Below are 113,760 nucleotides of genomic sequence, written 5' to 3'. Positions count from 1 at the left end.
TGCTGTCCGTCGCCGTCCGGGTGTTCAACGAGCGCGGCTACGACGGCACCTCCATGGAGCACCTCTCCAAGGCGGCCGGCATCTCCAAGTCGTCGATCTACCACCACGTCACCGGCAAGGAGGAGCTGCTGCGCCGGGCCGTGAGCCGGGCCCTGGACGGTCTCTTCGGGATCCTCGACGAGGAGCACGCGCGCGTGGGGCGCGCCGCCGAGCGCCTGGAGTACGTCGTGCGGCGCATGGTCGAGGTGCTCATAGCCGAGCTGCCCTACGTGACTCTGCTGCTGCGCGTGCGCGGCAACACGGACACCGAGCGGTGGGCGCTGGAGCGGCGCCGCGACTTCGACCACCGGGTCGCCGACCTGCTCAAGGCCGCCGCGGCGGACGGGGACGTGCGCGGCGACATAGAGGTGCGGCTGGTGACCCGGCTGGTCTTCGGCATGATCAACTCGATCGTCGAGTGGTACCGGCCGGGCGGGCGGGGCATGAGCGAGCGCGAGGTGGCCGACGCGGTGGTGCAGGTGGCCTTCTCAGGCCTGCGCAAAGCCGCCTGACCGCGGCCCCCGGCGTGAGTACCCGCGCGCGGACGGGATGAGTACGCGTGACGATGTCCCGGCCACCGCGCGGTGATGGGGTGGGTGCATGCCCGGACATGACACGCCGCCCTCCCCCGCCACCCACCGGACGTGGTGGCGGGCCCCGCTCGTGGCCACCCTGCTCGGCCTGCCGCTTCTCGTGCTGGAGTACCGCTGGTTCGCCGCCCAGGACGGCCCCGGAGCCTTCTCGGGCGTGCTGTTCTGGGCGACCGGCCTTCTCGTGCTCGCCTGGGTGCTGCCGCACCGCCGGTCCCTGCGCGGACTGCGGATAGCAGCGGCGGGCACGGGGCTCGGATGCGCGCTGCTCCCGGTGACGTTCGCGGTGCTGCTCGGTGTCGCGGTGGCCTCGGGCTGACGGGCCCGGCCCGGCCGCTCAGCCCTGCGGCTCCAGGTCCTCCTCCTCGAACACCAGCAGCGTGCGCGTGCTGAGCACCTGCGGGATCGCCTGGAGCCGGGTCAGCACCAGCTCGCGCAGCGCCCGGTTGTCGGACACGTGCACCAGCAGCAGCACGTCGAAATCCCCGCCCACCAGGGCGATGTGCGAGGCTCCGGGCAGCTGTCTGAGCTCCTCGCGCACGGTGCGCCAGGAGTTCTGCACGATCTTCAGGGTGATGTAGGCGGACGTCCCCTGACCTGCCCGTTCGTGGTTGACCCGGGCGCCGAAGCCGCGGATGACGCCGTCCTCGACGAGCCGGTTGATGCGGGCGTAGGCGTTGGCGCGCGAGACGTGGACCCGCTCGGCGACCGACCGTATCGAGGAGCGGCCGTCCGCCTGGAGCATGCGCAGGATGTCCTGGTCGATGGCGTCCAGCGGACGCGGCGGCGGCAGGGCGCTGTCGTCCTGGCTTTCGGCCATTCGTTCAGATGCCACCTGCGTCCGCCTCCCTGCCATGGACGTACTGCGTACATCTCAGGCTGTGGAGAACCGTTTGTCCACAGCCTGAGGCCACCCGTAGCCAAAATGTGCCGGCGACCGAACAATCGGTAGGTGAGGCGCATCACAGCCGACGCGCCTGCACGAAGCCGCTCCCACGAGGAGGTGCCGTCATGACGGTCATGGAGCAGCGGGGCGCGTACCGGCCGACCCCGCCGCCCGCCTGGCAGCCCCGCACGGACCCCGCGCCGCTGCTGCCCGACGCCGAGCCGTACCGCGTCCTCGGCACCGAGGCGGCCGCGCAGGCCGACCCGGAGCTGCTGCGCACGCTGTACGCCCAGCTGGTCCGCGGTCGCCGCTACAACGCGCAGGCCACCGCGCTCACCAAGCAGGGCCGCCTCGCCGTCTACCCCTCCACCACCGGCCAGGAGGCCTGCGAGATCGCCGCCGCGCTCGTGCTGAAGGAGCGGGACTGGCTCTTCCCCAGCTATCGCGACACGCTCGCCGTCGTGGCCCGTGGTGTGGACCCCGTGGAGGCGCTCACGCTGCTGCGCGGCGACTGGCACACCGGCTATGACCCCTACGAACACCGGGTCGCCCCCCTGTCCACCCCGCTCGCCACCCAGCTGCCGCACGCCGTGGGCCTCGCGCACGCCGCCCGCCTCAAGGGCGACGACGTGGTCGCGCTGGCCATGGTCGGCGACGGCGGCACCAGCGAGGGCGACTTCCACGAGGCGCTGAACTTCGCCGCCGTCTGGCAGGCGCCGGTCGTCTTCCTGGTGCAGAACAACGGCTTCGCGATCTCCGTACCGCTCGCCAAGCAGACCGCGGCCCCGTCGCTGGCCCACAAGGCCGTCGGCTACGGCATGCCCGGCCGCCTGGTCGACGGCAACGACGCCGCCGCCGTGCACGAGGTGCTGAGCGACGCCGTGCGCCACGCCCGCGAGGGTGGCGGACCCACCCTCGTCGAGGCGATCACCTACCGCGTCGACGCCCACACCAACGCCGACGACGCGACCCGCTACCGCGGCGACGCCGAGGTCGAGACCTGGCGCGAGCACGACCCGATCCAGCTGCTGGAGCGGGAGCTGACCGCGCGCGGCCTGCTCGACGAGGCCGGAAAGCAGGCCGCACGGGACGCCGCCGAGGCGATGGCCGCCGACCTGCGCGAGCACATGAACCAGGACCCGGCGCTCGACCCCATGGACCTGTTCGCCCACGTCTACGCCGAGCCCACCTCCCAACTGCGCGACCAGCGGGAACAGCTGCGGGCCGAGCTGGAGGCCGAGGCCGAGACCGCACCGGAAGGGGGCACGCACCGATGACCACCGTCGCCGTCAAGCCGGCCACCATGGCGCAGGCCCTCACGCGCGCGCTGCGCGACGCCATGGCCGCCGACCCCGCCGTGCACGTCATGGGTGAGGACGTCGGCACCCTCGGCGGCGTCTTCCGCGTCACCGACGGACTCGCCAAGGAGTTCGGCGAGGACCGCTGCACGGACACCCCGCTCGCGGAGGCGGGGATCCTTGGCACGGCGGTGGGCATGGCCATGTACGGCCTGCGCCCGGTCGTGGAGATGCAGTTCGACGCGTTCGCCTACCCGGCGTTCGAGCAGCTCATCTCGCACGTGTCCCGCATGCGCAACCGCACCCGCGGGAAGATGCCCCTCCCGATCACCATCCGCGTCCCCTACGGCGGAGGCATCGGCGGCGTCGAGCACCACAGCGACTCCTCCGAGGCGTACTACATGGCGACTCCGGGGCTCCATGTCGTCACCCCGGCCACCGTCGCCGACGCCTACGGCCTGCTGCGCGCCGCGATCGCCTCCGACGACCCGGTCGTCTTCCTGGAGCCGAAGCGGCTGTACTGGTCGAAGGACTCCTGGAACCCGGAGGAGCCGGCGCCCGTCGAGCCGATCGGCCGCGCGGTGGTGCGGCGCTCGGGCCGGAGCGCCACGCTCATCACGTACGGGCCGTCCGTACCCGTTTGCATGGAGGCGGCCGAGGCGGCCAGGGCCGAGGGCTGGGACCTCGAAGTCGTCGACCTGCGCTCCCTGGTGCCGTTCGACGACGAGACGGTGTGCGCCTCGGTGCGGCGGACGGGACGCGCGGTCGTCGTCCACGAGTCGGGCTCCTTCGGCGGCCCGGGCGGGGAGATCGCGGCCCGGGTCACGGAGCGCTGCTTCCACCACCTGGAGGCGCCGGTGCTGCGCGTGGCCGGGTTCGACGTCCCGTATCCGCCGCCGATGCTGGAGCGCCACCACCTGCCCGGGGTGGACCGGATCCTGGACGCCGTGGGGCGTCTGCAGTGGGAGGCCGAGAGCTGATGGCACAGGTGCTCGAGTTCAAGCTGCCCGACCTCGGTGAAGGGCTCACCGAGGCGGAGATCGTGCGCTGGCTGGTCGAGGTCGGCGACGTGGTCGCCATCGACCAGCCGGTCGTCGAGGTCGAGACGGCCAAGGCGATGGTCGAGGTGCCCTGCCCCTACGGCGGTGTGGTCACGGCCCGCTTCGGCGAGGAGGGCACGGAACTGCCCGTCGGTGCGCCGCTGATCACGGTGGCGGTGGGGGAGCGGCCGGCGTCCGTTACCGGGGACGCCGGGGCCGCGAGCGCCGAGGCATCCGGGAACGTCCTGGTCGGATACGGCACGTCCGAGGCACCCGCGCGGCGACGCAGGGTGCGCCAGGAGAGGCCGGTGTCCGGTGCGTCCGCGGCAGGCTCCCGGGAAGTGAACGGACAGGGCGCTGTCCCGGCGGCGGTGAACGGGCAGGCCGGTGCCCCCGAGACCGAGGACGGCCCCGTTCCCGTGATCTCGCCCCTGGTTCGCCGACTGGCCCGGCAGAACGGCGTTGACCTGCGGGAGCTGACCGGCTCCGGCCCCGACGGGCTGATCCTGCGGGCGGATGTCGAGTACGCCCTGAGTGCCGCTGCCCCATCGGGTGCGACGGCTCCGACGGCGGAGCCCCGCACACCCGTGTCGCAGACCACGAGCACGGCCACCGCACCGCAGCCCACCGCGACAGCGGCCCACGGCGAGGTCCGCACCCCGCTCAAGGGCATCCGGGGCGCCGTCGCCGACAAGCTCACGCGCAGCCGTCGCGAGATCCCGGACGCGACCTGCTGGGTGGACGCCGACGCCACCGAGCTGATGCGGGCGCGCACGGCCATGAACGCGGCCGGCGGCCCGAAGATCTCCCTCCTGGCCCTGCTGGCCCGGATCTGCACGGCGGCCCTCGCCCGCTTCCCCGAGCTCAACTCCACCGTGGACGCGGAGGCCAGGGAGGTCGTCCGGTTCGACCACGTACACCTGGGCTTCGCCGCGCAGACCGACCGGGGGCTCGTCGTCCCGGTCGTCCGGGACGCGCACGCGCGCGACGCCGAGTCGCTGACCGCCGAGTTCGCCCGGCTGACCGAGGCGGGCCGGACCGGGACGCTGACGCCCGCGGAACTCACCGGCGGGACCTTCACGTTGAACAACTACGGAGTCTTCGGCGTCGACGGCTCCACACCGATCATCAACCACCCCGAGGCGGCCATGCTCGGCGTCGGCCGCATCGTCCCCAAGCCCTGGGTGCACGAGGGCGAGCTGGCGGTGCGGCAGGTCGTCCAGCTCTCGCTCACCTTCGACCACCGGGTGTGCGACGGCGGCACGGCGGGCGGCTTCCTGCGCTACGTGGCGGACTGCGTGGAACAGCCGGCGGTGCTGCTGCGGACGCTGTGATTCCTGTTCGGCCCGCGAGCCGGTGCCCCTGATCGTGTCGGTTCCCCCGCGTTCCTTGTGATCGCGGGGGCACGCATACTCGGGGGGTGACCGCCTACGAGTTCCCGGGTGAATCCGGCACCGGTTCCGGCTCCGCGCAGCGGCCGGACCCCGCCGCGTACGACGCGGTCGTGCTCGCCGGGGGTGCCGCCAGGCGCCTCGGCGGCGCTGACAAACCCGGTGTGCGCGTGGGCGGCCGGGCCCTGCTCGACCGCGTGCTCGCCGCATGTGCGGGCGCCCGCGGCACCGTCGTCGTCGCCGCGCCCCGGCCGACGGCACGACCCGTGACCTGGGCCCACGAGGACCCGCCCGGCGGCGGCCCGCTCGCCGCGCTCGACGCCGGGCTGCGGCACACCACGGCGGAGCACGTCGTGGTGCTCTCCGCCGATCTGCCCTTCCTGGAGGAGCGCACGGTCGACCGGCTGCTGAGCACGCTCCGGGCGAGCGCCGCCGACGGCGTGCTGCTGACCGACCCCGAGGGCCGCGACCAGCCGCTCGTGGCCGCGTACGACGTGTCTCGGCTGCGCGAGGTGCTCGCGCTCCTCACCGACCGGCACGACGGTCTCGCCGGTCTGCCGCTGCGGCGCCTCATCGCCGAGCTGAACCTCACCCGTATCTCCGACCCCGTCGCGTCCTTCGACTGCGACACCTGGGACGACATCGCCACCGCCAGGGCACGTATCAGGGAGCATGGGCACGTGTTGGATGAATGGATTTCCGCCGTCAAGGACGAACTGGGGATCGACCTCGATGTCGACACCGGCGTTCTGCTCGACCTCGCCCGCGACGCCGCCCACGGTGTGGCCCGGCCAGCGGCGCCGCTGACCACCTTCCTCGTCGGCTATGCCGCCGCGCGGGCCGACGGAGGCCCCGAGGCGGTCGCCGAGGCCGCCCGCAAGGCCGCGGCTCTCGCCGCCCGCTGGGCTGAGGAGAGCACCTCCGAGGCCCAGCCCCCCGGCGCCCGGCCGGGGAGCACCCCCGTGCACGGTGACGTCGCCCCCGACGCGACGCCCGACACCCGCCCGGACGCCGGATGACCCCGCACGGCACACGCGCCGGTGAGGACGCCGAGGACCTCGACGTCGAGGAGGTGCTCGCCCTCGTGAACAACAGCAACGACCTGCCCGGCCCCGCCGAACGAGGTGAGACGGACAGCCGCCGCGCTCCCGACCAGCCGGACACCTCCTCCCGGCCCGACACGCGCCACCACGCCACCCCCTGGCCGGAGGCCCGGGCCATCGCCGCACGCGCCGCCCGGAGCACCACCCGGGCCGCCCGCCGCCGGCCCGTCTCCGTGCCTCTCGAAGCCGCTCTCGGGCTCGCCCTGGCCGCCCCCCTCGACGCCCTCACCGACCTCCCCTCCTTCGACACCTCCGCGATGGACGGCTGGGCGGTCGCCGGGCCCGCCCCCTGGGACGTACGGGACGACGGCGTCCTGGCCGGGCACGCCGCACACGAGCCCTTGACCGACGGCGAGGCCGTCCGGATCGCCACCGGCGCCCGCATCCCCCCGGACACCACCGCCGTTCTGCGCAGCGAGCACGGCCGCACCGACGACAAGGGCCGCCTGTACGCGACCAGGGACGTCGTCCCCGGCCAGGACATCCGCCCGCGCGGCCAGGAGTGCCGCAGCGGCGACCAGTTGCTCCCCGTAGGCGCCCTCATCACCCCGGCCGTACTCGGTCTCGCGGCCGCCGCCGGATACGACACCGTCACCGCCGTCCCACGCCCTCGTGCCGAAGTCCTGGTCCTCGGCGACGAGTTGCTCACCGAGGGACGGCCGCACGACGGGTTGATCCGGGACGCGCTCGGCCCGATGCTGCCGCCCTGGCTGCGTGCGCTCGGCGCAGAGGTCACCGCCGTACGACGCATCCGCGACGACGCCGACGCCCTGCACCGGGCGATCACCACGTCCGACGCCGATGTCGTCGTCACCACCGGCGGCACCGCCGCCGGCCCCGTCGACCACGTCCACCCCACCCTGCGCCGCATCGGTGCCGAACTCCTCGTGGACGGCGTCAAGGTGCGCCCCGGCCATCCCATGCTGCTGGCCCGCATCACGGAGACCCAGCACCTCGTCGGCCTGCCGGGCAACCCGCTCGCCGCCGTCTCCGGGCTGCTGACGCTCGCCGAGCCGTTGCTGCGGACCCTCGCGGCCCGCCCGGCCCCGGAGCCGTACACGCTGCCGCTCAGGGACGCCGTGCACGGGCACCCGTACGACACCCGGCTCGTCCCGGTCGTCCTGCGGGGCGACCAGGTCGTGCCGCTGCACTACAACGGGCCTGCCATGCTGCGCGGCATCGCGGCGGCCGACGCCCTGGCGGTCGTGACCCCGGGCGGTGCCCGCGCGGGGCAGGAGGCGGAACTGCTCGACCTGCCCTGGGCGTCCGGAGGCATCGGAGTGTGTTTCACGTGAAACTTCCAGGCCAAGACGCGATTGCCCGCCAGGCGGACGAGCATCTGGTGACCCATCGGGTGAAACTCCCGAGGAAAGTGGTGGAGCACCCGATCCGCCAGGTCGCCAGGCGGCTCTCCATGGCACTGGCGGTCCTCGTCGTGACCGCGCTGATCGTCTATGCCGACCGCGACGGCTACAACGACAACGCGGGCGGCGGTCTCACCCTCCTCGACGCCTTCTACTACGCGACCGTCACCCTTTCCACCACCGGGTACGGCGACATCACCCCTGCCAGTGACGCCGCCCGGCTCACGAACATCCTCGTCGTCACGCCCCTGCGCGTGCTGTTCCTGATCATCCTGGTCGGCACCACCCTCGAAGCCCTCACCGAACGCACCCGGGAGGAGTGGCGACTGACCCGCTGGAGGTCCACCTTGCGCGATCACACCGTCGTCATCGGCTTTGGCACGAAGGGCAGGTCGGCGATCCGGACCGTCTGCGCGACGGGCCTGAAGAAGGAACAGGTCGTCGTCGTCGACCCGAGCTCCAAGGTGATCGACGCCGCGACCGCAGAGGGCTACGCGGGCATCGTCGGGGACGCGACGCGCAGTGAGGTGCTGAAGCGGGCCGAGGTGCACAAGGCGCGCCAGATCATCATCGCCACCCAGCGCGACGACACGGCGGTCCTGGTGGCGCTGACGGCCCGCCAGCTCAACCGCGGGGCGAACATCGTGGCCGCCGTGCGGGAGGAAGAGAACGCGCCGCTGCTCAAGCAGTCCGGCGCCGACGCGGTCATCACCAGCGCCAGCGCCGCCGGCCGTCTGCTCGGCCTCTCGGTGCTCAGCCCCTCCGCCGGCATGGTGATGGAGGACCTCATCCAGCAGGGCAGCGGGCTCGACATCGTCGAACGGCCGGTGGTCAAGGCCGAGGTGGGCAAGACCCCGCGGGAGATCACCGACCTGGTGGTGAGCGTCATACGCGGTCACCGGGTGCTCGGCTACGACGATCCAGCCGTCGGGACGCTGGAGCTGACCGACCGGCTCATCACGATCATGCGGGCGACGCCCAGCACACAGGTCGCGCCCGACATCCGACCGATGCCCCCGATGCCGCGCAGCTGACCGGCTGGACAAGAGGCAGGCCGCCGCGCACTCACCCCGTGCGCGACGGCCGGCCGAGGCCCAGGGCTACTTCCGGTTGTACAGCCGCATCGTGATCGGCCCGAAGACCAGCACGAACAGCCCGGCCCAGCCCAGCGACCAGGCGACCTCGGCGGCCGGCCAGTCGCCGCCCATCAGGCCGCGCACCGCGGACGCCAGATGGGTGATGGGGCTGTTGTTGACGAAGGCCTGGAGCCAGCCGGGCATCGTCTTCGGGTCGACGAAGACGTTGGACAGGAAGGTGAGCGGGAAGATCACCATCATGCTGACGCCCATCACCGACTTCTCGGTGCGCAGCATCAGCCCGAACATCGTCCAGATCCACGAGAAGGCGAACGAGAAGAGCACCAGCAGGGCGATCCCGGCGAGCACACCGGCGATCCCCCCGTCCGGCCGGTAGCCGAGGATGATGCCGACGGTGAGCATCACGACGGACGCGATCGTGTACCGCAGGGCGTCGCCCAGCAGATAGCCGACCATCGTCGACGGCCGCCAGATCGGCAGGCTGCGGAACCGGTCGAAGACGCCCTTCTCGATGTCGGTGTTGACCGAGACGCCGGTGTACATCGTGATCATCACGACCGACATCACGAGGATGCCCGGCAGCAGGAACTGGATGTACTCCCTCGGCGAGCCGGCCAGCGCCCCGCCGAACAGGTACGTGTACATCAGCACCATCATGATCGGGAACGCCGTGACGTCGAAGAGCTGCTCCGGCACGTGCTTGATCTTGAGGATCGCCCGCCAGCCGAAGGTCATCGAGGCCGACCAGGCGCTGGGCCGGGGCGGACGCTCCTTGGAGACGAGCAGCGCGGCGAGGGATGCGGCGCTGACCGGGGCGAGTTCCTTGCTCTCGGTGGTCGTCGCGGTGCTCATGCCGCCACCTCGTCCTTCGGGTCGTGGGAGTCGTCGGCGTGGTCGGAGTCGTGCGTGTCGTGTCCGGTGAGGGCGAGGAACACCTCGTCCAGGCTGGGCTGGCCCAGCGAGAAGTTGTCGACGGTGACTCCGGCGTGGGCCAGCTCGCTCAGTGCGCGGGACGCCTGCTGGGCCGCGCTGTCGTCGCTCACCGCCGCACCGAGGCGGGCGGTCAGGGCCACCGGGTCGTGTTCCAGCTGCACCTGCGCGTCGAGGGCCCGGCGCAGCAGGTCCGCCGCCAGCGTCCGCTGGTCCGGATCTCGCAGCCGTAGATGGACGGATCCGGCGCCGACGGACGACTTCAGCTCGCCCTTGGTGCCCTCGGCGATCACCCGGCCGCGGTCGATGACGGCGATCCGGGACGCCAGCTGGTCGGCCTCGTCCAGATACTGCGTGGTCAGCAGCACGGTGGTGCCCTGGGCGACGACGGCCCGCACGATGTCCCATACCTGGTTGCGGCTGCGCGGGTCGAGGCCGGTGGTCGGCTCGTCGAGGAACAGCAGGTCGGGGGTGTTGAGGATGGACGCGGCGATGTCGATGCGGCGCCGCATGCCGCCCGAGTAGTGCTTGACCTGCTTCGCGCCCGCCTCCGTGAGCCCGAAGGCCTCCAGGAGCTGGGCGGCACGAACCCGGGCTGCCTTCTTGTGGTGGCCGAGCAGCCGTCCCAGCAGGACCAGGTTCTCGGTGCCGGTGAGGTCCTCGTCCACCGACGCGTACTGGCCGGTGAGGCTCACCCGGCCGCGCACCTCGTCGGCCTCACGGACGATGTCGTGGCCGAAGACATGGGCCTCGCCGCCGTCCGGCCGCAGCAGTGTGGCGAGCATCTTCACGGTGGTGGTCTTGCCGGCGCCGTTCGGGCCGAGGACGCCGTAGACCGTGCCCGCGGGTACGGACAGATCCACTCCGTCGACTGCCCTCGTCTCACCGAAGGTCTTCACCAGGCCCGCGGTCTCGATCGCCAGGCCGGACGTCTGCGTGCTCATGTGTCGGGTCCTTCCGAGTACGCGGGCTACGCATGGGGAGACCCTCACCGTCGCGCAAACTCATCGGTCCCGCATAGGGAATCTCGCCAGGACCGGACCAACGACGGAGGCGGAGTCGGCCCGGGGGCGGTGCGGAGTCCGTCCGGCGACCGAGGGGTACCGTCCCCTTCATGCATGCGATCACGATTCCCGAACCTGGTGGGCCCGAGGCGCTGGTCTGGGACGAGGTCCCGGATCCCGCGCCCGGCGAGGGCGAGGTCCTGGTCGAGGTGGCGGCCGGCGCCGTCAACCGGGCCGACATCCTGCAACGGCAGGGCTTCTACGACCCGCCGCCCGGCGCGTCCCCCTACCCCGGCCTGGAGTGCTCCGGCCGGATCGCCGAGATAGGCCCCGGCGTCTCCGGCTGGGAAATCGGCGACGAGGTGTGCGCGCTGCTCTCCGGCGGCGGTTACGCCGAGAAGGTGGTCGTCCCGGCCGGACAGCTGCTGCCCGTGCCCGAGGGGGTCGGCCTGAAGCAGGCCGCGGCCCTGCCCGAGGTGACCTGCACCGTCTGGTCGAACGTCTTCATGATCGCCCACCTGCGCCCGGGCGAGACGCTCCTCGTGCACGGCGGCTCCAGCGGCATCGGCACCATGGCCATCCAGCTCGCCAAGGCCGTCGGCGCCAGGGTGGCCGTCACGGCCGGCACCAGGGAGAAGCTGGACCGGTGCGCCGAGCTGGGCGCCGACATCCTGGTCAACTACCGCGAGCAGGACTTCGTCGAAGAGGTCAAGAAGGCCACGGACGGCGCCGGTGCCGACGTCATCCTCGACAACATGGGCGCCAAGTACCTGGAGCGCAACGTCAAGACCCTCGCCGTCAACGGCCGGCTCGCGATCATCGGTATGCAGGGCGGCGTCAAGGGCGAGCTGAACATCGGCGCCCTGCTCGCCAAGCGCGCCGCCATCAGTGCGACGTCCCTGCGCGCCCGGCCGCCGGAGGAGAAGGCGGCCATCGTCGCGGCCGTGCGGGAACACGTGTGGCCCCTGCTCGCCGGTCGCCACCTGCGCCCGGTCGTCGACCGCGAGCTCCCGATGCCGGACGCGGCCGCCGCCCACCGGGTCGTGGAGGAGAGCGGCCACATCGGCAAGGTACTGCTGATCACCCCGCAGAGCGCCTGAGGCCCCGGCAGCCGGACACCCTAGACCCGCCGCAGCCGCAGGGCGAAGAAGGCGAGTCCGAGTCCGAGGCCGATCAGCACCAGGCCGCTGCCCAGCGGCAGGATGCGCAGGGCCGGCCCGACGGGGCGCTCGGCGCGCGCGGCGGCGGCCTCCCGTGCGGGCTGCTCCGTCGGCGCGGAGGGCTCGGGGACGGCTTCCCGGGGTTCCTCGGGTACGGCGGTGGCCTCACCGGCGCCCCGCTCCCGCTCGGCGTCCTCCGGCCGCCCCGGCCGCTCCCTCCCCTCTCCGGCCCGGCTCCCCGCCCGCGAGGGCTCGCCCGGGGCGGAGGGGGCGGCGGGGGCACCGCCTCCGGGGTCGTCGTACGCGAGGACAGAGCCGTACGACTGGACAGAGCCGTACGACTGGACGGACTGGACAGCTCCGTACGAGACACCGGCCCCGTACGGCGAGACGACCGCACCCGCCCCCAGGGCGACCACCAGTCCCGTCGCCCGCAGTACGCGTTGCCATGGAGTCACGTTGGTGACCCCCTCCCGCCGTGCCCGGTAGGGCAAGTTCGGCAAGTTCGGTCAGATCGAGGCAATCAGCCTCACACCGCCTCACTCGTCCGGCACTCCGGGTTCGTCCGAGAGGCGGAATCGACGCACCACTGCGAGGCACGTCCGCCGCGCCTGTCCCGCGAGCCGGATTCACCCTTTGGTGAGCAACCCGAGGCCCGACCCGCACGTCTCCTCCCACACGGTGGATCAGCCTCCCGCGGGGGGCACCACGGAGGTGAGGTGGAGGCGTGCGAGAGAATGACGGCATGGAGATGCCGAGGAACGAAAGGTCGCCGGAGAACCCGCAGATCCTGGTCGTGGGCCAGGACGGCATGGCGCTCAGCGGCGGCGGAGACGAGGACTCCCGGGAGACTCCGGTCACGGAGCAGGTGGAGCAGCCCGCGAAGGTCATGCGGATCGGCAGCATGATCAAGCAGCTTCTGGAAGAAGTGCGCGTGGCTCCCCTGGACGAGGCCAGCCGGGTCCGGCTCAAGGAGATCCACGCCAGCTCGGTGAAGGAGCTGGAGGACGGTCTGGCGCCCGAGCTGGTCGAGGAGCTGGAGCGGCTCTCCCTGCCCTTCACGGACGAGGCGACCCCGAGCGACGCGGAGCTGCGCATCGCGCAGGCCCAGCTGGTCGGCTGGCTGGAGGGGCTCTTCCACGGGATCCAGACCACGCTGTTCGCCCAGCAGATGGCGGCCCGCGCCCAGCTGGAGCAGATGCGCCGGGCCCTCCCGCCGGGCGTCGGCCATGAGGGCCTCGACGAGCAGCACCCGGGCGGCCGTTCGGGCGGGCCGTACCTGTAAGCGTCCGCGTACTCCCGTAACGCGTCCGCGCACCGGCCATGCGAAGGGCCCGGCAGCCGAAGCTGCCGGGCCCTTCCGCGCGCGGCGGTCAGCCCGACGGGTTGCCCGTGGAGACGTCGAGCTGGATCTCGGGCATGTCCGTCGGGTCCACGTCGGTGCCGGCGGACGGGAACTGGTCCATGACCGTGCCCTCGCCGTAGGTGTTCTCGTCCGTGACATCGATCGACTTCTTCCAGCCGGCCGACTGGAGGCAGGCCTTGACCGAGTCGATGTTCTTGAACTTGAAGTTGGGCATCCGGATCTTCTCGGGGTCGTTGTACGACTCCTGCGGCTCCGTGCACTCCTCGGTGTCGATCGTCTTCGACGTGTCCGGCCCGCGGTAGCCCGGCCTCTTGGACGCCGAGGCCGACGCACTCGCGCTGCTGCCCCCGCCGCCCTGCTCGTCCTTGCTGCCGCCGTTCATCAGCAGGGCCGCGATCAGACCGCCGACCGCGAGGACGGACACCACGATCGAGCCGATGATCAACGGCTTGTTGCTCTTGCCGCCGCCCGCGGAGACCGGCGCGGTCTGGGGCGTCAGGTTGTACGGCGGCGGTGTCGACGGGCCCTGCTGCGGGGAGTACGCCGCCGGGGACGGCGCTTGGTAGCGGCCCTGCTGCGGGTAGCCGTACGCCAGGGTCGGCCCCGTCGGGGCGTGCGCGCCGTACGGGTTCGGGGGCGGGGTCGGCTGGTACGGCGTCTGGACCTGCCCCGAGGGCGCCGGGGTGGCCTGGTCGACCGGCGGGAACACAGCCGAGCCGACGCCCGCGCCGCTCGGGGCCGGCGTGCCCGGGACGATGCTCGGCGGCGCGGTCTGGACGGACGCCGCCACGCGCAGGCACTCGTCGCGCATGGCCTCGGCGCTCGGGAAGCGCTCGTTCGGGTTCTTCTTCAGCGCGCGGGCGATCAGCGCGTCCACGGCCGGGGGCAGCGCGCGGTTGATCGAGGACGCGACCGGCGGCTCCTCCTGCACGTGCGCATAGGCGATGGCCAGCGGCGAGTCAGCGTCGAACGGCAGCCGCCCGGTCACCAGCTGGAAGAGCATGATGCCGACCGAGTACAGGTCGGAGCGGGCGTCCACACCGCGGCCGAGGGCCTGTTCCGGCGAGAGGTACTGCGGCGTGCCGACGACCATGCCGGTCTGCGTCATCGACGTCACGCCGGACTGCATGGCGCGGGCGATGCCGAAGTCCATGACCTTGACCACGCCGCGCTTGGTCATCATCACGTTGCCCGGCTTGATGTCGCGGTGGACCAGGCCCATCTCGTGGCTGATCTCCAGCGCGGCCAGCACGTCCCCGGTGATCTTCAGCGCCTTGTCGGCGGGCATCGCGCCCTGCTGCCGCACGTCCTCGTCGAGCACCGAGCCGAGCGGGAAGCCCTCGACGTACTCCATGACGATGTACGGCGTCGTCATGCCGTCGTGGGTGTCCTCGCCGGTGTCGAAGACCGAGACGATGTTGGTGTGCGTGAGCTTGGCCACGGACTGGGCCTCGCGGCGGAACCGCTCGCGGAAGGCCTGTTCCCGACCGAGATCGGTGTGAAGTGTCTTGATCGCGACCTGCCGGTCGAGCACGCTGTCGTACGCGAGGTGCACCGAGGCCATGCCGCCCTGGCCGAGGAGATCACGCAGCTGATAGCGGCCATTCGCGAGCGCCTGCCCCGTGTACTGGCTCTGTGCGCCGTCCTGGCTCATGTTTCCGTTTCCCCCGTAGCCCTTGAGGCGCCGCCGACTGCCGCTGATCCGTCGTTGATCCGTAGTTGGATCAACCGTCATTCCCGGCCAAGTTTGCCCCAGGCCATCGACACGTCAAGCGCGGTGCCCGTTCCGTGACCGTACGCGGAAGAAGCGTCGCGGAAGCGTTACAGGGGACGTACGGCCGGTCCACAGAATTTGCACGACAGTACGGAGTGAAGGTTTCATGGCGCGTCCGTCCCCGTGCCGGTCCTGGTACCCGTCTCGGACCGGCGGCTTGCGCCGAGGCTGTAGCGTGGCCGACGGAGACCGTAACAACACCGCGCGCACCGCGGGCAGAAACGACGGCGAGGACTGATGGCACAGCAGCAGCGCGCTCAGGGCCCGTCCGAACCCGAGGCGACTGGCGGCGGCATGTCGGACGCGCCGGAGTCCTGGGGTAACGGCGGGCTGGTCGGGGACGGCCGGTACCGGCTGACCCGCAGACTCGGCCGGGGCGGCATGGCCGAGGTGTTCGCAGCCGAGGACGTCCGCCTCGGGCGCACCGTAGCCGTCAAGCTGCTCCGTTCCGACCTCGCCGAGGACCCGGTGTCCAAGGCGCGCTTCACGCGCGAGGCCCAGTCGGTCGCCGGCCTCAACCACCACGCGATCGTCGCCGTGTACGACTCCGGCGAGGACGTCGTCGGCGGCCAGTCCGTGCCGTACATCGTCATGGAACTGGTCGAGGGCCGCACCATTCGCGACCTGCTGCTGAACGCCGAGGCGCCGGGCCCCGAGCAGGCCCTGATCATCGTCTCCGGCGTCCTGGAGGCGCTCGCCTATTCGCACCAGCACGGCATCGTGCACCGCGACATCAAGCCGGCCAACGTCATCATCACGCACAACGGCGCCGTGAAGGTGATGGACTTCGGCATCGCCCGCGCCCTGCACGGCGCGCAGTCCACGATGACGCAGACCGGCATGGTCATGGGCACCCCCCAGTACCTGTCCCCCGAGCAGGCGCTCGGCAAGGCCGTCGACCACCGCTCCGACCTGTACGCCACGGGCTGCCTGCTCTACGAACTCCTCTCGCTGCGCCCGCCGTTCACCGGCGAGACCCCGCTGTCGGTGGTCTACCAGCACGTCCAGGACATCCCGACGCCTCCCTCCGAGGCCTCCGACGCCTGCCCGCCCGAGCTCGACGGCCTGGTCATGCGCTCCCTCGCCAAGGAGCCGGACGACCGTTTCCAGACGGCCGAGGAGATGCGCGGTCTGGTCCAGTACGCGCTCCAGATGCTCTACGACCAGGGCGGCCACACCGGCACCTGGAACACCGGCCCGGTCGGCATGCACGAGGGCCGGCACACCCCGTCGGGCGGCTTCGCCCACACGGCCGTGATGGGCCACCCCGGGGACGCCTCCGGCACCACGCAGATCCCGTCGCCGATCCTGCCCGCCGGCTACGGCGGCGGGGACGACGGCGGCTTCGAGGGCCACGGCAACAAGGGTGGCGGCCGGGGCAAGCTGTGGGTCCTCGCCGTGCTCGCGGTGATCGCCGTCGCCGTGGGCGTCGCGCTGGCACTGAAGACGACGGGCGACGGAAACGATGGTCGCGACGTCAAGGAGTCGCCGACCACCTCGCAGACGACCGACAAGAAGACGCCCAGCGAGACGCCGAGCGACGAGCCGACCGACGAGCCGACCGACACGTCCACGGACGACGGCACCGGCACGAGCTCCGGCGGCGGCGAGTGGACGCCGTCGTACACCCCCTCCTACACGCCGTCGCAGAGCGCTCCCGAGACGCCCACCGGACAGCCGACAGGCCAGCCGACCAGCCAGGAGCCGACCGACGAGCCCACGGACCCGGAGCCCTCGGACCCGGCGACGCCGCCGGACGACACGGGCGGCACCGACACGGGCGGCGCGACCGGTGTCGTCGGAGGCGCGGGCGGCGAGGGCGGCTGACCCGAGGCCGGATACCTGGCCGGACGTCGGAACAAATCGGATGATCCACGCGCGCGTGGGACCCGGAAACGGGCTCCACGCGCGCGTGCCGTTTCGCCGCGCCGGAAAGTGAACTCTTCCCGTGACCTGGGTCACCGGGTTAACGTGCGGTTGCCCCGGCCTCCTGCGAGGCTGTGACCAGGGCCCCTTCCACGCCGTCCCGATTTACTTGGATATCCAAGCAAAATCGCAGGTCAGAGGGGGTTTCACAGAAATGTGATGCACTGGGTAACGTGCCTTTTGCAGGGCGCTCGCCGGGGCACCTGTCACGCCTGTACCCGGTCGAGTGGCACCCACCCCGTGCCCGGTGGTCGGAACAGGTGAGCCGCACTGGCCTACCGGCAACCCTGGGGGCCGGACCGACGGAGGAGCACACGTGACCGTGGAGAGCACTGCCGCGCGCACACCGCGACGCAGCGCGGGAAGCAAGGCCGGCACCACCGGCGCCAAGCGCACCACTCGCACGACCGCCAAGAAGGACGCCGGCGCGAAGGGCACCGAGCCCCAGCTCGTGCAACTGCTGACGCCCGAGGGCAAGCGCGTCAAGAACGCCGAGTACGACAAGTACGTCGCCGGTGTCACCCCGGAAGAGCTCCGCGGCCTGTACCGCGACATGGTGCTCACCCGCCGCTTCGACGCCGAGGCGACCTCCCTCCAGCGCCAGGGCGAGCTGGGCCTGTGGGCCTCGCTGCTCGGCCAGGAGGCCGCCCAGATCGGCTCCGGCCGGGCCCTGCGCGACGACGACTACGTCTTCCCCACCTACCGCGAGCACGGCGTCGCCTGGTGCCGCGGCGTGGACCCGACCAACCTGCTCGGCATGTTCCGGGGCGTGAACAACGGCGGCTGGGACCCGAACGGCAACAACTTCCAGCTCTACACGATCGTCATCGGCTCCCAGACGCTGCACGCCACCGGCTACGCCATGGGCGTCGCCAAGGACGGCGCGGACTCGGCGGTCATCGCCTACTTCGGCGACGGCGCCTCCAGCCAGGGCGACGTGGCCGAATCGTTCACCTTCTCCGCGGTCTACAACGCCCCGGTCGTGTTCTTCTGCCAGAACAACCAGTGGGCCATCTCCGAGCCGACCGAGAAGCAGTCCCGCGTCCCGATCTACCAGCGCGCGCAGGGCTTCGGCTTCCCGGGCGTCCGTGTGGACGGCAACGACGTGCTCGGCTGCCTCGCGGTCACCCGGTGGGCGCTGGAGCGGGCCCGCTCCGGCGAGGGCCCGACCCTCGTCGAGGCGTTCACCTACCGCATGGGCGCCCACACCACCTCCGACGACCCGACCCGGTACCGGGGCGACGAGGAGCGCCAGGCCTGGGAGGCCAAGGACCCGATCCTGCGTCTGCGCCGCTACCTGGAGGCCTCGAACCACGCGGACGAGGGATTCTTCGCGGAACTGGAGGCCGAGTCCGAGGCGTTGGGCAGGCGAGTGCGCGAGGCGGTCCGTGCCATGCCGGACCCGGATCACTTCGCCATCTTCGAGAACGTCTACGCGGACGGACACGCGCTCGTCGACGAGGAGCGCGCCCAGTTCGCCGCGTACCAGGCGTCGTTCGCCGACGAGGGGGGCAACTGACATGGCCGACAAGATGGCTCTGGCCAAGGCGATCAACGAGTCGCTGCGCCGCGCCCTGGACTCCGACCCCAAGGTCCTGATCATGGGCGAGGACGTGGGCAAGCTCGGCGGTGTCTTCCGCGTGACGGACGGCCTCCAGAAGGACTTCGGCGAGAGCCGCGTCATCGACACCCCGCTGGCCGAGTCGGGCATCGTGGGCACGGCGATCGGCCTGGCCCTGCGCGGCTACCGCCCGGTCGTGGAGATCCAGTTCGACGGCTTCGTCTTCCCGGCCTACGACCAGATCGTCACGCAGCTCGCCAAGATGCACGCCCGCTCGCTGGGCAAGGTCAAGCTCCCGGTCGTCGTCCGCATCCCCTACGGCGGCGGCATCGGCGCGGTGGAGCACCACTCGGAGTCCCCCGAGGCGCTGTTCGCGCACGTGGCGGGCCTGAAGATCGTCAGCCCCTCGAACGCGTCGGACGCCTACTGGATGATGCAGCAGGCCATCCAGAGCGACGACCCGGTGATCTTCTTCGAGCCCAAGCGCCGCTACTGGGACAAGGGCGAGGTCAACACGGAGGCGATCCCGGGCCCGCTGCACAAGGCCCAGGTCGTCCGCGAGGGCACCGACCTCACCCTCGCCGCCTACGGCCCGATGGTGAAGCTCTGCCAGGAGGTCGCCGACGCGGCCGCCGAGGAGGGCAGGAACCTGGAGGTCCTCGACCTGCGCTCGGTCTCCCCGATCGACTTCGACTCGATCCAGGCGTCGGTGGAGAAGACGCGCCGCCTGGTCGTCGTCCACGAGGCGCCGGTGTTCTTCGGCTCGGGCGCGGAGATCGCCGCCCGGATCACGGAGCGCTGCTTCTACCACCTGGAGGCCCCGGTGCTCCGGGTCGGCGGTTACCACGCGCCGTACCCGCCGGCCCGCCTGGAGGAGGAGTACCTGCCGAACCTGGACCGGGTGCTGGATGCCGTCGACCGCTCGCTGGCGTACTGAGGAGAGGGTCGTGACGACGATGACGGAAGCGTCCGTACGCGAGTTCAAGATGCCCGACGTGGGCGAGGGACTCACCGAGGCGGAGATCCTCAAGTGGTTCGTCCAGCCCGGCGACACGGTCACGGACGGCCAGGTGGTGTGCGAGGTCGAGACGGCGAAGGCGGCCGTCGAGCTGCCCATCCCGTACGACGGCGTGGTCCGTGAGCTGCACTTTCCCGAGGGCACCACGGTCGACGTGGGCACGGCGATCATCGCGGTGGACGTGAGCGGAGGAGCCGCACCCGCCGCCGAGCCGCCCGCGCCCGCCGCCGAGCAGCCCGCAGCGATCCAGCCGGCGGAGGAGCCGAAGCCGGAGGGCTCCGGCCGCCAGCCGGTCCTGGTCGGGTACGGGGTGGCGACATCCTCCACCCGCCGTCGCCCCCGCAAGGGCCCGGAGGTCCCGGTCGGGCAGGCCTCGACGGCGATCCAGACGGAGCTGAACGGCCACGGGGCGGCGCCCTCGGCCGCCCCCGCCGACAGGGAACGCCCCCTCGCCAAGCCCCCGGTCCGCAAGCTGGCCAAGGACCTGGGCGTCGATCTGACGACGGTCGTCCCGACCGGCCCGGACGGCATCATCACCCGCGAGGACGTGCACGCGGCGGTGGCCCGGCCGCAGGCACCGCAGCCGGAGGCCCACGCGGCCGTCGCCCCGGCATCCGCGCAGACAGCGGTGTCGTACGACACCACGCGGGAGACCCGCGTCCCGATCAAGGGCGTCCGCAAGGCGACGGCGGCGGCGATGGTCGGCTCGGCGTTCACCGCGCCGCACGTCACGGAGTTCGTCACCATCGACGTGACGCGCACGATGAAGCTGGTCGAGGAGCTGAAGGAGGACAAGGAGTTCGCGGGCCTGCGCGTGAACCCCCTCCTGCTGATCGCCAAGGCGCTGCTCGTCGCGATCAAGCGGAACCCGGACATCAACGCGTCCTGGGACGAGGCCGCCCAGGAGATCGTGGTCAAGCACTATGTGAACCTGGGCATCGCGGCCGCGACCCCGCGTGGCCTGATCGTGCCGAACATCAAGGACGCCCACGCCAAGACGCTGCCGCAGCTGGCCGAGTCGCTGGGCGAGCTGGTGTCGACCGCCAGGGAGGGCAAGACGTCCCCGGCGGCCATGCAGGGCGGCACGGTGACGATCACCAACGTCGGCGTCTTCGGCGTCGACACGGGCACGCCGATCCTCAACCCCGGCGAGTCCGCGATCCTCGCGGTCGGTGCGATCAAGCCCCAGCCGTGGGTGCACAAGGGCAAGGTGAAGCCCCGCCAGGTCACCACGCTTGCCCTGTCGTTCGACCACCGCCTGGTCGACGGCGAGCTGGGCTCGAAGGTCCTGGCTGACGTGGCGGCGATCCTGGAGCAGCCGAAGCGCCTGATCACCTGGGCGTGAGCCGGTCGCGGCGGCCCCCTGCCCACGGGCGGGGGGCCGCCGGCGTCTGCCCGCGGGGTTAACCAGCAGTACTCCGAGGGACACAAGAATCTCCTCGAACTCTCCCAAGTACCGCACAGTAAGCGGTTTAAACGGACATACGATCATCCTCACCACGAGATCGATCATTTGTCCGGCGCCAGGGGGGAAGTCCGGTTCCAGGGCTGCGACGGGCTCGATCACTCCTTGAAAGTGAGTCAACCCCCCATGCGCGACCCCATGGTGCTCAAAGCCCAGAGATTCGTGAACTCCGTCTACGGCAGCCGTATCGGCACGACCGTGGAGGAGACCGGCGAGGCCGACTGGGCGACCCTCTACGCCCTGACCCGTGCCCTCCAGTACGAACTGGGCATCACGGCCCTGTCCGACAGCTTCGGCCCCACCACGCTCTCCACCCTGACCGACAAGTATCCCAAGCTCAACGCGGACACCGTCCCCTCGCCCGACTTCTGCCGCATCATCCAGGCAGGCCTGTACTGCAAGGGCTACGACGGCGGAGACCTGGACGGCACGTACAGCGCGCGGGTCCAGGCGGCCGTCACGAAGCTGAAGACGGACATGGGCGTCGAACAGGCCTTCCCCGGTGCCGATCTGACGCCCAAGGTGTTCAAGGCGCTGCTGACGATGGACTCGTACGTCCTCGGTGCCTCGGGCACCCCGCAGGTCCGTGAGGTCCAGCGGTGGCTCAACGGGCGGTATCTCAACCGGCAGGACTTCTTCGTCATCGCCTGCGACGGGCGCGTGACCCGGGCCACGACCCAGGCCGTGGTGTTCGGCGTGCAGTACGAGGTCGGCATGGCGGACGGCACCGCCAACGGCAACTTCGGGCCCGGCACCCAGTCGGCCCTGAAATCGCACCCGGTGAAGCAGGGCGACAAGGGCGTCTACGTCCAGCTGTTCTCCGCCGGGATGGTCCTCAACCAGCGGCCCGCCGCCCTCACCGACACCTTCGACTCCGGCCTCGCCGCAGCCGTCCGGGCCTACCAGACCTTCGTGGCGCTCCCGGCCACGGGCGACGGCGACTTCTCCACCTTCGCCTCGCTTCTGGCCTCCTACGGCGACCAGTCGCGCCAGGGCCAGGCCTGCGACACCATCGCGAAGGTCACCCCGGCACGTGCCGCGACGCTCAAGGCGGCCGGCATCAAGTACATCGGCCGCTACCTGACCAACCCGAGCGCCAAGTCCCTGCCGGAGAAGGCCATCCAGCCGGGCGAGCTGGCGACCATCGCCCAGAACGGCCTGCGCTGCTTCCCGATCTACCAGACCGTCAACAGCGACGCAGGCGACTTCGACTACGTCGCCGGCCGGACCGCCGGGTACGCGGCGGTCAACGCCGCCCTCGACCACGGCTTCAAGAAGGGCACCCGGATCTTCTTCGCCGTCGACTTCGACGCGATCGACGCCGAGATCACCGCGAGCATCCTGCCTCACTTCAAGGGCATCAACGAGGCGATGGCGGACTCCGGACACCCGTACGAGATCGGTGTCTACGGCTCCCGCAACGTGTGCGCGCAGGTAGGCGCGGCCGGCTACTCGACGGCGAGCTTCGTGGCGGACATGTCTTCGGGCTTCGAGGGCAACGCCGGGCACCCGCTGCCGAAGGACTGGGCCTACGACCAGTTCGTCATCCGCACCCTCGGCTCGGGCGACGGGCAACTGGAGGTCGACGTCGACACCGCCTCCGGGCGGGACACCGGACAGGGCTCGTTCAACCGGCCGCGACCCGCTGTCCCGGACGTCGCCTTCGACGCACGCCAGGTGCCGCAGTTGCGGGCCGACCTCGCGCGCTACATGCAGTCGATCGGGCGCCCGGACACCGGCGGCATCGGCGGCGACGCGCGGCTCTACAGCAACTCCCAGGCTGTCGAGACGATCCAGGACCAGGACGGGCTGATCACCGAGCTGTCGCGCACGTACAAGATGCGCAAGGCGCTGATCCAGACCGCTGTCTACTGGGCCATGCGCGACTACAGCCTCGCCGGCCAGGCCGCCGACCAGCAGGTCGCCGACAACCACCAGACGGGCTCCGGCTCCGTGAAGGACTCGCACACCGGCATCGGTGAGATCAGCGCGAACGACGCCATCCAGGCCTGGAACCACTGTATCGGCTGGGGTTTCACCGCCGGTGACCGGCGCGATCCGGCCAAGGACGCCGACGTCTGGGCCGTGTGGCAGCAGCTGAACAAGGACAACGCGTTCAGCGTGCGCACCGCGGCCCTGCTCCACCTGTGGGGTACCCGGGGCAGGCCCGGCGGCCAACTGCCCCCCGGCGACCGCGTCACCACCCCGCGGACCATGCGCCTCGACCTCGCCGAGTTCGAGATCACCGAACTCCTGCGCCGCTACCGGGCCTGGGACCCCGACGTGGAGTCCCAGACGCACCAGAGCATGGCCGTCTACCAGATCTTCGAGAAGTACAACAGCATCCTCCGCAACGCCTGAGCGCGTGTGCGCAGAGACCTTCAGGAAGAGACTCCGTTGAACCTCAACCTCCCCCACATACCCCGTCTCACCCGCAGACGGTCCGGACCGGCCGCCGCGCACCGCCGCGGTCTGTCCCGCCGCGCCCTGCTCGGCCGTGTCGCCGCCGTCGGCGGTGCCGTGGGTGTCGCCGCCCTGCCCGTCTCGCACTTCCTGTCCCAGGCGTACGCCGACGCGCACAACCCCATCCCGGGCCGCGTACGGGACGCCCTGCGCAGCGCGCAGGACCGGACCCGGCGCGTGCTGGCCGGTTCGCGCTCCCACAACGGCTGGGAGATGGAGAACGTCGCGGACGACGGCGGCACCGTCTACACCCGACCCGTGCCCGGCACCCCGCTCACGGGCATCGCCGTCCGCATGGGCGACGTCGAGACCGTCCTCGTCCACCTGGTACGCCGGTTCCACTACGAGGTCGACCGGCTGCGCCGGGGCGACGTCGTCGGCTGGCACGACCCGTCCGGCGTCGGCAAGGGCCGCCCGGAGTCCAACCTGGCGTCCGGCACGGCGGTGCGGATCCGGCCGGGCTTCTACCCGCGCGGTGCCCGGGGCGGCTTCTTCCCGCAGCAGGAGGTCGTGATCCGCGACATCCTCGCCGAGCTCGACGGCGTCGTCCGCTGGGGCGGCGACGACCCCACGCCCGACGAGTCGCTGTTCTCCATCGACGTACGGCCCGGTGACAAGCGGCTGGCCCAGGTCGCGGCGCGGATCCGCGGCTGGCAGCTGGAGCCGGGAGCCGGTGCGGGTTCCCCGGTGAACGTGCTGGCCGGCGGACGGCGCAAGGCGGCCCGGGCGCTGGAGCGCCATCAGCGCACGGCCGCGTGACGAGCGAGAGGGGGGCTCACCGCCATCGGCGATGAGCCCCCTTCGTGGTGCCCGTCCTGCTTCCGCTACTTCGCGAAGCCGTAGTTCATCAGCTTCGTGGCGTCCGTCTTCCGCGCGGTCTTGTCGGTGGAGGCGAGGACCGTGCCGATGACCGTCCTGCCGTTGCGGGTGGCGGCGAAGACCAGGCAGAACCCGGCCTCCGGGCCGGAGCCGGTCTTCACACCGATCGCGCCGCTGTAGCTGCTCAGCAGCGGGTTGGTGTTCTCCCACGGGGCCATCGTCCGCGTGCCGCCGGACTTCGTGGTCGTCTTCGCCGTGTACTTCTTCGTCTTGACGACCGTGCGGAACATGGAGTTCTTCATCGCGCTGCTGGCGAGCTTCGTCAGGTCGCGCGGTGTCGAATAGTTGGCGCCCCTGCCGATGCCGTCGAACGAGTCGAAGTGGGTGTTCTTCAGACCCAGGTTCTTGGCGGTGGTGTTCATCTTGCCGATGAACGACTTCACGCGCGCCGCCCGCGTCGAGCCCGAGCCGAACTTGTCGGCGAGCGCGTACGCCGCGTCGCACCCGGACGGCAGCATCAGCCCGTACAGCAGCTGGCGGACGGTGACCTTGTCGCCGACGATCAGGCTGGCGTTCGACGCCCAGTTGTTGTCGACGATGTAGTCGCTGTACGCCTTCTGGATCGTGACCTTGCTGTCCAGGTTGAGCTTCGGCTGCTTCAGCACCACCAGGGCGGTCATGATCTTGGTGGTCGAGCCGGTGGAACGGCGGGTGTCGGCCGCCTTGGTGTAGAGCGACTTGCCGGTCGCGTTGTTCATCACGTAGCCGCCCTTGGCGGCGATCGATGGCGCCGTGGCGGCCTGCGCCGGCGCAGCGGTGAGGGCTCCGGTCGCGAGCATGGCGCCGGTGGTGACGGCGACGGCCGCGGCTCTGCGGAGACGGGTGCCCTGAATGCCGGTTATCAAGTGAAGTACCCCGATTGCGTCGAATGCCCCAACGGTGCGGCCAAGTTGAGGACGAGGGGAAAGGGGCCGCACGTGTCTGACTTGTAACTAGCACACGTGGTTGTGTCGCTGCCGAGGGGGACCCCCTCTTTGCCACAGATGTGTGACATTCGCGTCCGCATACTGGACGAATACATCCATGCGTACCTGTTGTATCTATGTTGTCGGCATGACCTTGGCCGTGAAGCAACCTCCCGCCGCCGACCGCGTCTACACCCACGTCAAGCAGGGCGTCCTGGAGCGACGTTACGAGGGCGGGACCCTCCTCACCGAGGGCGAGCTGGCCGAGGCCGTCGGGGTCTCGCGCACGCCGGTGCGCGAGGCGCTGCTCCGGCTGGAGGCCGAGGGGCTGATCCGGCTCTACCCCAAGAAGGGCGCCCTCGTCCTGCCGGTCTCCGCGCAGGAGATCGCCGACGTCGTCGAGACGCGGCTGCTCGTCGAGGAGCACGCGGCGCGCAAGGCGGTGCCCGCGCCCGCCGGGCTCATCGAGCGCCTGGAGGAGCTGCTGGCCCGGCAGAAGAAGCAGGCCGCCGCCGGAGACCTCGCGGGAGCCGCCGTCACCGACCGCTGCTTCCACGCCGAGATCGTCCGCAGCGGCGGCAACGAGATCCTCTCCCGGCTCTACGACCAGCTGCGCGACCGCCAGCTCCGGATGGGCGTCGCCGTCATGCACTCCCACCCCGACCGGATCGCCAAGACCCTCGCCGAGCACGAGGAGATCCTCAAGGCGCTGCGCGCCGGGGATGCCGAGGCGGCCGTCGCGCTGGTCCGCCGGCACGTCGGCTGGTTCTCGCACCTGGCCCGGGGGGAGGTCCGATGAGCGGCACGCTGCCGGGCGATCCGCCGGGCGGCCGGCGCGCGCTGGCCGTCTGGGGCATCGGCGTCTCGGTCTACTTCGTCGCGGTCATCTTCCGCACGTCCCTGGGCGTCGCCGGCCTCGACGCCGCCGACCGCTTCCACGTCAACGCCTCCGCGCTCTCCACCTTCTCCATCCTCCAGCTGCTGGTCTACGCGGGCATGCAGATACCCGTCGGCCTGCTCGTCGACCGGCTCGGCACCAAGAAGGTGCTGGCCCTCGGGGCGGTGCTGTTCACGGCCGGGCAACTGGGCTTCGCGTTCTCCCCGTCGTACGGCATGGCGCTCGCCTCCCGGGCGCTGCTCGGCTGCGGTGACGCGCTGACGTTCATCAGCGTGCTGCGCCTCGGCACCCGGTGGTTCCCGGCCCGGCGCGGGCCGCTCGTCGCCCAGTTCGCGGGGCTCGTGGGCATGGCGGGCAACCTCGTCTCCACCCTCGTCCTGGCCCGGCTGCTGCACGGCATCGGCTGGACGCCGGCCTTCGCGGGCAGCGCGGTCGCCGGGGCCGTGGTGTTCGTCCTGGTCCTGCTGTTCCTGAAGGACCACCCGGAGGGCCACGAGCCGGAGCCGCTCCCGCACCAGGGCGCGGCCTACGTACGGCGGCAGATCGCCGCCGCCTGGCGCGAGCCGGGCACGCGGCTCGGGCTGTGGGTGCACTTCACGACCCAGTTCCCGGCGATGGTGTTCCTGCTGCTGTGGGGCCTGCCCTTCCTCGTCGAGGCGCAGGGACTGTCCCGGGCCACGGCCGGCGAGCTCCTCACCCTGGTCGTGCTGTCGAACATGGCCGTCGGCCTGGTCTACGGGCAGATCGTCGCCCGGCACCACGGGGCGCGGCTGCCCCTCGCGCTCGGCACGGTCGGCACGACGGCGGCCCTGTGGGCGGCGACGCTGGCCTACCCCGGCCCGCACGCCCCGATGTGGCTGCTCATCGTGCTGTGCACGGTGCTCGGGGCATGCGGGCCAGCGTCGATGATCGGCTTCGACTTCGCCCGCCCGGCGAACCCGCCCGAGCGGCAGGGCACGGCTTCCGGCATCACCAACATGGGCGGCTTCGTGGCCTCCATGACCACGCTGTTCGCGGTCGGCGTGCTGCTAGACGCCACCGGCGACGACTACACCGTGGCCTTCTCGGCCGTGTTCGTGTTCCAGGCGCTCGGGGTCGCGCAGATCCTGCGGCTGCGCAAGCAGGCGGCCCGGCGCGAGCGGGAGCGGCTGGTGGCGAGCCGGGTGGAGACGGTGCACGTGCCGGCATAGGTCAACGGGCCGCCACCGGAACCAGGGTGAGGTACGCGAGCCCGAGAACGCCGCGGTAGGTGAGCCAGGCGGCTCGGTGCCGGTCGGCGCGCTCCCGGGTCTCGGCCGCGAGCGGGTGCCCCGGGTTCTCGGCGAGCCACACCTCGACGTCCGCGAGGTACGCCGACTCGAACTCCTCCCACTCGTCGAGGCTCGCGGTCTCCGTCCACTCCGGCCGGAACCCCGCGTCGACGGCCAGGCCGACGAGGGTGGCGAGGTCGGGATGGTCGGTGGCTTTGGCGTCCGGCCACATGCGGGCCAGCTCGGCGTCGGTCGGGGTGCGGTGCCAGAAGCCTTCGCCGAGGAGGATGCGCCCGTGGTCGGTGACCAGGCGGCGCAGTTCCGCGAGGGCCTCGGGGAGTTGGTCGGCGAGGGCTTGGCCGGAGCCGACGCACAGGACGAGGTCGGCGGGGCCGTGGGGGGTTTCGGTGGCGGATTCCTCGAGGAAACGGACCTGGTCGGTGAGTCCCCGTTCTTCGGCGGCTTGGCGGGCGCGGGCCAGGTCATCGGCGTCGATGTCGATGCCGGTGCCGGTTGCCTCCGGGGTGGCGGCCAGGACGCGGAGCATCAGCTCGCCCCACCCGCAGCCGATGTCGAGGACGGTCGTGGGGGCGTTGCTGGACAGGCGCGTCACGAGCCGGCCGGCCCGTGCTTCGGACAGGGGGCCGTGGAAAGTGAGGCGCGTGTGGCGGGGTGGGGTTGTCATGCGCAGGGACGGTACGGGGGGCGGGGCGCGGCCGGCATGGGGTTTTCGCCGCACTGTCCGTTGGTACTGGGGGCGGGTGGGCGCGCAGCTCGGCGTGGCGAGGTGCCGCTGCGCCCACCCGTGCCGCCCCTAGCGGCACGACTGCCCGCAGCTCAGCGGGATCGGCGGCCGCAGCTCGGCTACTGCGTCACCGTGAAGTTGCGCAGGATCGCCGCCGTCAGTTCCGGGTCGCCTTCCGTCTTCACCCTGTCGGTCACCGACTCCGGTGTCACGCGGCCGCAGGCCAGGCGTACGTACGTCTCCCAGTCGAGGGTGAGGGTGGCGGCGGGGCCGAGGGCGGGGGCCGTTTCGAGGGTGCCGCGGCCCTGGATGTCGACGCGGATCGTGCGCAGGAACTCGATGGGACCGTGGACGTCGAAGACGACGGCCGAGCTGCGCGGTGCCTGCGCGTCCTCGGCGACCACGCGCGGGAGTTCGCCGAGCAGCACGTCACGGGCGACATGCGCGCCGGGGGAGTCGAGGTTGCCGGGCCGGCCGAGGGCCGTGCGCAGGTCCTGCTCGTGCACCCACACGTCGAAGGCGTGCCGGCGCATGGACTCCTCGAGGGTCAGCTCCGTGCCGAGCGGGCCGCGCACCTTCGTGCCCGGGTCACGCGACTCGTTGCGCAGCTGGCGGTTGCGGCGGATGATCACGTACTCCAGCTCGGAGGTCATCTCCGGCGCCGTGTGGTGACGGCGGACGTCGACCTGCATCTCCATGTAGCGCTGGTGGTCGTTCGTCACGTGGAAGAGGTCGCGCGGCAGCGTGTGGATGGGGCGCGGGTCGCCCAGCATCTCGCAGTCCAGGCCGATGACATGGGAGACCACGTCCCGCACCGACCACCCGGGGCACGGCGTACGCCGGTTCCACTCGGCCTCCGCGAGCGACTGGAGCAGCTCGGATATCGCTTCGACGGAGTGGGTCCAGGCGTCGGCGTAGGGCTGGAGGGTGGGATGCAGACTCACGGAACGGGACCCCTCGGCGGTCGGTGCACGGGCAGGTGGTGGCGGCGTTGCCAGTGGGAGGTGGCGGCTGTCGGCGGGTGTCTTGGCAGCTAAGTTACGCTGCTGTGAGGCACCCCGGCAGTGCTTTCGTGTGACGATCGTAGGCCCGGGGGGAAGCCCTTGTGGACGGGTCGAATGCCAGGACGGTGGTAGTGTGCGCGCCTCTGTGATCCAGATCGCCGTAGACGAGGGCGAATCGGTCGAATCCCGCCGCCGACGAGTGGCCTCGATGGTCCGGGACCAGGCCGGGGCCGATCTCGTCGTCCTGCCGGAGCTGTGGACCACGGGTGCCTTCGCCTACGAGGGTTTCGGGCAGGAGGCCGAGCCGCTCGAAGGGCCGACGTACGAGGCGATGGCGAAGGCCGCGAGCGACGCGGGCGTGTGGCTGCACGCGGGCTCCATCCCCGAGCGTGACCCGGACGGTCCCCTGTACAACACCTCCCTCGTCTTCTCCCCCTCCGGCGACCTCGCCGCCGTCTACCGCAAGATCCACCGCTTCGGCTTCGACAAGGGCGAGGCCGTGCTGATGAGCGCGGGTGCCGAGCTGGTGACGGTCCGTCTGCCGTCGACCACACTGGGCCTCGGCACCTGTTACGACCTCCGGTTCCCCGAACTGTTCCGCGGTCTGGTCGACGCCGGTGCCGAGACGCTCGTGGTCCCGGCGGGCTGGCCGGAGCGCCGCCGGTCCCACTGGACGCTGCTGGCGCAGGCGCGGGCGGTCGAGAACCAGTCGTTCGTCGTCGCGTGTGGAACGGCCGGGACGCATGCCGGAGTTCCCCAGGCCGGTCACTCGATCGTGGTCGACCCGTGGGGCGAGGTGCTGGCCGCGGCGGGCGCCGACGAGGAGGTGCTGACGGTGGAGTTCGACCCGGGAAAGGTCGCGACGACGCGGGAGCAGTTTCCGGCGCTGAAGGACCGGGTGCTGGGGCTCCAGACTCCTCGCAGGCCCTGAGGGCGCGTCCTCAGCGCACCCAGCGCACTCGCGTCCTCACTCCTCCCGCTCCTTCTCCGCCAGGTGGATCACACACACCGCTACCGCGATCAGCAGGGCCGGATCCGCGTCCTCGCGGACGACCTCCACGCCGTAGGTGTCCCGTACGGTCAGCCACCGCCGGGAGATCACCGCCAGCAGCTCCCCGTCGTACTCGACGGCGAACTCCCGGTCCAGGACCTTGCCGCTGACGTCCAGCACGCTGCCGTCGGCCAGGGACACCCGGTAGTGGTTGCGCAGCAGGGACAGCCGTTTCCGGCGGATCGTCGCCAGCGGCTCGCCACCCCGCTGGAGCACCATCGTGTCGCGCAGGGCGAGCATCTTCTGGTGGATGTCGACGAGGACGTGCCCCTGGGTGTCCTTCAATTCCCAGGTGTCCCGCAGGCGCAGGGCCTTGCCGTCGACGAGGAACACCTTGGAGCCGCGGTCGTCCTCGATCCAGTAGTCGTCGCCGAAGCCGAGGAGCCGGTCGTACACGAGGAATCTCATGACACCAGGGCTTCCCCGGCGCCCGCTCCGAAACGCCGTCGATAGGCCGACGGGCTGAGCCCGGTCACCCGCCGCAGCCGTGTCCGGAGGTTGGCGGCCGTGCCGAGGCCGCTGCGGGCCGCCACCACGTCCAGCCGTTCCTCGCCCCGCTCGATCAGCCGGCAGGCCAGCGCCACGCGCTCCCCGGTCAGCCACGCCAGCGGTGTCGTGCCGAGCTGGGCGCGGAAACGGCGGTGCAGCGTGGCGGCACTGACACGCGCGCGTGCGGCCAGGTCCGCCACCGTCAGCGGCTCGCCCAGCCGCTCCTGCGCCCACTCCAGCAGGGGTGCCAGGGACTCGTCCCGCACCTGAGGCACCGGGCGCTCCACGAACTGCCGCTGCCCGCCGTCCCGGTGCGCGGCGAACACCAGCCGCCGGGAGACGTGGTTGGCGATCTCGGCGCCGTGGTCCCGGCGCCAGACGTACAGCCCGAGATCGAGCGCGGCCGCGCTGCCGGCGGCGGTGAGGAGGTCGCCCTCGTCCACGAACAGCACGTCCGGCTCCAGCAGCACCTTCGGGTGCAGCAGGCGGAAGGAGTCCGCCCAGCGCCAGTGGGTCGCCGCCCGCCGCCCGTCCAGCAGTCCGGCCTCGGCCAGCGCGAAGGTGCCGGTGCAGAAGCTCATGATCCGGGCGCCACGCGCGTGTGCGCGCCGGATGGCGTCGAGCACGGCGGGGGCACGCGGTACGACGTTGTCCGGCCGGCCGGGCACGACCAGCGTGTCCGCCCGGTCCACGGCGTCCAGGCCCAAGGCGCCCGTGAGCGTGAAGAAGCCGTGGTTCATCCGGATCTCCGGCGCGGGCGTGCACAGCGTCACCTCGTACAACGGCCCCGGCAGCCCCAGCTCGGGCCGGGGCAGTCCGAACAGTTCGGTGGCCACACCGACCTCGAAGGGGTTGGTGCCCTCGTCGACGATCACGGCGACCTGGTGGGGGCGGTGCGAGGATCCTTGCGGCATGTGCGATTTCTAGCACTCGTGCCAGACGCGCGAAACCCCTGAAGATCGCCTCATGACCCAGGAACCCGTCTCCCTCGCCCACGCCCTGGCCTCCTTCTCGGAGCAGTGGAGCCCGCGCATCGTCACCGCCGTCAACGACTACGACGTCCGCGTCGCGAAGGTCGAGGGCGAGCACGTCTGGCACGTCCACGAGCACACCGACGAGTTCTTCCTCGTCCTCGACGGCGAGCTGCACATCGGCCTGCGCGAGCCGTCCGGTGAGCGCACGGTCGTGCTCCCCCGGGGCAGCGTCTTCACCGTCCCGCGTGGCACCGAGCACAAGCCGTGCGCCCCCGTCCCGACCGCGATCCTCGTGTTCGAGCCCACCGGCACCCTCACGGTCGGCGACCGCCACGACGACGTGCCCGAGCACGTGGACGCCACGACCGGTCACGCGCTGGACCGGCTGTCAGTGCCGGATGACACCCTGGACGCATGACCGACACCGCATCCCGACGTGTCCGCGTCCGCGCCCCCGAGCTGACCGGCAAGGGCGGCTGGCTGAACACGGGCGGGCAGCAGTACACCCTCGCCGACCTGCGAGGACGCATCGTCATCCTCGACTTCTGGACGTTCTGCTGCATCAACTGCCTGCATGTCCTGGACGAGCTGCGCGAGCTGGAGGCCAAGCACCGGGACACGGTCGTGGTCATCGGAGTGCACTCGCCGAAGTTCGTGCACGAGGCCGAGCACCAGGCGGTGGTGGACGCCGTCGAGCGCTACGGCGTGGAGCACCCGGTGCTCGACGACCCGGAGCTGGCCACGTGGAAGCAGTACGCCGTGCGGGCCTGGCCGACGCTCGTCGTGATCGACCCCGAGGGGTACGTCGTCGCGCAACACGCCGGTGAGGGGCATGCCCACGCCATCGAGCGGCTGGTCGCGGAGCTGGAGGCCGAGCACGAGGCGAAGGGCACGCTGCGGCGCGGGGACGGGCCGTATGTGGCGCCGGAGCCGGAGCCGACGGTGCTGCGGTTCCCGGGGAAGGCGCTGCTGCTGCCGTCCGGGACCTTCCTGGTGAGTGACACCACCCGGCACCAGCTGGTGGAACTCGCCGAGGACGGCGAGAGCGTGGTGCGGAGGATCGGGTCCGGTGCGCGCGGGTTCGCCGACGGACCGACGGACACGGCCACCTTCAGCGAGCCGCAGGGGCTCGCCCTGCTCGACGACGGTTCGGTGGTCGTCGCCGACACCGTGAACCACGCGCTGCGGCGGCTGGACGTCACCACCGGCGAGGTCACCACCCTCGCCGGCACGGGCCGGCAGTGGTGGCAGGGCTCACCCACCTCGGGCCCGGCCCGCGAGGTCGACCTCTCCTCCCCCTGGGACGTCGCCCTCTGGCAGGGCAAGGTCTGGATCGCCATGGCCGGCGTCCACCAGCTGTGGGCGTACGACCCGGCCGAGGGCACGGTCGCGGTCGCGGCCGGGACGACGAACGAGGGGCTCGTGGACGGCCCGGGGGCCGAGGCCTGGTTCGCGCAGCCCTCGGGCCTCGCCGCCGCCCCCGACCGCCTCTGGCTCGCCGACTCCGAGACGTCCGCCCTGCGCTGGGTGGATCCCGACGGCTCCGTCCACACCGCCGTCGGCACCGGCCTGTTCGACTTCGGCCACCGGGACGGCACCGCCGAACAGGCCCTGCTCCAGCACCCGCTGGGCGTCACCGCGCTGCCGGACGGGTCCGTCGCCGTCGCCGACACCTACAACCACACCCTGCGTCGCTACGACCCCGCGACCGGTGAAGTCACCACCCTGGCCACGGATCTGCGCGAGCCCAGTGACGCGGTGCTCGTCGGCGACGACATCGTGGTCGTGGAGTCCGCCCGCCACCGGCTGACCCGGCTGCGGCTGCCGGAGGAGGCGGTGAAGGTGCCCGAGGTCGCCCACCGTACGCAGCGGGAGGCCACCGAAGTCACCCCCGGGCGGCTCCGGTTGGACGTGATCTTCCAGGCTCCGGCGGGCCAGAAGCTGGACACCAGGTACGGCCCGTCCACGCGTCTGCTGGTCTCCTCCACCCCTCCGGAGCTGCTGACCGACGGCGAGGGCGCGGGAACCGAGCTGTCCCGCGCCCTCGAACTCGACCCCTCCGTGCCGGAGGGTGTGCTGCACGTCTCCGCGATGGCCGCCTCCTGCGACGACGACCCCGACAACGAGTACCCGGCCTGTCACGTCCACCAGCAGGACTGGGGCGTGCCGGTCCGTCTCACCGAGTCGGGGACGGACCGGCTGCCCCTGGTCCTTGCCGGGATGGACACCTGATCCGGGCGGGGATCACACCCCGTACCCGTCGCTGTAGCCGTCCCGCGTGGGGCGCCGTCCGTCGTCCACGACCGGCGTCGTGGGTGGCATTACCACGCGCCGGCGCCTGGCGATGCTGCTGAACGTCGTGACGCCGATCAGTCCGACGATCATCAGGATCACGCCGACCAGGTCGACGTTGACCCCTTGCATGTCCCAGTCGGTCGCGAACGTGAGGATGGCTCCCACGGCGATGAGGATGATGCATCCGCCGAGGCCCATGAGTGTCGCCTCCCTGTACGGTCCGGTCGTTCCGGTCCGCACACCGGGTACCCCCGAGGGGAACACCCATGCGGTGACAGCTCGTTCTATCCCTCGAGGAACGCCGTCAACGCGTTCGCGAGCAGGAACGGGTCGTCGGCTCCGCACAGTTCGCGTGCGCTGTGCATCGACAGGATGGCCACGCCGATGTCGACGGTCTTGATGCCGTGCCGGGCGGCGGTGATCGGGCCGATCGTGGTGCCGCAGGGCATGGAGTTGTTGGAGACGAAGGACTGGAAGGGCACGCCGGCCGCCTCGCAGGCCGCCGTGAACTCGGCGCGTCCCGAACCGTCCGTGGCGTAGCGGTTGTTGACGTTGACCTTGAGGATCGGACCGCCGTTGACGCGCGGGTGGTGCGTCGGGTCGTGCCGCTCCGCGTAGTTGGGGTGCACGGCGTGGCCGGTGTCGGAGGACAGGCAGACCGTGCCGGCGAAGGCGCGGGCCCGGTCCTCGTAGGAGCCGCCGCGGGCGAACACCGAGCGCTCCAGCACGTTGCCGAGCAGCGGTCCGTCCGCGCCGGTGTCCGACTGGGAGCCGTTCTCCTCGTGGTCGAAGGCGGCCAGGACCGGGATGGAGGCCGGCTTGGACGCACCGGAGGCCACGGCGGCGAGGGCCGCCGTGCCGGCGTGCACGGACAGCAGGTTGTCCATGCGGGGGCCGGCCAGCAGTTCGCGGTCGCGGCCCAGGTAGGCGGGCGGTTCCACGGAGTGCGTCATCAGGTCCCAGCCGGTGACCTCGCCCGCGGGGATGCCGGCCGTCTCCTCCAGGAAGGCGATCAGGTCGCCGTCGCGCACGTCGTTGCCCAGGCCCCAGACCGGCTGCATGTGCCGCTGCTTGTCGAGCTTGAGGCCGTCCGCCGTCACTGAGCGGTCCAGGTGGATGGCGAGCTGCGGGACGCGCAGCAGCGGCCGGTCGACGTTGACCAGGCGCGTGGAGCCGTCGCGCAGGGTCAGCCGGCCCGCGAGGCCCAGGTCGCGGTCCAGCCAGGAGTTGAGCAGCGGTCCGCCGTAGATCTCCACGGCCACCTGGCGCCAGCCGTGCGCCCCGCTGTCGGGGAGCGGCTTGACGCGCAGGTTGGGGGAGTCGGTGTGGGCGCCGACGATCCGGAACGGCGTGTGCGGTGCGGCGCCCTCCGGCACGTACCAGGCGATGATCGCGCCGCCGCGCAGCACGTACTTGCCGCCGCTCGTCCCTTCCCAGGCGTCCGTCTCGGCGACCTGCCTGAAGCCTGCCTTCTCCAGCCGTTCGGCAGCTGTGGCCACGGCGTGGTACGGCGACGGGCTCGCCGCCAGGAAGGTCATGAGGTCGTCGGTGTGGCCGCGGTCGAAGCGGGCTGGTTCGCTCATGGGTTCACCTTAACGACGGACGAGGGCCCGTTCCCCTGGAAGGGAACAGGCCCTCGAACAGAGGACGTGAGGGTCAGAACGCGGCCTCGTCCAGCTCCATCAGGTCCAGCTCGACACCCTCGGCGACCTTGCGGGCCAGGGTGACGCCCGGCAGGACATTGGCGGCGAAGAACTTGGCCGCGGCGATCTTGCCGGTGTAGAAGGCCTTGTCCTTGGCGGAGGCGGTCTCCAGCTTCTCGGCCGCGACGGACGCGCCCTTGAGCAGCAGGTAGCCGACGACGACGTCACCGGAGGCCATCAGCAGGCGGGTGGTGTTGAGCCCGACCTTGTAGATGTTCTTGACGTCCTGCTCGGTGGCCGCGAGGTCGGTCAGCATCAGGCCGACGATGGCCTCCAGCTCGACGGCGGCCTTGGCGAGGTGCTCGCGGGCACCGGCCAGCTCCTCGCCGCCCGTGCCGAGCGCCAGGAACTTCTTGATGTCCTCGGCGAGGGAGTTCAGTGCGGCGCCCTGGTTGCGGACGATCTTCCGGAAGAAGAAGTCCTGGCCCTGGATGGCCGTGGTGCCCTCGTAGAGGGTGTCGATCTTGGAGTCCCGGATGTACTGCTCGATCGGGTACTCCTGCAGGAAGCCGGAGCCGCCGAAGGTCTGCAGCGACTGGGCGAGCTGCTCGTAGCCCTTCTCGGAGCCGTAGCCCTTGACGATCGGCAGGAGCAGGTCGTTGAGCGCGTGCTCGGTGGAGGCGTCCTCGCCGGCGGCCTCCTTGATCTGGATCGAGTCCTGGACCGAGGCGGTGTACATCACCAGGGCGCGCATGCCCTCCGCGTACGCCTTCTGCGTCATCAGCGAGCGGCGCACGTCGGGGTGGTGGGTGACGGTGACCTTGGGCGCGGTCTTGTCCATGAAGTTCGCCAGGTCGGGGCCCTGGACGCGCTCCTTGGCGTACTCCAGCGCGTTCAGGTAGCCCGTGGACAGCGTGGAGATCGCCTTCGTGCCGACCATCATGCGGGCGAACTCGATGATGCGGAACATCTGGCGGATGCCGTCGTGCTTGTCGCCGATCAGCCAGCCCTTGGCGGGGTGCTGGTCGCCGAAGGTCATCTCGCAGGTGTTGGAGGCCTTCAGGCCCATCTTGTGCTCGACGTTCGTCGCGTAGACGCCGTTGCGCTCGCCCAGCTCGCCGGTCTCGAAGTCGAAGAGGTACTTCGGGACGAGGAACAGGGACAGGCCCTTGGTGCCGGGGCCGGCGCCCTCGGGGCGGGCCAGCACGTAGTGGAGGATGTTCTCCGACATGTCGTGCTCACCGGACGTGATGAAGCGCTTCACGCCCTCGATGTGCCAGGAGCCGTCCTCCTGCTGCACGGCCTTGGTGCGGCCGGCGCCCACGTCGGAGCCCGCGTCGGGCTCGGTGAGCACCATCGTGGAGCCCCACTGCTTCTCCGTGGCGAACTTGGCTATGTGCTTCTGGACCTCGTTGCCCTCCTCGAAGAGGATGCCGGCGAAGGCCGGGCCCGAGGAGTACATCCACACGGCCGGGTTGGCGCCCAGGATCAGCTCGGCGTACGCCCAGATCAGGGAGCGGGGCGAGGTGGTGCCGCCGATCTCCTCGGGCAGGCCGAGGCGCCAGTACTCGGAGTCCATGAAGGCCTGGTAGCTCTTCTTGAAGGACGCGGGGACCGGCGCGGTGTTGGTCTCCGGGTCGAAGACCGGCGGGTTGCGGTCGGCGTCGATGAAGGACTCGGCCAGCTCGTTCTCCGAGAGGCGGGTCATCTCCTCCAGGATGCTCTTCGCGGTCTCGACGTCCGTCTCCTCGAACGGGCCGGTGCCGTACACCTTGTCGCGCCCGAGTACTTCGAAGAGGTTGAACTCGATGTCGCGGAGATTCGACTTGTAGTGCCCCATGGCGACGGCTCCCGGCTCCCTAGAGAGATCGGCGAGGCACTGGCTCCTCGCGCTAGTTCACGTACCAACAAGTAGCTACGATGATGCTACCCGCCAGTAATAAGATGCAACCCCATCCGGTCATCTGTGACAGGTCACACCGGAACGGTCAAGGCCGCGGTGTAGCCGTCCCCCGTACTGCCCGTCATCGTCGCCAGCTGCCGCTCGTGTCCGTCGCTGAAGATGCTGTCGTCCTCCAGGGAGAGACTGCTCAGGTTCCGCACGCTGTCGCCGTAGCCCTCCGTGGCGTACACGGCATCGCAGACGTCCCTCGGGAAGGCGAGCTGCGAGGTGTTCGTGATGGACGTGGCGGCGGTGGCGTCGGCCAGGCTGCCGTAGACCTCGAAGTGGATGTGCGGCCAGCGGCCCTGGTAGCAGCCGGGGAAGATGCTCGTGAACGTGACCTGGCCCTTCTCGTCCGTCTCCTGGACGCCCCGCAGGTAGTTCTCCTCGGTGACGCCCTCGGAGTACAGGGAGTAGGCGCCGTCCCGGTCGCAGTGCCAGAGGTAGACGGCGGCGCCCTGCTTCGGGGTCCCGCAGCCGGAGGCGGCGTCCACCACCGTGAGGGTGATCGTCAGGGGTACGCCTTCGGCGGTGCCGCCCGCGGAGTCGCCGAAGCTCCTGGTGATGTCGCCGCGGACGACCCCGCTCTCCTTCAGGACGTTCACGCCGTTCGAGCCGTCGCCGGGGAAGGGTCCGGCCGTCTCCTCGGGGATCTCCGCGCACCCGGCGGGCGAGGAGGCAGGGGAGGAGGAGGGGGACGCCGTGGTCTTCTCCTCCGTGGTGCAGCCCACCAGCGGGACCAGGCTCACGCCCGCCATCAGCCGGATCATCCGGCGGCGGGCGAGGACGGGCAGATCGTAGGAGAGGCCCCTGTCGTGCTCGTGCGGGCCCTCGTCATGGCGTCCGTTCATGGTTCGACGCTACGAGCGTCGCGCACGGCGATCCACGAGCCGGCGCTGTCAAGTCGCTGTCGGTTTGCCGGGCCTGCCGTACCGGCCCGCCCGCCCGGCCGCTCTCGGTACTCTTGCGCTCATGTACGGCTACGACCAGACAGCGGGCCCGCAAGGGCAGTACGCCCCTCCGCAGCAGCCGATGTCCGGCGGGTACGGACAGCAGCCGCCGCTGTACCCCGAGCCGTCCCCGCCCTCCCTGACGGACGCGGTGCGCGCGTTCACGACCGGGCAGATGGCCGCCGAGGACTTCCAGCAGGTCTTCGCGACGTCGAAGGTCTACTGCCCGCGCGGCGACAACCCCGGCTTCCTCGCCCTGCACAACACTCAGCAGCCGGTGATCCCGATGTTCAGCACGCTCAAGGAGCTGCGCCGGTACGCGGGCAAGGAGTCCAAGTACTTCGTGATCACCGGCGCCGAGGTGCTGGACCTGCTGCCGACCGGCTACGGCTTCGTCCTCGACATGGAGGGCGAGCACCGCATGGTGTTCGACGCGAAGGCCGTCGAGCAGATGGTCGAGTTCGCGATGCGCCGGATGTATGGCTAGACGCCATTGCTTCGCAGACGGCTAGCCTCCCCGGCTCACTCCGGCAGGCGCAGCGCCAGGCCGTCCAGGACGACTTCCAGGCCGTAGGCGAACTTGTCGTCGCGGAGCCGGGCGGGGTCGACGGCTTGGGCGGCGGTCGTGGCTTCGGCAGCCGCCAGGTGGTCGTAGCCGGCGGAGACCTGCCGTGCCGTGGGCAGCAGACGGGCGACGAACTCGGACTCGGTCTCGCCGGCGCGGGCGACCGTGGTGAGCCAGGCGGCCTCCGTGGTGGACATGCCGATGACGTACGAGAAGACGGCGTCGATCGCACGGCTCGGCTCGGGGAACCCCGCCGCGGTGAACAGGGCCGCGAGGCGCTCGGAGAAGCTCATGTAGTTGGGCCCGAGGTAGGCGAGCCCGGCCTGGCCCAGGACGAGGGTCAGCCAGGGGTGCCGTAGCGCCGTCGTACGGAAGGACCCCGCGGCCTCGGTCACCGCCGCGCGCCAGTCGGGGCTGTCGGCCGGCGGGACGTGGATCTCTGCGGCGACCTCGTCCACCGCCAGCTCCATCAGCTCGTCCTTCGTGGCGACGTGCCGGTACAGCGACGTCGCACCGGCGTTCAGACGGGCGCCGAGCTTGCGCATGCTGAGCGCCTCGATGCCGTCCGCGTCGAGCATCGCGATCGCCTCCCGCACGATCGCGTCCCGGCTGAGCGCTGGCTGATCGGCGCGGCGCTGCTCGCGGGCCCATACGGACGGGATCGGGTTCTTGTCCGTCGTCTTGCTGCGGCTCATCGACACTCCTTCTGCGACCTTCGGCACCTTCGTGCGAACAGCGTGCGCAATCAGCGTACAGAACTCCAGGCTTGCGCACAGTGTTCCGCTGCGCGTACAGTGTTCGCATCGAAGGAACGGTGTTCGCAGGAGGGGAATCGGAATGGACACTCGCAATCCACGCCGCTGGTGGATCCTGATCGTGCTGTGCCTGAGCACGCTCGTGCTGGTCGTAGACAACATGGCGCTCACGGTCGCGGTGCCCTCGCTGACCGAGGACCTCGGGGCGAGCGCCCAGGACATGCAGTGGATCCTCGACTCCTACACGCTGGTCTTCGCCGGGCTGCTGCTGACCTCGGGAAGCCTGGGGGACCGGTTCGGACGCCGGAAGGTGATGCTGATCGGCCTGCTGCTGTTCGGGGCGGCCTCGCTGGGGGCGGTGTTCTGCAGCACCCCGGGTGAGCTGATCGCGGTGCGGATCGCGATGGGGGTCGGCGGAGCGCTGATCATGCCGTCGACGCTGTCGATCCTGATCACCGTCTTCGACGAGGACGAGCGGCCCAAGGCGATGGCGGCGTGGGGTTCGGTGTCGATGCTGGGGCTGGTCGGCAGTCCGGTCCTCGGTGGTGTGCTGATCGACCACTTCGCCTGGCAGGCGATCTTCCTGATCAACGTGCCGATCGTCGCGCTGGCGGTGCTGGCCGGTGTGCTGCTGATGCCGGAGTCGAAGGCGCCCTGGCAGAAGCCGGATCCGCTGGGCGCGGTGCTGTCGGCGGTGGGCATGACGGCCCTGGTGTGGTGGATCATCGAGATTCCGCAGCACGGCGCGTTCGGCGGCCGTTCCCTCCTCGTCCTGGCCGTCGCGGTGGTCGCCCTGGCCGGCTTCGTGATCTGGGAGAACGTCACCCGCTCGCCGATGGTCCCGCTGGTCCTCTTCAAGCACCGCAACTTCAGCGGGGGTTCGCTCTCCCTGGCGCTCGTCCAGATCGGCAACGCCGGCCTGCTGCTGGTCCTGACCCAGTACCTCCAGTTCGTCCTCGGCTGGTCCGCCGTCAAGGCGGGCCTGGCCTTCCTGCCGCTGGCCGTGGCCGCCCTGGCGGGCAACACGGCCGGAGCGCAGCTCGCGGTGAAGGTGGGCAACCGGTTCGTCATCCTCGCCGGGATGCTGCTGATGGCCGCCTCCTTCGGGCTGCTGACCACGCTCAGCGCGGACAGCGGCTTCACGGTCCCGGCCGTGGCGCTGGGGATCCTGGGCCTGGGTGCCGGTCTGGCGATGCCGGCCGCGGTGGCCGCCCTGATGGGCACCATCCCGGAGGAGAAGGCGGGCGTCGGCTCCGCCCTCAACGACACCATCCAGCAGTCCGGCACCGCCCTCGGCATCGCGATCCTCGGCTCGCTGCTCTCCGGTGGGTACGCGGACGAGATGCCGGCCGGCGCTCCCGAGCAGGCCAGGGAGTCCATCGGCGGGGCCCTGGCGGTCGCGGGCGGCGACTCGGGCCTGGTGCGGGCTGCCCGGGAGGCCTTCTCCGCCTCGATGTCGACGACCTTCACGATCAGCGCGGTCGGTGTCCTGGTCGCGGCCGTCGTCGCCACGCTGGTGATGCGGGACCGCAAGCCCGAGCCCGCCGGGGCCGGGAGCGAGGAGACCGAGCTGGTCGCCTGACGCGGACGCACGAAGGCCGGCACCCCGATGCGGGGGTGCCGGCCTTTCGCCGTGCCGGTGTCCCGTGGTTCGCTGCGCCGACGCCCGGGAATGCCCTCCCGGTTTTCTCTGTTTGGAGTGGCAGAAAGTTCAACGCTCAACTAAAGTGGGCGTACACGAGGAGGAACCGACATGCCTGCTGTGACCGCCGAGAACCCGTTGACGCTGCCCCGCGTGACCGCGCCGACCGATGCCGTGACACGTCCCGTGCTCGCTGTCACGACCGCCCCGAGCGGTTTCGAGGGTGAGGGCTTCCCGGTGCGCCGGGCGTTCGCGGGGATCAACTACCGCCACCTCGACCCGTTCATCATGATGGACCAGATGGGTGAGGTGGAGTACGCGCCGGGCGAGCCCAAGGGCACTCCCTGGCACCCGCACCGCGGTTTCGAGACCGTCACGTACATCATCGACGGGATCTTCGACCACCAGGACTCCAACGGCGGTGGCGGCACCATCACCAACGGGGACACTCAGTGGATGACCGCGGGCTCGGGACTGCTGCACATCGAGGCGCCACCGGAGCATCTCGTCATGTCCGGCGGGCTCTTCCACGGCCTCCAGCTGTGGGTGAACCTCCCGGCCAAGGACAAGATGATGGCCCCGCGCTACCAGGACATCCGCGGCGGCTCGGTCCAGTTGCTCAGCACCCCCGACGGCGGCGCGCTGCTGCGCGTCATCGCCGGTGAGCTGGACGGGCACCAGGGCCCCGGCATCACGCACACGCCGATCACGATGATCCACGCGACGCTGGCGCCGGGTGCCGAACTCACCCTGCCATGGCGCGAGGACTTCAACGGCCTGGCGTACGTCCTGGCCGGGCGCGGCAGCGTCGGCTCTGAGCGCCGCCCCGTCCACATGGGCCAGACCGCCGTCTTCGGCGCCGGATCCTCGCTGACCGTCCGCGCGGACGAGAAGCAGGACTCCCACACGCCGGACATGGAGGTCGTCCTGCTCGGCGGGCAGCCGATCCGTGAGCCCATGGCCCACTACGGCCCGTTCGTGATGAACACCAAGGAAGAACTCATGCAGGCCTTCGAGGACTTCCAGAAGGGCCGGCTGGGGACGGTCCCGGCCGTGCACGGGATGACCGCGAGCGGACCGCAGGACTGACGCCGGCGCCGTCCGGGGGCGCCGAACGTGTGACGCCCCCCCCAGCGGCCCTGATGCCGGGCGGTCCCGCGGTGCGGAGTTCGCTGCCGACTCCGACGGCGGGCCCCCTCCTCCCGGTCGTCCGGGTGAGGCCGCAGGTTCCCTGCCGACGACGACGTGACCTGAACCGGCGATCCGGCCGACGGCGCTGACGTCCCGTCACCCGGGCGGGCCTTTCCGACGGGACGGCCCGCCCCGGCCATGGTCGGGTGGAGGCGTGCAGGACTCCGCCCCGACCGCTCCCGGCCCCAGGCCCCTCCTCCCGGACCCCCTCCGGCACCTCGCCGCCTGGTGCGCGCTCCTCCTGCTCGTGTCCGGAGTCGTCTACGTCGGGATCCGGCTGTGCGACGAGTTCCGGACCGCCGTCGTGCCCGTGCTGCTCGCGCTGCTCGGGACGGCCCTGCTCGGCCCCCTGCACCGGCGGCTGGTGAAGGCCGGGGTGCAGCGGTCGGTCGCGGCCGGGCTCACCTGTGTCGCCGTCGTGGCCGTGGTCGGCGGGGCCGTGTACATCGTGGTCGCCGCGCTCATCGACACGGGCGACGAGATCGTCGCCTCGCTCAAGCAGGCCGCGCGGGGCATCTCCGACCACTTCGGGGCGGCCGGGACCTCGCTGGACGACCTGGCCTCCAACGCCCGGGAACTCCTGGGCAAGTTCGGCGGCTCGGCCGCGTCCGGTGTGATCAGCGGGGTCAGCGTGGTCGGCGAGGCCATCGCCATGGCCGTGCTCGCGCTGCTGCTCGTCTTCTTCTTCCTGCGCGACTCGGACAAGGCCGCCGGGACGCTGCGGGCCCTGTCCCCGCGTGGCTCGGCCGACATCCTGGAGGCCATGGCACGGCGGGCCTTCCACGCCGTCGAGGGCTTCATGCGCGGCACCACCTTCATCGCGCTCATCGACGCGCTCTGCATCACCGTCGGACTGCTCGTCCTCGACGTGCCAGGGGCGGCCGGGCTGGGGGCGCTGGTCTTCGTCGGGGCGTACATCCCCTACCTCGGCGCCTTCATCTCGGGAGCCGTGGCCGTCCTGGTCGCGCTCGCCGACCGGGGCTTCGTCATCGCACTGTGGGCGCTCGGAGTGGTGCTCGCCGTGCAGGTGCTGGAAGGGCACGTGCTCCAACCGGTGATCCAGAGCCGGACCGTGCAGATGCACCCGGCCGTGGTCATGGTGGCGATCACGGCCGGGGCATCGGTGGCCGGAGTGCTCGGGATGCTGCTCGCCGTGCCGCTCACCGCGGCCGCCTTCGGCGTCCTCCAGGAGCTCCGCACCCGCTACGGGGACCAGGAGCCGTCGCCCGAGCCGTCCACGGACTCGTAGAGCTCGAACCAGATGCTCTTGCCCTCGCCGCGCGGGTCCACCCCCCAGGCGTGCGCGAGCAGTTCGATCAGCACCAGGCCACGGCCGGAGGACGCCAGCTCCCCGGGGCTGCGCTTGTGCGGCAGGTCGTCGCCGGCGTCGGTGACCTCGATCCGCAGTCGCCGCTCACCCACCCCGCCGGTGATCTCGGCGACGAGCAGCGCGTCGGAGTCGGTGTGCACGAGGACGTTCGTCAGCATCTCGGACAGCAGCAGCACCGCCGAGTCGACCTGGTCGGGGGAGGACCAGTCGTGCAGCAGATCGCGCAGTTGCCGGCGGGCCACCGCGATCCGCTCGGGCTCGGCCTGCGCGACCGTCAGCACCGTGCGCCGCGCCGGGAGCCGTACGGTCATGGCGTCGCCGCAACCGCAGCCCTCGCCCGGCCTGCTCAGCAGCAGCAGCGCGATGTCGTCCTCGCGGCGGTCGGCCAGCGGACCGGTGGTGTGGTGCGAGGACGGGCCGTGCACGGCCTGGACCAGGGCGTCGGCCAGCTCCTCCAGATCGCCCTTGTGGTCCTCGAGGATCACGCGCAGCCGCCGCCAGCCGGTGTCCAGGTCGTGGCCGCCGGTCTCGATCAGGCCGTCGGTGCAGAGCAGCATGGTCTCGCCGGCTTCGAGGGCGAGCCGGGTGGTGGGGTAGTCGGCGTCCGGGTTGATGCCCAGCGGCAGGCCTCCGGCCGTCGGCCGTGTCAGCACCGTGCCGTCGGCCATGCGGATCGCCGGGTCCGGATGCCCGGCGCGGGCGATGTCCAGCACCCCGTTCACCGGGTCGACCTCGACGTAGACGCAGGTCGCGAAGCGCGGGTCGGCGGGGTTCTCGTCGCCGATGCCGTGCAGGAAGCGGGACGCGCGGGACAGCACCGCGTCCGGCCGGTGCCCTTCCGAGGCGTACGCCCGAAGTGCTATCCGCAGCTGGCCCATCAGCCCCGCCGCGCGCACGTCATGGCCTTGTACGTCACCGATGACCAGCGCGAACCGCCCGCTCGGCAGCGGGATCACGTCGTACCAGTCGCCGCCGACCTGGAGGCCACCGCCGGTGGGAACGTAGCGGGCGGCGACGCTCATGCCCGGTATGCGCTGCGCACCCAGCCTCGGCAGCATCGTGCGCTGGAGCCCGTCGGTCAGGGCCCGCTCGCTCTCGGCCACTCCCGCCCGGGCCAGGGCCTGCGCCAGCATCCGCGCCACCGTGGTCAGCACGGACCGCTCGTCGGGGGTGAACGCGACCGGATAGGCGAAGGCCGCCATCCAGGCGCCCATGGTGCGGCCGGCCACCGTCAGCGGCAGGAACGCCCACGAGTGGCGGCCGAAGGGCTGGGCGAGCGGCCAGGTCAGCGGGTAGCGCGACTTGTAGTGCTCGGGAGAGGACAGGTACACGGCCCGGCCGGTCCGTACGACCTCGGCGGCCGGGTAGTCCGTGTCCAGCGCCATGTGCGTGAACGGGCTCTCGGCCGCCTGCTGGTGCGGGCCGTGGTGGCCGATGAGTGTCAGCCGATCGCCCTCCACGCTGAACACCGCGAGCCCGTCCGGCGAGAACCCCGGCATCGACAGGTTGGCCGTGACCCGCAGCACCTCCTGTGTGGAGCGCGCCTCGGCCAGTGCCCGGCCGGCGTCCAGAAGGAACGCCTCCCGGGAGCGCCGCCAGTCGCCGGTGACCGCGCTGCGCCCGGCCGGGGTGCCCGGCGTCGGCTCGGTGACCTCCTGGAGGGTGCCGATCAGCTCGTACGCCTTGCTCACCTGGTCGAAGGACGGCTTGGAGCGGCTGCGGACGACCCGTACGACCCGGCCCCGCTCGTCCATGATGCGCACCCGCACCTCGGCGAGGGTGCCCTCGGCGACGGCGAGTTGGACCACGCCGGTGATCTCGTTCCAGTCCACCGGGTGCATACGGGCCCGGGCCTGGGCCTGTGTGAGGCTGGTCTGCTCGGCGGGCAGCCCGAGCAGCCGTGCCGCCTCGGCATCGACCGTGACCAGCCCGGTGGCGGTGTCCCAGTGCCACAGGCCGGTCGCGAGGGCGGCGAGAACCTCCCCCACGGCGGGCAGAGGCTCGCCAGTGCGCATTGCCCCACTTTAAGAAGAGGTCATCGAACACTGCCACCGAAAACGGAAGGGAGTGATCGTCATACTGGAGGGGCGATCTCCGCCCGAACGGTACGCTGGGGACCAGTTTCACGTGAAACACAGACCCCGATCAGCGAAGACTGGATGAACGACGATGCATCGGTACAGGTCCCACACCTGCGGCGAGCTCCGCTCCTCTGACGTCGGCAGCGACGTCCGGCTGAGTGGCTGGCTGCACAATCGGCGCGACCTGGGCGGCATCCTCTTCATCGATCTGCGCGACCACTACGGCATCACGCAGCTCGTGGCCCGTCCCGGCACCCCCGCCTACGAGGCTCTCGACAAGCTCTCCAAGGAGTCGACCGTCCGCGTCGACGGCAAGGTCGTCTCCCGGGGCGCCGAGAACATCAACCCCGAGCTGCCGACCGGTGAGGTCGAGGTCGAGGTAGGCGAGGTCGAGCTGCTCGGCGCGGCCGCCCCGCTGCCGTTCACGATCAACAGCGAGGACGGGGTCAACGAGGAGCGGCGCCTGGAGTACCGCTTCCTCGACCTGCGACGCGAGCGCATGCACCGCAACATCATGCTGCGCACGGCGGTCATCTCGGCCATCCGCCACAAGATGACGGCCCTCGGCTTCAACGAGATGGCGACGCCGATCCTGTCCGCGACCTCCCCCGAGGGCGCCCGCGACTTCGTCGTCCCGTCCCGCCTGCACCCGGGCAAGTTCTACGCCCTCCCCCAGGCGCCCCAGCAGTTCAAGCAGCTGCTGATGATCTCCGGGTTCGACCGCTACTTCCAGATCGCGCCCTGCTTCCGTGACGAGGACGCGCGTGCGGACCGGTCGCCGGGCGAGTTCTACCAGCTCGACGTCGAGATGAGCTTCGTCGAGCAGGAGGACGTCTTCCAGCCCGTCGAGAAGCTGATGACGGAGCTGTTCGAGGAGTTCGGCGGGGGCCGCCACGTCACTTCGCCGTTCCCGCGGATCCCGTTCCGCGAGGCGATGCTGAAGTACGGCTCCGACAAGCCCGACCTGCGCGCCAAGCTGGAGCTCGTCGACATCACCGACATCTTCGAGGGTTCGGAGTTCAAGGCCTTCGCAGGCAAGCACGTCCGCGCCCTGCCGGTGCCGGACGTCTCCGCGCAGCCCCGCAAGTTCTTCGACCAGCTCGGTGACTACGCCGTCTCGCAGGGCGCCAAGGGCCTGGCCTGGGTCCGCGTCGCCGAGGACGGCTCGCTCTCCGGCCCGATCGCGAAGTTCCTCACCGAGGAGAACGTCGCCGAGCTGACCAAGCGCCTGTCGCTGGCGGCCGGCCACGCGGTGTTCTTCGGCGCGGGCGAGTTCGACGAGGTCTCCAAGATCATGGGCGCGGTGCGGGTGGAAGCCGCCAAGCGCGCCGGGCACTTCGAGGAGAACGTCTTCCGCTTCTGCTGGATCGTCGACTTCCCGATGTACGAGAAGGACGAGGAGACCGGCGCGATCGACTTCTCGCACAACCCGTTCTCCATGCCGCAGGGTGGCCTGGAGGCCCTGGAGACCCAGGACCCGCTGGACGTCCTCGGCTGGCAGTACGACATCGTCTGCAACGGCGTCGAGCTGTCCTCCGGCGCGATCCGGAACCACGAGCCGGAGATCATGCTCAAGGCCTTCGAGATCGCCGGGTACGACCGGGAGACCGTCGAGGAGAAGTTCGCCGGCATGCTGCGCGCCTTCCGTTTCGGCGCCCCGCCGCACGGCGGTATCGCCCCGGGCGTCGACCGCATCGTGATGCTGCTCGCCGACGAGCCCAACATCCGCGAGACCATCGCCTTCCCGCTCAACGGCAACGCCCAGGACCTGATGATGGGCGCGCCGACGGAGCTGGAGGAGGCGCGGCTGAAGGAGCTGCACCTGTCGGTGCGCAAGCCGCAGCCGAAGTAGGCCTTCGGAGAAGTCACAGGTGACTGTGGGTGGCTCGGAACCGGCGTCGGTTCCGAGCCACTTTCGTACCCAGGGCTCTTACTCAGCTCTCACCCAGGCTCCTGACAGACGGGCTCCCTAGCTTCCCTTCCCATGACGGGACAGGAAACGGCCCAAGGGCCGAAACACAAAAGGGATCTGACACGACGCAAGGTCGTCGCCGCGGGCGCCGGAGCGGTGGTGGCGGCGGGTGTCGGCGGTACGTTCGCGGCGGGCGCGTTCGCCGGGGAGGAGACGCGAGCCGCCAAGGGGGCGGCCGCCGGGGGCTCCGGCGAGGTCTGTTACAAGCTGACCTCTGAGACCACCGAGGGCCCCTACTACATCGACGCGGACAAGCTCCGCCGGGACGTCACCGAGGACCAGGAGGGCATACCGCTCACCCTGCGCCTCAAGGTGATCGACTCCGAGAGCTGCAAGCCCCTCGTGAACGCCGCCGTGGACATCTGGCACTGCAACGCGCTGGGTGTGTACTCGGGGTACGAGGCGATGGGCAGCGGCGGGGGCGGAGGCGGCGGGGGAGGTACGCCGCCCTCGGGGACGCCGACCGGGGCGCCCACGAGTGCGCCCCCGGACGGTGGCGGTGCGGGACATCAGGAGCCCACCGACGACGAGCGCTATCTGCGCGGCACCTGGCGGACGGACAAGCGGGGGTTCGTCGAGTTCCGTACGGTCTTCCCCGGCTGGTACCAGGGCCGCTGCGTGCACATCCACACCAAGGTGCATGTGAACGGCACCTGGACCGACGCCGGTTACGAGGGCGGCACGACCTGCCACACCGGTCAGCTCTTCTTCGACGAGGAGTCCGTGCTGGCGTCCGCCGAGGTCGAGCCGTACTCCACCAACACCGCGACCCGCACCACCCTCGATGAGGACACCATCTACCCGGGCAACGGCACGGAGGGCGGGCTGCTGAAGCTCCAGTACAGGAAGAACGCCATCGCCAAGGGTGTCGTAGCCACCCTCACCATGGGCGTCGAGCCCGAGGCGACGCACGACGGCACGGAGGACTCGGTCCAGCCGGGGGCGTCGGCGTCCGCGAGCTGACGGACGTGTGTGGGGCGGACGTGTGCGGCCGTCCGCCCCGCATTCACATACATGTACTTCTGCTCAACCCGTTGACCCGGAAGGTGGGCCTCCATAAAGTCCCTTCGACAACGCGTACGTGACTGCTGTTCACGTATGTGCACATCGAGGGAGACAACGATGTCAGACGCCGCAACAGCCATACCCGAGGCAGAGCAGCGTGCGGTCGGCAAGTTCCTGCGCCGCATGCTGCCGATCCTGGTCCTGATGCTGCTGGTCAACCAGATGGACCGGACGAACGTGGGCTTCGTCCAGAACGAACTGCGGGCCGATGTCGGCGTGAGCGCCACCGCGTACGGGCTCGGCGCGGGCCTGTTCTTCATCGGGTACGCCCTGTTCGAGGTGCCGAGCAACATGCTCCTGGAGCGGTTGGGGGCCCGGGTCTGGCTGACCCGGATCATGATCACCTGGGGGGCGGTGATCGTGGCGATGTGCTTCATCCACAACGTGTGGATGTTCTACTCCCTGCGCTTCCTGCTCGGTGTCGCGGAGGCCGGCTTCTTCCCCGGTGTGCTGCTCTACTTCACCCAGTGGCTGCCGGACTCCAGCCGGGGCCGGGCCAGTGCGATCTTCCTGGGCGGTTCGGCCACGGCGTACATCGTCACCGGCCCGATCACCGGCGCGCTGCTGGAACTGCACGGCGCGGGCGGTATCGACGGCTGGCGGTGGATGTTCGCCCTGGAGGGCGCCTTCTCGATCCTGGTCGGCTTCATCGCCGGGTTCTTCCTCGTCTCCCGGATCCAGGACGCGAAGTGGCTGACGCAGGAGGAGAAGGACGCACTGAGCGAGGCGGTGGCGCGGGACAAGGAGACGCGTGACCGTGCGCCGTCGGTGTCGCGGATGAAGCTGATCTTCCACCCCCAGGTCGCCGTCCTGACCGCGGTCTTCTTCGCGATGGCGCTCACCGGATACGCGATCACGTTCTGGCTGCCGAGCCTGGTGGAGGAGATCGGCGGACTGTCCTCCTTCCAGATCGGGCTGCTGTCGGCGATCCCCTGGATCTGCGCGGTGATCGCGATGTACACGATGGCCCACTTCACCGACCGGGCCCCGGACCGTCGCCCCTACCTGGCGATCGCCCTGGTCCTGTCCGCGATCGGCACGTTTCTCGCCACGCTCGGTTCGCCCTGGTTCGGCCTGGCCGCCCTCACCCTCGCCGCGGTCGGCGGCAAGTGCGCGGCCACCCTGTTCTGGCCGATGGCCCAGTCGGGCCTCGACCTGAAGATCGCCGCGCCGGGTCTCGCCCTGGTCAACTCCATCGGAAACCTGGGTGGTTTCGTCTCCCCCACCCTGTTCGGCTACCTGAAGGACACGACGGGCAGCACGAACGGGGGGCTGTACACGCTGTCGGCGGCGTCGATCCTGGCGGTTCTCGGGGTGGCGTTCGTACGGCACACCAACCGGGGGCCGGGGGCGGGCGCCGGTGCTCTCACGGGGGCGACGGGGAAGGCGGCTGTGCGGTAGGCGCGCCGAGCCGACGCTGGGCTGGGGGCCGCTCCTTGTTGTGGGGCGGGCCCCAGCCTTCAGGGGTTGATCACTCCTCGGCGAACAGGTCCTCCACCGTGGTGGCCGTCAGGGAGCGGTCGAACCAGAGGATGAGGGTGTCGAGGTCGGTGCAGGAGGTGATGCGGTCGCGAGTGGCCTCTGGGACGGGGATCCCGCGCTTCTCCAGCACGCTCAGGATGGACTCGGCTTTGGCTTCAGCTTTGAGCGTTCCCCTGCCCGGAAAGTATGTGGCGACCATCTTCTCCAGCTCTCTCCATGTCTCCCGGACCGGAGTGTCCTCCAGCCCGACTTCAAGCCATTCGCACCAGTACTTCGCTGTTGCCTTGCCGAACGACCGCATGCCGCGGGCCACCATGCCCAGTACGGCGGGGGCGTCTTTGCTGTGGCTATGCACACAGGAAGCCGTCGCCCTCGGACGGCTCGACTCTGAGCACCGTGTCCACACGGCGTTCCAGCGGCTTGATCTCCGTGGCGGAGTGCTGCTACCTCGCGACGAACTGGGTCAGGATCGCCTGGACCTCGTAGATGTCGACGCCCTTGGTGAAGGTCTTCTCGATGGGGGTCGGGGTACCGGAGATCCAGATCTTCAGTTCGGCGTCGAGGTCGAAGGTGCCGGCCGTTTCCACCGCGAAGTGGGTGATGCTGCGGTAGGGGACGGAGTGGTATTCCACCTTCTTGCCGGTGATGCCCTGCTTGTCGATCAGGATCAGGCGGCGGTCGGTGAAGAGGATGGTGTCGCGGATGAGGAGGAACGCGGCGTGGACCTGCTCGCCGTGGCCGAGGAGGCGGGCGTAGTCCTGCTGGGCCGATGCCGGGTCGACGGTGTGTGCGTTGCCGAACAGTGCCATTGGAGCCCCCGGTGTGTGGTGGCGGCCGGGTGGCCGCTCTCACGCGATCGTCGCAAAGCCCGGGGCCCGGGAGAAGGTTCTCGTTCTCCCGGGCCCCGTGCTGTAGCGAGCGTGTTACGCCTGTTACGCCGTCGGCTTCTCCTCCAGGCGCGGGAAGAGGACCGCGCCCTTGGTGACCGTCGTGCCGGCCGGGAGCCGGCCCCACTCGCCGGCCTCGCCGATCTTCTGGTCCGCGAGGGCGCCGAGGGAGGCACCCGCGCCGAGCGAGTCCCAGAGCTTCTGGGAGGTCTCCGGCATGACCGGGTTGAGGAGGACCGCGACGGCGCGGAGGGACTCCGCGGCCGTGTAGAGGATCGTGGCCAGGCGGGCCTTGCCCTCGTCGGACGTGTCCTTCGCGACCTTCCAGGGCTCCTGCTCGGTGATGTAGCCGTTGACCTGCTTGACGAAGTCGAAGATCGCCAGGATGCCGCCCTGGAAGTCCAGGTCCTCGCCGATCCGGCGGTCCGCCTCCGTGACCGCCTTCGCCAGGCCCTCGTGGATCGCCTTCTCCGCCTCGCCGGCCGCCGTGGCCTCCGGCAGCGTGCCGCCGAAGTACTTGCCGACCATCGCCGCGACGCGGGACGCCAGGTTGCCGTAGTCGTTCGCCAGCTCGCTGGTGTAGCGGGCCGAGAAGTCCTCCCATGAGAAGGAGCCGTCCTGGCCGAAGGCGATCGCCCGCAGGAAGTACCAGCGGTACGCGTCCACGCCGAAGTGCGAGGTCAGGTCCTGCGGCTTGATGCCGGTCAGGTTCGACTTCGACATCTTCTCGCCGCCGACCATCAGCCAGCCGTTGGCCGCGATCCTGCCGGGCAGCGGGAGGCCCTGCGCCATCAGCATCGCCGGCCAGATCACCGCGTGGAAGCGGAGGATGTCCTTGCCGACCAGGTGGACGTCGGCCGGGAAGGTCTCCTCGAACTTGGCCTGGTTCTCGTTGTAGCCGACCGCCGTGGCGTAGTTCAGCAGTGCGTCGACCCACACGTAGATCACGTGCTTGTCGTCCCACGGGATCGGGATGCCCCAGTCGAACGTGGAACGGGAGATGGAGAGGTCCTGGAGGCCCTGCCGTACGAAGTTCACGACCTCGTTGCGCGCGGACTCGGGCTGGATGAAGCCGGGGTTCGCCTCGTAGTGGGCGAGGAGCTTCTCGCCGTACTCGCTCAGCTTGAAGAAGTAGTTCTCCTCGCTGAGGCTCTCCACGGGCTTCTTGTGGATCGGGCAGAGCTTCTGGCCCGCGTACTCGCCCTCGCCGTCGAGGAGCTCGCCGGGGAGCTTGTACTCCTCACAGCCGACACAGTACGGGCCCTCGTAGCCGCCCTTGTAGATCTCGCCCTTGTCGTACAGGTCCTGGACGAACTCCTGGACGCGGTCCGTGTGCCGCTTCTGCGTGGTGCGGATGAAGTCGTCGTTCGCGATCTCCAGGTGCTCCCAGAGGGGCTTCCACGCTTCGGTGACGAGCTTGTCGGCCCACGCCTGGGGAGTGACCCCGTTGGCTTCGGCCGTGCGCATGATCTTTTGACCGTGCTCGTCCGTGCCGGTGAGGTACCACACCTTCTCGCCGCGCTGACGGTGCCAGCGGGTGAGCACGTCGCCTGCGACGGTCGTATAGGCGTGGCCCAGGTGAGGAGCGTCGTTGACGTAGTAAATGGGGGTCGAGACGTAGTACGCCTTCGCCCCCTGCTTCTCGGATCCAGTGGCCGCCATGGTCGAAATCCTACTGGCCTCGTGGAGATCGACTCACACGCGTTTCGGGGGGCGGACGTGGACAGGGGCTCTGTCCACGGCCACCCCCCGAGGGGTTACGGGCGGGTTCTACGGGCGCCAGTTCGCCAGTACGCCCTCGTAGAGCTCCTTGTCCGTGAGCTCGCGGGGGGTTTCGCCGGCGAGGAAGTGGGACGTGTTGGGGGTCTTGAGCTTGCGGAGGTAGTCGAAGGCCTTGTTCTCCGGGTCGCCGAAGGCGACGAAGGAGAAGAAGACGGCGGGGTGGGTCTTGGCGGCCTCGGTGAGGGACTGGGTGGCGGGGGTCTTGGCGTCGGGGGCGCCGTCCGTCTGGAAGATCACCAGGGCCGGGGTGTCGGGGGTCGCTTCCTTGCCGTGGTGGGCGAGGACCGCTTCGACGGCCGCGTGGTAGCTGGTGCGGCCCATGCGGCCGAGGCCGGCGTGCAGGTCGTCGATCTTGTTCTCGTGGCCGGTGAGGGTGATCTCGCCGGTGCCGTCGAGTTCGGTGGAGAAGAAGAAGACCGGGACGGTGGCCTCGGGGTCGAGGTGGGCGGCGAGGGCGAGGGTTTGTTCGGCGAGCGCCTGTGCGGAGCCGTCCTTGTAGTACGGGCGCATGGAGGCGGAACGGTCGAGGACGAGGTAGACCTTGGCCCGGGTGCCGGTGAGGTTGTGCTGCTTGAGGGCGGTGGTGGCGGCCTTGTAGGCGGTGGTGAGGCTGGGGGCGTGGGTCTTGATGCGGGTGAGGGGGACGGCGGGGGTGGTGGCGTCCGGCTCGGCCTCGCCTTCGGCTTCGGCCGTGTCGTTCCCACCCGCACCACCCGTGCCGCTTTCGTCGTCGGGTGCGGGTGGCCCCTGCGGGGCGGACTCGCCGTCGGCGGCCGCAGGAGCGTCCACGGCCTCGGCCGTCGGCTCCGCCTTGGCTGCGGGCTCTGGGTCGGCCGTCGCGACTGCCTCGGTTGTCGGCTCCGCCTCCGCTGTCGGTTTGCCGTCGGCGGTTGCCTCGGGCTCGGCGTCGGGCGTCGCCTTGGGGGCGGCCTCGGGCTCTGGCGTCGACTTGGGTGCTGCCGTCGGCTCGGATTCGGCGGTGGGTTCGGCTTCTGCCGTCGGCTCGGCCTCGGCCGTCGGCTCCGCCTCGGACTTCGGGACTGCGGGCGTTTCGGACTGGGGCGCGGGCTCGGGTTCCGGCTTCGGGTCGAGGGCTGACGGCTGCTGCGGTGCGTCGGCCTCGGCCGCGGGCTCGGACTCCGTCGCTGCGGAGGGTTCGGCCTGTGCCTCGCCCTCCGGGCTGTCCTCGGGCTTCTCCGGTGCCGCGGGCTCAGGGGCCGACGACGACTCGGGTTCCTCGGGCACCGGGGCCTCGGCGACGGTCGGCTTCTCCGCCGGGGTCGCCTCCTTCTCCGCCCTGACCTCTTCCGACGCCGTCGGCTCATCGGTGACCGGCTTCTCCGCCGGAGTCGCCTCCGTCGGCTCTTCGGTGGCCGTCGGCTTGTCCACCGCCGACTCCGACTCCGCCTCCGCGTCCGCCTCCGGCGCCACCGCCGCAGGCTTCTCCGCGACCGTCGGCTCCTCCACAACCTGCGGCTTCTCCGCCGCCGGCTCCTCGACGGCCGCAGGCTCCTCTGCGGCCCCCGGCTCCTCCTCGACCGCCGGCTTCTCCGCAGCCGTCGGCTCACCCTCCGCAGATCGCGTCGGCCTGGGCACCGTCACGTTGTCGAAGATCAGCGACACGAGGTCGTGCTCGCCGCGGGGGTCCGGGACGCCGGCCGCCGGGCCGGGGGCCGGTTCCGGGGAGGGGGACGGGACCTTCGGGTCCGCCGCGGCGGGCGTGGCGGACTGGGACGTCGGTGATTCCTGGGAAGGCGTTTCCCCCGTCGTCGTGGTCTGCGCCGCACCCTCCGCCTCGGCGGTCCGTGACTTGCGTGACCGTCCGAACGCGTTCCGCAAGAGAGTGAGAATGCCCATGTGCGCGCAACCCTTCGCGTGAGTTGAAGCCCGTCAATCCCTGGCCAGGACGGACACGTAAGGTTAGCGGCCCTCCTGGGTGATCTTGGGCAGGGTCGGGTGTGCGAGGTACAGGCTGTCAAGAGGGACATCCGGCCTGCGAAGGTGTCGCCGTGCTGAATCGCCGTAACTGCCGTAAGGCTGCCGCAGGTTCACCCCCTGTTCACCCTGACGCCCGGCTGCCGCACATATGTGCCCCTACGGTCACGCTGACACCAAGGGCATCCAAGGAGAGAGCAAAGTGCGCAAGCTGCTGCCGTTGATCGGAACGCCGTCCGGATCGCACCCCGGCGGCCGGTCCGCCCTGACCTGTCGTTTCCGGTGTGGTGACGCCTGCTTCCACGAGGTGCCCAACACCAGCTCCAACGAGTACGTCGGCGATGTGATCGCCGGTGCGCTCAGTCGGCGGTCGATGATGCGGGCCGCGGCAGTGGTGACCGTGGCCGCCGCGGGCGCGGGAGCGGTGGGTGTCGCGCAGGCTCCGCAGGCCGACGCCGCTCCGGCCGGCACCGCCGCCGAGGCCGCTCGGCGTAAACACAAGGGCGCGCGCGGGCTGCGCTTCGCGCCCGTCGCGCCCAACACCACGGACGCCGTGACCGTGCCGGAGGGGTACCGGCAGAACGTCGTCATCCGCTGGGGCGAGCCCATCCTGCGCGGTGCGCCCGCCTTCGACCCGGAGAAGCAGACCGCCAAGGCGCAGGCCGGGCAGTTCGGGTACAACTGTGACTTTCTCGCGCTGCTTCCGCTGCCGGGTGAGCGTGGCCGGCAGCTGCTCGTCGCCAATCATGAGTACACCGACGAGGTGCTCATGTTCCGGGGGTACGACGCCGACAATCCGACCCGGGAGCAGGCTGAGATCGCCTGGGCCGCGCACGGGCTGTCCGCCGTTGTCGTGGAGGGGGACCGGAAGACCGGGAAGCTCACCGCCGTTCCGCGGCATCAGCTCAACCGGCGCGTCACCGCCACCACCGAGTTCCGGCTCACCGGGCCCGTCGCCGGGTCCGAGCTCGTGAAGACCTCCGCCGACCCGAGCGGCACCAAGGTGCTCGGCACCCTCAACAACTGCTCGGGCGGTGTCACCCCGTGGGGCACGACTCTGCACGGTGAGGAGAACTTCAACCAGTACTTCGCCAACAGCGGCCGGGCGACCGACAAGCGGTACGGCATCGGGACCGGGGCCAGTGAGCGGAAGTGGGAACGGTTCGACAAGCGGTTCGACGTCGCGCAGGAGCCGAACGAGGTGCACCGGTTCGGGTATGTCGTGGAGTTCGATCCGTACGACCCCGGCTCCACGCCCCGCAAGCACACCGCCCTCGGGCGGTTCAAGCACGAGGCCGCGAACATCAGGATGACGGCGGACGGGCGACCCGTCGTGTACACCGGTGACGACGAGCGGTTCGACTACTTCTACAAGTTCGTCGGCAGCAAGCGGATGCGGCACGGCAGCAGCAGGGCCGTGCGCGAGCACAACCTCTCCCTTCTCGACGAGGGGACGCTGTACGTCGCCAAGCTGACCGGGGACTCCCCCGCCATCGAGATCGACGGCACGGGCAAGCTGCCGGACGACGGTGAGTTCGACGGGAGCGGCGAGTGGATCCCGCTGGCCACCGCGACCGCCGAGGGAGCCGTCTCGCACGTGGACGGGATGAGCGCCGAGGAGGTGTTCGTCTTCACGCGTATCGCCGGTGACAAGGTGGGTGCGACCAAGATGGACCGGCCCGAGGACATCGAGCCCAACCCCGTCACCGGCAAGGTGTACGTCGCCCTGACGAACAACTCCAACCGTGGTGTCGGCTCCAACGCCAAGGCGGACGAGGCCAATCCGCGTAACGCCAACAAGCACGGGCACGTGCTGGAGCTCACCGAGCGCTGGAACCGGCCCGAGAGCACCAGGTTCGCCTGGTCGCTGTTCCTCGTCGCCGGTGACCCGGACGACCCGGCGACCTACTTCGCCGGGTTCCCGAAGGACGGCGTCAGCCCGATCTCCTGCCCGGACAACGTGGCCTTCGACCCCTACGGCAACCTGTGGATCTCCACCGACGGCGCCCAGCTCGGCTCGCACGACGGCCTGTTCGGCGTGGCGACCCGGGGGGAGCGGCGCGGTGAGCTGAAGCAGTTCCTGACCGTGCCGAAGGGGGCCGAGACCTGCGGTCCGATCATCCAGGACCGGCGCGTCCTGGTCGCTGTGCAGCACCCGGGCGAGATCGACGGCGCGTCCGTGGAGAAGCCGGCCAGCACCTGGCCCGACGGACCCGGTAAGTACGTCCGGCCGGCCGTCGTGGCCGTGTGGCGTGCGGACGGTTGCGACATCGGCGTCTGAGCGGAGAGTGGCCAAGGGGGGGCGCCTGTCGGCGTCCCCCGTCCGCTCTCACCGATGTGAGTGCAGCGTCAGGTCCGTCACCATCGCCCGGTGGTCCGTGTCGGCCAGGTCCAGGAAGCGCGTGCGGTCGGCCGCGAAGTCCTTCGACACCAGTACGTGGTCGATCTGCGCGCCGAACGTCGGCGCGGTCCGGGCCGGCCAGGTGGCCGTGCGGTCGGCGTCGTCCAGGCGGGCGGCGTCGGTCAGGCCCGTGTCGAGGATGCGGCGGAAGGCGGCGTGGTCCTGGGAGGCGTTGAAGTCGCCGGCCAGGACCAGGGGGGTGCCGGTGTCGGCGGCGGCCGCGTCGCGCAGGGCGCCCAGCTCCGTGCGCCAGAGGTCCAGCTGGCCGGGCAGCGGGGGCATGGGGTGGGCGAGCTGGAGCCGTACGGGATGCCCGTCGACGTCGGCGATCGCTCCGGGCATGCCCATGGTGCCGGGGACACCGTCGGTGGGCCGCAGCGGGAAGCGGCTGAGGATGACGGACCCCTCGGAGCCGCCGCCCTCGACGGCCCGGCGGTGCGGGTAGTCCTGTGAGAGGTCGTCCTTCAGCCGCGCGTCACACTCGTATTCGCATTCCTGTACGAAGACGATGTCCGGTTTCTCGCGGCGTACGGCGGCGACCAGGGGCCCGGTGCCCTGCCCGAACTCGACGTTCGAGGTCAGCACGCGCAGGTCGGCGACCGGGCGGCCGACGGGGTCGCCGACCTTGCCGTACGGCTCGATGAACCAGGCCAGCAGGCCGAGCAGGACCACTCCCCAGACCGCCCCGAGCCACCACCGGGACAGCAGGGTGAGCAGCAGCGCCAGGCCGGTGGGTGCGAGCAGCCAGGGGAGGAAGGCGAGGACCTGCGGGACGGGCGTGAAGCCGTCGCTGCCGGCGGTCCGGAAGCCGACGACCACGCTGACCGCGGCGAACAGCAGGGCGGCGCACCAGGCGCCGGGCCGCCGTCCGGGCGGACGGTGTTCCGGTCCGTCGGTGGCGGTCCACTCGGCAGCGGCGGTGTCCAAGGCCCGGCCTTCCGTTCGCGGGGTGGGATGCCCGAATCCTCCCTCAAAGACGGGGTGGGGTGGTGGAAGGTTGCCGTGCATCGACGCGGTCCAGGAATTCCCCCAGCGCCCTGTCGAACTCCTCGGGGCGTTCGAGGTTCGGCATGTGGGCCGTGCCCTCGATCACGTGCAGGGCCGAGTCCGGGAGGGCCGCGTGCATGGCCCGGGCGTCGGATACGGGGGTGTAGGTGTCGTCGGCTCCGACGACGACCAGGGCCGGGACGGATACGCGGGTCAGCAGGGCGGCGTAGTCGGGGCGGCGGGCGCGGGATCGCAGGGCCGCGGCGGCGCCCTCGGGGGAGGTGGCCGTCATCATGCGGTGGACGTGGGTCTTGACCTCGGCGGGGGCGTACGGGGCGACCATCCGCTCCAGGACCTCGTCGGCGTAGCCGCGCATGCCCTCCCGCAGGAGGCGGTCCGCCATGGCGTCGCGGGTGCGGACGCCCTCCGGGGTCTCGGCCGCCGGGAAGGTGTCCGCGAGGACCAGGCCGCGGACGCGGCCGGGGAACAGGCGGTAGCAGTCCATCGCGATCTGGCCGCCCATGGACAGGCCGGCGAGAACGAAGGACTCCACTCCCAGCTCGTCGAGCAGGGCCTCGATGTCCCGGGCGAACTGCGAGAAGTCCGTGAGAGCCGGGGTGGTCGGAGAGGCGCCGTAGCCGCGCAGGTCGGGGGCGATGACGCGGCGGGCCGCCGAGAACGTGCCGAGCTGCGGGGACCACATCGTGCGGTCGAAGGGGTGGCCGTGGACGAGGACCAGGGGGACAAGGGGCTGCCGGGAGGTTACGGGGCCTTTGTCCTCGTATGCGAGGAAGGGTGCCATGTGTCGACCCTAGGCCGCTCCAACTACTCGGTGCAATAAGATCTTTGCTCTCGGTGCAATCCAAGGGGGAGGCCGACTGATGGGTGACTACCGCCGCATCGCCGACAGGATCGCCGACGACATCGCCAGCGGGCGGCTGAAGCCCGGCCAACGGCTGCCGCCGCAGCGGGTGTTCGCCCGGCGCCGGGGGATCGCCTCGTCGACGGCCGGGCGGGTGTACGGCGAACTGGTACGGCGCGGGCTGGTCATCGGGGAGGTCGGGCGCGGCTCCTTCGTACGGGCCACTCCGGACGGGCCGACGGGGCAGGCGCTCGCCGAGCCCGGCCCGTCCGACGCCCCCGTCAACCTGGAGCTCAACTACCCCAGCGCGCCCGGCCAGCCGGAGCTCCTCGCCCCGGTTCTCGCGCCGCTGCTGCGTCCCGACGTGCTGGCCGAGGCGCTGCTGCCGGCGGCCGCCACCGGTACGGAGCCCGCCCGGGAGGCCGCGGCCACTCTCCTCGCCACCCCCGGCTGGCGTCCCGACCCGGACCGGCTGCTGTTCACCGGCAACGCGCGGCAGGCCATCGCCGCCGTGCTGGCCTCCCTGGTCCGGCCGGGCGGCCGGGTCGGCGTGGAGCAGCTGACGTATCCGCTGGTCAAGGAGATCGCGGCGCGGCTGGGCATCACCCTGGTGCCGCTGGCCGGTGACGCGGCCGGGCTGCTCCCGGAGGCCGTCGCCGCCGCGCACCGTACGGCACCGCTGTCCGCCCTGTACGTGCAGCCGACGCTGCACAACCCGACGTCCCTGACGACGACTCGCCCTCGATTGCTGCAACTCGCCCAGCTGGTCCACGACCTGAACCTCCCGGTGGTGGAGGACCGCATCTGGTCCTTCCTGCACGAGCCGGGTGATCCGCTCGCCGCTCACGCCCCCGCCCTCACCCACGTCGCCGACAGTCTCTCCAAGCGGGTCGCCCCGGGGCTCACCGTCGGTTTCCTCGTCGTGCCGCCGCACCGGGTCGGGGCCGTGGCCGGTGCCGTGCGGTCGGGCGGGTGGAGTGCGGGGCGGTTCGCGCTGGAGGCGGCCGTGCGGTGGGCCGGGGAGGGGACCGTGGCGCGGCTGGTGGCGGCCAAGCGGGCGGACGCGGCGCGCAGGCAGAAGATCCTCGCCGAGGAGCTCGCGGGCTTCGCCGTACGGTCCGATCCGCACGCCTACTTCGCCTGGTGGGAGCTGCCCGCCCCGTGGCGCGCGGACACCTTCACGGGGGCCGCCGCCGCGCACGGCATCGCCATCACGCCCGGCCCCGCCTTCGCCGTCGCCCCCGGCCACACGCCCGACGCCGTCAGGGTCGGGCTCGGGTCGGTTCCGGAGCCGGATCTGCGCCGGGCGCTGCGGACGCTCGCGCACGTCGCCGCGCGGCGAGCCGGGGACCGTACCGGCCCGTGAGCCACGAGCCGAGCGCCACGCTCAGGCCGAAGGCGAGCAGCAGCCAGGACACCGTCGACAGGGTGGCCGTCAGGGCGTCGTAGACCGCGCCGGCGGCCGGGCGGTGGAGCGCGTCGGGCAGGTCGGCGAGGGTGAGGCGGCGGCCGATCGCGACGGCCAGGACGAGCAGCCCGCCGCCCAGCGCCGTGCCGAGGCCGAGCGCCGTGACCGCGCGGCGGCGGCACGCGGCGAGCGCGGTCCCGGCCACGGCGCACACGGCGGCGGCGAGCGGCAGCCAGAAGGCGGCGGTGTCCAGCACGTGGTACCCCTTGCGCAGCCGGTCCACGTCTTCGGCCGGGAGCACCGGGACACGGGCGTGCAGGACCGGGATGCGGTGGGCGAACGGCACGTGGTCGTCGGTGAGTTGGCGTTTGACCCGGGCGACGACCGGCGCGAGGTCGACGCTGACCCCGGCGGCGCGCGTGCCGTCGTCGCGCAGGGCGCGCAGCACGGCGTCGTGGACGGCCTGGTTCGCCGCGTCCCACCCGGTGCGGAACGCCTCGGTCCGGGTGAACGAGCGCACCGCGTCGTGCACGAAGGGCCCGACCGCGCCGCGCAGCGGGCCGGTGTCGAGCTCGTGCCCGGCCTCCCGCATGATGCCGTCCCCGACGGCGTCCGCGACCGCGCGCTGCACGTCCGGGTCGGCGGCGAGCGGCGCCATCGTACGGACGTAGCGGCCGGTGTCGGTCAGCCCGTGCGCCGCCCAGGAGGCGAGCGTCCCGAACGGCACGAGCAGGCACGCGAGGGTCAGCAGAACGGCCGACAGGGCGTTCCGCGGTCGTAGGGGCGCCTGCTCGGGTACGGGCGCCCGGTCGCGGTCGGACACCCTTCCAGGCAAGGCGCCGGGGGCCCGGCCCGCGACCGGGGTGACTCCGTTCGGCCCCCGATGCCGGGCCGAACGTGTCGTACTGGTAGTGAGTCAGTCGACGCGCCGGCCGGAGGCGTCCTCGTGTGTGTAGTAGCGGTAGAACAGCGTCACGAGGACGCCCGCCCCGACCGCCACCCCCAGCCCGGTGGAGCGCAGCACGGACTCGCCGGTCTGGCTGTAGAGGAAGCCGATCGCGCAGCCGGTGAAGGCGAACCAGAGCAGCGCGTGCAGTTCGCGCCGCAGCCGCGGGGCCACTTCCCGCACGGCGACGAACAGCACGGCGAAGACGAGAGCCGTGAGGAAGCCGAACAGCAGGTTCCAGCCCGTGATGGGCCCGGCGTCGCGCCGGTTGGCCGCGGCCCAGTAGCCGTAGACGAGCCCGAGGACGACGGGTAGCGCGATCTTCGCCATCGCGTGGGTGCGCGGGCTGAAGACGTCGGGTGTACGGCGTCGCGTGGTCACCTTGCGTGAGGCGGGTGCCGCATGAGCCATGAGAGCTCTCCTCTCTCCCTGCCCCCGCCTACCAGGGCACACCGGTGGGGACCCGCTGGCAAGTCGGCGGAACGCAGGACGCCGCCCAGGCCGGATGCGGCCCGGGCGGCCCCGTGTTTCGCTGGGAAGGGACGGCACGCCGCGGCACCACGGCGGGCGCCCGGCCGAGGACACCACCGTCCTCGCCGTACGCCGCCGGACCGTCGCCGAGGAGGGGGGCGAAGACCCCTAAGGCGGACGTTTACGGTCCTGAGGCCCACCTTTGCAGCCGCAGCGGTTACGGTGCTGCCGTACGTGATCGACAGGGGGAGGGACGAGATGCCCGGAACCGTGCTGCTGCTGGCGGCCTCGCCGGTGGGCAAGGGGCGCCTGGTGGACGCCGCGTCCGTACTCCCCGTCCTCGCCGCCGTACCGCCCGGCGTGCTGGCCGGGACGGACACCGCGAACGTCGTCGAACTCGCCGACCCGCTGGAGCCGCAGGCCGTCCTCACCCGGCTCCGCGCCGCCGCGGCGGCCCCCGGCCCGCTCACCGTGTACGTAACCGGCCAGCTCCAGCTCGACCGCCGCCAGCGCCTGCCCCACCTGGCGCTGGCCCGCACCACCGCGTCCACGGCCCGCTACACGGCCTTCCCCTGGCACTGGTTCCGGGACGAACTGCGGCTGAGGCCGGCCGGCGCGACGACCCTCCTGCTCGACCTGCACGCGGATGCCGAGACCTGGGAGCTGCTGCGCGGCACCCCGCTGGACTCGGGCCGCGGCAACGCCGTGTACGGCCGTATCGCGCCGTCGCCGTCCAGACGCACGGTCGCGGCACCGGCGTACATGAAGGCCGTCGCGACGATCCTGCGCAGCGGGTTCCGGCCGCCGGTGGAGCAGCTGCACCAGCAGGCGCTGGCCCGGATCGCACCGGAGAGCGCGGGCACGGACATCGTGCTGAGCACGCCGGGCCCGTCGGCCGGTGATCCGCACGCCGCCATCACCGCCGCCGTCCAGTCCGGCCGCCACTCCGACGCCGACGCGCTCGCCGCCCGGCACGAGCAGGCCGCCGTCGCCGCGCACGGACCGGCTTCCGAGGAGGCCCTGCACTGGGCCGAGGTCCGGGCCGACCTGGCGATGTTCGCCGGGGACGCGGGCCGCAGCTGCCACACCTGGCTGACGGTGGCCACCGTCCGCCTGAACGCCGGGCAGGCGCCGGACGCGCCCGCCGTCGAGGCCGCCGTGGACCGGGCCCACCACCAGTGGGGCCAGATCCGCGACACCGCGCGGGCCCGTGAACTGGGCGCGGCGCTCGCGGAGTTGCGGGGCCGGGTCCCCGGGCGGCGCGAGGGGGCGCTCGATCATGTGCAGCGGCAGCTGCGGCAGTTGCAGACCCAACCCTGAACACGCGTGCGCCGTGTACGCCTGGCGTGAAGGGGGCGTGCAATCGCTTTCGCAGTTCGTGTCACAGGTCTGCCGCCGAGGCCTGACCCGGTGTCATGATGTCGGGATGACAGAGGGGGACGAAGTGGCTGTCTTAGGCGTACGTGTCCGGCTGGGCGCCGGCGGGACCGTGGACGATGTCAGAGCCCTGAAGACGTGGCTGGAGCGGGAAGAGCCGCTCGCGGAACTGCTGGCCGAGAAGAAGCTGAGCATCGAGGCGCAGACCAGCACGGACGGGACCAAGGGGCGGCTGGGGCCCGACCTCGAACTCGTCCTCAAACTGCTCGGTGACGTTGTCACGCTCGCGGCACTGACCGAGTACACCGCACGCGCGGTGAAGGCTTGGACGAGCAACCGCCGCAGGCTCCAGGGCGGCGATCCCGAGCCACAGATCCGCCCGGTGGACACCGACGGGGAGTAGGCGGGTGAGCCGCTTCGACCCGCGCGGCGAAGTGAACCGGGCGCTGCTGGTCGGTGTGTCCGAGTACGACCACACGGCACCGGATCCCCAGGGCGTCACCGGCCAGCTCCCCGCCGTGCGGCACAACCGGACGACACTCGAGGACGCGCTGCACCGGAGCGCCGTGTTCGGCGTGCACGAGGTGAGGGCTCTGGCCTCGCCGACGCCCGACGAATTCACAGGGGCACTGCGCCGCGCCTGCCGGGAGGCCAAGGGGCTGCTGCTGCTCTACTTCGCCGGGCACGCCGTCACCTCCACCTCCGGCAACGAGCTGCACCTCCAGATGCGTACCGCCCGGGTGCTCACGGGTGACGGGCTGCCCGGCTCGGTGAGTTTCAGCGAGGTGCTGGGCGAGCTCGTCGAGAGCCGCGCCGAACAGGTGGTGGTGATCCTCGACTGCTGCTACGCGGGCAACGCCGCGGGAATCTGGCACCGCTTCGACGATCCGAAGCGGAAGAAGCACAAGGTCCTGCTGCTGATGAGCGTGCAGCCCAACCACTGCACCCTGGGCGGCGACGCCGACGTCCCGACGCCGTTCACCCGGGAACTCGTGCACGTCCTCGACGAGGGCGGGGAAGTGTGGCTCTCCGAGCTGTACATCACGGTGAAGCAGCGGATGGCCGAGGCGAAGTACAAGGCGGAGGACGACGACTCGCAGCGGCCGCAGGCGCTGGCTCCCCCCTGGGACTCGGAAGCGGACGTGCTGCTGGCGGCGGGCCCGGTGCCCACGCCCCAGCCGCCTCCGCCGCCTCCGCCGCCCCCCTGGCTCGCTCGCATACTCGCCCGCGCCCGGAAAGCCGTCAGCCGGCTCGGCCGCACCGGCCTGGCGGTAGTGCTGGCGGTGCTCGCCACCGGCGCCGGCGGCTACGGCGTCCTGGTCCTGACCGGCGACTCCGGCCCCTGCGGCCCGGCACTGGAGCTGCGTCTCCTCGCCGACCCCGATCTGGAGCAGGCGATGAAGGCGGCCGCGGACGCCTACGTCGCCTCGGACGCCAACACCACGGAGGACGGCTGCCGGCGCAGCGGCGTCACCGTCTACAGCGCCGGTGCCGCCAGTGTGGTGACCGCGCTGGGCAAGCGGACCGACGCCTGGCAGCAGCCGCGCGACGACGACAACCCGCAGCGGGACATCGGCCCGCAGCCGGACGTGTGGATCCCCGGCACCCGCGCGGACGTCCGCCGGGTCACCGCGGACCAGGAGGACCGCGTCTTCGCCCGGCTGTACCCGGACACCGGGCCGTTCGTGTACTCGCCGGTCGTCCTGGCCGTCCCGGAGGGCCTGGACGACGCCGTCAAACCCACCGGGCAGTCGCTGTCGCAGCTGGTCACCGGCCTCGAACAGGCGTCCGGAAAGGCCGAAGTGCACCGCCCCGACCCGGAGTTCGCCGACGCGGCGCTGCTGGCGACGGCGGGCCTGTACGGCGGCGGAGCCGACGCGCGCCGCGCGGAGCGGCTCCTCGCGCGGTCCGGCCGGCCCGAGCCCTCCGCCGCCAGGCTGCTGTGCACGCTGCCCGACGCCGACGCCGTGGACGACCGCAGCGCCGCCCTGGTCCCGGAGTTCCTGCTGCGCAGCGGCGTCGGCTGCCACCCGGTCACGCGCGCGCCACGCTCCGCCGTCTACCCCGACGACGTCCCCGGTCTGGAGCCGACATTCGTGCGGGTGCGCTGGGAGGACGCCGAGCGGGACGCCGACGCGCGGGACACCGAGGTGGAACGCTTCCGCTCCTGGCTGACCGGCGACGAGGGCCTGCGGGTGCTCGGCGAGCAGGGCTTCAGGTCCGCGGACGGCGAGCGACGCCTGCTCGATGCGAAGTCGGCCCGCGAGGGGCTGACCGACGAGGTCCGGCCGGCGGGCTCCGCCGACCCGGCGGAGATGGACAAGGCGCTGGAGCGCTACGGCAACGCGCACGGCCCCGGCCGGGTCCTGTTCCTCCTCGACAGTTCCGGCTCGATGGCCGGTCTGTGGGACGGACCCAGCGGCGGCCCCGGCCTCCTCAAGCAGACCCTGACCGGGCTCGGCGGCGAGGACGAGTACGGGGTGTGGGCCGTGCACGGTCTGAAGGGCGGCACGCACAGCGACCTCCTGCCCTTCGGCACGCACGCCCGCCGGGAGGCCGAGCGGGCCCTGGACGCCGCCCGGGTGCGGGACGCGGAAGCCGACCCGTCCGCCGCCCTGCGGGACGCCCTGGCGTTCATGCGGGAGCGCGGCGCCGGCGACGAGCGGCCGCAGCTGATCGTGTACCTCACCGACGGCGAGGACGACAACCGTCTGACCGGCGACGCACTCAAGCGGGTGGTCGAGCGGGCCCGGACCGCCGGCGTGCCCGTGGCCATGGTGACCCTGAACAGCGGGGCCTGCGACCGGGACCGCCCCGGCACGCAGATCGCGGAGGCCGGCCGGGGCCGCTGCCTGGACGCCGGGGACGACCTCGTGCCCAGCCTGCGCGACGAGGTCGCCCGCACCGGAACGGGGGAGGAATGATGGCCCGACGCCTGACGGCCGCCGCGCTGTCCCTGCTGTCGCTGCTGTCGCTCGCGGCCTGCACCGGCCGTGAGGTGAAGGAGCAGCCGCCGGGCGCCGACCCCTCCCGCCGGATCGTGGTGGCCAGCGGCCAGGACGTCACCGGCAAGAACGGCATCCGCCAGCAGCTCATCGACGCCTGGAACGCCCAGGAGGGCGAGCACGGCTACCGGGCCCGCCTGGTGGAGCTGCCCGGCTCCGCCGACCAGCAGCGCAGCCAGCTGCTCGGCGCCCTCCAGTCCGGCAGCGCCGAGTACGACGTGGTGAACCTGGACGTGACCTGGATCCCGGAGTTCGCCGAGGCCGACCTGATCCGCCCGCTGAGCGACTCGGCCGTCGAGGACCCCGAGGACCTCATCAAGTCCGTGGACAGCACGTCGTACTGGGAGGGCAAGCGATACGCGGTCCCCTTCAACAGCGACGCGGGCCTGCTGTACTACCGCAAGGACCACCTGGTGAAGGCGAGTGCCTCCCGGACCGACCTCGGCGACGACGTCACCTGGGACGAACTGCGGGAACTGCTCGTCCCCCTCGACAGAGCCGGGATCAAGGACCACGAGGCGGTCTGGACCACCCAGCTCGCCGCCTATGAGGGCCGTACCGTCAACGCGATCGAGGCCTTCGCCTCGGCCGTGCCGGGCTTCCGGCTCACCGACGACGACGGCGAGTACGTCGCGACCGGGGAGCAGTTGGCGGCGGGGGTGAGCGAACTGCGGCTGCGCACGGCGTCGCCGTACACCCTCGACGGGACCTCCGAGTCCCGCGAGGCCGAGTCGCTCAGCGCCTTCGCCGAGGGCCGCACGACCTTCCTGCGGCACTGGCCGTACGTCTACCCGGCTCTGCACGAGACCTTCGGGGACAAGCTCGGGGTGGCCCGGCTGCCCGGCAAGTCCGTGCTCGGCGGCCAGAACCTCGCCGTCACGTCCTCCACGTCCGAGCAGCGCGCCGCGAAGGCGGCCGAACTGATCGCGTTCCTCACCGACCCCGACAGCGAACGCTGCCTGCTGCGCGCCGGGTTCGCCGCTACCCGCACCTCGGCCTACCAGGAGGCCGGCACCGCCCCCGGCTGCCGGCATGCCCGCGCGTACGCCGAAGGGCCCTCGGCGTCCCCCACCGGCGAGGGCACGGGCCGCATACCGCCCGACCGGATGGCCGACGGCACCAGCTACTTCCGCGACATCCTGCGCCCCGCCCTGCGTGCGGCGGTACACCGCCCCCGCACACCTCTGTACGGAGCGGTGACCCACACCCTCACCACCGAACTCGACGCCCTGTACGGCCCGCCGCAAGGGCCGGGCGGAAGCCGGCCGGGCGACGCGGAGGTGGCGAAAAGCCTTGACGAGGCGTTGAGGGAAGTTTTGCCCGATTGAATCACCTCCTGGTGATGCGGGGACGTACTTCGTGGACATACGAAGCAAGGGAATGCCCGACCGTGAAGGCGGGGTACCGCGACATCGGGAGGAAGGGCGTGACGTGCAAGTGCATGGCGACCGGGGACTGACCGGCCGTCGCGGCCCGGGCTATGGAGAACGCCTGCTGTTCTCCATAGCGCTGGTCGTGGTGAGCCTGTTGTGGATCACGCAGGACATGGCCGCGTGGGCGACGGCGGCGTGTGCGGTCGGCGCCGCCGGTGGAGCGGTCGGGGTTTGTTACTTCGGCTGGCGTCATGCTCGCGCCCGCGGGATTCACGCTGACTGAATCCACCCCTGGAATTCACTCATTGAATTCCTTGCCTCCGGAGGCCTGCGCCGCCTTCGTGACGTACGTCAGCGCGTGAACACGAAGTACTTCCACCGGCCGTACGTCGTCGTGTTGACGTCGTCGCCCGACATGGGGTCGATGTAGGACGAGCGGATCCGGAAACGCGGACCGACGGGCGGCGTGCCGTCGAGCGTGATCGTGTCCTTGCCGTGGCGGTCGAGGGCGAAGTACTCCGCGGTCGTGGTGCGCCACGCGCCGTCGGCGTAACGCTGGACCTGGAGCTTGTGCTTGCGGCCCGGGTACATCGACATCGTCGTGTTGTGGACCGGGTCCTTGGACTTGCGGAAGTAGAAGTACTTCTGCTTCCAGGCGGTCGCCGACTTGTAGTAGCCGCTCAGGGACGTCGAGATCTTGACCCTGGTGTAGGCCGAGTTGGTGACCGTCTTCGCGGCGTAGCGCGTGTCGCCCTTGAACTTCGCGCTGACCTTCGTGTCACGGGTCAGGTGGATCGTCGCCGAGAGGTCGCCGGCCGAGTTCACCGTGCCCTTCTTCACCAGCGCGTTCGGCTTGTCGGAGCCGTACGGGTCGGCCCAGATCTCGACCGTGCGGTTCTTGTACGTCGTGCCGAGGTGGGCGGTGAAGGTGACGTCACGGCCGTAGTCGTACACCTTGCCGTTGTTGTTCAGCGTCAGCGTGGTCGCCGTCTTCGCCACGGTCGTCGAGCCCGTGGCCGTGGCCCCCGCGTGGTCGGCGTCTCCCGCGTACGTGACCGTGTAGGTCACCTTGCCACCCGCCGGCGGGGTGTCCGTGAAGGAGTACGAGCCGCCGGCGGCGACCGTCGCCGTGCCGAGCGGCTTGCCGGACGGCGACTCGTCGTCGGTGCGGGTGACGGAGACCTTCGTGCCCGCCGGGAACGCCGCCGACGAGGACAGCGTGCCGGTGAGGGTGAGGGACTTGGCACGGGTGGCCGTGGCGGGGACGCTCGCCGTGAGGGTGCTCGACGTCTTGGCCGGGGTGCCGAGGACGCGCAGCGAGTAGACGTTGCTGTCGTTCTTCGAGATCGCGAACAGCTTGCTCTCGTCGGGTGCCCAGGCCAGGCCCGCCGGGGCCAGGGTGTCGGCACCGGTGCTGGTGCCGGTGTTGGGGAAGTCGTACTGCTTCAGCGGTATCGAGGTGCCCGGCTCGAAGACATGGACGTCCGGGTCGTACCAGGAGAACGTGCCCGCCGCGACGTCGCCGTTCGGGGCGATGTCCACCGCGTTCGGGTAGGTGTTGGTGACGTACTTGCCGTCCGCGGACAGGTCCGTGAGCTTGTAGACGGCCTGGTAGTACGGGGCGCCGCTGGCCGTGACGACGTCCTTGCCGTCCGGGGTGACCGCGAGGTCCTGGAGGTTGCCGCCGCCGGTGTTGCCCGGGTCGAAGGCGTAGGCCGTACGGCTCGCCGTGCCGGAGGAGACGTCGTACACGGCGAGTTCGATCGGGCTCTGGCCCGGCGCGCCCGCGGCGAGCGTGCCCGGGGCGCCCGCGGAGGCGTCCAGGATCGGGGCCTCGTAGAAGGTCCGTCCGGTGTCCTGGCCCAGGGTGACGCCCGGGTCGGTGGCGTTCGGGTCGAGCGAGCCTATGTTGCCGTCGCCGGAGTCGCCGTAGCTGAACCACAGCTTGCCGCCCGCCAGGGCCACGTACGCCGGGCCGGCGCCCTGGCCCGTGGACCAGCGGCGGACCTCGGTCGCCGTCGCCGTGTCGATCGCGACGACCGCGGTCGCGTCGTGCACGGCCGCGTACAGGGTGCCCGAGTCGGGCGACAGCTCCAGGCCGTGGACGCCGGGCAGCGAGCCCACGGTGCCGACGACCGTGCCCGCGTAGTCGGTGACGACGACCTGACCGGCCGTCGGATCGCTGATGAAGACGCGGTGGTGGACCCCGTCGACGACCATGTCGCCGGTCGACTTCAGGGGCAGGAGCGCGCTGGAGTCGGCAGCCGCCGACCCGGCGGCTGCCGTGACGAGCGTGACCGAGCCGAAAAGGACCGCGAGCGCCGTCGCGGCCGAGAGAGTGCGTCTGTGCACGGTTTTTCGAACCCCCCGGAACGAAAGTGATCAGCAGGAAGAAGTGATCAGCCTGCGCAGGCTAGAGCACTCCACTGACACAGGGGAACCGGGAATCAAGACGCTGGTGGGAACCGGCAGTCGGGACGCGGCGGGACCGTCGCCTCAGCGGGTGTCCGCGACGGTCGGCGGGCCCTGCCGGGGCTCTTCGGCTCTCGCCGGCCCCGCGTTCGCCGCCAGCACCAGGGTCGCGACGGCGACGACGGCGGCGGCGAAGCCTCTGGCGTACCGCTCGGCGGAGCGTGTGCGTTGGAGCACGGCGACCTCGCAACTGGGGCGGCGACTACGACAGCAGCGTATTAACCACGCTTAACTCTCGGTTTAACCTAGGGGCTGTCCGAGCCGGACGGCAAGTGGGACAGGGGAGTTGGCGTGGGGGAGCGTGACGATCCGGGGACCATCGGGCGCCGGGTGCAGCGGTTACGTGTCGAACGCGGGCTGACACAGCGGCAGTTGGCGGAACCTGTGTACACCCCCGCCTATGTCTCCACCCTGGAGTCGGGCCGGGTGCGGCCCTCGGACGACGCCCTGCGGCATCTCGCCGGGCGGCTCGGTGTCGCCTTCGACGAACTCGCCACCGGGCGTTCGGCGCGGCTCGTGACCGAGCTGCGGCTGCGGCTGACCGAGGCCCAGCGCACCTTCGCCGTCGGGGAGGCGGAGGGGGCGGCGGAGCAGTACGCCGAGCTGCTCGTCGAGGCCGAGACGCACGAGCTGGGCGGGGAACAGGCCGCCGCGCTGCTCGGGCTCGGCGAGTGTGCCCTGGAGACGGGCGAGCTCGTGGCGGGCCGGCAGTACTTCGAGCGGGCCGAGGCCTGCCTCGCCGACGCACCCCTGCCCGCCCGGGTCCCGGCGTTGCGTGGCCGGGCCGTCGCGCACTACCTCGCCGGTGAACTCCGGTACGCCGTCTACCTGCTGGAGACCACCCTTGACGAGCTGAATCGCGGTGGGCTGCACGACCCGGACGCCCTGCTGCTGCTCTACGCCAGCGTCATCGGGCCGTACATGGACATGGGTGCGCACGCCCGCGCCGCCCAGGCCGCCGAGTTCGCCCTGGCACTCGCCCCGCGGTCCGGCGATCCGGCCCTGGTCGCGCGCATGCACCGGTCGGTCGCCCGCACCCTGGTCGCCGAGGGCCGTCTCGCCGAGGCCGACGCCTCGCTGGCCAAGGCGGCCGAGCTGTACCGGGGCCTCCAGATCCGTACCGAACTCGCCAACTGCCACTGGATGCGCGGCTACGTCTACGCCCAGGAAGGCCAACTGGACCGTGCCGAGGGCGAGTTAAGGGAGGCCCTCGGCATGCTGTCGGCCAAGCGTGCCGCCCTCTACAGCAGCCAGGTCGCCGTCGAACTGGCCGACGTGCTGCACCGGCGCGGCAAGTCCGACGAGGCGGCGGCCCTGCTGCACGGAGTCCTCGACGACCTGTCCCCCGAGCGTGGCGCCGTCCACTCCGGCGCGGCGCACCGCCTCCTCGGCATCATCGCCGAGGATGCCCGCCGCACCGAGGACGCCGAGGAGCACTACGTCCGCGCCCTGAGCCTGCTGGAGCGGGCGGGCGCGGCCGGCGACCTGGCCGACCTGTGCCGCCTGCTGGGCGACCTGCTGCGCCGGACCGGGCGGGTGGAGGCGGCCCTGGACGCCTACCGGACGGGTCTCGGGCACCGTACGGCCCCCGGCACCACCACCCTCGGGCCCGCGCCCGCACAGCCTCCTCTCTGAGGAAACAGGGGCCTCGCACAGCCGTGCGGGTTAGCCTCCTCCCCGGGATGTGAACGACCGGGGCGATGGGGGAGCGTGCAGAACCAACGGACGGTGGCCGACGGCATACGGCTGGGCCTGCGGGCCCTCGTGTACGCCGCCCTCGGCGGCGCCGCGCTGATCGCCATCGGGACGGTGGTGTCGGTGCTCGGCCCCATGCTGGCGCTCGATCTCTACACCCCGCCGGTCGCGGCCTGGTGGACGGTGTTCACCGCGATCACCGTCCAGGGCGTCCCCTTCCTGCTGCTGGGCACGGTCGTGTCGGCGGCGATCGGCGCGTTCGTGCCCGAGCGGGTCTTCACCCGGCTCCTGCCTCGCCGTACGGCGCTCGCCGTGCCGGTCGCGGGCGCGGCAGGGGTCGTCCTGCCTGGCTGCGAGTGCGCGTCCGTGCCGGTGGCGGGCAGCCTGATGCGGCGGGGTGTCGCCCCGGCGGCCGCCCTCGCCTTCCTGCTGTCCGCGCCCGCGATCAACCCCGTCGTCCTGGTGGCGACCTCCGTCGCCTTCCCGGGGCAGCCGGAGATGGTCCTCGGCCGGCTGGCCGCCTCGCTCGCCACGGCCGTGGTGATGGGGTGGCTGTGGGCGCGGTTCGGGCGGGAGGAGTGGCTGCGGCCGCCGAAGCGGAACACCGCGCACGAGCCGGGCGGCGGGCCGCGTGCCTTCGTCTCCGGCCTCCAGCACGACTTCCTGCACGCGGGCGGTTTCCTCGTGCTCGGCGCGGCGACCGCGGCGACCTTCGACATCGTCGTACCGAGGTCGCTGCTGGAGGTGTTCACCGGGTCCGCCTGGCTGTCGGTGCTGCTCCTGGCCGTACTGGCGGTCGTGCTGTGCGTGTGCAGTGAGGCCGACGCGTTCGTGGCGGCGTCGCTGAGCGGCTTCTCGCCCACCGCGCGGCTGGCGTTCATGGTGGTCGGGCCGATGGTCGATCTGAAGCTGATCGCGCTCCAGACGGGCACGTTCGGCAGGTCCTTCGCGCTGCGGTTCTCCTCCGTGACCTGGCTGGTGGCCGTCGCGAGCAGCGTCCTGGTGGGGTGGTGGCTGCTGTGAGGCGCTACGGACCGGCCGTACTGCTCGCCCTCGTCGGCGCGGCGATCCTGCGGGTCTCGCTCTTCAGCGACCTGTATCTGCGGTACGTGCAGATCGGGCTGCGGCCGTATCTGGTGGTGTCGGGGGTGGTACTGGTGCTGCTCGCGGTGGTGGTGGCGGTGCTGGTGCGGACGGCGGGGGAGCAGGAGGACCATCACTCCCATCCCGACCACACCCACGGCCCCGCCGGCCCCCGTGTCGCCTGGTTCCTCACTCTCCCCGCCCTGGCCCTGCTGCTCTTCCCGCCGCCCGCCCTCGGCTCCTACAGCGCGGAGCGTGAGGCCGCCCAGCGTGCGGCCCGGGGCGTCGGAACCTTCCCGACGCTGCCGACGGGGAACCCGCTCGACCTCACCCTCGGGGAGTTCGGCTCCCGGGCGGTCTACGACAGCGGCCGTTCCCTGAAGGGACGCACGGTCCGGCTCACCGGCTTCGTCACCCGCGACGCCGACGGCACCTGGTACGTCACCCGTCTCCTCGTCTCCTGCTGCGCCGCCGACGCGACCACCGCCAAGGCCGAGGTGCGCGGCGCCGCCGCCCTGCCCGTCGACACCTGGGTCACGGTCACCGGCACCTGGCACCCGGAGGGCGAGCCGGGCTCGGCCGCCGCCTGGCCGCCGGTCCTCGACGCCACCTCCGTACGGCGGGTACGGCAGCCGGACAACCCGTACGAGAAGCGCTGAGGACCACGCCGCGGCGACGGCCCGGCGCACGGGTTTCGCCCCACCCGCGACGGGTAGTCGGGGCACGATTCCGGGAGGGCTCGGAAGCCGCCGCACACCGGCCGGCCCGGGTGGGGGCGCACCGGCCGCCCCGCCGCCGAGTGGCCGGCCCGGAAAGAGCGTCGATGTGCAGGCGGGTGATCGAAGGAGGCGGTGGCCGTGCGGCCCAGGGACGATCCCCGAGGCGCCCCCGGCGGCGATCCCGGTCCCCGCCGCACCGGGGGCGGTGACCTGGACCTGGACGGGATCCGGGCCGCCGACGTGATCGCCAAAGGCGTGCGCGGCGTCGAGCCCGGAGCGGCCCCGGGCCGGCTGTGCGAGGTGGCGGTCGAGCTGCTGCCGGTGGTCGGCGCGAGTGTGTCGCTGCGCAGTGAGGGCATGCCCGTCCAGCTGAGCGCCAGCAGCGCGCACGCCGCGCACCTGGCGCAGATCCAGGCGACGCTGGGCGACGGCCCCTGCCAGAGCGTGTTGGAGGAGGGGGCGCCGGTGCTCGCCTGCGATCTGACGACCGGCCGTGACGCGGGCCGCTGGCCGGTCTTCGCCCAGCAGGCGACGCAGGCCGGGGTGCGGGCGGTGTACGCGATGCCGCTGGGCAGCGACGCGGTGTGCGTGGGCACCCTCGACCTGTACCGGGACAGGCCCGGCGGGCTCACCGACCGCCAGCTGCACGTGGCCCGGCTCGTGGCCGGTGTCATGACGGTGGCGCTGATGGCACTGCCCCGCGAGACCGAGGCCGAGCCGCGGGACAAGGAACCCTGGCTGAGCGGGCTGGCCGCGGACCACGACGAGGTCTACCAGGCCGTCGGCATGATCATGGCGCAGCTCGCCGTCAGCGCCGACGACGCGCTCGCGCGGCTGCGGGCAGACGCCTTCGCACGCGGCTGCACGGCCCTCGACGTGGCACGTGATGTGATCGCCCACCGCAGGCATTTCGACCGGTACTGAGACCTGGCCGGTGGCGTGGGGGCGGGGTCGAGGCTCGGTTGGTGGTGAGGCGTGAGGGGGCTCGGCTGGTGGTGGGGTCGGTGTCGAGGCCCGGTTGGTGGTGGGGTCGGTGTCGAGATCCGGCCGGTGGTGGGGGCGTTGTCGAGACCCGGTCGGCGGCGTGGGAGCGGTATCGAGACCCGGCCGGTGCGGCGGAGCTGTACCAAGACCCGGACGGTGCGGCGGAGCGTACCGAGCCCGAGACGCTCTGCCGGTGTCCCTCAGATCTCCGCCCGGCCCTGCTTCCTGATCTCCGACAGGCGTTGTGCCCCGAGTTCCGCGGTCTGCCGCGTGACCTCCTCGTACACCTCGCCGAGGCCGGCGTTGGTGAGCGTGATCGCCTCCTCTCCGACCCGCACGGCCGCGAGGTCCATCGTGAGGTACGTCAACTCCCCCTCCTCCGTCTCGCCGGCCAGGGTGACCCGCAGGGCCTGCCGGGCGTCCCCCACCGGCGGCAGCGGCATGTCGCTGACCTGGACGGCCTGGACACCGCCGCGCGTGGTCGCGGCCGTGAACTCGCCGCACTTCTCCGGCAGCGACTTCAGCCAGGCCAGGGTGCGGTCGACGTCCGCCGGGGGATGGGCGGCGACGTGGTAGCGCAACTGGGCGTCGGTGTCGGCGTAGTCGAGCGCGATCGTCGCCTGCGGGCCTGCCGGGGGGCCGAAGAGTTCCTCCGTGTAGAGGGCGTCGAGCAGCCGCTGGCAGTCGGGGCCCTCCGTGGTCGCCTTGAGCAGCCGGTCCCGCCAGGTGCCGGCACCCCGCGTCGGCCCCCACGGCTCGCCCAGATCGGCCGCGGTGATCAGCGCCGCCTGCGCCTGAGCCTCGGTGAGGCCGGCCCCGGAGCTCGCGGGCCGCTCGCCGGCGGGTGACGCGCCGGTGGGGGTGGCGGAGGCGGAGAACCAGCGGGGCCGCGGCTCGTCCTGGAGGGAACAGGCGGCCGTGGCCAGCAGGGCGGTCACGGACAGCGCGGAGGCGAGGAGGGCGCGGGCACCTGAGCCGCGTCGGCCGGCCGGAGGGTGGGGCATCGGAGGGCCTCCTGCGGGGAGTTCATGGAGGTGCCTCGTGACGGGACGGGCGCTCCGAGATCGGGTACGTGCTCTTACGGCACCACCGCGACGGGCGGCACACCAGTGCGACGGGCTGTTCGGGTGAGGGAGGCGTACGCGCTGAGGGCGCCGGCGAGAAAAAGCCGTCGTGCCGCATGCCTCCCTCCTGTTACGGTCACGTCCATGAAGCGCGCCCAGCCGTTCCCGTCTCTCACGACGACGCCGGAGAGTGTCCCGGCGCGCTGACAGCTGACGCAGATGTCCGAAGCCCCGGGGCGAGTGCCCCGGGGCTTCGTCGCGGTGGGGGTACCACCCGGCTCGAGCGGAGCCGAGAGCCGGGGGAGCTCGCCTCAGACCCGAGGAGCCCACCATGCACGACCACCGACGGCTCGGCCGTGAACTGAACCTCTTCGACACCGACCCGCTGATGGGCGCGGGGCTGCCGTACTGGCTGCCCGACGGCGCGATCGTGCGGCACACCCTGGAGGACTACATCCGCGAGGCGGAACAGCGGGCCGGCTACCGGCACGTGTACTCGCCCGTCCTCGGCAAACGTGAGCTGTACGAGATCTCCGGGCACTGGGACCACTACAGCGAGGACATGTTCCCGCCGATGGACCTCGGCTCGGAACAGGTCCTGCTGCGCCCGAGCCTGTGCCCCCACCACGCCCTGATCTACCGCTCCCGCTCGCACAGCTACCGCGAACTCCCCCTACGGATGGCCGAGTTGGGCGGGATGTACCGCTCGGAGCTGTCCGGTGTCCTCGGCGGCCTGACCCGGGTACGGGCCATCGCCCTCAACGACGCGCACATCTTCTGCACCCTGGAGCAGGCCGTCGAGGAGGCGCGTGCCGCGCTGGAGCTGATCGGCCGTACCTACGCGGACCTGGGCATCCGCGCGGTCCGCCACCGTCTCTCCCTCCCCGGCGAGGGCGGCAAGTACGTGGCGGACCCGGACCTGTGGCGGCGGGCCACCGCCCTGCTGCGCGAAGTCCTGGACGGCTCCGGCATCCCCTACGAGGCCGCCGAGGGCGAGGCGGCCTTCTACGGCCCGAAGATCGACGTGCAGATCGCCGACCCCGCCGGGCGGGAGGCCACCCTCTCCACCGTCCAGATCGACTTCCACCAGCCCGAACGCTTCGACCTGCACTACGTCGGCGCCGACGGGGCGAAGCACCGCCCGGTCATGGTGCACCGCAGCGTCATCGGCAGTGTGGAGCGCGCGGTCGCCCACCTCGTCGAGGCCCACGGCGGGGCCTTCCCGCCCTGGCTGGCCCCGGTGCAGCTGGTGGTGCTCCCGGTGGGGGACGAACAGGCGGGCCACGCCCACGAACTCGTGCGCCGCGCCCGTGAACTCGGCCTGCGCGCCGAGGTCTCCGGCCCGGACCAGGGCACCCTCGCCGCCCGCATCCGCGCCGCCCGACTGGCGCCCTACCAGGCGGTGATCGGCGGCCGGGAGGCCGAAGCGGACCAGGTGGCACCGCGCCTGCGGGACGGGCGACGGCTGGACGCGCTGCCGGCCGCCGCGTTCCTGCGGCGTATCGCGGACCGGGTGGCGGCCCGCGGTACCGACCTGTGGGACGCGGCGTAGGAGCGGGTTCGCGGGCCCCCGTCCGTCCGGCGGGGGCCCGTCCCGGATGCGGAGTCGCAGCAGGCCGTAAGGTCGCTCGTGCGGAGCCCGGTTCGGAGCCCAGCGCGGGAACAGTGGAAGGAGCCACCGCCGTGACGGACGGTCAGCGTATTCCGGTGATCATCGACTGCGACACCGGCGTCGACGACGCCCTCGCCCTGCTGTTCGCCGTACGGCACCCGGCGCTCGACGTGCGGGCGATCACCTGCGTGGCCGGGAACACGGACGTGGACGGCGTGGTCCGGAACACCCTGACCGTGCTGGAGGTGGCCGGCGCCGGTGACATTCCCGTCGCCCGGGGCGCCGAGCGTCCGCTGATCGAACCCCTGCGGACGGCGCGGCATGTGCACGGGCAGGACGGGATGGGGGATCTGGGGCTGCCCGCACCGACCCGCGTGCCGGTCGACGTGGACGCGGTGACGCTGCTGCGCCGTGAGATCCTCGCCTCGCCGAGGCCGGTCACGCTCATTCCCATGGCGCCCCTGACGAACATCGCGCTGCTGCTGCGGACGTACCCCGAGGTGACCCGCAACATCGAGCGGATCGTGTTCATGGGCGGTGCGGTGGCGACCGGGAACGCCACGCCGGTCGCGGAGTTCAACGTGTGGCACGACCCGGAGGCGGCCGCGGTCCTGCTCACCGCAGGGGTGCCGATCACGATGTACGGGCTGGACGTGTTCAAGAAGGTCCTGGTGCCCGCGGGAGAGGTGCGGCGGCTGCGGGCGAGCGCGGAGCCCAGTCTGCGGATGGCCGGTGAACTGCTCGCTCACCGGGACCCGGCCACCTCCGGAGATCCCACGCCCATGGGCGGCCTCGGCGACGCGGGGGCGGTCTGCGCGGTCGTCGATCCGAAGGGACTGACCACCGAGCACCTTCCGGTCGAGGTCGTCCTGGCGCCGGGGCCCGCGCGCGGCCAGACGATCGTCGATCGCCGGCCACGGCCCGGAGAGTCCGAGATTCACGAGGGCTTGCGTGAACAGCCGCTGGTGGAGGTGGCGTTGGATGTGGACGTGGAGCGGTACGTGAACCTGTACCTGGAGACGGTGTAGCGCTCGGATCGAGGGCGCCCTGACGGGCCCTGGTGGGACACCGTCAGGGCGGGGACGTGCGCAACTCGGCGCTACGGGGTGCGCCGCGCTGCCGGCGGCTAAGCGGCGTTGCGCTTTGCTGCGCGGCGGCGGGTCGTGAGGACGATTGCCGCGCCGCCTGCCAGGAGCGCCGCCGCGCCGATGGCGATCGGGCCCGTGCTGCTGTTGGCGCCGGTTTCGGCGAGGTCTCCGCCGCCGCCGTTCGGCTTGGGGGCCGGGGGTGTCGTCGACTCGGAGGTGGACGGGGTGGGCGTGCCGGTGTCCGTCGACGGCGACGGCGACGAGGGCTCGGCGGGCTTCGACGGGGACGCGGGCGGCGTCGTCTCCTCGGCCGGTTCCGAAGGGCTCGCGGGCGGGGTGGAGGCAGGCGGCTCCTCTTCCGCCGGCGGCGGGGTCTGCGTGCAGTCCTTCGTGCCGCCGTTCCAGGCCGCGATCAGCTTGTCCTTGATGACCGGGCGGTCGGGACCCTTGGGCAGCTCGCCGTGCTCGAAGCCGTCCTTGGCGTCGAGCTCGCCGTCGAACTTCACCGCGCCCCGGTAGAGGTCGATCTGTCCGAAGCAGTCCTTGTCCGGGATGGCGATGTCGAGCGAGTCGGTGCCGCCCGGCTTGACCGTCACCGTGTCGAAGTCGACGAACACCTGCTCGCCGGAGGTCGCGAACGTCGCGCCGTGCGCGAGGTAGGAGGCCAGGGAAGCCGTGCACGTCGTCGCGTCGCCGGCCGCGCGGACCTTGATGTGGACCTTGCCGTCCTCGGTCGGCTTCAGGTTCTGGTCGTCGACCTTCACCGAGTCGAAGAAGTTCGCGCCGTCGAGCGAGAACTGGCAGCGGTCGGTCCCGGTCTCCGTGCCCGCGCCGGTCCCGGGCTTGTAGGTGCCGCCGGACGACCAGCCGTCACCACCGGGCGTACCGGTGGCGAACGCGGTGGTGGCGGAGGCGGCGCAGAGGGCGAGGGCCGCGGCGCCCGTCCCCAGCAGGCGGCGTGCGGTGACACGTCTCGCTATGGACATGGGTATCCCGTTTCTTGGCGTGTGCCGGACTCGGGTGGCGGCATGCGGGCAGCGCGCGGCGCACGGCTGCCGGGGCCGCACCGGGGGGTGAGTGGTCTGAGAAACACTGGGCTCATTGGTCACATGTGCCTCAGTGCGTCCCCATCGTGGCCGTGCCGCAGCAGGCTGTCAACCTGCGGGTATGCAATGGGAGTTACTCGGCCATCACACTTTCATCACAGCGGGAATGGATCACTCCGATCGATGCGATGGTTCCTTTTTCCGGCATTCTGGACAGATTCAATGCTGTCCCCCGCATGCCCTGCAAAGGAGGCCGCGTGACCGATCGCTCCACCCTCGACCTGTCGTCCCGGGACCCCGACTGGTGGCGCCAGGCCGTCGTCTACCAGGTCTATCCCCGCAGCTTCGCCGACGCCGACGGTGACGGCCTCGGTGACCTGCGCGGCATCACCCGCCGTCTCACCCACCTCGCCGCCCTGGGCGTGGACGCCCTGTGGCTGAGCCCGTTCTACCCGTCCGAGCTCGCCGACGGCGGCTACGACGTCGCCGACCCCCGCGGCGTCGACCCGCGCCTGGGCACCCTCGACGACTTCGACGCCCTGGTCGCCGAGGCCCACCGGCTCGGTCTGAAGGTCATCGTCGACATCGTGCCCAACCACTCCTCGGACCAGCACGTCTGGTTCCAGGAGGCCCTGCGCTCCGGGCCCGGCCATGCGGCCCGCGACCGGTACGTCTTCCGCGACGGCCGCGGCGAGCACGGCGAACTCCCGCCCACCGACTGGCAGTCCGTCTTCGGCGGCAGCGCGTGGAAACGGGTGTCCGACGGCCAGTGGTACCTGCACCTGTTCGCCCCCGAGCAGCCCGACCTCAACTGGGAGAACCAGGAGGTCCGCGCCGACTACCGCACCACCCTGCGCTTCTGGTCCGACCGCGGGGTCGACGGCTTCCGGGTCGACGTCGCCCACGCCCTCGTCAAGGACCTGAGTGAACCGCTGCGCGACCTCGGCGCGCCCGAGCTGAGTCGCGAGGAGGCCCTCACCGGCATGCCGCCCGGCACGCACCCGTTCTACGACCGCGACGACGTGCACGAGATCTACCGCGACTGGCGCAAGATCCTGGACGCCTACCGCCCGCCCCGCACGGCCGTCGCCGAGGCGTGGGTGCCCGGCGCCCGCCGCGCGCTGTACGCCCGTCCGGACGAGCTCGGCCAGGCCTTCAACTTCGAGTATCTGGAAGCCGGTTGGGACGCGGCCGAGCTGCGGCAGGTCATCACCGACTCCCTCGCCACCGCCCGGGCGGCAGGCGCCCCGGCCACGTGGGTGCTGTCCAACCACGACGTCGTCCGCCACGCCTCCCGGCTGATGCTCCCGCCCGGCACCGACGAGAACGCCTGGCTGCTCTCCGGCGGTCACGCCCCGGCCGTCGACGAGGCGGCCGGGCTGCGCCGGGCCCGGGCGGCCACCCTGCTGATGCTGGCGCTGCCCGGCTCGGCGTACGTCTACCAGGGCGAGGAACTCGGCCTGCCCGAGGTCGCCGACCTGCCCACCGAGGTGCTCCAGGATCCGATCTGGGAGCAGACGGGCCACGTCCGCAAGGGCCGCGACGGCTGCCGGGTGCCGCTGCCGTGGACGACGACCGGACCGTCGTACGGCTTCGGGCCGGGCGGTGCCTGGCTGCCGCAGCCGCCCGGCTTCGCCGCCTACGCCGTCGAGGCGCAGGACGGCGTCGAGGGTTCCACCCTGGAGCTGTACCGCACGGCCCTCAGGCTGCGCCGCAAACTGCTCGACGGCGAGGAGCTGGCCTGGGCGGCGGACGCCCCGGACGGTGTCCTGCAGTTCGACCGCTGCGAGGGCTGGCGGTGCGTGACGAACCTGTCCGGCACGGCGGTCCCGCTGCCCGCCGGTGAGGTGCTGCTGAGCAGCGCCCCCCTGGAGGACGGCCGGCTCGGGCCGGACACGACGGTGTGGCTCGGGCGTTAGGACAGCACCATGTCAACGGCACAAGCCTCGGGCGGCCCACCACCCGCACGGCCCAGCAGCGCGTGCCACCTGCGGGAATCCCCGGCGAGAATCGCTGGCAGAGTGCCGTCGACGTCCGCACAGGGAGCCCGCCCGCCATGAACAGGTCCAGCAAGACAGCAGCCGTCGCGGGGGTCGTCGTCGCGGGGGTGCTCGCGTTGCCCGGCCCGCCGGCGGCGGCCCGGGACGGTGAGCTGTGGGGTGCCGCGACCATCGCACCCGGCCGGGAGGGCATCGTCGGAGTCGCGGGCTCCCAGGGGGCGGCCTCGGGCGCCACGCTGACGCTGACGGCGCCCCGGGGCACCCGCGTGACGGCCACGCCGCTCGACGCGCCCGGCTACCTCGGCCGGGTCGCCGCCGACGGCCGCAGCGGAACGTACACCGTCACGGGCGGCGCGGCCGGGCAGTCGTGGCAGGGCCGTACGTTCCCCTTCGTGGTCGCGGTCCCCGCGGACGCCGTGCCCGGCACGCGGCTGCGCGACTGCGTCCTGCGGCTCACCGACGCGCAGGGCGTACGGCAGGCCGGCCGGTGCGCCGTGACCGTGGGCCTGGCCGGGCCGACGCTGACCCGCCCGTTGTCCGGTGTGCCGCTGGACGCCCGGCCGCGGATCGCCGGTACGGCACACCCGGGCGCCCGGATCACCGTCCGCGACAAGGACGACCGGGAGGCCTGCGCGGCCACCGCCGACCCCGACGGAACCTGGGCCTGCACCCCGGGCCCGGCGCTCCCGGCGGGCGCCAACCGTCTCCAGGCGGTCGCCACCCTGAACGGGGTGAGCGCCGTGAGCGAGCAGATCGCCATCTCGGTGGCGGACGCCGGCGCCGGTCAGTAGCGCACGGCCCGGGCCACCTCGGCCCGGACCTCGCCGGACAGGTCGTGGGTGCTGCGGGCGGTGGCCGTGGCGGAGTCGCCCGCCTGCACGTGGTCCACCGTGACGATGACCGTGTCGGTCAGCCGGCCCTCGGCGTCGGTGAAATCGACCTGGACGGCGAAGGACCTGGCCGAGTCGTCGGTGTTGTCGACGGTGACCTCGGCCCGGGCCCGGCTGTCGGAGCCGACGGTGGGCGTGCCGACCTTCACGTCGCCCTTGACGTCGATGCCGCCCCGGATGTCGTCGAGCCGGCGTCCGGCCTCCGCCGTGGCCGACTCCACCGCCTCGGAGGCCTGCGAGGCGATCGACCCGACCGCCGACTCCGCCTCGCGGGCGGTGTCCGCGGGGCTGTCGCCGCCGCAGCCGGTGAGCACGGCGGCCAGGCCGAGCGTCAGCGCCGCCCCGCCCGTCGCCCAGCGCGTCCGGTGGCGGGCAGCCATGTCGCCTCCCTGGTCCTACGGGGTTCGTACGGCCTCACGTGTGTCCGAGGCCGCCGCCGCCGAAGGACCCGCTGGATCCGGGCAGCCAGCGGCGGGGCTTCTGGTCCTTGCCCGTCCTGGTGCTCGAGTGGTGCAGCTCATGGGGCAGGAGCCGCTCGCCGTCGCGCGTCACGACCGGCATCTCGTCGGGTTCCCGCATCTCCCGCATCTCATGGACCGGCCCGCCGTCCGGGAGGTGCGGCTGCTCCTCGGGGCTGGGGTGGTGCGTGTCCTTGTCCATGACGCGCATCCCGACGCGCACGGACCAGATCAGTGCGAGGGCGATGATCGCCCCGCCGATGAAGGCGATGGTCACGGCGACCGCGTGATCTGACGACGCCGCCAGTAGTTCATACGTTGCCGTAGTCATGCTCCGATTATCGCCGACGTAATGCGATAAAGCGCCCGCAATGTCCTTACCTGGGCATCCGCACCGGACGCGCGGGCAACCTCTGCGGGGTCTGTGACGACCTGACGGTGATACCCCGTCCCCCCACACGAGGGAGATCACCATGCGCAGACACCTCGCACGGCTGCTCACCGTGCTCGCCGTCCTGGCGGCGGCGTTCGCCACCCCCGGCATGGCGAGCGGCAAGGCGCAGGCCGCCGACGAGTGGAACCCGCCCGCGCACCTCGTCCAGCCCCTGAACGAGGTGTGGAATCACGTCGAGTCGACCTACGGGAACCTGTACGGCTTCCGCAACTACGGCTGGGACCAGGTCATGGCCAACCGGGGAAGCGTCAACTACTGCGTCCGCTGGGAGTCCGACGCCCCCGTCAGCGCCGCCCTGCGCGACCGGATCCACGCCGCGCTGAAGAAGCAGTTCGGCAAGTGGATGACGGCCATGACCGAGAACGGCAAGGGGCACAACGCCTGGCCGTACACCAACGTCCCCGTCAACATCGTCGGCTGGGCCGTGAAGAACCGCTCCACCCTCCAGTGGACCGACAACTCCGTCGACATCTACACCGGCATCCTCGACAGCGGCGGCGCCCCGCAGTGCGCCCCGGACTGCGGCCGCTTCTTCCACCAGGACGGCAACTACTCGAAGTGCCCGGGCGGCGCCGCCCGCCACTACGACCAGTCGCTGTGGCTGACCAAGGGCTTCGGCGGCGGCGCGGGCGGCGACTGGGGCCAGCGCATGGGCCAGGAGTACTTCACCGGCGCCCTGAACCAGGAGAACATCCACATCTACCTGCACGAGGTCGGCCACACCTTCGGCCTCGACGACTTCTACGACTGGTCGCCGACCGGCCAGTGCTGCTTCCTGATGAAGGCGGGCAGCGCCGCGCAGATCACCGAGTTCGACAAGTGGATGCTGCGTGACTTCTGGCGCCATCTGAAGAGCCGCTACGGCCTCTGACCGACGCCGGGCGGTACGGGCGGCCCGGCTTCCGTGCCGCCCTGCGGGGTAGGGTGGAAGGACCCGGGGGAATGCCGCAACCGGTGGCCGACGGTCTTTCCGGCCACGCCCCCCGTTCGCAGCAGGAGCCCTGATGACGTCCGCCTCCTCGCACCCACCGCCCCTCCCGGCACCCTCCGAGGTCCGGCTGAGGCTCGCGGTCCAGCCGCGCCTCGGCCGCACGGCCCGCCGTATCGACGGGGCGTGGTGGCCCCGGTCGTACGACCTGGCCGCGGAACTGCCCGGGCTGCTGGCCGTGCTGCCGCGCTCCTGGGGCCGGATCAGCAGCGTCCTGGTCCACGGGGACACCTGGGTCGACTGCCCGGAGCACCTGGACGTCGCCGGACAGGAGGTCCACGTGGGCCACAGGGATTCGCCGACCACCCCGGACACCGTCTGCCTGCTCGCGCCCGGCCGGGGCCGCTGGGACCTGCTGGTGGTGCCGCCGGCTACGACGGAGGCGGAGGCGGTCCGGCTCATGGAGCGGGCCGTCACACAGGGCGAGTGACACCCGGGGGCCCCTGCCGTTCAGTGCGCGAGCAGCACCAGGACCAGGGCGATCAGCGCCGGGACGGTCTGGACGAAGAGGATCTTCCGGCTGGCGGTGGCCGCGCCGTACACCCCCGCGACCGCCACGCACACCAGGAAGAACACCGAGACCTGGAAGCCCACCGGGTCGGACGCCACCGCGCCCCAGAGCAGGCCCGCGGCGAGGAAGCCGTTGTAGAGGCCCTGGTTGGCGGCCAGGGCCTTCGTCCCGGCCGCGAACTCGGCGCTGGTGCCGAAGGCGGCACGGGCCCGCGGAGTGGTCCACAGGAACATCTCCAGCACCAGGATGTAGGCGTGGAGGGCGGCGAGAGCCAGCACCGCGATGGTGGCGAGGGTCGACATGGGCCGCATCATCGCAGGCTCGCCCCGCCGTCCTCGTTCGGGCCTCCCCGGGAGGCGGAGCGGGGCGCCGGGTGGCAGATTGCGGGCAGTGGAAGGCCGGGCCGGGCCGTCGCGTCCCCGCGTGTGCCGCTCGGGAGCCCGGCCCGGCCTTCCCGCCCCCGGCGGCGGGTCAGTAGCCGATCCGGAACGTCGCGTCCGCCCGGTCCGTGGCGGTGGAGACGGGGTCGATGCGCAGGGCGTAGTCGGAGTGGCGGATGTAGCGCGTCGGGTGGTTGTGCGAACGGAACGACGTCCAGGCCGAGTCCGCGAGCCCGGCGACCTTGTGGAACGTGGCGTCCTCGGCGAACGCCGACGTGCCGTCGTTGACGTCCAGCCGCAGCGCGTAGCTGTAGTGCCGCAGGTACCGGTCCGGGTAGTTGACCGACTGGAACGACACCCCGGACGCGGCGGCGAGGCCGGGGACGAGCTTCCACTGGGCGTCGGTGTACGGGTCGAAGGGGTAGGGGTCGATCCGGCCGGCGAAACCGGCGTGGCGGACGTAGCGGTCGGGGTGGTTGTACGACTTCAGCCGGTTCCAGGCCGGGGCTCCCCAGTGGGCGAGGAGGTTGTCGTACTGCGTGCCCGTGAGCGCCGCGATGCTGCCGTGCTTGGAGTTCACCGGCTGGGTGTAGCGGCGCTGGTCGACCGGTGTCCAGGTGCCGGAGGCCAGGTCGGTGGTCTGCCAGGCGTAGAAGACGCCGTTGGGCGTGTAGGTGTCGCCCCAGAGGTACCAGGTGTTCGACGACGACGACTTGACCAGGATCGGTGCCTCGGTGCCGCCGTGGGCCGCCGGCGTGCTGAAGCGCTGCCAGCTGCCCGGGGCGAGGGTGGCGGATCGCGCGCCGACCAGGGTCTGCTTCGAGCTGTCCTTGAAGTACATGTAGTTCGTGCCGCCGACGCCGAGGGCGAAGCTGCCGTCGATCACGTCGTAGCCCGGGTCGAAGAAGACCTGCGGCGCGGAGACCGTGCGGAAGTCGGTCGTGTAGTTGACCATCAGCACGTTGTGGCCGCTCGCGTTGACCGACGAGTAGACGATCCCGTACTGGCCGCGTGCGGCGTCCCAGAAGGCCTCCGGAGCCCAGCTGTGCGTGGTCATGTCGTGCAGCTTGAGCCTGCGGTAGCCGGTGAGGGAGCGCAGGTCGGCGGAGTCCCAGACGTGGATGTACTGGCTGTTGTAGCTCCAGTCGGTGCCCTTCAGGTCGGTGGCCAGCACGGCGAAGGTGCCGTCCTGCTTGCGCAGCACGAACGGGTCGCGCAGGCCGCCGGCGCCCTGGGTGGGGGTGACGACCGGCTTGTTCTGGTTGAGCGGCGTCCACTCCAGGCCGTCGAGGCTGACGGCCAGGTGCAGGCCGTAGTCGGTGCCGAGGCCGTTCGGGGACTCGGTGAAGTAGGCCATCACGAACGCCGGGCCCGTCGCCGCGCCGGCCGGACCTGCGCCCAGGGCCAGATCGGCGGTCAGAGCGAGCGGTACGGCCGCGGCCATGCCGAGGACATGGCGGCGTGAGGGTCTGTCGGGGGTTCTGCGGGGAGTGGTCATGGCGGCTCGGCCTTCCGTCGGGGATACGGAGCGCAGCGTGTTCGATATTGCGAACGCAGTTCGGCAATTCGGCCAGACCGTAGGGCTGGGACGTGTGTGGCGTCAATGAGTCGGACGGGACGGAGAACTCCCCGACGCGGCGGGGATGCACGGCGAACTCCGGGTCCGGGTCCGCCGTTCGGCCGAGGGGGTGGCTCGCGCGGTCGCGAACGGTGGCCGTTCGGCCGAGGTGGCGGGAGCCGTCCCGGCAGGAGATTGAGGGTCGGCCCTCGAACCGTGACAGAGGTGAGGGCCCGTCCCTCCGCCCTGTCCCAGGAGTACGGCCATGGCCCTTCAGTTCCAGTCCGCGTCGAGCGCGCCGGTGGACCCCGCCCCACGCGCGCTCCGTCACCGGGACGGCCTGCGACGGACCCCGCGCGGAGCGCGCTGGGACGGCCTCTACTGGGCTGGATCGGCCGTGCTCGCACTCGCGCTGGCCGCGGTGACGACGCTGCCCGCCCACCGGGTGTGGGGCGGGTGCGCGGCCGTCGGCTACGCGGTGGCGGCCGTCCTGGCCGGCCGCAGCCGGTACGCCTGGGGCCGGGCGAGCGCGCTCGCGGCGGTCGCGGGCTCGGTGCTGTTGCCGCTGGCGGTGCTGATGGTGCTGGGCACGGCACAGCCGGAGGTCGGCGTCGTCGAGCACTCCGGCGACCTGCTGCTCGCCACCGGCAGCCCCTACGCCCCGCACCCGTCGCTCGTGGACGACTTCAACCCGTACCTGCCCGGCATGGCCCTCCTCGGCCTTCCCCACGCCCTGCTGGGCGACACCCCGCTCACGGACGCCCGGCTGTGGTTCGCGGCGGTGTTCCTGGGAGCGCTGGCAGCGGCGGCCCGTTCCGGGGGCGGCTGGGTGCGCGGGGGCGTCGCCGTCGCCCGCCGGGGCCCGGCGGGCGAGGCCGAGCCCGCGCTGCCGACCGCGCGTCGGAGCCCCGGGGTCCCTGCCGCCGCACCTACGAGCCCGGCCGCTCCGGCCAACCCCGCGCTGCTGCTGGCCGGTTGTCCGGCCGTCGCTCTGGCGTTGGCGGTGGGTGGGGTCGATCTGCCGGTGATCGGCCTGATGTGTCTGGGGCTGGCCCTGGCGGGGCGGCGTGGCGGGGCCGTCGGCGCGGGGGCGGCGATGGGAGCCGCGGCGGCGCTGAAGTGGACCGCCTGGCCGCTGCTGCCCGTCGCGCTGGTGCTGCTCGCGGTGATGGCGGGGCGCCGGGCCGCCGTGCGCGCCGCGGTGACCGCCCTGGCGGTGGCGGCGGCCGGCGTCGTGCCGTTCGCCCTGGTCGATCCGCACGCTTTCGTCGAACACGTGGTGCTGTTCCCGCTCGGCGCGGCCGGCGCCGGATCGCCGGCGACCAGTCCGCTGCCCGGTCACCTGCTCGCCACCCATGTGCCCGGGGGCCGCGCCATCGCGGTGGCGGCGCTGGCGGCGACCGCCGTCGGGATGGCGGTCTGGCTCCTGGCCCGCCCGCCGCGCACGGTCGTCGCCGCGGCGGACCGCGTGGCCCTCGGACTGGCCCTGGCCATGTGCCTGATGCCGGCCACCCGCTTCGGCTACCTCGTCTATCCGCTGGTGCTGGCCGTGTGGTTCCGGCGAGACCGGCCGGCACCCACCGAAGGAGACACCGCGCATGTGGCTTGACACCGGACGCCGGAGCCCGCGAGCGCAGTCGAACACGCACCTCACCCGGGTCGCCGCCCTGGCCGTGGCGGCCCTGGTCGGTGCCCAGCTCCTCGCCTCGTGCGACACGAACGCCCTCACGGCCGACCGGCACGTGAAGTCCATTGAGAACAAAGGCGGTTGTGGTCATTTCTGCCATCGACCGGCCGATAAACGATCATCCCCTGGGTGGATGTAAGGAGCATCCGCTTCCCGTGACGATGACCCCGACCTTTTCGAACACCGAGGAAGGGGAAAGCCGTTGCGTATCGCCAGGCTTCTCGGAACCGCCCTGGGCACCACGTTGCTGACGACCGCCGTGCTGACCGCACCCGCGCACGCCGGCCCGGCAGCGCCGCCCGCGGGGCCCGTGGACCGCACGTCGCTCGACAGAACCGCCCTGCGCGACTCGCTGGACGCCATCCACGAGGCGGGCATGTACGGCGTCTTCTCGTCCGTCAGAGACGGCGGCGAGCGGTGGGCCGGCGCCTCCGGCGTCGCCGACGTGGAGACCGGACGCCCGGTCACCCCGGGCATGCGGCACCGGGTGGGCAGCATCAGCAAGACCTTCACCTCCGTCGCCCTGCTCCAGCAGGTGGAGCGCGGCCGCGTCCGGCTCGACGCACCCGTCGGCGACTACCTCCCCGACCTCATGCCCGGGGAACGCGGCCGGCAGATCACCGTCCGTATGCTCCTGAACCACACCAGCCATATCGGCGACTACGTCGTGGGTGCCTTCCCCTCCCTCGTCGAGGGCTCGACCGCCAGCCTCGACGAGGAGCGCTTCCGCTCCATCCGTCCCGGGGAACTCGTCCGGCTGGGCCTCGCGGCCCCCGCCACCGGACGCCCGGGCGAGCTGCCCGGTTCGTACTCCAACACCAACTACGTCATCGCCGGGCTGCTCCTGGAGAAGGTCACCGGCCAGGACGCCGAGAAGCACATCACCCGCAACGTCATCGACCGGGCCGGGCTGCGCCACACGTCCTTCCCGCGCACCCCGTACATCAAGGGCCCGCACCCGCGGATGTACGAGTCGTTCTTCGGCCTGATCGACCCGCCGCGCGACTACAGCGTCTACGACATGTCCTGGGCCTACACGGCGGGAGCGGTCGTCTCCACCACCGACGACCTGAACCGCTTCTACCGCGCCCTGCTCGGCGGGAAGCTGATCGGCAAGGCCTCCCTGGACGAGATGACGCGCACGGTCCCGGTGAGCGGCTTCGACTACGGCCTCGGCATCTACTCGCTGGACCTGCCCGGCTGCGGCCGCTTCTGGGGCCACGACGGCGCGGTGTTCGGCGCCGGCATGACCGCGCTGTCCAGCCGGGACGGCAAGCGCCAGGTGGCTCTCGCGCAGAACCTGATGAAGTACCAGAGCCTCGACGACAACGGCCTCCCGCAGCCGCACGCGATCGACGACGCCCTCCACGGGTACGTCGTCCGCGCCCTCTGCCCGGCCGACTCCGGGTCCGCTCCCGGGGCCGGTCTCGCGAGCCCGGACGGCCGTGGCGGGCTGAGCAAGCGGTTGTCCGGAATCGACCATTCTCAGTTGACCAAGGGCCTCAAGTTTGATCGGCTGTCCCACTAGCCTTGTTCGATTCTGGTCGATCATTTCATGGCTCCCTGGGGGGGAGCTTGTGACAAGTTGGGGAGTTTCCTTGATGCATCACGATTCCGTCGTGCTGCGCCGCGCCAGATTCCGGCGCGGCGCCGCCGCCCTGACCTTCGTGGCGTTGACCGCCGGCACCGCCCTGACGGGCACGCCGGCCGCCACGGCCGCCGGCAGCGCGGCCCTCGCCGGGAAGACCTGCACGCCGGCGGAGGGATTCTCCGGCTGTCGGCTGTTCGACCCGACGGGCGCCCGCGAGGAGTTCCAGGTCCCGGCCGGCGTCACGGCGCTGGACGTGCGGGCATGGGGCCAGGGCGGCGAGGGCACCCCCTCCGCCAACGGCGGCGCGGGCGGCTACACCGCGGGCACGCTCAGCGTCACGCCCGGGGAGCGGCTGTCGCTCGCGGTCGGCGTCCAGCGCTTCGGTGACGCGCTCGGGGGCGCGGGCGGCGGCAAGCATGCCGCGGCCGGCGGCAACAGCAGCGGCGTCCGCGCCGGCGACGGCAAGCCGCTGCTCATCGCCGCCGGTGGCGGCGGCGGTGGGTACGGCAGCAAGGAGCCCGGCCAGGGCGGTCCCGGTGGCGGCGAGCGCGGCCAGGACGGCACCGAGTCGGAGCGCGGCGGCAAGGGCGCGGCCGGTCCCACCGGTGGCGCGGGCGGCGGCAACGGTTCCTCGGGCGCCGACGCGTCCGGGGGCGGCAAGGGCGGTGCGGGCGGTTCCGGTTCGGGCGGCGAAGGCGGAGGCGGCGGCGCCGGCTACGCGGGTGGCGGTGGCGGCGGCACGGACGAAGCCGGGGGCGTGGTCGGCAGCGGCGCGGGCGGCAGCAGCTACGTCGACCCGGGTCGGGTGACCGGCGCCCGGCTGCTCAGCGGCAACCGCCTCGAGGCCCCGGCCAAGTCCGACCCCTTCTGGCAGGCTTCCGACGAGCCGGTGCGCGGCGGCATCGCCGAGGGCGGCCGCAACTCCGGCCGCTCCGGCCACGGGCGGATCGTCTTCCAGTGGAAGACCTCCGCGATCGCGGAGCTGACCCAGGCCTCCGGAGCCGGCCAGACCGTCCCGCCGGGCGGCGACGCGGACCCGGTGGCCGTGGTGGCCCGGGACAAGGCCGGCAACCCGGTCGAGAACGCCTCCGTCACCTTCACGGTCGAGGACCCGGACAAGCTCGGCGCCTTCTTCTTCGTCAAGGACGACGCCGACACCACCAAGCTGGCCGTGCCGACCGACGCACGGGGCCGCGCCCAGTCCGCGCCGCTCCGGGCGGGCATCCGCAAGGACGGCGAGTTCGCTGTCCGCGCGGAGGTCGACGGTGCCTCGACGGTCTTCACCGTGAAGGTGAAGAAGTCGTCCTACACCGTGAGCGTCGCGGGCGGTGACGACCAGCAGGCCGAACAGGGCGAGGACTTCGAGGAGGCCCTCCAGGCCCGCGTGGCCAAGTCGGGCACCACGGCGCCGGCCGGCACGGAGGTCGAGTTCCGGGTCGAGGACGACAGCGACGACGCCCCCCGATTCGAGGACGGCGAGCAGGTCGTCCGCGTCAAGACCGACGCATCGGGCAAGGCCACGGCCCCGACCCTGACCGCCGGTGAGGGCACGGGCACGTACACCGTCGCCGCGTCGGTCGGCGACGCCATGACCCAGTTCGCGGTCGAGGTCGTCGACGGTGACGGGCCCTCGCACTCCCCGAGCCCCACGACCGACCCGAGCCCCTCGGCCGACCCGAGCCCGTCGCCCAGCACGAGCACCTCGGGCACGACCGGCGGCACCGGTTCCTCGACCACGGGCGGCACGTCGACGAACCTCGACAACGGCAGCCTCGCCTCGACCGGCGCCGGCGGCATCGGCCTCCTCCTCGGGGCAGCCGCGGCCCTGGCCACGGCGGGCTTCGTGGCGTTCCGCCTCGCCCCGCGCCTGAAGCTCCGCTCCCGCGACCGGGCCTGACAACGCTTCACCACGACTGCCCGCCCCCGATCGCCGGGTGCGGGCAGTCGCCGTTTCCACCGCGGACTTGAGGGTTCGCCGTACGTCGGCCCCCAATTGCCGCGGGGACCGGTCACGACGGCCGGGAGAAGTCTCCGGGGTCCCTTCAACGAAACGATTGAAGTCATGGATACCCGAGTCATCGAATCCGCCCCCAGGACACGAGGGTGGTGGACGCTCTCGGCCGTGAGCGCGGCCCAGCTCCTCGTGGTCCTGGACGGGACCATCGTCAACATCGCACTGCCCTCCGCGCAGAGCGCGCTCGGCATGTCCGACGGCAGCCGGCAGTGGGTGGTCACCGCATACGCCCTCGCCTTCGGCGGGCTGCTGCTGATCGGCGGCAGAGTCAGCAGCGCCCTCGGCCACCGGCGTACGTTCGTCATCGGCCTGGCCGGCTTCGCCGTCGCCTCCGCGCTCGGCGGGGCCGCCGGGAACCCGGAGACGCTCTTCGCGGCCCGGGCCTTACAAGGCGTCTTCGCAGCCGTGCTCGCGCCCGCGGGGCTTTCGCTGCTGACCACGACGTTCACCGAGCCACGCGAACGCGGCCGGGCGTTCGGCGTGTTCGCCGCCGTCGGTGCCGCCGGATCGGCCGTCGGACTGATCGCGGGCGGGCTGCTGACCGAGTACGCGGGCTGGCGGTGGTGCCTGTACGTCAACGTCCCGGTCGCGCTGCTCGCCGCGCTCGGCACGGCATTCGTGCCGGCGGACCGCCCGCTCCGCGGCGAGGGACGGCTCGACGTCGCGGGCGCGCTGCTCAGCGCCGCGGGCTTCGCCACTGTGGTGTACGCCTTCAACGAAGCCGAACCGTACGGCTGGGGTTCGGCGAAGGTGCTCACGCTGCTCGCCGCTGGTGTCCTCCTGCTGGCCGCGTTCGCCGTGGTCGAGTTCCGCGCCCCTCACCCGCTGCTGCCGATGCGGGTGCTGCTGCACCGCGCCCGGGCGGGGGCGCTGCTGTCGATCACCCTGATGTTCGTCGCGATGTTCGGCTACTACCTCTTCATGAGCTACTACACCCAGACCGTCCTCGGCTATTCGCCGGTCCGGGTGGGCCTGGTCCTGATCGTCAACGCCCTGGCCGCCCTGCTCGGCTCCACCCTCATCGCCGGGAAGCTGCACGGACGCGTCGCGCCCGCGGCGCTGATCGTGCCGGGTCTGGTCGCCGCGGCCGCCGGAGTGCTCATCCTGACCGGCCTGACAGCGCGGAGTACGGACGTCCTGCCGCTGTACCTGGCACCCGCCCTGGTCCTCACCGGGCTCGGGCTCGGCTGCGTCCTGCCCCCGACGGCCGGCCTGGCCACCGCGGACGTACCGCTGCGCGACATCGGAGCCGCGTCGGCCGCCTACAACGCCTCCCAGCAACTGGGAGCCGCACTCGGCACCGCGCTGCTCAACACCGTGGCGGCCAGTGCCACGGCGTCCTACGTGGCATCAGCGGGCCGCACCACCCCGGCCGAGGCCTCCGTCCACGGTTACACCACGGCCCTCACCGTCGCCTTCGGCATCCTGCTGGCCGCCGCGTGCGTCGCCGGACCGCTGATCGCGACCCGCGCCGCACGAGGGGACAGGAGGTGAGAGAGGGTGTGTTTTGCGGAACCTTTGCCCAGGGACCGGGCGTTGATCCGGTGAGCGCGCGGGAGCGGGTTCGCGAGATGACTCCGACTAATACCGAGGTGACTCAATGGCAATGTGGGACAAGCTCAAGGACCAGGCCAAGGCTCTCCAGCAGGCTCAGGGCGGGCGCGGCGCGGCCGGTGGGCACGGTGCGACCGGTGGGCACGGCGGGACGAGGTCCGGCGGTGGCAGCAAGGCCCAGTTGGTCGGTCTGTTCAAAACGCAGCTCGGGTCGCTGAAGAACGAGTTGAAGAGCGGCGCGTACCGGGACGCGAGCATGGCGATGTGTGCCCTGGTCGCGGCGGCCGACGGGCAGGTGGATCCGGCCGAGCGGCAGCAGGTCGAGTCGATGATCCTCAGCAACGACGTGCTGCAGAACTTCCCGCCGGAGCAGCTGCGGCAGCGTTTCAACAAGCATGTCGACCAGCTGACGATGAACTTCCAGCACGGCAAGGCCGAGGCCATGCAGGAGATCGCCAAGGCCGCCAAGAAGCCCACCGAGGCCCGGGCGGTGATCCAGACCGGCATGGTCATCGCCGGCGCCGACGGCCACTTCTCCCAGGCGGAGGCGACGGTCCTGCGCGAGGCCTGCGCGGCGTTGGGGGTGTCTCCCGCCGAGTTCCAGCTCTGACCAGCGAGCCGGCGCGGCGGCGGCCCCGGGATCTACTGGGGGGCGCGCAGTGCGTCCACGGCCAGGCGGGCCGCCGTGCCGATGACGGCGTCGGCGGCGGGCAGGAGCGCGGAGGTGCGGGCCGTGCGCGTGAAGACGGCGACGGCGTAGCGGCCTCCGTCGGGGTACTCGACGACGCCGACCTCGTTGCGCACGGTCGGCAGGCTGCCCGTCTTGCCCGCTACATGCACGTCGTCGAAGGGGAAGCCGGACGCCAGCCGGTGCGGCCACACCTGGAGCCCGAGGATCCGGCGGATGGCCGCGCCGTGCTCGGGTGTGCACGCCTCGTCGCGCCAGACGGCGGAGAGCAGACGCGTCATGTCGCGCGGGGTGCTGTGGTTGGTGCGGGCCGGGTCGAGCGCCCGCAGCCGGGCGACGACGTGCGGGTCGGCCAGCGACCGTGCGCCGCCGGGACCGGCGTCCTCCTTGATGGTGGCGAGGAGTTCGCCGAAGGTGTGGACGGCGTACGTGCGGGTGAGACCGAGGCGGGCCGTGGTGCGGTTGACGGCGTCGAGACCGACGTGTGCCAGCAGCAGGTCGGCGGCGGCGTTGTCGCTGACGGACATCATCAGATAGGCGAGGTCGCGCAGGGACAGCCGGGCGCCGTCGAGCATGGCGGCGAGTCCCGTCGGGCCGGCGGTGCGGCCCTGCGGCGGGCACTCGATCTGCTCGGCGAGGTCCAGGGTCCCCGCCGCGGCCTGCTCGTGGAGCGTGACGAGCAGACAGAGCTTGTGGACGCTGGCGGTGCAGACCGGCTGGTCCGCCCCGGCGTCGAGCTGCGCACCGCTGTCGATGTCGACGGCGTGCAGCCGGCCGGTGACCCCGGCGTCGGCGAAGGCCTCGTGGATGCGGGCGAGGGCGTCGGTCACAGCCAGTACTCCGATGCCGGGCGCAGGTGCAGCGGGCGGGAGGGCAGGTCGGGTGTCGCGCCGGCGGTGCTGCGCAGCGCGTGCGCGGCGGCCTCGGCGAACGCGGACACGGCGGCGTCCCCGCGCCCCGCGGGCCAGGCCACGGAGTGCCGCAGGGCCAGCGGCGCGCCGGTGAGGGGCCGCCATACGACGCCCCCTTCCGGGTCCGCGTCCTCTTTCGCGTGCCCGTGCGTGTCCCGCGGGCTGAAGGCCACGGCCTCCGTGGACAGCACCAGTCCGCGTACGAAGCTGGCGCCCAGGGCGTGGCGTACGGCGGGTGGGGTGTAGCCGTTGCGGGCGCAGGTGGTCAGGAGGTCGTCGTAGACCGCGGGGGCACCGGCGCGGGGGAAGAGGATCAGGTCCCGGCCGGTGAGGGAGGCGAGCGGTACCTCGTCGAGCCCGGCCGCCGCGTCGCGTGGCAGGAGCACGCCCAGTTCGCGCCGCAGCACCGGGCCCAGTTCGAGCCCGGAGACGTCGCAGGGGTGGTGGATCAGCCCGACGTCCAGCTCGTGCGCGGCGAACCGCTCCAGTTGCTGGCCGGTGGACAGCTCGTGCAGCTCCAGCTCCAGGCCGCTCGCGCCCGTGCCGGTGAAGCCCGCCAGCAGCGCGGCGACGGTCTCCCCGGAGAGGTCCGGCGGCAGCGCGGCACGCAGCAGGCCGGTCTCGCCGTCCCTGATGCGGCGCGCGGTGGCCATGAACGCCTCGGAGCGGGCGAGCACCTGCCGGGCCTCCGCCAGCAGCAGCGCCCCGGGCTCGGTGAGGGCCACCTGTCGGCTGGTGCGTTCGAAGAGCCGGACGCCCAGGTGCCGCTCCAGGCGCTGGATGCGCTGCGAGAGCGGCGGCTGGGCCATGCCCAGACGAGCCGCGGCACGGCCGAAGTGTGACTCTTCTGCAACAGCCACGAAGCACTCCAAGTGCCGCACCAGGTCCACGAACAGGAAGCATATCCGTTTGGTATTGATCCGAGATCGATACCGGTCTTGGACAAGGTGCCAGGGCCGCTGCTGTTCTCGGCGCATGGATCACCACGACCACACCAGCGTCATCACCGGGGGCCGCAGGCCGCGCCGGACGGCTGTGCGGGCCGTCACCGCGGGCGCGGTGGTGCTGGCCGTCGCCGCGGGCGGGGCGTACGCGGCAGGGCTCGGCCCCTTCGAGCGGGACACCGGGCCCGACCCCGCGGCCGGGAAACAGGCCCGCGCGTTCCTCGCCGACTGGGCCGCCGGTCGGCTGCCGAGCGCGGCCGGCCGCACGACCAGTCCCGGCACGGCACAACGGGTGCTGGACAGCTTCACCACCGGCCTCGACATCAGCGGACCGAAGCTCACGGCCGAGCCGGCGGCCGAGGCCGAGGACGGCACGGTCACCGTCCCGTTCACCGCCCGGATGCCCGTCGAGGGCCTGGGCACCTGGACCTACGAGTCGAAGCTGCCGCTGCGCGAGCAGAGCGACGGCAGCTGGAAGGTGGACTGGACGCTGTCCCTCGTCCACCCGCGCCTGAGCGACGGCGAGAAGTTCCGCCTCGAACGCGAGGAGACGAAGCCCCCCGAGGTCACCGACCGGGAGGGCACGGCCCTGTCGGGGGCGGAGTTCCCCTCCCTGGGGCCGGTCATGGCGCAGCTCGGCGGGAGCGGCGAGGGTACCGGCCCGCGCGGGGCGATCCAGTTGGTCGACCGGGCCACCGGGAAGGTCGAGCGCACGGAGGCCAGGTTCGGTGCGCGGACGGTCCGGGACGAGGGCCCGGTCCGCACGACCCTCGACGCCGGCTGGCAGGCCGCCGCAGAGAAGGCCCTGGCCGCCCACGCCGACGGCAAGAACGCCGCGCTCGTCGCCCTGCGGATCGACGACGGCGAGATCCTCGCCGTGGCGAACTCCCCGTCGTCCGGCTTCAACCGCGCGCTGTCCGGCACCTATGCGCCCGGCTCCACCTGGAAGATCGTCACCAGCAGCGCCCTGCTGCTCAAGGACGCCGTCGCACCGGACGACGTGGTGGACTGCCCCAAGCACCTCACGGTGGGCAAGCGGTTCCAGAACGTGGAGCTGTCCGAGCACCCGGGCGCCACCTTCCGCAAGGACTTCACCGAGTCGTGCAACACCGCGTTCATCAGCCTGCGCGACCGGCTCGACGACGGGGAGCTGGGTGAGGTGGCCCGCGAGTACTTCGGCGTGGGCCAGGAATGGCACGTCGGGGCGCCCTCGTACGACGGGTCGGTGCCGGTGCCGAAGGACGAGACGGAGAAGGCCGCCTCGATGATCGGGCAGGGCCGTGTGCAGGCCAACCCGCTGATCATGGCGTCCGTCACCGCGACGGCCGTCTCCGGCACCTTCCACCAGCCCTCGCTCACCGAGGGGAACGCCGAGGGGAACGAGGACACGACCCGCACGACCCCGCTGCCGCGGGGCGTCGTCGCCCAGCTGCGCGAGATGCTGCGCGCCACCGTCACCGACGGCACCGCGCGCGTCCTGTCCGACCTGCCCGGCGAGATCGGCGCCAAGACCGGCACCGCCGAGGTCTCCGACGACCAGGACAACAACGGCTGGCTCGTCGCGCACCGCGGCAACGTCGCCGTCGCCTGCGTCGTCGAGGAGGGCGTCACCGGCGGCGGCTCCGCCGGGCCGGTCGTCCGCGACCTGCTGGCCGCCGCCCCCGGCGACTCCGAGTGAACGGGAGGGCCCTGGTGAAGGGAGCCTCCGAATGAGAGGAGCACCACGCATGTCCGTCGACGGGCCCGCCTCGTCCCGCCGCGCCTTCCTGGCCGCCGCGGCGTTACTTCCCCTCGCCGGCTGTGGCACGGCCGGCCGGGACACCGACCACGCCGACCGAGCCACCACGACCACCCGGCCCGCCCCGGAGCCGAGCCGCCGCGCACCCGCCCCACCCGTCCACCGACCGCGCCTGGCGGACCTGGAGCGCGAGTACGGCGCCCGCGTCGGCGTCTACGCCCTCGCGACCGGCACCGGCGCCACGGCGGTCCACCGCGCCGACGAGCGCTTCGCGTTCTGCTCGACCTTCAAGGCCCTGGCTGCGGCGGCGGTCCTGCACCACCGCTCCCTCGACGGCCTGGACCGGCGCGTCACCTACACGCGGGCCGACCTCGAGTCCACCACGCCGATCACCGGACGGCACGTCGCGACCGGCATGACCCTCCGCCAGCTCTGCGACGCCGCCGTCCGCTACAGCGACGGCACGGCCGGCAACCTGCTGATGCGCGACCTCGGCGGCCCGGCGAAGCTCACCGCCTATCTGCGCGGACTCGGCGACACCGTCAGCCGCATGGACCACTACGAACCCGAACTGCACGACGTACGACCGGAGGACCCCAGCGACACCACCACCCCCCGCGCCATCGCCACCGACTTCCGCAAGCTGCTCCTGGGCACCGCCCTGCCCGCCGGTGAACGCGCCCTGCTGACGGACTGGCTCTCGCACAACGCCACCACGGTCGGCGCCCGCCGCATCGGGGCCGGACTCCCCAAGGGCTGGCAGGTGGCCGACAAGACCGGCACCGGCAACTACGGCAGGGCCAACGACATCGCGATCGTCCGCCCGCCCCGCACCGAGCCGCTCGTCCTGGCCGTCATGACCGACCGGCCCGGCTACGACGCCGAACCCTCGGACGCCCTGATCGCCGAAGCCACCGCCCGGACCGTCACCGCCCTGGGGCTCTAGAGGGCCCGGGCTCTGGAGGCCCCGGCGCCCCGGTGGCTTATAACGGGGCCATGATCTACCACTCCATACCGCTCACCGACTGGCACGCCGCCCCCGACGGGCCGTACGCGCCCGCCTCCCTCGCCGAGGAGGGCTTCGTGCACTGCTCACCGGACGAGCCGACCACGCTCGCCGTCGTCAACGCCTTCTACCGGGACGCGCCCCGGCCCCTGCTGGTGCTCGCCCTCGACGAGGCCCGCCTCACCGCGCGGGTGGAGTGGGAGGCGGCGGCCCCCGCCCCGCCGCCCGGGGTCCACGAGGACACCCTGTTCCCGCACGTGTACGGCCCCCTCGACCGGGACGCCGTCGACCACGTCCTCGAGGTGCGGTGGGACGAGCGGGGCCGCGCGGTGGGCCTGGGGACACGAACGGGTGAGCGATACGACAGGATGACCGGGTGAGCGATCAGGAAACACCCGTCACCGGCAAGGACCCCACCCCGGGCCCCGCCCTTCGCCCGGTCCGTGGCGCGGCCCGCCGCGCCATCGCCCTGCTAGCCCTCGCCGCGCTGGCCTGGACGGCCCGGGCGGTCTGGCACGTCCGGCTCGCCGTGACCGGGCAGCCGGCCTCCGGCCCGCCGGACCAGGGAGGCGGCCAACACCGCCCGCTGACCGCCCTCGAGGACTCCTACCACCAGGTCAGCTCCATGGGCGGCGCCGTCACGCTGCTCTGCGCGCTCGCGTTCCTGCTCTGGCTGGACCGCGTCCGCGACAACGCCCGTGCCCTCTCGGGCGCGGAACCGCGGTACGGATACCTCTGGCTCTTCCTGGGCTGGATCATCCCCGTCGTGAACCTGTGGATACCCCGGGGCATCGTCGCGGACGCCCACCGGTCCGTCTTCCCCGACCGGCGGCTGCCGGCCGTCGTGAACTGGTGGTGGGGCCTGTGGCTGGCCGGTCTGGCCGGTGGCGTGGGCCTCATCTACGCCGACTCCACGGACGAGATCATCGCCCGCGCCTACACGGGCGTCCTGCCCCTGCTCGCCGCCGACGCCGTGATCGTGGCGGCGGCCGGGACCGCCGCCCTCATGATCCGCACGCTCACCACGGCACAGCAGCAGCGCATGGACGAGACGGCACGGCCCGACGCCTGACCGACCTGGGCTCGGGATTGCCCCCTAGAGCCTGTCGTTTGGATCACGCCGCAGACGCGGGGTCTGGTACGCGCATCTGCGGCGTTGTCGTCGGTTGCCGACTCCCCCACGCTCGGCTTCGCTCGCGCGGGCGGTGCCCCCATCGCGTCGACGCCCTCCTCCGCCTTGCAGCCGCACGCACCGGACCCCGCTCACCGGCGCTGATCAGCGCTGTCGGTTCCCTGCGACCTGATCCAAACGACAGGCCCTAATGCCCCAGCGGCCGGTACACCGACGCGACGAACGAGGCGGTCACCCGCACCGGCACCGCCAACTCCCCGACACGATGCCGCAGTTCCGCCTCATCGACGTGACGCGCGGCCGGGCTCATGGCCACCAGACCGGCGACGTCCTCGGCGGTGAGGCTCATGGTGTACTCCAGCGACTCGGCGCGCTCGTGCCGGAAGCGGTCCGCCAGGGTCCGGCGCAGGCGTTCCTCCTTCCTGGGGTCGACCGCCAGCAGCCCCACGGACCGGCGCAGTTCGCGCAGGTGCCGGTCGCTGGGTGTGACGACGAGCAGGGCGCCGTCCGGCCGGAGGACACGGTGGAACTCCGGCCCGTTGCGGGGCGCGAAGACGTTGAGCACGAGATGGGCGCAGCCGGACCGGACGGGCCACGGCTGCCAGACGTCCCACCCGGCGGCCTCACCGCGGGCGTGCGCGCGGGCCGCGGCGCGCAGGGCGTGCGCGGAACTGTCCAGCCCGAGCCCCATGGCCCCGGGGAGCGCGTCCAGGACCGATGCGAGGTAGTGACCGGTGCCCGCCCCGGCGTCCAGCACGACGGCGTCGGGCGGGGCGAGTTCCGTGGCGAGCCTCGCGAGGGTACGGGCGAGCGGGTCGTAGTGCCCGGCCCGGAGGAACGAGCTGCGGCACCTGACCATGTCGGCCGAGTCGGCGCTCGCGGCGCGCCGGTGGCCGGTCAGCAGACTGACGTATCCGTGGCGGGCGATGTCGAAGGTGTGCCGGTCGGCGCACCGCAGCGCACCGTCGGCGCGCTCCAGGCCCGACGTACACAGGGGGCAGGTCAGGACGGTCAGCAGCCGGTCGGACGGGCGACGTCGGCCGGTTCCCGTAGGAGTGGTCGGCATGAATGCTCCTCGACAGCTCAGCGGGGCAAGAGCGCCGCGCCGAGCTGGATGCAGGCGGTGAACGGAGAGTCGTCGGCGCCCGCGGACGGCGGGCACGCCGAGGACGGCGACGTGACCGAGTCACGTCGCCGTCCTCACCGCGGTGTCAGAGGAAGCAGTGCGGAATGCCGGTGCATGCCATACGGCCAGGCTACCGGCTGCCCCCGAACGTCACGACGAGCCGCCCGTCCGAGGCGAACGACCAGCGCAGGGCCCCGGCGTAGGAGGAGCAGCGGGAGCCGTTCGAGCCGGACCAGAACTGGTTCGAGCCGTCGGAGCCGCCGATGATCCGGTCGTTCGACCCGCTGTCGCACGAGGTGTTGTTCCGGAACACCGACGTGCTGCCCGAGTCGAAGTTGAAGTTGCGTTGCTCGTTGCCGATGCTCACGTTGTCCGAGACCTGCATCGCGCCGGTGTTGCTGTTGTAGGTGAACCCGTGCTTGCCGTTCTCGTAGGCGATGCTGCGCCGGACGATGTGGTTGACGCCGATGTCGTCGCCGCCGAGCTTGTAGCCGTTGCGGTCGCCGTTGCCGGCCTGGGAGCCGTCGCTGAGGGTGCCGTTGTCGTAGGCGAGGGAGTCCTCGATGGTCACGGCGCCGATGGGGCCGGTGTCCGTCTTGGTATAGAGGTCGTAGCCGTCGTCGATGTTGTTGTGGGCCACGGTGTAGCGGAAGACGTTGCCGGGTCCGACGGTGAGCTTCGGGGCGAAGCCGTCGGCGTCCTCGCCGTCGGAGTCGACGTTGTCGTGTGATTCCGCGCTGAGGATGAGGTTGTTGGACGGCCACTGGTCCTTGGGCGTGCTGGAGAGCGCCCGCGAGAGCTGGAGCCCCGAGTCGCGGTTGAAGCGGGTCACCGTGCGCTCGATGACGTTGTTGCTGCCGCCGATGAAGATGCCGTTGTCACCGGCCCGTTCGACGACGATGCCCTTGACGTGCCAGTACGACGCGTTGACGGCGAGGCCGCGGTTGGCCGGGTCCTCGCTCTGGGCGGAGAAGTTCAGTACGGGGGTCTCGCCCGGGTAGGCGAACAGTTCGGTGCGGTCGCCGGAGGTGCCGTTCCGGCCCGCCGGGATGGTGACCGTCTGGGAGTGGCGGTAGGTCCCGCCGCGCACGTAGATCGTGCCGCCGGCGGAGATGCGGCTGATCGCGGAGGTGAGGGTCGTCGGGTTCGGCTCGGTGCCGGCCGCGCTGTCGGTGCCGTTCGGCGACACATAGAGGACCGGGCCGGTGGGCTGGGGGTTGCTGTCGCCCGTCTCGACGTCGAGGTGGTCGATGTTGGGCAGGCCGCCGGAGGTGGTCGGGGCCAGCCGGACGGTGTTGCTGCCCGACCGCAGCGGCACGGTGAGTGTCTTGGTCGCCCAGGTGTTCCAGGCACCTGTGCCCTCGAAGGACGCCGTGGTGGCGGTCGTGCCGTTGACCACGATGTTCGCGGCGCGTGGGGAGGTCGTGCCGTTGGCGAAGCGGACCTTCAGGGTCGCCGTGCCGGCGGCGGGCGCGGTGACGGTGAACTGCGCGTAACCGCCGGTTGCGTTGTCGCCGTTGCAGAAGCCGCTGCCGGAGTATCCGGCCCAGTTCGATTCGATGGCGCCGGCGCAGACGGCCGGTGACGTCTCGGCCTCGTACCGGGTGGTCGCCGCCTGTGCCGTGGTCCCGGACAGCGCGACGAGGCTGCCGGCCAGGAGGCCGACGGACGCGATCACTGGTCTCAGGTGCATCTTCGTCTCCAGGGTGAGAGCGGACGCATGGGGCTGGCTGGAGTAAGCGCTTTCTGGGAACGTAAGAGCTTGCCGTGGACGCGTCAATAGACGTGTACATGATTCTCATTCATACTCGTGAACGGGAAGCCGCCCGCTCTCTTAACTTCGACGGCTACCGTCCGCCCGTGAGTGAACTGTCGGCCGTGTACCTGCCGGAGCTGACCGCCGGGCGGCTGCTGGGCTCCTGGCAGCTGGATGCTCCCGCGCTGCTGCTCGTCGTCGCCCTGGGCGGGCTCTACGGCTGGGGTGTCGCGCGAGTCCGCGACCGGGGCGGCTCCTGGCCGCTCGCGCGCCTTGCCGCGTTCGTCGGGCTCGGGTTGGGCGCGATCGTCGTGGCCACGATGTCCGGACTGGCCGTCTACGACCGTGAACTGTTCTGGCCCGCCGCCGTGCAGAACGTCACCCTCGATCTGCTCGCGCCACTGGGCCTCGCCCTCGGCGACCCGCTGCGGCTCGCGGCCGAGGCGCTGCCGGAGGGCGGTGCGGGCCGCCTGCGGCGGGTCATGAGCGGCCGGCTGGTCAGGACACTGACGTTCCCCCTCGTCAGCACGGTCCTGGTGCTGACCACGGAACTGACCGTCTACTTCACGCCGTACTTCGCCACCGCGCTGCGCGTGGGGTGGCTGCACGAGCTGATGTATCTCCATCTGCTGGCGGCCGGCTGCCTGTTCGTCCTGCCGGTGCTCACCCGCGAACAGGCGCTGCCCGCCTGGTGCACCCACCCCGTCCGGGCGGCCCTGGTCTTCCTGGACGGCATCGTCGACGCCCTCCCCGGGCTGGTCGTCATGACGCACGGCACCCTCATCGCGGGCGCCTGGTACCTGCACCACGCGCCGCCCTGGTCCTCCGACGTCCACCACGACCAGCAGATCGGCGGCGGCGCCATGCTCGGCATCGCCGAACTGGCCGCCCTGCCCTTCCTGCTGACGATCCTCGCCCAGTGGATCCGCGCCGAGCGCGCCCAGACGGCGGCACTGGACCGCCGACTCGACGCCGAACTCACCCCTGCCGCAACGGAATTCGAGCCGGACCCGGCTCCCGAACTGGTGCGCCCCTGGTGGGAGACCGAAAGGAGCGAGGTGGCGGCGCGGGTACGACGGCAGGGGCACGACGCTGGGCAGGCTGACCCGTATGGCGACCTATGACATCCTCGGCGCGACCTACGCCCGGACACGGCGGCCCGACCCGCGGATCGCCGCGCGGATCCACGCCGCGCTCGGCGACGACATCGCGGACGTCCTGGGGACGAGCGGCCGCTGGCACGCCCGGCACGCCGAACTGCTCGCGCTCGACACCGTCGATGTGGGCTACCGGCTCCTGGTGGCCGACCTCTGATCCGCGTCCGGCCCGGTCGCCGACGGGACCGGCCGTGCCGAGGTCGGCGCGGCCGACGGGGCGCGGGGCACGGCCGTCGGGCCGGGCGCGCCGCCCGGGCCGTCCGCGCGGGGGCGGGTCGTGGCGGGCGCCGGGGCCTCGGAGGGAGACGCCGATGAAGGCGAAGGCGAAGCCGCCGATGGCGAGGGAGTCGGTGCCGGGGTGGGAGGCGCCGTGCTCGCGGGGGGCGGGGCCACCGGGATCGTCGGGGAGCGGGAGGGCTCCGGGGCTGTCAGGCGCAGGGGGAGGGCGATGAGGGCGGCCGCAGCGCAGCACAGGCCCGCTCCGGCCGCGGCGCGCAGAACGCGCCGGCGGGTCGCCCTGCGGCGGACCGCCTCGTACTGGCCGGGCGGTGCGCCCAGGTAGTCGGGGGAGGAGGGCCGCAGGATCACGGCGAGCGGGTCCTCGGGGCCGAACTCCCGGTCGTCCGGATCGTCGTCAAGGCGTGTGGTCAAGGCTTCTCCTCAGGTGGACGCGGAGCAGTTCCCGGGCCGCGTGCAGGTCGGCCTTGACGGTTCCTTCCTTGCGCCCGGTCAGCACGGACACCTCCCGGATCGGCATGTCAGCGTAGTAGTGGAGGAGGATCGGGACGCGGAGTCGTTCCGGGAGCGACTGGACGAGCAGGCGCACCGACGGGTCGGCCTGCTCGGGGTGGGGCCGTACGGCGGCTTCCGAGGTGACGCGGTGCATGGCCCTGCGCTCGCGCTCCAGTTTGCGCCAGTGGTCCCGGACGAGGTTGGCCGCGGTGACGTAGAGGAATCCGCGGGGTTCCGCCACGGACGTCCAGCGGGCCCAGAGCCGGGTGAACGCCTCCGAGGCGATCTCGTGGGCCGTCTCGTCGTCGTCGACGAGCCGGCGGCACCAGCCGGCCAGGCGCGGGTAGAGGGCGGCGAACAGCTCGGACGCGGCCTTCTCGCGGGTCCGTTTCAACGCTCTCCAGGGGTGGGGGCCTCGGAGCCGCTCAGCGCGGCGAACACGATCACGTTGTCCGCGTATCCGTCGCCGGTTCGCGCTCCGCCGCACGTGATCAGCCGCAGCTCCGGGCGGTCCACGTTCCCGTAGACGTCGTCCACCGGGAAGCGGGTTCTGGGGACGGTCCGTACCGCCGTGACGGCGAACTCCGCCGCCGTGCCGTTCTCCAGGCGCGCCACGATCCGGTCGCCGCGGTGCAGCCGGGCGAGGTGACGGAAGACGCCGTCGCCGTACGCGCCGACCGAGACGTGCCCGAGGATCACCGACGGGCCTCTCTGGCCCGGCGTCGGCGAGTGCCGGTACCAGCCCGCCCGGTCGTCCGCGGTGACCGGCGGTACCCGCACCGTGCCGTCCGGGGCCAGGCCCAGCCGGATGACCGGGGTGTCGACACCGATGGCCGGGACCAGCAGCCGGACCGGGACCGAACGGGCCACGGGGCGCGCCCCCTCGGCCGGGACCGGCCGAGGGGAAGACTGCGGCTGTGCCGCGGTGGTTGAGGAGTCCGGCGTCGTCCGACGCGTCCCCTGGCCTCCGCATGCCGTGAGCAGCGACGCGAGCGCCGCCGTCGTGAACGCGCGCCTGGAGAACGGGGTCATGCCCCGGTCGCCCGGCGACGCCGCACGACGAGGACCGTACCGCCGCCCAGGGCGAGCACCGCGGCGGCGCCCGCGCCGACCGCCGTACCGCCGACGCCGGAGTCGGAGGCCTGGGACGCGGCCGTCACGCCGGTGTCGGGCGCGCCGCTCGGGACGACGGCGACCTGGTCCTCGGCCGGGGCCCGGGTCGGCTCGTCGGCCGGGACCGGGGTGGCGTCGGCCGGCGCGCGGGTCGGCTCGGCGCTCTCCTCGGGCGCGGGGGTGGGCGCGGCGGCCGTCGGGGCCGGGCTCGGGGTCGCCGTCTGGCTCGCGAACGCGGGCCCGGTGCCCAGGAGTACGGCGGTGCCCGCGAGGGCCAGGGCGGTGAGGACGGTTCGGCGCATGGGAACGCTCTCCTTCGTCGGTCCCGCCCGGTGAAGGGCGGGGCGGGTGACGGGTCGTGCGGAGAGACGAGGCGGCCGGGGGGCGGGTTGTAAAGAGATGGCAAAGTCCGGATCGCGTGCTGTCGCGCCGGCTCAACGGCTCAGGGCCGCCGCAACAGCCCCCGTTCCATCGCCACCACCACCGCCCTCGTGCGGTCGTTGACGTCGAGCTTGGCGAACAGCCGGAGCAGATGCGTCTTCACCGTGGCCTCGGCGATGACGAGGCGGCGGCCGATCTCGGCGTTGGTCAGGCCGTCCGCGACCGCGTTCAGGACGTCCGACTCCCGGGCGGTGAGCGGTATCTGGGCGGGCTGGCGCATGCGGGCGACCAGCCGTTCGGCCACCCGGGGCGCCAGCACCGTCTCACCGCGCGCCGCCGCGTGGATCGCGTCGGCCAGTTGCTCACGGGTGGTGTCCTTCAGGAGGTAGCCGATCGCCCCGGCCTCCACCGCGCGCTCGATCTCCGCGTCGGTGTCGTACGTCGTCAGGATCAGCACCCGGGTGCGGGGGAAGCGCCGCACGATCTCGGTCGTCGTGGCCACTCCGTCCAGCACCGGCATCCGCAGGTCGACCAGGGCGACATCGGGTTCGTGGCGCTCGACGAGGCCGAGGGCCGCGCGGCCGTCGCCCGCCTCGCCGACGATCTCGATGCCGGTCTCGGAGGCGAGGAGGGCCACCACCCCAGCCCGCATGACGGTGTGGTCGTCCACCACGATGACGCGGAGCGCTCCGCCGGTCATGCCGTTGCCCCGCTCTCCGCGGCGGCCGGCGGTATCAGCGCCAGCACCCGCGTCCCGTCGCCCACCGAACTCGTCACCGTCAGTCTCCCGCCCAGCTCCGCCAGCCGTTTGCGCATGCCGTCCAGGCCGAAGCCCGCCGACTCCTCCACCACGAACCCGGTCCCGTCGTCGGTGATTTCGAGCTCCACGCCGTACGGCTGCCTGGCCAGGACCACGCCGACCGTGGAGGCGCGGGCGTGCTTGCGCACGTTGGCCAGGGACTCCTGGGTGCAGCGCAGCAGTGCGATGCGGGTCTGCTGGTCGCACTCCAGGTCCGCCAGGTCGGCGTCGACGGTCAGGCCGGTGTCCTCGGCGAAACGGTCCAGGGTCCGGCGGAGGGTCTGCGCCACCGAACCGGCGGCCGCCTGGCCGGGGCGCTGGGGTGAGCCGACCAGTTCCCGGGCCTCGGCGAGGTTCTCCCGGGCCGTCGACTCGATCGACCGCAACTGCTGGCCGCTGCGCGCCGGGTCGGAGTCGAGGCCGGCCCGGGCCGCCTCCGCCAGCACGATGATCGAGGCGAAGCCCTGCGCGAGAGTGTCGTGGATCTCCCGAGCCATGCGCTCCCGTTCGTCCGTCGCGCCCTGCCGCTTGTGGGCCTCGGACAACTCGGCTTGAGTTTCCTCCAGTTCGGCTATCAGCCGGGCCCGTTCGGCGCTCTGCGCCACCACCGAGTGCGCCCACAGCCCGATCAGCACCCCCACGGCGACGACGATCAGCGTCGATACGAGGATCTCGGTGACGAACTCCACCGTCCACCCGTCCTGCCGCAGCACGCTCCCGGTCAGCGACGCTCCCGCGGCGAGCCCCAGGAACACCATCGAGGCCCTCGGCGTCCGCCCGAACATCCAGTAGTGCGGCAACGTCACCATGAACAGCGCCCCGTAGTTCCCTTGCAGATACGCCAGCCCGCCCAGCGCGAACACCAGCACCGACAGGTAGACGTGCGGCCGTACGACGGGGTTGGACGGGAAGTGGTCCAGGACCGCGTAACACAGCACCGTCCCTCCCAGCAGGACGAGCGCCGCGTACTTGCTCGCCTCCGCCCCTTCGATGGTGACCAGCCCGACGGCCTGCCCGACTCCCAGTACGGCGAACAGCAGCCAGCAGACCGCCTTCCAGCGGCGCAGCGACGTGGCCCAGAAGGCGTCGGCGGTGGACTCGGCGAGAGCGGTCATGACGGTCAACGTACGTCGGCCACCGCACGGGAGGCGGGGCTTTTCTCCGGGGCCGCCTGGGCCGCGGGCCGCGAGGGCCACCAGCTCGACTCGCCCAGCAGCAGCATCGCCGCCGGCAGGACCATCACCCGGACCACGAACGCGTCGATCAGCACGGCCGCCGCCAGCACGAAGCCGATCTGCTTCATTTCGATGATGTGGAGAAAGACGAAACTGGCGAACACCGTCGTCATCACGACCGCGGCACTGGTCACCACGCTCGCCGAGGAGCGGATCCCGTCCAGCACGGCCTTCCGTGTGGGCACGCCGGCGAGCGCTGCTTCCCTGATCCGGCTGACCACGAACACCTGGTAGTCCATCGACAGTCCGAAGAGGATCACGAACAGGAACAGCGGCACCCGCGACCCGATCGACCCTGTGGAGTCGAAGTCCAGCAGGCCCTCGGCCCACGTCCCCTGGAAGACCAGGACCAGCAGCCCGAGCGCCGCCGCCGCGGACAGCAGGTTCAGGACGACGCCGAGCACCCCGAGCACGACCGAGCGGAAGGCGTACACGGTCATCGCGAACGTCACCAGCAACAACGCGCCGAGAACCAGGGGCAGTTTGCCGTTCTGGTGGGCGGGATAATCGGCGTAGCGGGCGACGTCCCCGCTCACGCCGTACTCGGCACCGGTGATCCGGCCGACGGTCGCGGGCAGGAAGTCGTCCCGCAGCCGGTCGAGGGAGTCGTACGCCTCGTCGGAGTTGCCGAGGTACGGCACCTTCAGTTCGAGGGTGCTGGTGCGGTCGTCGGCCGAGGTCCGGATCCGTGGCGCCCCGGTGAACAGCCGGTCGGTCTCCGCCCGCCCGGCCACCTCCCGCAGGGCGGCGACGACCTTCGCCGATCGCGCGGCATCGGCGCGCACGACGACCTGGTGGGTCACCCGCCGCTCCGGGAACGCCTCGTTGAGCCGGTCGTACACCTGCATCGCCGGGATGTCGCGGGAGTGGGTGTCCCGGCTCATCTCGGTGATCTTCAGCCCGGCCAGCGGGACGACGAGGGCGAGCAGGGCGAGGACCGAGACGCACAGGGTGGCCAGGGGATGCCGGGCGGCGGGCCGCAGCAGCGCGGCCCACACCCGGCCGCCGCCACGCTCACCCCGCTCCCGGCGTGCGGGCTTGCCGCGCTCGGCCCGCCGCCGCGCCCGGCGTTCCGCCCGCTGCCCGAGCTTGACGAGCAGCGCGGGCAGGGCCGTCAGCGAACTCGCCACCGCCACCAGGACGACCACGATCGTGCCCGTCGCGAGGGACGAGAAGATCACGTCGGAGGCGAGATACAGCGTCGCCGTGGAGGCGACCACCGCCATTCCGGAGACCACGACCGCCCGGCCCGAGGTGGCGGCGGCCAGTTCCACCAGCGCCTCGGAGGACAGCCGTCCGCCGGAGCGGGCCCGTTCCTCCCGCTCGCGCTTGAGGTAGAAGAGCGTGTAGTCGACGCCGACCGCGAGGCCGATCATCAGGATGACGTTCGTGCCGATCCCGGCGTCGGGCGACACGTGCGAGACGACCATGGACAGCCCGACCGCCGCCGCGATCGAGGACAGCGCCAGCAGCAACGGCACCCCGGCCATGGTCACCGACCCGAACACCACCAGCAGCGTGAGCAGGGTGACCGGCAGGGTGATCGCCTCGGACAGGGCCAGGTCGTCACTGCGCTGCTTGTCGACCCCCTTGCTGACGGACGGACTTCCGGTCTCCTCCAGCAGCAGCCCGGGGTGGCTCTTCCGCACCGCCTCGGTCTGCGCCACGAGCGCGTCGACCTTGTCCTTCGCGTCCCGTTCCTCGCCCTTCAGTGCCACCTCGACCATCAGGATCCGGCGGTCCTCGGACAGCAACGGGTCGGCCACGGTCGCCACTTCGGGCAGCTTCCGCATCCGGTCGGTCAGGTCGTCCGCGGCGGCCCGGGCGGCGCCCTCGTCGAGGGCGCCGCCCGCACGGGAGGAGATCAGCACCTGCTCGGTGGCCCTGCGCTCCAGATGCGCCTCGGCGGCCAGGGTCTCGGCGCGGCCGGCCTCGCCGACCCGGTAGTCCGCCGTCTTCGCACTGTTCGTGCCGACGGCACTGCCGGCCCCCAGACACAGCGCCACGAACACCAGCCAGCCGACGATCGCCCGCCAGGGGCGCCGCGCACTCCAGCGTGCCACGCGCACAGATAATGAGTTCATGCCCAGAATGCTTGCTGAGCTGGGCAGTTGCCGGACAGAGGTACTCGGTTGAACCTGCCGTCCACCGGCCGGTGGACCCGGGCCCTGGGGAAAACCCCACCCGCTCCGGGATCAGCTCGGCTTCAGGACGACCGCCTGACCGCCCGCCGGTGCCAGGGCCACGTCGAGCGTGTCGGCGGCGGTGACGGTCCGGGTGCTGACCACGACCGGGGTCCGGAACGGGCTGGTGCCCGGGGTGCCGTCGGCGTAGACCGTCGCCGTGTAGGTGCCGCTGCCGAGGAAGGACAGGGGCAGGGACAGGGTCCTGGACGACTCGTCGGTCATCGCGCCCAGGTACCAGGTGGAGCCGTTGCGGCGGGCGACCGCGATGTACTCGCCGATCGCGCCGGCCAGGGTGCGGCTCTCGTCCCAGGTCACCGGCACGGCGTTGAACCACGGCAGGCCGGGCCAGTTGGCCGGGTTGCCGTACTTGGACGGCTTGTCGTACCAGAAGAGGAAGTTGAGGGGCTGGTAGTACACCGCGGCCATCGCCATCTGGTGGGCGTTGGTCGTCTTGTCGCGGGACTGGCCGTAGCAGATCGTGTAGTCCATCGGGCCGCCGATGTTGCGCGCGAACGGCAGCGTCACGTTGTGCGTGGCGGTCGGGAACTGCTCGTTGCCGCGTACGCCTTCCAGGCTGATCCAGTTCGGGTACGTCCGCTCGTAGCCGAACGGCCGGACGTCGTCGTGCATGTCGATCAGCAGCTCGTACCTGGCGGCCGTCTTCGCCCAGTCGATGATCTGGTTGGTCATCGTCTGGGTGCCGTCGTTGATGAAGCCGAGCTTGATGCCCTGCACGCCCCAGCTCTTGTAGAGGCCGAAGAGGGAGTCCGCGTCGGTCAGTGCGAGCCGGTTGACGTAGAGGAACAGGCCGATGCCCTGGCTCGTGGCGTACGAGATGACCGACGGCATGTCGATGGCGGCGATGGGCTCGGTCGCGTCCGTGGTGGTGAACTCCGGGCCGTACCAGCCGGCGTCGTACTCGATGTACTCCAGGCCCCGGGCCACGGCGAAGTCCACGCCCGCCAGGCCGGCGGCGGTGCTGAGCTCGCAGCGGAAGACCTTGCCCGGCTTGATCCACGAGGTGTCGGGGAGGGCGTTCGGAGGGGCCAGGTTGAGCACCAGCTCGGCGTTGTCGACGAGTTCGGCGTGGGTGGCCCCGATCACCACCGCGCGCCAGGGCGTGGCGAAGGGCGTGGTGACGGTCGAGGCCGTCTCCACCGGGCCGCTGCCGCGGGCGGTGTGTTCCATCAGGAAGGCGGAGAGGGTGTTGGGCTCGCCGGCCACGGAACCCAGCATCAGCCGCGGGTAGTCGATGCGCGAGGACTCGCAGACGCAGGCGATGAGCCCGCCGGTGAGGGTGGCGGTCAGGGGGAGGTCGGTCAGCGGGCCGCTGTCCGTGGTGGAGGTGCCGGTGACGGGTATGGAGCCCGGCGCGACCGGCTCGTAGGCGTTCTCGTCGCGGGCGCTGTAGACGGTGGTGCCGTCGGGGAAGACGAACGTGGTCAGCTCGTCGGCGACGGTGGCGGTGCCCTCGCCGAGGAGGAGGTAGCGCAGGGCGACGCCGGTCTTGTACGCGCGGACCTGGACGCCGAAGCGGATGCCGGACGCCCGGTCCTCCAGGTCCCAGCGCTGTTCCTGGTAGTGGTCGGTGACGGTCGCGTTGCGGCCGTAGACCGGGGTCCAGGTGGTGCGGTGGGTGCCGTACCGCTCCCCGATCACCCTGACGTCACCGCCGAGGACGGTGCCGTCGCCGAGCCTGAGGCCCAGGGCCGAGGGGTCGATCACCGTCCGGGCGTCGCGGCGGGCCGACCAGCGGAGCGCACCGTCCACCAGGGACAGGGTGATGGAGGTGCCGCCCATGCGGGCGGTGACGCTCTCGGGGCGGCCCGGCCGGTCGTCCTCGGCGTAGGCCGGCCGGGTCGTGGCGATCCCGGCCGCGGCCAGTCCGGCGGTGACGGCGGCGCCCTTGAGAACGACCCGGCGGGACGCGGCCGTCGGGTGGCCGGCCGTTCTGTCCGCGGCGGGCTCTTCCCGTTCTCCCGAAGCTCTCATGGTGAGGGACCTTCCCCAGTGATGGGCAGTAAGTGGTAGTAACCGTTTTCTGCGAGTGCAGTTGTACGTGCCTGCACAAGGTGGGGTCAAGAGGGAGGAACCGCAGGAACCGTTTTGGGTATACGCGAACGCCCCGGGTGCCGGGCCTGGTGAGGCCCGGCACCCGGGGCGCCGTGGTGTGGTCGGTCAGCGCAGGAAGCCGAGGCGGTCCAGGCGGTCGTTCACGCCGTTGCGGAGCTCGCCGAGGGTCGTGCCCGGCGGGGCCACCTTCGGCGTGGCGGACGGCGGCTGGGTCTCGTCCGCGCAGGTCGTGCCACGCGCCGGGACCTTCAGGTCCACCAGGTAGCCGGTGACGGCGTCCGTCGCGCAGGCGCTGCGCCCGAAGGCGGTGTGGCCCTCGGCCTTGAAGGTGAGCAGCCGGCCGTTGTCGAGTTCCCGGGACAGGGCCACCGCGTCCCGGTACGGGGTGTCCGGGTCGCCGGTCGTGCCGAGCACGAGGATCGGCGCGGAGCCCTTCGCCCGGAAGGAGCCGTCGTAGCGGCTGACCCGCTCGCCGGGCCACTGGGCGCAGGTGGTGGCGTGCTGGTGGTCGTAGGTCGGCGGGCCGTACGCCATGGCCGGGCCCAGCAGCGGCGCCAGCTCGGCGTTCCTCGTGACCTGCCGCTTCAGCAGGGCCGGGTCACGCGGGTAGTCCTTGTCGACACACTCGACGGCCACGTTCGGGTTGAGGAAGTCGTAGCTGGCCGGGGACGGCGGCCGCAGCAGGAACGAGGTGTTGTCGCGCTGCTGCGCCTTGCGCAGGGCCCCGCCGAGGGAGGGCCAGATGACCTTGCCCTCGTTGATGTTGAACATCAGGCGGTAGACGAGGGTGTAGCCGTTCGCCTGCCCGCCGTTCGCGGTCGGTACGGGGTTGGCGTCGAGGTCGGCCTTGAGCTTCTCGAACGCGCCCCGGGGATCGCCGTCACCGAACCCGCACGTGTCCTGGTCCGCCTTGCACCA

The 113,760-nt window shown here is 71.9% G+C and carries 99 protein-coding genes and 1 pseudogene (2 of these 100 running past the window's edge); 55 read left to right on the top strand and 45 right to left on the bottom strand.

From position 1 onward, the window contains the following. A protein-coding gene (locus tag ACZ6TU_RS07480; protein ID WP_467679296.1) for a TetR/AcrR family transcriptional regulator crosses the window boundary here: on the top strand, positions 1-551 show its 3' portion. It extends 40 nt beyond the left edge of the window; only the last 551 of its 591 coding nucleotides appear in the window; its start codon lies beyond the left edge, outside the window; its stop codon occupies positions 549-551. An 88-nt stretch (positions 552-639) separates the two neighbouring features. Next, a complete protein-coding gene (locus ACZ6TU_RS07475) occupies positions 640-948 on the top strand; it encodes a hypothetical protein (protein ID WP_467679294.1) in 309 nt (102 codons plus the stop codon). Positions 949-966: 18 nt separating this feature from the next. Here the strand turns inward: ACZ6TU_RS07475 and ACZ6TU_RS07470 are convergent, their stop codons facing one another. Further along, positions 967-1,449, bottom strand: a complete 483-nt coding sequence (locus ACZ6TU_RS07470) for an Lrp/AsnC family transcriptional regulator (protein WP_467679448.1) — start codon at positions 1,447-1,449, stop codon at positions 967-969. A 191-nt stretch (positions 1,450-1,640) separates the two neighbouring features. Between ACZ6TU_RS07470 and pdhA (ACZ6TU_RS07465) the strand changes: the two genes are divergently transcribed. From pdhA (ACZ6TU_RS07465) to ACZ6TU_RS07440, 6 genes are all read left to right on the top strand, one after another. Further along, on the top strand, positions 1,641-2,792 hold the full coding sequence (gene pdhA / locus ACZ6TU_RS07465; RefSeq protein ID WP_467679292.1) for a pyruvate dehydrogenase (acetyl-transferring) E1 component subunit alpha: 1,152 nt from the start codon (positions 1,641-1,643) through the stop codon (positions 2,790-2,792). Next, positions 2,789-3,793: an alpha-ketoacid dehydrogenase subunit beta gene (locus ACZ6TU_RS07460; RefSeq protein WP_356927255.1), complete on the top strand. Its 1,005-nt coding sequence runs from the start codon at positions 2,789-2,791 to the stop codon at positions 3,791-3,793. The genes pdhA (ACZ6TU_RS07465) and ACZ6TU_RS07460 overlap by 4 nt, the downstream gene beginning before the upstream one ends. Then, positions 3,793-5,187, top strand: a complete 1,395-nt coding sequence (locus ACZ6TU_RS07455; protein WP_467679290.1) for a dihydrolipoamide acetyltransferase family protein — start codon at positions 3,793-3,795, stop codon at positions 5,185-5,187. Before ACZ6TU_RS07460 ends, ACZ6TU_RS07455 begins: the two co-directional genes overlap by 1 nt. Before the next feature lie 86 nt (positions 5,188-5,273). Then, the gene (locus tag ACZ6TU_RS07450) at positions 5,274-6,263 is read left to right on the top strand and encodes an NTP transferase domain-containing protein (RefSeq protein WP_467679288.1); all 990 of its coding nucleotides are present in this window, start codon (positions 5,274-5,276) and stop codon (positions 6,261-6,263) included. Then, positions 6,260-7,642, top strand: a complete 1,383-nt coding sequence (locus ACZ6TU_RS07445) for a molybdopterin molybdotransferase MoeA (protein WP_469547286.1) — start codon at positions 6,260-6,262, stop codon at positions 7,640-7,642. The genes ACZ6TU_RS07450 and ACZ6TU_RS07445 overlap by 4 nt, the downstream gene beginning before the upstream one ends. Beyond that, on the top strand, positions 7,639-8,745 hold the full coding sequence (locus ACZ6TU_RS07440; RefSeq protein WP_467679284.1) for a potassium channel family protein: 1,107 nt from the start codon (positions 7,639-7,641) through the stop codon (positions 8,743-8,745). The genes ACZ6TU_RS07445 and ACZ6TU_RS07440 overlap by 4 nt, the downstream gene beginning before the upstream one ends. 66 nt (positions 8,746-8,811) lie before the next feature. Here the strand turns inward: ACZ6TU_RS07440 and ACZ6TU_RS07435 are convergent, their stop codons facing one another. After that, positions 8,812-9,660: an ABC transporter permease gene (locus ACZ6TU_RS07435; protein WP_469547283.1), complete on the bottom strand. Its 849-nt coding sequence runs from the start codon at positions 9,658-9,660 to the stop codon at positions 8,812-8,814. Then, positions 9,657-10,682 (bottom strand): ATP-binding cassette domain-containing protein, encoded by a 1,026-nt coding sequence (locus ACZ6TU_RS07430; RefSeq protein ID WP_469547281.1) that lies wholly within the window; start codon positions 10,680-10,682, stop codon positions 9,657-9,659. The genes ACZ6TU_RS07435 and ACZ6TU_RS07430 overlap by 4 nt, the downstream gene beginning before the upstream one ends. A 170-nt stretch (positions 10,683-10,852) precedes the next feature. Between ACZ6TU_RS07430 and ACZ6TU_RS07425 the strand changes: the two genes are divergently transcribed. Then, positions 10,853-11,842 carry an NAD(P)H-quinone oxidoreductase gene (locus ACZ6TU_RS07425; protein ID WP_467679279.1) on the top strand — a complete coding sequence of 330 codons (990 nt, stop codon included), beginning with the start codon at positions 10,853-10,855 and terminating at the stop codon, positions 11,840-11,842. Positions 11,843-11,862: 20 nt separating this feature from the next. Here the strand turns inward: ACZ6TU_RS07425 and ACZ6TU_RS07420 are convergent, their stop codons facing one another. After that, entirely contained in the window at positions 11,863-12,360 is a 498-nt protein-coding gene (locus tag ACZ6TU_RS07420; protein ID WP_469547279.1) for a hypothetical protein, read from the bottom strand. Between the two features lie 287 nt (positions 12,361-12,647). Between ACZ6TU_RS07420 and ACZ6TU_RS07415 the strand changes: the two genes are divergently transcribed. After that, on the top strand, positions 12,648-13,187 hold the full coding sequence (locus ACZ6TU_RS07415) for a bacterial proteasome activator family protein (protein ID WP_467679446.1): 540 nt from the start codon (positions 12,648-12,650) through the stop codon (positions 13,185-13,187). 88 nt (positions 13,188-13,275) lie between these two features. Here the strand turns inward: ACZ6TU_RS07415 and ACZ6TU_RS07410 are convergent, their stop codons facing one another. Continuing rightward, positions 13,276-14,922 (bottom strand): protein kinase domain-containing protein, encoded by a 1,647-nt coding sequence (locus ACZ6TU_RS07410; RefSeq protein WP_469547277.1) that lies wholly within the window; start codon positions 14,920-14,922, stop codon positions 13,276-13,278. 357 nt (positions 14,923-15,279) lie between these two features. Between ACZ6TU_RS07410 and ACZ6TU_RS07405 the strand changes: the two genes are divergently transcribed. The 6 genes from ACZ6TU_RS07405 to ACZ6TU_RS07380 all read left to right on the top strand — a co-directional run bounded on the left by ACZ6TU_RS07405 (position 15,280) and on the right by ACZ6TU_RS07380 (position 24,234). Beyond that, positions 15,280-16,869 (top strand): protein kinase domain-containing protein, encoded by a 1,590-nt coding sequence (locus tag ACZ6TU_RS07405; RefSeq protein ID WP_467679274.1) that lies wholly within the window; start codon positions 15,280-15,282, stop codon positions 16,867-16,869. A 415-nt stretch (positions 16,870-17,284) separates the two neighbouring features. Continuing rightward, a complete protein-coding gene (gene pdhA, locus ACZ6TU_RS07400; RefSeq protein ID WP_467679272.1) occupies positions 17,285-18,487 on the top strand; it encodes a pyruvate dehydrogenase (acetyl-transferring) E1 component subunit alpha in 1,203 nt (400 codons plus the stop codon). Position 18,488: 1 nt separating this feature from the next. Then, complete coding sequence (locus tag ACZ6TU_RS07395) at positions 18,489-19,466, top strand: alpha-ketoacid dehydrogenase subunit beta (protein WP_467679271.1); 978 nt, start codon at positions 18,489-18,491, stop codon at positions 19,464-19,466. A gap of 10 nt (positions 19,467-19,476) precedes the next feature. After that, entirely contained in the window at positions 19,477-20,892 is a 1,416-nt protein-coding gene (locus tag ACZ6TU_RS07390) for a dihydrolipoamide acetyltransferase family protein (protein ID WP_467679269.1), read from the top strand. 246 nt (positions 20,893-21,138) lie between these two features. Continuing rightward, positions 21,139-23,373 carry a glycoside hydrolase domain-containing protein gene (locus tag ACZ6TU_RS07385; RefSeq protein ID WP_469547273.1) on the top strand — a complete coding sequence of 745 codons (2,235 nt, stop codon included), beginning with the start codon at positions 21,139-21,141 and terminating at the stop codon, positions 23,371-23,373. A 36-nt stretch (positions 23,374-23,409) separates the two neighbouring features. Further along, entirely contained in the window at positions 23,410-24,234 is an 825-nt protein-coding gene (locus ACZ6TU_RS07380; RefSeq protein ID WP_467679267.1) for a twin-arginine translocation signal domain-containing protein, read from the top strand. 65 nt (positions 24,235-24,299) lie between these two features. Here ACZ6TU_RS07380 and ACZ6TU_RS07375 read toward each other — a convergent pair whose 3' ends face one another. Continuing rightward, complete coding sequence (locus ACZ6TU_RS07375) at positions 24,300-25,199, bottom strand: D-alanyl-D-alanine carboxypeptidase family protein (protein WP_467679266.1); 900 nt, start codon at positions 25,197-25,199, stop codon at positions 24,300-24,302. A gap of 208 nt (positions 25,200-25,407) precedes the next feature. On the opposite strand from ACZ6TU_RS07375, the gene ACZ6TU_RS07370 reads away from it, so the two are divergent. After that, positions 25,408-26,058: a GntR family transcriptional regulator gene (locus ACZ6TU_RS07370; protein ID WP_467679264.1), complete on the top strand. Its 651-nt coding sequence runs from the start codon at positions 25,408-25,410 to the stop codon at positions 26,056-26,058. Next, positions 26,055-27,347 (top strand): MFS transporter, encoded by a 1,293-nt coding sequence (locus ACZ6TU_RS07365; protein WP_469547270.1) that lies wholly within the window; start codon positions 26,055-26,057, stop codon positions 27,345-27,347. The genes ACZ6TU_RS07370 and ACZ6TU_RS07365 overlap by 4 nt, the downstream gene beginning before the upstream one ends. A 1-nt stretch (position 27,348) precedes the next feature. Here the strand turns inward: ACZ6TU_RS07365 and ACZ6TU_RS07360 are convergent, their stop codons facing one another. Continuing rightward, complete coding sequence (locus tag ACZ6TU_RS07360) at positions 27,349-28,092, bottom strand: SAM-dependent methyltransferase (protein WP_467679260.1); 744 nt, start codon at positions 28,090-28,092, stop codon at positions 27,349-27,351. A 179-nt stretch (positions 28,093-28,271) separates the two neighbouring features. Then, positions 28,272-29,096 carry a maleylpyruvate isomerase family mycothiol-dependent enzyme gene (locus ACZ6TU_RS07355; RefSeq protein WP_467679258.1) on the bottom strand — a complete coding sequence of 275 codons (825 nt, stop codon included), beginning with the start codon at positions 29,094-29,096 and terminating at the stop codon, positions 28,272-28,274. Between the two features lie 193 nt (positions 29,097-29,289). Between ACZ6TU_RS07355 and ACZ6TU_RS07350 the strand changes: the two genes are divergently transcribed. Next, positions 29,290-30,087: a carbon-nitrogen family hydrolase gene (locus ACZ6TU_RS07350; RefSeq protein WP_467679256.1), complete on the top strand. Its 798-nt coding sequence runs from the start codon at positions 29,290-29,292 to the stop codon at positions 30,085-30,087. A 36-nt stretch (positions 30,088-30,123) separates the two neighbouring features. Here ACZ6TU_RS07350 and ACZ6TU_RS07345 read toward each other — a convergent pair whose 3' ends face one another. Next, complete coding sequence (locus tag ACZ6TU_RS07345; RefSeq protein WP_469547267.1) at positions 30,124-30,615, bottom strand: LURP-one-related/scramblase family protein; 492 nt, start codon at positions 30,613-30,615, stop codon at positions 30,124-30,126. Next, the gene (locus ACZ6TU_RS07340) at positions 30,612-31,610 is read right to left on the bottom strand and encodes a GlxA family transcriptional regulator (protein WP_467679252.1); all 999 of its coding nucleotides are present in this window, start codon (positions 31,608-31,610) and stop codon (positions 30,612-30,614) included. The genes ACZ6TU_RS07345 and ACZ6TU_RS07340 overlap by 4 nt, the downstream gene beginning before the upstream one ends. Positions 31,611-31,662: 52 nt before the next feature. Here ACZ6TU_RS07340 and ACZ6TU_RS07335 point away from each other — a divergent pair, with 52 nt between their 5' ends. Next, positions 31,663-32,088: a cupin domain-containing protein gene (locus tag ACZ6TU_RS07335; protein ID WP_467679250.1), complete on the top strand. Its 426-nt coding sequence runs from the start codon at positions 31,663-31,665 to the stop codon at positions 32,086-32,088. Beyond that, complete coding sequence (locus ACZ6TU_RS07330; RefSeq protein ID WP_469547264.1) at positions 32,085-33,902, top strand: thioredoxin-like domain-containing protein; 1,818 nt, start codon at positions 32,085-32,087, stop codon at positions 33,900-33,902. Before ACZ6TU_RS07335 ends, ACZ6TU_RS07330 begins: the two co-directional genes overlap by 4 nt. A gap of 12 nt (positions 33,903-33,914) precedes the next feature. On the opposite strand, the gene ACZ6TU_RS07325 is transcribed toward ACZ6TU_RS07330, so the two are convergent. From ACZ6TU_RS07325 to ACZ6TU_RS07310, 4 genes are all read right to left on the bottom strand, one after another. Continuing rightward, complete coding sequence (locus ACZ6TU_RS07325; protein WP_467679246.1) at positions 33,915-34,163, bottom strand: DUF6458 family protein; 249 nt, start codon at positions 34,161-34,163, stop codon at positions 33,915-33,917. A gap of 86 nt (positions 34,164-34,249) precedes the next feature. Then, on the bottom strand, positions 34,250-35,548 hold the full coding sequence (locus tag ACZ6TU_RS07320; protein WP_467679244.1) for a M18 family aminopeptidase: 1,299 nt from the start codon (positions 35,546-35,548) through the stop codon (positions 34,250-34,252). A 73-nt stretch (positions 35,549-35,621) separates the two neighbouring features. Further along, positions 35,622-37,448, bottom strand: a complete 1,827-nt coding sequence (locus ACZ6TU_RS07315; RefSeq protein ID WP_467679242.1) for an acyl-CoA dehydrogenase — start codon at positions 37,446-37,448, stop codon at positions 35,622-35,624. Positions 37,449-37,582: 134 nt separating this feature from the next. Next, a complete protein-coding gene (locus ACZ6TU_RS07310) occupies positions 37,583-38,401 on the bottom strand; it encodes an intradiol ring-cleavage dioxygenase (protein ID WP_469547261.1) in 819 nt (272 codons plus the stop codon). A gap of 121 nt (positions 38,402-38,522) precedes the next feature. Here ACZ6TU_RS07310 and ACZ6TU_RS07305 point away from each other — a divergent pair, with 121 nt between their 5' ends. After that, a complete protein-coding gene (locus tag ACZ6TU_RS07305; RefSeq protein ID WP_030846788.1) occupies positions 38,523-38,987 on the top strand; it encodes an SseB family protein in 465 nt (154 codons plus the stop codon). Between the two features lie 35 nt (positions 38,988-39,022). Here ACZ6TU_RS07305 and ACZ6TU_RS07300 read toward each other — a convergent pair whose 3' ends face one another. Further along, the gene (locus ACZ6TU_RS07300; RefSeq protein ID WP_467679238.1) at positions 39,023-39,760 is read right to left on the bottom strand and encodes a TetR/AcrR family transcriptional regulator C-terminal domain-containing protein; all 738 of its coding nucleotides are present in this window, start codon (positions 39,758-39,760) and stop codon (positions 39,023-39,025) included. Between the two features lie 142 nt (positions 39,761-39,902). On the opposite strand from ACZ6TU_RS07300, the gene ACZ6TU_RS07295 reads away from it, so the two are divergent. The 3 genes from ACZ6TU_RS07295 to ACZ6TU_RS07285 all read left to right on the top strand — a co-directional run bounded on the left by ACZ6TU_RS07295 (position 39,903) and on the right by ACZ6TU_RS07285 (position 43,902). Further along, positions 39,903-41,402, top strand: a complete 1,500-nt coding sequence (locus ACZ6TU_RS07295; RefSeq protein WP_469547258.1) for an MFS transporter — start codon at positions 39,903-39,905, stop codon at positions 41,400-41,402. A 171-nt stretch (positions 41,403-41,573) separates the two neighbouring features. Then, the gene (locus tag ACZ6TU_RS07290) at positions 41,574-42,551 is read left to right on the top strand and encodes a pirin family protein (RefSeq protein ID WP_467679234.1); all 978 of its coding nucleotides are present in this window, start codon (positions 41,574-41,576) and stop codon (positions 42,549-42,551) included. Positions 42,552-42,807: 256 nt separating this feature from the next. Next, on the top strand, positions 42,808-43,902 hold the full coding sequence (locus tag ACZ6TU_RS07285; RefSeq protein WP_467679232.1) for an AI-2E family transporter: 1,095 nt from the start codon (positions 42,808-42,810) through the stop codon (positions 43,900-43,902). Here ACZ6TU_RS07285 and ACZ6TU_RS07280 read toward each other — a convergent pair. Then, complete coding sequence (locus ACZ6TU_RS07280) at positions 43,857-45,998, bottom strand: ATP-binding SpoIIE family protein phosphatase (RefSeq protein WP_467679230.1); 2,142 nt, start codon at positions 45,996-45,998, stop codon at positions 43,857-43,859. The two genes, ACZ6TU_RS07285 and ACZ6TU_RS07280, sit on opposite strands and share 46 nt — an antisense overlap. A gap of 154 nt (positions 45,999-46,152) precedes the next feature. Here ACZ6TU_RS07280 and aspS point away from each other — a divergent pair, with 154 nt between their 5' ends. The 3 genes from aspS to ACZ6TU_RS07265 all read left to right on the top strand — a co-directional run bounded on the left by aspS (position 46,153) and on the right by ACZ6TU_RS07265 (position 50,502). Next, complete coding sequence (aspS, locus tag ACZ6TU_RS07275; protein WP_467679228.1) at positions 46,153-47,916, top strand: aspartate--tRNA ligase; 1,764 nt, start codon at positions 46,153-46,155, stop codon at positions 47,914-47,916. A 132-nt stretch (positions 47,917-48,048) separates the two neighbouring features. After that, entirely contained in the window at positions 48,049-48,999 is a 951-nt protein-coding gene (locus ACZ6TU_RS07270) for an intradiol ring-cleavage dioxygenase (RefSeq protein WP_467679226.1), read from the top strand. Between the two features lie 159 nt (positions 49,000-49,158). After that, entirely contained in the window at positions 49,159-50,502 is a 1,344-nt protein-coding gene (locus ACZ6TU_RS07265; protein ID WP_467679224.1) for an MFS transporter, read from the top strand. A gap of 70 nt (positions 50,503-50,572) precedes the next feature. Here ACZ6TU_RS07265 and ACZ6TU_RS07260 read toward each other — a convergent pair whose 3' ends face one another. From ACZ6TU_RS07260 to ACZ6TU_RS07245, 4 genes are all read right to left on the bottom strand, one after another. Further along, positions 50,573-50,884, bottom strand: coding sequence for a hypothetical protein (locus ACZ6TU_RS07260; RefSeq protein ID WP_467679222.1), 312 nt, complete (start codon positions 50,882-50,884; stop codon positions 50,573-50,575). 142 nt (positions 50,885-51,026) lie between these two features. Beyond that, complete coding sequence (locus tag ACZ6TU_RS07255; protein ID WP_059417055.1) at positions 51,027-51,392, bottom strand: PH domain-containing protein; 366 nt, start codon at positions 51,390-51,392, stop codon at positions 51,027-51,029. 123 nt (positions 51,393-51,515) lie between these two features. Next, positions 51,516-53,132, bottom strand: coding sequence for a methionine--tRNA ligase (gene metG / locus ACZ6TU_RS07250; protein ID WP_467679220.1), 1,617 nt, complete (start codon positions 53,130-53,132; stop codon positions 51,516-51,518). Positions 53,133-53,240: 108 nt separating this feature from the next. Beyond that, the gene (locus ACZ6TU_RS07245) at positions 53,241-55,109 is read right to left on the bottom strand and encodes a VWA domain-containing protein (protein WP_469547249.1); all 1,869 of its coding nucleotides are present in this window, start codon (positions 55,107-55,109) and stop codon (positions 53,241-53,243) included. Between the two features lie 280 nt (positions 55,110-55,389). On the opposite strand from ACZ6TU_RS07245, the gene ACZ6TU_RS07240 reads away from it, so the two are divergent. Then, the gene (locus ACZ6TU_RS07240; protein ID WP_467679217.1) at positions 55,390-57,468 is read left to right on the top strand and encodes a PhoX family protein; all 2,079 of its coding nucleotides are present in this window, start codon (positions 55,390-55,392) and stop codon (positions 57,466-57,468) included. A gap of 48 nt (positions 57,469-57,516) precedes the next feature. Here the strand turns inward: ACZ6TU_RS07240 and ACZ6TU_RS07235 are convergent, their stop codons facing one another. Together ACZ6TU_RS07235 and ACZ6TU_RS07230 are read right to left on the bottom strand one after the other, a co-directional pair. Next, positions 57,517-58,515, bottom strand: a complete 999-nt coding sequence (locus ACZ6TU_RS07235; RefSeq protein WP_469547247.1) for an endonuclease/exonuclease/phosphatase family protein — start codon at positions 58,513-58,515, stop codon at positions 57,517-57,519. 43 nt (positions 58,516-58,558) lie between these two features. Beyond that, on the bottom strand, positions 58,559-59,377 hold the full coding sequence (locus tag ACZ6TU_RS07230) for an alpha/beta fold hydrolase (RefSeq protein WP_467679214.1): 819 nt from the start codon (positions 59,375-59,377) through the stop codon (positions 58,559-58,561). Positions 59,378-59,456: 79 nt separating this feature from the next. On the opposite strand from ACZ6TU_RS07230, the gene ACZ6TU_RS07225 reads away from it, so the two are divergent. Next, positions 59,457-60,803 (top strand): aminotransferase-like domain-containing protein, encoded by a 1,347-nt coding sequence (locus ACZ6TU_RS07225; RefSeq protein WP_469547244.1) that lies wholly within the window; start codon positions 59,457-59,459, stop codon positions 60,801-60,803. On the opposite strand, the gene ACZ6TU_RS07220 is transcribed toward ACZ6TU_RS07225, so the two are convergent. Both ACZ6TU_RS07220 and ACZ6TU_RS07215 read right to left on the bottom strand, forming a co-directional pair. Continuing rightward, on the bottom strand, positions 60,700-61,668 hold the full coding sequence (locus ACZ6TU_RS07220; protein WP_467679211.1) for a hypothetical protein: 969 nt from the start codon (positions 61,666-61,668) through the stop codon (positions 60,700-60,702). The genes ACZ6TU_RS07225 and ACZ6TU_RS07220 overlap by 104 nt on opposite strands. Before the next feature lie 93 nt (positions 61,669-61,761). Then, positions 61,762-62,202, bottom strand: coding sequence for a hypothetical protein (locus ACZ6TU_RS07215; RefSeq protein ID WP_467679209.1), 441 nt, complete (start codon positions 62,200-62,202; stop codon positions 61,762-61,764). 318 nt (positions 62,203-62,520) lie between these two features. Between ACZ6TU_RS07215 and ACZ6TU_RS07210 the strand changes: the two genes are divergently transcribed. The 4 genes from ACZ6TU_RS07210 to ACZ6TU_RS07195 all read left to right on the top strand — a co-directional run bounded on the left by ACZ6TU_RS07210 (position 62,521) and on the right by ACZ6TU_RS07195 (position 67,972). Then, positions 62,521-63,582, top strand: coding sequence for a serine/threonine-protein kinase (locus ACZ6TU_RS07210; RefSeq protein ID WP_467679207.1), 1,062 nt, complete (start codon positions 62,521-62,523; stop codon positions 63,580-63,582). Positions 63,583-63,751: 169 nt separating this feature from the next. Further along, complete coding sequence (locus ACZ6TU_RS07205; RefSeq protein WP_467679205.1) at positions 63,752-64,042, top strand: hypothetical protein; 291 nt, start codon at positions 63,752-63,754, stop codon at positions 64,040-64,042. 4 nt (positions 64,043-64,046) lie between these two features. After that, a complete protein-coding gene (locus ACZ6TU_RS07200; protein ID WP_469547241.1) occupies positions 64,047-66,563 on the top strand; it encodes a caspase family protein in 2,517 nt (838 codons plus the stop codon). Beyond that, positions 66,563-67,972, top strand: a complete 1,410-nt coding sequence (locus ACZ6TU_RS07195; protein ID WP_467679201.1) for an extracellular solute-binding protein — start codon at positions 66,563-66,565, stop codon at positions 67,970-67,972. The genes ACZ6TU_RS07200 and ACZ6TU_RS07195 overlap by 1 nt, the downstream gene beginning before the upstream one ends. A gap of 396 nt (positions 67,973-68,368) precedes the next feature. Here ACZ6TU_RS07195 and ACZ6TU_RS07190 read toward each other — a convergent pair whose 3' ends face one another. Together ACZ6TU_RS07190 and ACZ6TU_RS07185 are read right to left on the bottom strand one after the other, a co-directional pair. Beyond that, positions 68,369-70,369 (bottom strand): Ig-like domain repeat protein, encoded by a 2,001-nt coding sequence (locus tag ACZ6TU_RS07190; RefSeq protein ID WP_469547239.1) that lies wholly within the window; start codon positions 70,367-70,369, stop codon positions 68,369-68,371. 144 nt (positions 70,370-70,513) lie between these two features. Next, positions 70,514-70,666 carry a hypothetical protein gene (locus ACZ6TU_RS07185; RefSeq protein WP_467679197.1) on the bottom strand — a complete coding sequence of 51 codons (153 nt, stop codon included), beginning with the start codon at positions 70,664-70,666 and terminating at the stop codon, positions 70,514-70,516. Between the two features lie 114 nt (positions 70,667-70,780). On the opposite strand from ACZ6TU_RS07185, the gene ACZ6TU_RS07180 reads away from it, so the two are divergent. The 4 genes from ACZ6TU_RS07180 to ACZ6TU_RS07165 all read left to right on the top strand — a co-directional run bounded on the left by ACZ6TU_RS07180 (position 70,781) and on the right by ACZ6TU_RS07165 (position 74,910). Beyond that, positions 70,781-72,124, top strand: a complete 1,344-nt coding sequence (locus ACZ6TU_RS07180) for a helix-turn-helix domain-containing protein (protein ID WP_467679195.1) — start codon at positions 70,781-70,783, stop codon at positions 72,122-72,124. Positions 72,125-72,199: 75 nt separating this feature from the next. Continuing rightward, entirely contained in the window at positions 72,200-73,207 is a 1,008-nt protein-coding gene (locus ACZ6TU_RS07175) for a permease (protein ID WP_467679194.1), read from the top strand. Further along, positions 73,204-73,926 carry a TIGR03943 family putative permease subunit gene (locus tag ACZ6TU_RS07170; protein WP_469547380.1) on the top strand — a complete coding sequence of 241 codons (723 nt, stop codon included), beginning with the start codon at positions 73,204-73,206 and terminating at the stop codon, positions 73,924-73,926. The genes ACZ6TU_RS07175 and ACZ6TU_RS07170 overlap by 4 nt, the downstream gene beginning before the upstream one ends. Before the next feature lie 192 nt (positions 73,927-74,118). Then, positions 74,119-74,910 (top strand): GAF and ANTAR domain-containing protein, encoded by a 792-nt coding sequence (locus ACZ6TU_RS07165; protein ID WP_469547236.1) that lies wholly within the window; start codon positions 74,119-74,121, stop codon positions 74,908-74,910. A gap of 260 nt (positions 74,911-75,170) precedes the next feature. Here the strand turns inward: ACZ6TU_RS07165 and ACZ6TU_RS07160 are convergent, their stop codons facing one another. Then, positions 75,171-75,974, bottom strand: a complete 804-nt coding sequence (locus tag ACZ6TU_RS07160; RefSeq protein ID WP_469547234.1) for a hypothetical protein — start codon at positions 75,972-75,974, stop codon at positions 75,171-75,173. Positions 75,975-76,350: 376 nt separating this feature from the next. Here ACZ6TU_RS07160 and thrS point away from each other — a divergent pair. Together thrS and ACZ6TU_RS07150 are read left to right on the top strand one after the other, a co-directional pair. Beyond that, positions 76,351-77,586, top strand: a pseudogene (gene thrS / locus ACZ6TU_RS07155) (threonine--tRNA ligase); the annotation flags it as partial. Between the two features lie 131 nt (positions 77,587-77,717). Then, positions 77,718-78,674 carry a nucleoside hydrolase gene (locus ACZ6TU_RS07150; protein ID WP_467679188.1) on the top strand — a complete coding sequence of 319 codons (957 nt, stop codon included), beginning with the start codon at positions 77,718-77,720 and terminating at the stop codon, positions 78,672-78,674. Between the two features lie 98 nt (positions 78,675-78,772). Here ACZ6TU_RS07150 and ACZ6TU_RS07145 read toward each other — a convergent pair whose 3' ends face one another. After that, on the bottom strand, positions 78,773-79,720 hold the full coding sequence (locus ACZ6TU_RS07145; RefSeq protein WP_467679186.1) for an LAETG motif-containing sortase-dependent surface protein: 948 nt from the start codon (positions 79,718-79,720) through the stop codon (positions 78,773-78,775). Between the two features lie 317 nt (positions 79,721-80,037). Between ACZ6TU_RS07145 and ACZ6TU_RS07140 the strand changes: the two genes are divergently transcribed. Both ACZ6TU_RS07140 and ACZ6TU_RS07135 read left to right on the top strand, forming a co-directional pair. After that, on the top strand, positions 80,038-81,699 hold the full coding sequence (locus ACZ6TU_RS07140) for a glycoside hydrolase family 13 protein (RefSeq protein ID WP_467679184.1): 1,662 nt from the start codon (positions 80,038-80,040) through the stop codon (positions 81,697-81,699). A 137-nt stretch (positions 81,700-81,836) separates the two neighbouring features. After that, positions 81,837-82,571: an Ig-like domain-containing protein gene (locus tag ACZ6TU_RS07135; RefSeq protein WP_469547231.1), complete on the top strand. Its 735-nt coding sequence runs from the start codon at positions 81,837-81,839 to the stop codon at positions 82,569-82,571. Here ACZ6TU_RS07135 and ACZ6TU_RS07130 read toward each other — a convergent pair. Next, the gene (locus ACZ6TU_RS07130; RefSeq protein ID WP_467679180.1) at positions 82,565-83,050 is read right to left on the bottom strand and encodes a hypothetical protein; all 486 of its coding nucleotides are present in this window, start codon (positions 83,048-83,050) and stop codon (positions 82,565-82,567) included. The genes ACZ6TU_RS07135 and ACZ6TU_RS07130 overlap by 7 nt on opposite strands. Before the next feature lie 34 nt (positions 83,051-83,084). Beyond that, complete coding sequence (locus tag ACZ6TU_RS07125) at positions 83,085-83,459, bottom strand: DUF6479 family protein (RefSeq protein WP_467679178.1); 375 nt, start codon at positions 83,457-83,459, stop codon at positions 83,085-83,087. 142 nt (positions 83,460-83,601) lie between these two features. Here ACZ6TU_RS07125 and ACZ6TU_RS07120 point away from each other — a divergent pair, with 142 nt between their 5' ends. Both ACZ6TU_RS07120 and ACZ6TU_RS07115 read left to right on the top strand, forming a co-directional pair. Beyond that, complete coding sequence (locus tag ACZ6TU_RS07120; RefSeq protein ID WP_467679176.1) at positions 83,602-84,453, top strand: hypothetical protein; 852 nt, start codon at positions 83,602-83,604, stop codon at positions 84,451-84,453. A 133-nt stretch (positions 84,454-84,586) separates the two neighbouring features. Beyond that, positions 84,587-85,000, top strand: coding sequence for a DUF5994 family protein (locus tag ACZ6TU_RS07115; RefSeq protein ID WP_467679174.1), 414 nt, complete (start codon positions 84,587-84,589; stop codon positions 84,998-85,000). 20 nt (positions 85,001-85,020) lie between these two features. Here the strand turns inward: ACZ6TU_RS07115 and ACZ6TU_RS07110 are convergent, their stop codons facing one another. Next, positions 85,021-85,383, bottom strand: coding sequence for a DUF1304 domain-containing protein (locus ACZ6TU_RS07110; RefSeq protein ID WP_467679172.1), 363 nt, complete (start codon positions 85,381-85,383; stop codon positions 85,021-85,023). 169 nt (positions 85,384-85,552) lie between these two features. Next, positions 85,553-86,959: a glycoside hydrolase family 43 protein gene (locus ACZ6TU_RS07105; protein WP_467679170.1), complete on the bottom strand. Its 1,407-nt coding sequence runs from the start codon at positions 86,957-86,959 to the stop codon at positions 85,553-85,555. Between the two features lie 325 nt (positions 86,960-87,284). On the opposite strand from ACZ6TU_RS07105, the gene ACZ6TU_RS07100 reads away from it, so the two are divergent. The 5 genes from ACZ6TU_RS07100 to ACZ6TU_RS07080 all read left to right on the top strand — a co-directional run bounded on the left by ACZ6TU_RS07100 (position 87,285) and on the right by ACZ6TU_RS07080 (position 94,475). Further along, the gene (locus ACZ6TU_RS07100) at positions 87,285-88,628 is read left to right on the top strand and encodes a glycosyltransferase 87 family protein (protein ID WP_469547227.1); all 1,344 of its coding nucleotides are present in this window, start codon (positions 87,285-87,287) and stop codon (positions 88,626-88,628) included. 280 nt (positions 88,629-88,908) lie between these two features. Beyond that, positions 88,909-90,234, top strand: coding sequence for a serine hydrolase domain-containing protein (locus tag ACZ6TU_RS07095; RefSeq protein WP_469547225.1), 1,326 nt, complete (start codon positions 88,909-88,911; stop codon positions 90,232-90,234). Positions 90,235-90,307: 73 nt separating this feature from the next. Beyond that, a complete protein-coding gene (locus ACZ6TU_RS07090) occupies positions 90,308-92,194 on the top strand; it encodes a hypothetical protein (RefSeq protein WP_469547223.1) in 1,887 nt (628 codons plus the stop codon). Positions 92,195-92,359: 165 nt separating this feature from the next. Next, positions 92,360-93,805, top strand: a complete 1,446-nt coding sequence (locus ACZ6TU_RS07085) for an MFS transporter (protein WP_469547221.1) — start codon at positions 92,360-92,362, stop codon at positions 93,803-93,805. A 106-nt stretch (positions 93,806-93,911) separates the two neighbouring features. Beyond that, positions 93,912-94,475: a tellurite resistance TerB family protein gene (locus ACZ6TU_RS07080; protein ID WP_467679161.1), complete on the top strand. Its 564-nt coding sequence runs from the start codon at positions 93,912-93,914 to the stop codon at positions 94,473-94,475. A 32-nt stretch (positions 94,476-94,507) separates the two neighbouring features. Here the strand turns inward: ACZ6TU_RS07080 and ACZ6TU_RS07075 are convergent, their stop codons facing one another. Together ACZ6TU_RS07075 and ACZ6TU_RS07070 are read right to left on the bottom strand one after the other, a co-directional pair. After that, entirely contained in the window at positions 94,508-95,383 is an 876-nt protein-coding gene (locus ACZ6TU_RS07075) for a serine hydrolase (protein WP_467679159.1), read from the bottom strand. Further along, entirely contained in the window at positions 95,380-96,354 is a 975-nt protein-coding gene (locus ACZ6TU_RS07070; RefSeq protein WP_469547218.1) for a LysR family transcriptional regulator, read from the bottom strand. Before ACZ6TU_RS07070 ends, ACZ6TU_RS07075 begins: the two co-directional genes overlap by 4 nt. Before the next feature lie 85 nt (positions 96,355-96,439). Here ACZ6TU_RS07070 and ACZ6TU_RS07065 point away from each other — a divergent pair, with 85 nt between their 5' ends. From ACZ6TU_RS07065 to ACZ6TU_RS07050, 4 genes are read left to right on the top strand one after another with little or no spacing between them, the layout of a single operon-like run. Then, entirely contained in the window at positions 96,440-98,086 is a 1,647-nt protein-coding gene (locus ACZ6TU_RS07065; protein WP_469547216.1) for a penicillin-binding transpeptidase domain-containing protein, read from the top strand. Positions 98,087-98,135: 49 nt separating this feature from the next. Then, a complete protein-coding gene (gene bla, locus ACZ6TU_RS07060; protein WP_469547214.1) occupies positions 98,136-99,092 on the top strand; it encodes a class A beta-lactamase in 957 nt (318 codons plus the stop codon). Positions 99,093-99,142: 50 nt separating this feature from the next. Then, positions 99,143-99,532, top strand: coding sequence for a DUF952 domain-containing protein (locus tag ACZ6TU_RS07055; protein ID WP_467679153.1), 390 nt, complete (start codon positions 99,143-99,145; stop codon positions 99,530-99,532). After that, positions 99,529-100,224 carry a DUF4328 domain-containing protein gene (locus ACZ6TU_RS07050; protein ID WP_469547212.1) on the top strand — a complete coding sequence of 232 codons (696 nt, stop codon included), beginning with the start codon at positions 99,529-99,531 and terminating at the stop codon, positions 100,222-100,224. The genes ACZ6TU_RS07055 and ACZ6TU_RS07050 overlap by 4 nt, the downstream gene beginning before the upstream one ends. Before the next feature lie 247 nt (positions 100,225-100,471). Here the strand turns inward: ACZ6TU_RS07050 and ACZ6TU_RS07045 are convergent, their stop codons facing one another. Together ACZ6TU_RS07045 and ACZ6TU_RS07040 are read right to left on the bottom strand one after the other, a co-directional pair. Continuing rightward, the gene (locus ACZ6TU_RS07045) at positions 100,472-101,350 is read right to left on the bottom strand and encodes a putative RNA methyltransferase (protein ID WP_467679150.1); all 879 of its coding nucleotides are present in this window, start codon (positions 101,348-101,350) and stop codon (positions 100,472-100,474) included. Between the two features lie 190 nt (positions 101,351-101,540). After that, positions 101,541-103,103: a carbohydrate-binding protein gene (locus tag ACZ6TU_RS07040; RefSeq protein WP_469547210.1), complete on the bottom strand. Its 1,563-nt coding sequence runs from the start codon at positions 103,101-103,103 to the stop codon at positions 101,541-101,543. Between the two features lie 167 nt (positions 103,104-103,270). On the opposite strand from ACZ6TU_RS07040, the gene ACZ6TU_RS07035 reads away from it, so the two are divergent. Together ACZ6TU_RS07035 and ACZ6TU_RS07030 are read left to right on the top strand one after the other, a co-directional pair. Beyond that, entirely contained in the window at positions 103,271-104,290 is a 1,020-nt protein-coding gene (locus tag ACZ6TU_RS07035) for a cytochrome c oxidase assembly protein (RefSeq protein ID WP_469547208.1), read from the top strand. Further along, positions 104,277-104,480 (top strand): hypothetical protein, encoded by a 204-nt coding sequence (locus ACZ6TU_RS07030; RefSeq protein ID WP_467679146.1) that lies wholly within the window; start codon positions 104,277-104,279, stop codon positions 104,478-104,480. Before ACZ6TU_RS07035 ends, ACZ6TU_RS07030 begins: the two co-directional genes overlap by 14 nt. Here the strand turns inward: ACZ6TU_RS07030 and ACZ6TU_RS07025 are convergent. The 9 genes from ACZ6TU_RS07025 to ACZ6TU_RS06985 form a co-directional block, all read right to left on the bottom strand. Continuing rightward, positions 104,453-104,974 carry a hypothetical protein gene (locus tag ACZ6TU_RS07025; RefSeq protein ID WP_469547206.1) on the bottom strand — a complete coding sequence of 174 codons (522 nt, stop codon included), beginning with the start codon at positions 104,972-104,974 and terminating at the stop codon, positions 104,453-104,455. The genes ACZ6TU_RS07030 and ACZ6TU_RS07025 overlap by 28 nt on opposite strands. Beyond that, on the bottom strand, positions 104,958-105,449 hold the full coding sequence (locus ACZ6TU_RS07020; protein WP_467679143.1) for an RNA polymerase sigma factor: 492 nt from the start codon (positions 105,447-105,449) through the stop codon (positions 104,958-104,960). The genes ACZ6TU_RS07025 and ACZ6TU_RS07020 overlap by 17 nt, the downstream gene beginning before the upstream one ends. After that, entirely contained in the window at positions 105,446-106,087 is a 642-nt protein-coding gene (locus tag ACZ6TU_RS07015) for a class F sortase (protein ID WP_467679141.1), read from the bottom strand. The genes ACZ6TU_RS07020 and ACZ6TU_RS07015 overlap by 4 nt, the downstream gene beginning before the upstream one ends. Continuing rightward, positions 106,084-106,470, bottom strand: coding sequence for a sortase-dependent protein (locus ACZ6TU_RS07010; protein WP_467679139.1), 387 nt, complete (start codon positions 106,468-106,470; stop codon positions 106,084-106,086). Before ACZ6TU_RS07010 ends, ACZ6TU_RS07015 begins: the two co-directional genes overlap by 4 nt. A gap of 140 nt (positions 106,471-106,610) precedes the next feature. Next, positions 106,611-107,249, bottom strand: coding sequence for a response regulator (locus ACZ6TU_RS07005; RefSeq protein ID WP_150482037.1), 639 nt, complete (start codon positions 107,247-107,249; stop codon positions 106,611-106,613). Next, positions 107,246-108,463: a sensor histidine kinase gene (locus tag ACZ6TU_RS07000; RefSeq protein WP_467679137.1), complete on the bottom strand. Its 1,218-nt coding sequence runs from the start codon at positions 108,461-108,463 to the stop codon at positions 107,246-107,248. The genes ACZ6TU_RS07005 and ACZ6TU_RS07000 overlap by 4 nt, the downstream gene beginning before the upstream one ends. A gap of 5 nt (positions 108,464-108,468) precedes the next feature. Next, positions 108,469-110,667 carry an MMPL family transporter gene (locus tag ACZ6TU_RS06995; protein WP_467679135.1) on the bottom strand — a complete coding sequence of 733 codons (2,199 nt, stop codon included), beginning with the start codon at positions 110,665-110,667 and terminating at the stop codon, positions 108,469-108,471. A 111-nt stretch (positions 110,668-110,778) separates the two neighbouring features. Further along, entirely contained in the window at positions 110,779-112,761 is a 1,983-nt protein-coding gene (locus tag ACZ6TU_RS06990) for a glycoside hydrolase family 97 protein (protein WP_467679133.1), read from the bottom strand. Between the two features lie 186 nt (positions 112,762-112,947). Then, positions 112,948-113,760, bottom strand: partial view of an alpha/beta hydrolase gene (locus tag ACZ6TU_RS06985; protein ID WP_469547378.1) — the 3' portion only. The gene runs 723 nt beyond the window's last position; only the last 813 of its 1,536 coding nucleotides appear in the window; the start codon falls outside the window, past its right edge; it ends in the stop codon at positions 112,948-112,950.

It is taken from the genome of Streptomyces sp. NPDC052064 (assembly GCF_055585925.1).
The sequence above is the reverse complement of the archived record's forward strand: the minus strand, read 5'-3'. Positions and strand labels throughout refer to the sequence as shown.

Coding starts and splice junctions, on each gene's coding strand:
- ACZ6TU_RS07230 (WP_467679214.1), bottom strand. CDS start 59,377: ATGGCACCCTTCCTCGCATACGAGGACAAAGGCCCCGTAACCTCCCGG.
- ACZ6TU_RS07120 (WP_467679176.1), top strand. CDS start 83,602: ATGCGCAGACACCTCGCACGGCTGCTCACCGTGCTCGCCGTCCTGGCG.
- ACZ6TU_RS07005 (WP_150482037.1), bottom strand. CDS start 107,249: ATGACCGGCGGAGCGCTCCGCGTCATCGTGGTGGACGACCACACCGTC.
- ACZ6TU_RS07395 (WP_467679271.1), top strand. CDS start 18,489: ATGGCCGACAAGATGGCTCTGGCCAAGGCGATCAACGAGTCGCTGCGC.
- ACZ6TU_RS07370 (WP_467679264.1), top strand. CDS start 25,408: ATGACCTTGGCCGTGAAGCAACCTCCCGCCGCCGACCGCGTCTACACC.
- ACZ6TU_RS07105 (WP_467679170.1), bottom strand. CDS start 86,959: ATGACCACTCCCCGCAGAACCCCCGACAGACCCTCACGCCGCCATGTC.
- ACZ6TU_RS07045 (WP_467679150.1), bottom strand. CDS start 101,350: ATGCCGACCACTCCTACGGGAACCGGCCGACGTCGCCCGTCCGACCGG.
- ACZ6TU_RS07130 (WP_467679180.1), bottom strand. CDS start 83,050: ATGGCTGCCCGCCACCGGACGCGCTGGGCGACGGGCGGGGCGGCGCTG.
- ACZ6TU_RS07335 (WP_467679250.1), top strand. CDS start 31,663: ATGACCCAGGAACCCGTCTCCCTCGCCCACGCCCTGGCCTCCTTCTCG.
- bla (WP_469547214.1), top strand. CDS start 98,136: ATGTCCGTCGACGGGCCCGCCTCGTCCCGCCGCGCCTTCCTGGCCGCC.
- ACZ6TU_RS07110 (WP_467679172.1), bottom strand. CDS start 85,383: ATGTCGACCCTCGCCACCATCGCGGTGCTGGCTCTCGCCGCCCTCCAC.
- ACZ6TU_RS07365 (WP_469547270.1), top strand. CDS start 26,055: ATGAGCGGCACGCTGCCGGGCGATCCGCCGGGCGGCCGGCGCGCGCTG.
- ACZ6TU_RS07445 (WP_469547286.1), top strand. CDS start 6,260: ATGACCCCGCACGGCACACGCGCCGGTGAGGACGCCGAGGACCTCGAC.
- ACZ6TU_RS07245 (WP_469547249.1), bottom strand. CDS start 55,109: ATGGGCATTCTCACTCTCTTGCGGAACGCGTTCGGACGGTCACGCAAG.
- ACZ6TU_RS07015 (WP_467679141.1), bottom strand. CDS start 106,087: ATGACCCCGTTCTCCAGGCGCGCGTTCACGACGGCGGCGCTCGCGTCG.
- ACZ6TU_RS07160 (WP_469547234.1), bottom strand. CDS start 75,974: ATGCCCCACCCTCCGGCCGGCCGACGCGGCTCAGGTGCCCGCGCCCTC.
- ACZ6TU_RS07405 (WP_467679274.1), top strand. CDS start 15,280: ATGGCACAGCAGCAGCGCGCTCAGGGCCCGTCCGAACCCGAGGCGACT.
- ACZ6TU_RS07210 (WP_467679207.1), top strand. CDS start 62,521: ATGCCCGGAACCGTGCTGCTGCTGGCGGCCTCGCCGGTGGGCAAGGGG.
- ACZ6TU_RS07225 (WP_469547244.1), top strand. CDS start 59,457: ATGGGTGACTACCGCCGCATCGCCGACAGGATCGCCGACGACATCGCC.
- ACZ6TU_RS07000 (WP_467679137.1), bottom strand. CDS start 108,463: ATGACCGCTCTCGCCGAGTCCACCGCCGACGCCTTCTGGGCCACGTCG.
- ACZ6TU_RS07260 (WP_467679222.1), bottom strand. CDS start 50,884: ATGCGGTCGTTCGGCAAGGCAACAGCGAAGTACTGGTGCGAATGGCTT.
- ACZ6TU_RS07320 (WP_467679244.1), bottom strand. CDS start 35,548: ATGAGCGAACCAGCCCGCTTCGACCGCGGCCACACCGACGACCTCATG.
- aspS (WP_467679228.1), top strand. CDS start 46,153: ATGCATCGGTACAGGTCCCACACCTGCGGCGAGCTCCGCTCCTCTGAC.
- ACZ6TU_RS07125 (WP_467679178.1), bottom strand. CDS start 83,459: ATGACTACGGCAACGTATGAACTACTGGCGGCGTCGTCAGATCACGCG.
- ACZ6TU_RS07100 (WP_469547227.1), top strand. CDS start 87,285: ATGGCCCTTCAGTTCCAGTCCGCGTCGAGCGCGCCGGTGGACCCCGCC.
- ACZ6TU_RS07040 (WP_469547210.1), bottom strand. CDS start 103,103: ATGCACCTGAGACCAGTGATCGCGTCCGTCGGCCTCCTGGCCGGCAGC.
- ACZ6TU_RS06995 (WP_467679135.1), bottom strand. CDS start 110,667: ATGAACTCATTATCTGTGCGCGTGGCACGCTGGAGTGCGCGGCGCCCC.
- ACZ6TU_RS07425 (WP_467679279.1), top strand. CDS start 10,853: ATGCATGCGATCACGATTCCCGAACCTGGTGGGCCCGAGGCGCTGGTC.
- ACZ6TU_RS07475 (WP_467679294.1), top strand. CDS start 640: ATGCCCGGACATGACACGCCGCCCTCCCCCGCCACCCACCGGACGTGG.
- ACZ6TU_RS07195 (WP_467679201.1), top strand. CDS start 66,563: ATGGCCCGACGCCTGACGGCCGCCGCGCTGTCCCTGCTGTCGCTGCTG.
- ACZ6TU_RS07310 (WP_469547261.1), bottom strand. CDS start 38,401: ATGAACGGACGCCATGACGAGGGCCCGCACGAGCACGACAGGGGCCTC.
- ACZ6TU_RS07430 (WP_469547281.1), bottom strand. CDS start 10,682: ATGAGCACGCAGACGTCCGGCCTGGCGATCGAGACCGCGGGCCTGGTG.
- ACZ6TU_RS07455 (WP_467679290.1), top strand. CDS start 3,793: ATGGCACAGGTGCTCGAGTTCAAGCTGCCCGACCTCGGTGAAGGGCTC.
- ACZ6TU_RS07280 (WP_467679230.1), bottom strand. CDS start 45,998: ATGCGCACTGGCGAGCCTCTGCCCGCCGTGGGGGAGGTTCTCGCCGCC.
- ACZ6TU_RS07115 (WP_467679174.1), top strand. CDS start 84,587: ATGACGTCCGCCTCCTCGCACCCACCGCCCCTCCCGGCACCCTCCGAG.
- ACZ6TU_RS07215 (WP_467679209.1), bottom strand. CDS start 62,202: ATGGCTCATGCGGCACCCGCCTCACGCAAGGTGACCACGCGACGCCGT.
- ACZ6TU_RS07055 (WP_467679153.1), top strand. CDS start 99,143: ATGATCTACCACTCCATACCGCTCACCGACTGGCACGCCGCCCCCGAC.
- ACZ6TU_RS06990 (WP_467679133.1), bottom strand. CDS start 112,761: ATGAGAGCTTCGGGAGAACGGGAAGAGCCCGCCGCGGACAGAACGGCC.
- ACZ6TU_RS07315 (WP_467679242.1), bottom strand. CDS start 37,448: ATGGGGCACTACAAGTCGAATCTCCGCGACATCGAGTTCAACCTCTTC.
- ACZ6TU_RS07300 (WP_467679238.1), bottom strand. CDS start 39,760: ATGAGCCGCAGCAAGACGACGGACAAGAACCCGATCCCGTCCGTATGG.
- ACZ6TU_RS07085 (WP_469547221.1), top strand. CDS start 92,360: ATGGATACCCGAGTCATCGAATCCGCCCCCAGGACACGAGGGTGGTGG.
- ACZ6TU_RS07330 (WP_469547264.1), top strand. CDS start 32,085: ATGACCGACACCGCATCCCGACGTGTCCGCGTCCGCGCCCCCGAGCTG.
- ACZ6TU_RS07270 (WP_467679226.1), top strand. CDS start 48,049: ATGACGGGACAGGAAACGGCCCAAGGGCCGAAACACAAAAGGGATCTG.
- ACZ6TU_RS07345 (WP_469547267.1), bottom strand. CDS start 30,615: ATGAGATTCCTCGTGTACGACCGGCTCCTCGGCTTCGGCGACGACTAC.
- ACZ6TU_RS07305 (WP_030846788.1), top strand. CDS start 38,523: ATGTACGGCTACGACCAGACAGCGGGCCCGCAAGGGCAGTACGCCCCT.
- ACZ6TU_RS07145 (WP_467679186.1), bottom strand. CDS start 79,720: ATGTCCATAGCGAGACGTGTCACCGCACGCCGCCTGCTGGGGACGGGC.
- ACZ6TU_RS07065 (WP_469547216.1), top strand. CDS start 96,440: ATGGATCACCACGACCACACCAGCGTCATCACCGGGGGCCGCAGGCCG.
- ACZ6TU_RS07295 (WP_469547258.1), top strand. CDS start 39,903: ATGGACACTCGCAATCCACGCCGCTGGTGGATCCTGATCGTGCTGTGC.
- ACZ6TU_RS07460 (WP_356927255.1), top strand. CDS start 2,789: ATGACCACCGTCGCCGTCAAGCCGGCCACCATGGCGCAGGCCCTCACG.
- ACZ6TU_RS07090 (WP_469547223.1), top strand. CDS start 90,308: ATGCATCACGATTCCGTCGTGCTGCGCCGCGCCAGATTCCGGCGCGGC.
- ACZ6TU_RS07135 (WP_469547231.1), top strand. CDS start 81,837: ATGAACAGGTCCAGCAAGACAGCAGCCGTCGCGGGGGTCGTCGTCGCG.
- pdhA (WP_467679292.1), top strand. CDS start 1,641: ATGACGGTCATGGAGCAGCGGGGCGCGTACCGGCCGACCCCGCCGCCC.
- ACZ6TU_RS07255 (WP_059417055.1), bottom strand. CDS start 51,392: ATGGCACTGTTCGGCAACGCACACACCGTCGACCCGGCATCGGCCCAG.
- ACZ6TU_RS07360 (WP_467679260.1), bottom strand. CDS start 28,092: ATGACAACCCCACCCCGCCACACGCGCCTCACTTTCCACGGCCCCCTG.
- ACZ6TU_RS07030 (WP_467679146.1), top strand. CDS start 104,277: ATGGCGACCTATGACATCCTCGGCGCGACCTACGCCCGGACACGGCGG.
- ACZ6TU_RS07385 (WP_469547273.1), top strand. CDS start 21,139: ATGCGCGACCCCATGGTGCTCAAAGCCCAGAGATTCGTGAACTCCGTC.
- ACZ6TU_RS07340 (WP_467679252.1), bottom strand. CDS start 31,610: ATGCCGCAAGGATCCTCGCACCGCCCCCACCAGGTCGCCGTGATCGTC.
- ACZ6TU_RS07325 (WP_467679246.1), bottom strand. CDS start 34,163: ATGGGCCTCGGCGGATGCATCATCCTCATCGCCGTGGGAGCCATCCTC.
- metG (WP_467679220.1), bottom strand. CDS start 53,132: ATGGCGGCCACTGGATCCGAGAAGCAGGGGGCGAAGGCGTACTACGTC.
- ACZ6TU_RS07410 (WP_469547277.1), bottom strand. CDS start 14,922: ATGAGCCAGGACGGCGCACAGAGCCAGTACACGGGGCAGGCGCTCGCG.
- ACZ6TU_RS07290 (WP_467679234.1), top strand. CDS start 41,574: ATGCCTGCTGTGACCGCCGAGAACCCGTTGACGCTGCCCCGCGTGACC.
- ACZ6TU_RS07415 (WP_467679446.1), top strand. CDS start 12,648: ATGGAGATGCCGAGGAACGAAAGGTCGCCGGAGAACCCGCAGATCCTG.
- ACZ6TU_RS07470 (WP_467679448.1), bottom strand. CDS start 1,449: ATGGCCGAAAGCCAGGACGACAGCGCCCTGCCGCCGCCGCGTCCGCTG.
- ACZ6TU_RS07010 (WP_467679139.1), bottom strand. CDS start 106,470: ATGCGCCGAACCGTCCTCACCGCCCTGGCCCTCGCGGGCACCGCCGTA.
- ACZ6TU_RS07080 (WP_467679161.1), top strand. CDS start 93,912: ATGGCAATGTGGGACAAGCTCAAGGACCAGGCCAAGGCTCTCCAGCAG.
- ACZ6TU_RS07265 (WP_467679224.1), top strand. CDS start 49,159: ATGTCAGACGCCGCAACAGCCATACCCGAGGCAGAGCAGCGTGCGGTC.
- ACZ6TU_RS07435 (WP_469547283.1), bottom strand. CDS start 9,660: ATGAGCACCGCGACGACCACCGAGAGCAAGGAACTCGCCCCGGTCAGC.